This window comes from Lactonifactor sp. BIOML-A5 (genome assembly GCF_009677585.1).
In the GTDB taxonomy this organism is placed as follows: domain Bacteria; phylum Bacillota; class Clostridia; order Lachnospirales; family Lachnospiraceae; genus Lactonifactor.
In genome coordinates this window covers 1-114,782 of sequence record NZ_WKYV01000022.1, presented here as the reverse complement: position 1 = coordinate 114,782, position 114,782 = coordinate 1, and the positions used below count along the sequence as shown (strand labels likewise).

Sequence of the window (114,782 nt, the reverse complement as noted above, 5' to 3'; positions counted from 1 at the left end):
CCGGCCGGTGAAGGCAAGACAACGACTACCGTAGGTCTGGCAGACGGTATGCGCAAGATTGGCAAAAACGTTATGGTTGCGCTCCGTGAGCCTTCTCTGGGACCTGTATTCGGCGTAAAGGGAGGAGCTGCCGGCGGCGGATATGCCCAGGTAGTGCCAATGGAAGACATCAACCTGCATTTTACAGGCGACATGCATGCCATCGGCGCAGCCAACAATCTTCTGGCCGCTATGCTGGATAACCATATTTTCCAGGGAAATGAACTGGGAATTGACCCGAGAAGAGTAACCTGGAGACGTTGTGTAGATATGAATGACCGTCAGCTTCGCTTCGTGACAGACGGCCTGGGCGGAAGAACCAACGGCATGCCCCGTGAAGACGGCTACGACATCACCGTTGCTTCCGAGATTATGGCAGTATTGTGCCTGTCCTCAGGAATCAATGACCTGAAGGCACGTCTGGCGAGAATCGTTGTGGGATATACCTTTGACCAGAAGCCGGTAACGGCGGGAGATTTAAAGGCAGAAGGAGCTATGTGCGCACTGCTGAAGGATGCCTTAAAGCCGAATCTGGTACAGACGCTGGAGCATACACCAGCCATAGTACACGGCGGACCGTTTGCCAACATTGCTCACGGCTGTAACTCTGTAATGGCAACCAAGATGGCCCTGAAATTAGGGGACTACGTAGTAACGGAAGCCGGCTTCGGTGCGGACCTTGGAGCAGAGAAGTTCCTGGATATTAAGTGCCGTATGGCAGGGCTGAAACCGGACGCAGTGGTTGTGGTAGCAACTGTGAGAGCGCTGAAGCATCACGGAGGAGTGGCAAAGGCAGACCTGAACAATGAGAATCTGGATGCACTGGAGAAAGGACTTCCGAATCTTCTGCAGCACGTAGGAAATATCAGAAATGTATATAAACTGCCGTGTGTGGTTGCGATAAACGCATTCCCCACAGATACCAAGGCCGAACTGGATCTGGTAGAGGCAAAATGTAAAGAATTAGGCGTAAACGTAGCGCTGTCCGAAGTATGGGCAAAGGGCGGCGAAGGAGGAATGGCGCTGGCAGAAGAGGTAGTGAAGCTGGTGGAAGAACCCAACGACTTTACCTTCTCCTACACGGACGACATGACCATCGAAGAGAAATTAAATGCAATCGTAACCAAGATATATCACGGAGACGGCGTAGTACTAACTCCGAATGCGAAGAAACAGGCAAAACAGCTGATGGAGCTGGGATTCGGCAAATGCCCGATCTGTGTGGCAAAGACCCAGTACAGCTTCTCAGACAATGAGAAATTGCTGGGAGCGCCCAAGGGATTCGAAGTAACCATCCGTAACCTGAAGATTTCTGCAGGCGCAGGATTCATCGTAGCATTATCCGGGGACATCATGACCATGCCAGGACTTCCGAAAGTACCGGCGGCAGAGAAGATTGATGTAGATGAGACAGGTAAGATTTCCGGATTGTTCTAAATAAAGAATTTGATCTGGGACGGAGGAAAGAATTCTTTCCTCCGTCTCTTATCTCCAGAGGAGGATGAATATGTTTAAAGATGAATTTGCGGCAGTTTGCAATGCCGGTAAGAATAAGTTAGGATTGTTAGAAAAGAATCCGCTGGGATACTTTGTTTCCTCTATGGTAGCGGGTATGTTTATTGCTTTTGGAAGTTTTGTCACATTTACACTGGGAGCTGGCCTGGCCGCTGCTGAGTCACCGTATGTAAAGATGATCCAGTCAATTGCTTTTGCGGCAGCCCTCAGTCTAGTAGTGGCGGCAGGTGCGGAGCTGTTTACAGGCAATAACTTTGTGATGAGTTCCGCTTCCTTTAACAAGATGATTTCCTGGGGAAAGACAGTAAAGCTGTGGGTTGTCTGTTATATCGGAAACCTGGTAGGTTCCTGGCTTTCTGTCCTGGTTTTTCAGCTGACAGGAGTTCCCAATGGGGCTGTGGGTGAATACTTCGCAGGGGTAGCTGCCACAAAGATGGCACTTACGCCAATGCAGATGCTGACTAGAGGGATCCTTTGTAATATTTTGGTGTGTCTGGCAGTATGGTGCAGTATTAAGATGAAGTCTGAGTCTGGAAAGCTTATCATGGTATTCTGGTGTATCTTTGTTTTCATGGTGACGAGCTGTGAGCATAGTGTAGCCAATATGAGTATTATGGGAGTAGGCCTTCTGAATCCTGGAACTGCTTCTGTAAGTGTGGGAGCGTATTGCCTGAATTTACTGCTGGTTACGATAGGAAATATTATAGGCGGCGCCATATTTGTAGCTTTGCCGTACTACATAATCGCAAAAGAAAAATAAGAGACTTTGGAAGAGGAAGAATATGCGGTCTGTTGCACCGGTATTCTTCCTTTTTTGTGCAGGGGCAAAACTGGGCGGCAAAGCATCAAATAATCACCTTTCACTCTTCATACAATGATATAGGACTATGAGGAGGATACTATGAACAATCAAAAACTTGAAAACAGTCTAAATTTAGCCCTGGACGCAACCCCGGAGGAGAGAGAAAAAGCTCCGAATCTGGAAATCGGGTATAACCCATTGGAAAGCACTTGGGAGTTAATTGTAAAGTATACGGGAGACATCAGCAGAATAGCCGGGGAGAATGTACAGGTAGTTCCTCTTCTGGGGGGATATGCCATTCTTACACTGCCTGAGGCATACATCCAGCGTCTGGCCGAGCTGCCGGAGATTACTTTTATCGGAAAACCAAAACGTTTATTCTTTGCAGTTAATCAGGGAAGAGCGGCTTCCTGCATCAATCCCCTGCAGACCTCCAATTCCCCGCTGGGGCCTGCTCTTATGGGAAGAGGCGTTATCGTGGCCTGTGTGGATTCGGGAATTGACTACGCCCATCCTGATTTTTGCAGAGCGGATGGAACCACAAGGATACTGAGCCTCTGGGATCAAAGTGTTCCCGGAAACCCTCCGGAGGGATATTTCATAGGAACAGAGTACACGCAGGAGCAGATCAACGAAGCTCTCCGCCAGGAAACTCCAGCCGCCCGATATGAGATTGTTCCCAGCCGGGATCTCAGCGGCCATGGCACGGGGGTTATGGGAATTGCTGCGGGAAATGGCCGTGCATCCCAGGGGGCTTACCGGGGAGTAGCTCCGGAGAGTGATCTTATTGTAGTAAAATTAGGACCTTCCAGGCCGGAAGGATTTCCCAGAACCACTGAGCTGATGCAGGGGATTGATTATGTTATCAGGCAGGGAGCCGCCCTTGGTCGTCCTGTGGCCCTCAATCTTAGCTTTGGGAATAATTACGGCAGCCACAGCGGGGATTCTCTTCTCAGTACCTATATTGACAGTGCGGCGGGAATGGGAAAAAATGTAATCTGTGTGGGCACTGGAAATGAGGGAAACCGTGCGCTGCATACGTCAGGAGTTCTGGAAGAAGGAGTTGTCCAGAATGTACAGCTGGCCGTAAGCACTTATGAGACTGGCATGAACATTCAGATTTGGAAGTCTTATGTAGACCAGGTGGAGATTGCACTGGTACATCCAAACGGCAGGATTGTAGGTCCTTTTCAGGAGATTCTGGGACCCCAGCGCTTTACCATAGGAAGCACGGAGATATTGCTGTATTATGGGGAACCGGGTCCCTACAGCCTCTCTCAGGAGATATACATTGAACTGATCCCCAGGGAATCTTATCTTGACAGCGGAGTCTGGGAGTTCAGGCTTCAGCCGTCGAGAATCATTGAGGGAGAGTATCATATGTGGCTTCCCGGAGGAAATGTCCTGAATGAAGGGACCAGATTCTACCTGCCTTCGCCCTATACCACTCTGACAATCCCGTCCACGGCAGGAAAGGTCATATCAGTAGGGGCCTATGATTCCAGATATCAGTCTTATGCCGATTTTTCCGGCAGAGGATATACCAGGATGGTGGGGGCAGTAAAGCCGGACTTGGCGGCTCCCGGAGTAGACATACAGACCACTGCGGTAGGGGGCGGTTATGATTCCAGGACAGGGACCTCTTTTGCCACGCCCTTTGTCACAGGCTCTGCGGCTTTAATGATGGAATGGGGAATTGTGAATCAAAATGATCCCTTTCTGTACGGTGAAAAGGTGAAAGCATATCTCAGGAGAGGGGCGAAACATTTACTGGGACAGCAGACCTGGCCAAATCCAAGGCTGGGGTTTGGCGTGTTATGCCTGCAGGACAGCTTTCCTGTGTAGAACTTCTTGTAAGAAACCCGCCTTTTTGCTAGAATAAAGTCAGCGGCCAAAGAATCTGACCGTAAGCTGCGGGAAGAAGAAGGAGATACTATGAGTAAAATATTGAAGAAACTGACGGCTTATTACAAGCCATACAAGGGGCTGTTTTTTTCGGATTTGTTTTTTGCTATTATCGGGGCGGCGATTACCCTTGTAATACCGCTTCTGGTAAGGTATATTACCAATCAAGTGATTTATATGGATGCCCGGGCGGCTTTCCGTATGATTATTCAACTGGGAATCTTTATGATACTTCTGGTTTTGGTGGAAGCCTTCTGTAATTTTTATATCGCTTACTACGGCCACATTATGGGGGCCAAAATAGAGCGGGATATGAGAAATGAGATCTTCGGCCATTACCAGAAGCTGTCATTTGCCTTCTATGACAATCAGAAGGTGGGCCATCTGCTCTCCAGGATTACCAGCGATTTATTTGATATCAGTGAACTTCTGCATCACGGGCCCGAGGATCTGGTAATCTCGGTGATTAAGTTTGTAGGGGCCTTTGTTATTCTGTTGTTTATCAATCCCAAACTGGCAGGGGTAGCATTTTTCTTTGTTCCATTCCTGGTAATTTATGCTGTTTACTTTAATAAAAAAATGAAGAATGCGTTCAGAGAAAACCGGGCCAGAATAGCGGATATCAATACACAGATTGAAGACAGCCTGTCTGGAATCAGGGTCGTGAAGTCTTTTGGGAATGAAAGTGTGGAAATGAAAAAGTTTTCCCGGGGAAATGAGCGGTTCGTTGACTCTAAGAAGAAAAGCTACCAGTATATGGGGGCTTATAATTCCGGCATGGGGGCATTTACAACGCTGATCACCATTGGGGTTTTGATTGCAGGCGCGGTGTTTATCACAAAAGGGCAGCTGGCGGTGGCGGATTTGGTTACCTTTCTGTTGTACATAAATAATTTCACGGATCCGGTAAAAAAACTGATTACATTTACTGAGCAGTTCCAGAACGGATACAGCGGCTATTCCCGGTTTCTGGAGATTATGGCCATTGCGCCGGACATTAAAGATGCCCCTGATGCGGCTGAGCTCGCGAAGGTAAGAGGCGATATTGATTTTGTTAACGTAACCTTCCGTTATGAAGAAAATCAGGAGGATGTCCTCCGGCATGTCAATCTTAAGGTTAAGGCAGGGGAGTATGTGGCGCTGGTGGGAAGCTCTGGTGCGGGAAAAACAACTCTATGCAGCCTGATTCCCAGGTTTTATGATGTATCGGAGGGGTCCGTCACCCTTGATGGTATAGATATCAGGAAGATCCGGCTGAAGGATCTCAGAAATCAGATCGGCATTGTCCAGCAGGATGTCTACCTGTTTGCAGGTACCATTATGGAAAATATCCGCTATGGGAAACCGGACGCAACAGATGAGGAGGTCATTCGGGCGGCAAGAGCTGCCAATGCCCATGAGTTTATCATGAATATGGAGGAAAATTATAATACGGATATAGGCCAGCGGGGAGTCAAGCTTTCCGGGGGACAAAAGCAGAGGATTTCTATTGCAAGAGTGTTTCTAAAGAACCCTCCCATTTTGATCTTTGACGAGGCTACTTCAGCCTTAGACAATGAGAGTGAAAAGATTGTACAGGAATCCCTGGAGTCATTGGCAAAGGACAGAACCACCTTTGTAATTGCACACCGGCTGTCTACCATTCGAAGGGCAGAGAGAATTCTGGTTCTCACGGACGACGGAATTGCCGAGGAAGGAACCCATGAGCAGCTGATAAAACAAGGGGGGCTTTATGCCAGTTTGTATGAGATGTCATTTAGTTAGGTGTTAATCCTTAAATAATGAGTGACAGATGCAACAATAAAGAGAGAACAGAACACTCTTTGACTAGAGGATAGAATTGGATGGTTCTATACGGGAAAGGGAGTGAGGCGTATGGTGAAGAAAGTTAGATGGATTTCTGTCTATTCGGCTGCACATTTTGCAGTGGACTTTGCCTGCGCCTTTTTTATGTTTTCCAGGTTTCACCAGGAGGGCAAATGGGATTAGTTCAGAACTTTCCATGGAAAGAGGAAGGCTACTGGGGGATTCGATAGCAGAACCCGACTATTCATTCTACGGAAAACACAGAAGTCAGATAAAATCAATAAACCGTATGTTTGAAGCAAACGGCAGCGGAGGAACAGCAGATATATATGAAGAACCGGAGGCGGAAGAACCGGTAATAAAGATGGAAAACGGCTCTGTCTTTTGTGTGATTCATATGTATACAGATAAAAAGGGGGACAAGTGGGGCAGCCTGCTGTACGATGTACAGGGCAACGATACTGCCAAGACGCAATTTTATGCAGGAGATCATTTAGGCTGGGTGAAGATGGAAGATCTTTTAGTAAGATATGATGAAATGTCATTTCGGGAGGAGTACGGGAAACAATTCCAGAAATATGAAGGCGAGCTCGACGGATATCAGGCGGCTCATCAGACGTTATACTTCTGGCAGTATCCGGGCTCAGAATATAAGCAGGAGTGGTGGGTGCAGGAGGAGGCAGGGGACTGGAACATTCAGGAGACTTACAGAGATGATGCAGGCAGCCTGTGGGGATATTCGGATTATCTGCCGGGGGTTAAGGGATGGATCTGTATTACGGATCCTGTGAATCCGGATTTGCCTGTGTTAGAGAGAGAATCCATTCCAACTTCAGAGGTTGAAGAATATGCTCCGGGCAAATCCCAAAGGGGATATGAATTTATAATCGGAGGCATGATTTTGCTTGTGTCTCTACTGACCGCAGGAATGATTTTTGTATTTTGGAGGCGGAAAAAGCAGTCCTGAACGAGATTTTAACAGGGGATTCTTGTGTTTTTACCAGATTGTTAGTATAATGAACATTATCGCATTGATACTTTAAAGAAGGGAAGTAGGAAAGATGATAGCAGATAAAATGGTGAATTTTGTAAAAAACAGTTCGGCCATCCGCGCCATGTTTGAAGAAGGAAAAATTATGGCAGAAAAATACGGGGCTGAGAATGTATATGATTTCAGTCTGGGGAATCCAAATGTGCCGGCGCCGGCAGAGGTAAAAGAAGCTATAATTGACATTTTAGATCATGAAGATCCGGTAGTGGTACACGGGTATATGAATAATTCCGGGTATGAGGATGTGAGGGCTGCCATTGCAGGTTCTCTGAACGGTAAGTTCGGGACGGCTTTCCGGGAGGAGAATATTCTCATGACGGTGGGAGCTGCCGGGGGAATGAATGTGATCTTTAAAACACTTTTAAATCCAGGTGATGAGGTAATGGTATTCGCTCCTTATTTTGGGGAGTACAGAAGCTATGCGGCAAACTATGACGGAGTGCTGGTAGAAGTGTCCCCTGACACAGAGACATTCCAGCCGAACCTGGAGGAATTCCGTGAGAAGATTACCCAGCGTACAAAGGCCGTAATTGTAAATTCACCTAATAACCCCACGGGAGTGGTATATTCCGAAGAGACCATTCACAAGCTTGCGGGTATCCTGAGAGAGAAGCAGAAAGAATTCGGTACAGAGATTTATCTTATTTCGGACGAGCCCTATCGTGAACTGGCTTATGATGGGGTACAGGTGCCGTATCTGACCAAATACTATGAGAACACAATTGTAGGGTATTCTTACAGCAAATCCCTGTCACTCCCGGGAGAGCGCATCGGATACCTGGTGATACCTGATGAAGTTGCTGACAGCCAGGATGTGATTGCCGCGGCTAATGTTGCCAACCGAATCCTGGGTTATGTAAATGCCCCATCTCTCATGCAGAAGGTAGTGGCAAGATGCCTGGATGCTGAGGTAGACGTTCCGGCCTATAACAAAAACCGGGAGGCCCTGTACGGAGGACTGAAAAAGCTGGGATTCCAGTGCATCAAACCAGAGGGAGCGTTTTACCTGTTTGTCAAATCTCCTGTTGCGGATGAAAAAGTGTTCTGTGACGCTGCGAAAAAACATCACATCTTAATTGTACCGGGGTCATCTTTCGCATGCCCGGGCTATGTGCGCATTGCATACTGTGTTTCTTATGAAACCATTATGAATTCTATGCCGGGTTTTGAAGCTTTGGCAAAAGAATTTTTGTAATACTTGGAGGATATTATGAAAAAATGGGAAGATAATATACGTAAAGTAGTTCCCTATGTGCCGGGAGAGCAGCCCAATGAACCAGAAATGATCAAACTGAATACCAATGAAAATCCCTATCCCCCTGCACCAGGCGTGCAGAGGGCGCTGGAGGCTATGGATGCCGGCTGTCTCCGTCTCTATCCTGATCCCGGAGCACATGAGCTCAGGGAAGAACTTGCCCGGTATTATGGGCTTTTGGAGGACCAGGTTTTTGTGGGAGTGGGGTCGGACGACGTGCTGGCCATGTGCTTTTTGACGTTTTTTAATTCCTCCGCACCCATTCTGTTTCCGGATATCACGTATTCTTTTTATGACGTGTGGGCAGATCTGTTCCGGATCCCCTATCAGCGTCCCATGCTGGATGAGAGGTTTCATATCCGGAAGGAAGATTATTTCAGGGAGAATGGAGGAATCATCTTTCCGAATCCTAATGCGCCTACCGGCGTGGAAATGCCCCTGGAAGAGGTCGAGGAGATCGTCCGGAGGAATCCGGATGTGATTGTGATTGTAGATGAGGCATATATAGACTTTGGGGCAGCCTCCGCGCTTCCTCTGATTGCAAAATATGAGAATTTGATTGTCGTACAGACATTTTCCAAATCCAGATCTATGGCTGGCATGCGTATCGGTTACGCTATGGGAAACCCCGTACTTATCAAGTATCTGAATGATGTGAAATATTCATTTAATTCCTACACCATGAATCAGACAGCGCTTCGCCTGGGAACGGAGGCAGTAAAGGATGAGAGATATTTCAGAGATACTCTGGGCAGGATTATAGAGACAAGAGAGTGGACGAAAGAGGAATTGAGAAGGCTGGGCTTTCGGTTCGAGGATTCTAAGGCCAATTTTATCTTTGCTGCACATGAAAGCTGTCCGGCTGAAGAGCTGTTTGAGGCATTGCGCGCGGATCATATTTATGTCAGATATTTTGCGGCGCCCAGGATTAACAATCATCTCAGGATATCTATTGGCACACAGCAGGAAATGGAGACACTTATCCGTTTCCTTCTAAAATACTTAAAGAAATACGAGGAGAAATAACGTGGATTCAGCAGTACAATGGTTTGCAAATAATATGCCGTCATTTTTATCCCCTGAGGCGGCGATTTTTCTGGTATCTATGGTTCCCATTCTGGAACTCAGGGGAGGCCTGCTACTGGCTTCGATTCTGAAAATCCCTATGGTGCAGGCGTCGATTATATGTATCATCGGAAATATTTTGCCGATTCCCTTTATCCTGTTGTTTATCAGGCAGATTTTTAAATGGCTGAAAAAGACAAAGCTCTTCCGGCCCCTGATAGAGAAGCTGGAAAAGAGGGCTATGGGAAAGAGTGACAAAATTAAAAGATTTGAATTCTGGGGGCTGGTGTTCTTTGTGGGAGTACCGCTGCCCGGAACCGGAGGATGGACCGGAGCGCTGATTGCTTCCCTGCTGGAAGTGGACTTGAAAAAATCAGTTCCCGCTATCTTGTTGGGAATTTGTATGGCGACAGTAATTATGCTGATCGTTTCTTACGGGATGTTGGGAACAATTATGCAATAGTGATTTCATAAGGAATTTATAAAAAGCAGCAGACATATATTATGAATAACGTAATACCGTGGAGTATAGTATGAAGGTGAGTATCAGCCGCGTTATCATTGGAATAGAGTGTCTGCTGCTTTTTTGTACCTATTTATGGTACTGCCAGCCGAAAGGGTTCACTGTGGCCAGCGATTCCGCCAAACCGGAAGAAAAGTATATTAAATGGGTGGACTTTACCGTGCCATATGAGGCCCTGCAGCAGGCTTATGAGTTGGATGTAAGTACCTATGAACAGGAGGTACACTTGAACTGGATTGAACTGCTGGCCTGCCTGGGTGCCAGATACGGAGGGGATTTCGGCAGTTATTCTTCCAAGGATATGAAAGAACTGGGCGGGAAGCTGACCTCTGGGGAGACAACAATGGGGGAGCTGACAAAGGACATGAAATACTATGCTTATTACCTGGAAGCATATACGGCTGTTTTGGGCGGGATGGTAGGAGAATACGAGATACAGGTGCCAAAAGAAGACGCACAGGAGACTGATACGGGGGCACAGGAGACAGGAGAAAAGGTTTGGGTAAAGCAATACGGCCTGAAAGCCTATTCTCCCATTGCCAGGGGATATGAATATCAGGACTATGATGATTTTGGGGTATCCAGAAGCTATGGATACCGGAGGCAGCACCTCGGACATGATATGATGGGGCAGGTGGGCACACCAATAAGAATAACATATAGAATGAAACTAAAAAATAATATGCATGTTCCCATTGTCATAAGTGCATGTCTTTACAGCCTTTTTAATCAATTCATTCTTTTCCTGGTAACTCAGCGATTCAAAATTATTGAGCAGGCAACAAATATAATCATATATCACCTCTTTGGTTTCGGCGTCACTCTTCGCAATACTATTGTTCATTTCAGCAGTAACAAGGCTAGATTCCAGCTTCCGTTTATCTTTATCAAGATTTTCAATTTGCTTAACGATGTAGGAGGATGCAGTTGAACCTATATTGTCCATAAGCGTATTGGTAAGGTTATCTATAGATTGTTGAATGCTTTTTAGCTCTTTTTTCAGTATATCAACATCTGTATATGATAACTCTTCCTTTCTTAGTCTTATCATTTCAGGATTGGACTTAATCTGAAGTAATATGTCTAGAAAAGCGTTATCGATATCAGCTACCCGAATGTAACCGCTATTGCAATATTGCTTCCCTTTTCTTTGCATAGTAGCACAATAATAATAAGAGAACAGTTTATCATTTTTGCTATATGTTCTTACATCCATTCTTGAGCCGCATTTACATTTAAGGACACCTTTTAGTAGCCCAATTTCATATTTGTTACTACGGAAGAATTTGTTTTCTCCAAAACGTTTCTGCACGGATATCCACTCATTGGCTGGAATGACTGGTGTATGGATGCCAACGCCAATAGTCCATTTATTATTTGCAATTACTTTATCATTTTGCCGTGTTCTGCCGTATCCGATTAGTCCTCTTGTCCCATCAAAAAGATGTGAATCTGGAAGGGTATAACCTTTCTCAAGAAAATAGTAGTAGGCTGACATCTCATTGCTGCAATATACCGGGTTAGAAAGCATACAGTAAATTTGTGAAGTGCTCAGGTATTTACCTCTTTCACTTTTTATACCATGGTCACGGCAATATCTTTCTATTTTAGTAATAGAGTTACCTTCTAAGAACATATTATAAATCATTTTCACAAGCTTTATTTTTTCATCATCTACCAATAGGTACGAATGTTCTTTACCACCCATTTCTTTTCTAATAGACTTCATGCCTGCAGGGAGTTTTCCACCGGTCCACTTGCCAGATGCGCCAAGTGCCTGCATATTGTCTGTTACACGCTCAGATGTATTTTCACGCTCAAACTGAGAAAAGGCAGAAAGTATATACATTACAGTACGTCCTATAGATGTATTAGTGTCGAAAGCTTCCTTAATGGAAAGAAAGCCAACGTTATGTGAATGCATAATCTCATACATTTCTGAAAATTCGTTTACATTTCGACTTATCCTATCTAATCTATAGACCATTACTAAATCAAGCTTATTAGACTTTACATCTTCCATCAATTCTTGAAATGATGGACGTTTAGTGTTTTTCCCTGAAAACCCCTCATCTTTATCATATATCCTAAATTCCAAGGGCTGGTCTGCAAACACAATATTAGCGTAATCCTTGCACATCTTGATCTGAACGGCAATAGATTCACTGTTGTCCCTGTAAACTGATTTTCTCGGATAAATGCCTATTCTCATATAATCACCCCGTTAATCATATGCAATTAGGGTATAAAAAATACACCCTAGCAATTTATGAGAGTGTATGATAAAATACTATTGTCAGATTAGTATATATCATTCCCCCTCGGATTGATAGGTTACTTTTCAAGCCGTCCCGGGTTGCCGCCTGGGGCGGTTTTTTTCTAAAAATTTATAGTATAGGAATTTCATAATCCTAGTAATTGCTTTTTCTTTGCTTCAAATTCCTCTTGAGTTATAATACCTGAGTCTAATAGGTTTTTAAACTTTAATATCTCGTCGGCAGATGATAATGAATTATTAGAAGAAGTTACTTTATTATTATCGTTTTCAACTTCATGAACAATACCATCTAATGCGGAAATGATTTGATCGGCAATATCCTTTGTGAGTCTATATATACCTCCCGACTTTTTTGTCTCTGTATTTATAAGATCAATTGTTTTTTGTGATATCCATTTATGAGAAAAGGATATACGAATATACATTCTATTGACTGTAGAAGCTGATTTTTTCTTTCCTGTAACACTGCCGACGATAGCGCCAGCGCCTCCTAGCAATACACCGCCTACAGCTGCAGATCCTAAACCCCCTTTGGTAATAGTTTCTCCATCCTCAACAAGCTCATAATCGGCTAGGTCAGCAAAATTAAAAATTATGGGGTTTTGCTCTTTGCTGGATTTAAGTATTGCAAACTTTTTATTTACATTGTCTATTTTGATAAAATTATTAATGCTAAATGTAGTTTCAAATGATTCCCATTCTTTTTGATTATTATCTACAAAGTCCATAAATTCTCTTATTTTATCACTCGTTCTGGCTTTGACTTCAAGGATTGAACCACCACATTTTTTTGTACAATTATTACATAAAAAGCCGTCTTCTAGTTTTACACGGGTAAGAGCACTTAACTTACCACCGCATATTGAACAAACTTGCTTATCACCGAATAATCCCATAAAAACACCTCCTATTATTTGAGATCTTAGTTATTGAACAATGAGGGAATCAAAAATTATATCCACTCAATCGTTTAATAACTACTATAGTTGGATCAAAGAATATTATATAATTATCTATAGCTGTACATTTGCCGTATTTGCTCTTATAGCAATCGAGAGCATCCAGAAGATATTCTTCAGTAACATCCAAATAAACAGCTACATCATGGAGACTATGACAACCGGATTGAATGGCCTTTACGATTCCCATTAATCCTATCTTAATGTTATAACCATATAATCTAGCACGGTATTCTTGTTTCTGCCCATCTACATCATTAATATCAACAATATCTCCCGATGTAGTCATATAGTGGCCGATTTCTTCAGCAAGGACACATGATTTTTCAATAGTCGAATCGATATCTTTTCTAATTGCAATACGCTTGTCAAAAATCCTACCATCACTTCCTTTTAATTTTTTTTCCTTTACTGATAACCCCTCATCATCAGCAAATTTTAGAATTTCATCATAAGTCAAATAAATCACTCCCACTCACTGTCATCATTCATTATAGCATCGTCATGCTTTCTCATTTCATCAGTAACTTTGATATCAGTGCGTTCATGTGCAGCTTTCAGCACTGTTTTGCAGTTTGTTTCTATAGAAACGGTACTTCGTTCCCATTCTTTTTCCAATGTAAAATCGACCATTTCCTTACCGTGACTGTCAAGAGCACGGTATTTTTTTATATGATCATATTCAGTCGATTTTAATTGATATGAAGATGTCTTTTCCTTTTCATTGGTAAGACATAATAAATAATCTATGGATACGTTAAATATATTTGATATTTGTTTTAAAAACGTACTTCCAGGATCATTTACAGAAAGCTCATAATTACGCAAGGTGTATTTTGATATACCTAAATAATCAGCAAAAGCTTCACGAGTAAATCCTCTTGATTTTCTAAGCTCAATTAATCTGTCTCCGAAATTCATTCGATTACCTCCTCTTTTAAATACATTATATGAAAAAAATTACAATAAGTCAATAAAAAGATACCTAAAAAAGATACATTATTTCAAAAAAGGTATTGACAAGTATCTAAAAAAGATATAACATACAGTTACAAGGTATCGAAAAAAGATACAGAAAGGAGATGATAAATTTGAGACTCAATATAGAGGCAGAGAGAGCACGAAAAAGATTGACCAAAGAGGAACTTGCAAAAACATTAGATATTTCGGTTAAAACATATTACAACTGGATCAACGGAGATACGGATATACCAGGATCAGCATTACTCAAAATGGCTAAATTGTTTGGTACTTCAATAGAATATCTCTTAGAGGAAACAGAGAAGGAGGTGGTATGAAATGGGGAAAAGAGAAGTCATTGTCTGGGTATCAGGACCGCTGACGAAAGAGCAGAGAAGGAACTTTAAAAAGGAGCACCCAGGAAAAAGGCTAAGCTTTTATCTCAGATACCCCAGTATGTCAATGTATTTACTCCCAGTTATAAGCCTTATTGTTTCGATGATTGCACTTGTACTCAGAATGATATGATATCAACGGTTTAGAATAGTCTCGATATAGGCCGAAAGAAATGGAGATATAAACATTGCAATAAAACGCAATTAGAAGGAGGTGGTATGAAGTGGAGGAAGAAAGAAAAACTGCCCGTCCAAGAGGGACGGACAGTGCACGAGTGATTCAGGTAATCGAGACAAAGTCTCTTTGTGGGATTGGCACGCAACATGATTTGAGTAGGGTAGTAACTCAATATTGGGATTTTGAGGGGAATTTACTTGCGGAAAATGATCCAGTCAATCAGGTCTTGCAACCGGAGGATGCTTAACCATGTATTGGACTTCAATCTGTTTAATAAAAATTTCCATGTATCCTTTTAACAGTGTAAAATCGTGTTCTGGGTATTTTCGCTGGTAATGTGTATAGTCATTGCCAAGAATACGAATGACATCGGCAGTTTGTACTAATTCCGGTTGAGCAAGGTATTCTCCAATAGCAGAGCAAAGAGATTTTTTAACAACCTCATCGTGTGTTTTATTTAACTCAATTACAGCAAAATCTTTAACCAGTATTTCTAAGGCTGAACGATACCCTATGGCTGCAAGTTCAATGTTTTCTACAAATTCGGCTTGTAATGATTGGTTATACATATTAATAAATCGCTCAGAAATATTGGAAAGTATATCATTTTTATATGGAACAAAAGTCATATTTGGGTATATGCAAACATTGGAGGCAAGTGCCTAAGAAAGAGAAGGAGGTGGTATCAAAATGGATAAATTAAAAGTATTTAGTAATAAAGAGTTTGGAGATATCCGAACTGCAGCAATTGATGGAGAACCTTTTTTCTGCTTATCAGATATTTGTAAAGCATTAGAACTAACACAACCATCGAAAGTAAAGGAGAGATTAAAGCCAGAGGGTGTGAATAGTATTCCTACCCTTACGGCTGGAGGAACACAATGCTTATTATATGTAAATGAAAGTAACTTGTATAAAGCTATTTTCCAGAGCCGCAAAGAGTCGGCAGAGAGGTTTACAGAATGGGTAACATCTGAAGTACTGCCTTCTATTAGAAAAGATGGATTTTATCAGAAGCCAATGAGTGCGTTAGAATTACTAGAATTGCAGACCCAGGCTATAAAGGAGGTCGACTTCAAAGTAATGAAAGTAGCCAATGAGTTACAGGAATTTAAACAAGATATACCCATATTAGGGATAGAAACTACCCGTATTACGGCGGCAGTTAGAAAGAAAGGGGTTTATTGTCTGGGAGGTAAGGAATCCCAAGCTTATAAGGATAAATCACTGAGAGGTAAAGTGTACTCGGATATATATGGACAATTAAAGCGTGAGTTTGGGGTTTATACATATAAAGCTATAAAGCGTAGTCAATGCGAAAGTGCAATGCAAGTAATTGAAGAGTATGAATTACCACTTGTATTACAACAGGAGATAAGCAATTACAACATGAAAATATATGAAAACCCGTAAAGTCAGACAACCAGTGTTACATAGCATTAAATGGAGGTGGTTTTATGGCGAAAGAAAGTAAGGAAATCAAGTGCACGGTTGAATTTACGGAAGGGTATCAAGAAAGGCTTACCCAGGCTCTTGTAGATATCTATTATCAGAGAAAAGCCAAAGGGACACTGGGAGAAATCAAGAAATTATTACATAAGGATAAAACCGCTTAGGCGGTTAATGTGGAGGACAAGCATGATCAAAAGAATGATATGTGGTGCATTTGGATTATCAGGTGTAATTTGCATGTTGGCAGCAGGAACCGCAGTGGACAAGCCCTCTGGTACTATCGTAGAAGTTGCCTTTTACAGCATAGCGGCTCTAATTTGTATGGGGACATCAGGAATATTTTGGGAGGACCGAAATGAGGATAGAGGAAAGGGCTGCATTGCTCAAAAAAGTAGAAAAAATAACAGATGAAATGGAGGAGGTAAGAAAAGAATATGGATTAAGAGCCTTGAGAATAGAAGCCTGCCGGAAAATGGGATGGATGCACGCTCAAGAAAAGAGCCAGGGCTTCACTGCCAGAAGGTATGGAAAGAACTACATAGTGGATGTGATAAGAAAATAAAAGAGCTGGTATCTGCAAATACCAGCCCCAGGCTCATGATTAAAATATGAACTATCCTAAAATCATGTTATCATTCATGGGCCTATAAGTCAAGAAAATTTGAAGGGGTGCAAGACCCCTGAACCGCTTGATCAGCATATTAGACTTAGGACCAGGGGTGAAGCATGAGGATAAAAAAACGATGGATATTTCGAGAGAGTATAGAAGTAGAGGAAGGCTACACCGGAAGGTATGGAGCCCCAGGGATGCCAAGGCAAAAAAGAAGAAAGGCAACCCCGGAAGAGATAAAAAAAATAAACCAGTACAATCGGGAGAAAATGATCCGGAGACTTATTAAAGAGAATTTCGGCCTATATGATTATTGGACCACGCTTACATATAAAAAGGGGCAGCGGCCCACTCCAGAGGAGATGAAAAGGGATACACAGAAAGCGGTCAGGAAGATCAGGACAGAGTATCGGAAAAATGGGCATGAGCTTAAGTATGTTATCAGAATGGGAATCGGTGAGCGGGGAGGCCCGCACATCCATATCCTTGTGAACCGAATAAGTGGTGATAATTACGGAACAGATATAATCCTGACAAGGTGCTGGGAAAAAGGCCATGTATATTTTACCACCACCTATGAATACGGTGGGTTTCGGAAACTTGCGAACTATATAGCGAAGCCCCTGGAGGAATGGGAGCCGGAAACATTGAAGCGCTATACCAGGTCCAGAAACCTAACTATACCAAAACCCAAAGTGAAAAAATGGGAGGCAGACAGGTGGAAGGAGGCCAAGGCTCCTGAAGGCTGGTACATTGAAAAAGAAACCTTCCACGAAGGGTTGAACCCGGTGACCGGAAAAATGTATAGGCACTATATTATGTATCGAATAAGAGGAGGGGATTGACCGTGTACGAAGTCCACATCTACATAGAGACAGACAGCACTTCTCCCCGCCGCATGGAACGCTGGTATGGATATGTACTGGAATATGAAACTAAGACTGGGAGGCCTATTACCCGGGAAGGATTCGAAAAAATCACCGGAACATACCACCAGGCTACTCTCCAGGCAATTAATTCCGCACTTTATAGGCTGACAAAGGACTGTGAGCTATATATCCACACGCCGGATGAATTTGTGGTAGACATGGTGGAAAACAACCTTGAAACATGGGCTAAATGTGGCTTCATTAACCGCAGAGGGCAGCCGGTAGCCAATCAGGAAGAGTGGATAGAGTACTGGGAGAAAACCCAGAAGCATTTCGTATTTACGCTATTTGGTAGACATCCGTACTCTAACTGGATGAAATCAGAAATGGAAAGAAGGGATAGGGATGATATTAATTAACGGTATATGGGAGCAGGTGAAAAGCTACGAGGATTGTATGAGGGTAATTGAAGAGAACTTAGGGAAAGAATTTTCGAATAAGTTCAGGGATATTACAGAGGTCACAGATAAGGCAGCTGTAACTACCGCCAAGGATGAACTGAGAGCACTTATAGGAGATTTGGAAAGTGTAGCCTGGACCCTGGAGAATATAGAAACTTGAAAGAACCCCAATTGATGTTCCCGAAGGGTGCTAAAAAGAAAAAGCGAAAAGTCCATAAAAAAAGCATTCTACAAGACAAGGACGATCACCGTTGCTATCTATGTTTATTGCAGGGGAATAATCAATATTATCCCATTGTTCATGAACATCACGTGTTCGGAGGAACAGCAAATCGGCCATTATCAGAAAAATACGGGCTTAAGGTGTATCTTTGCCCGGACCATCACCAATTTAGCGCAGAAGCAGTCCATGTAAATGCAGAAAACAGCCTGGTCTTAAAGCAGGCAGCGCAGGAAGCGTTTGAACAGGAATACACCAGGGAAGAATTTGTACAAATTTTTGGTAGAAATTATCTATAGTCAGAACCAGTCAATCAAAATGGCTGCTTATAATATATCACAAAAGCCATGGGCCAAGGCGCCTCCGGGCGCCGGAAAGGAGAATCATGATTGAAATAGTAAATGAAATTAATGCTACAAAAAGTGTAGCCAGACTATATGGAAAACAACATGGGAAGCTTGTACTTATAAAGGAGATTCTGGGGCTGGGAGAGGCTCTGCTTAAATCGATGCTATATATCAAAACATCTAAAATGAGAAGAGAAGTTATTATCCGTATTGCCAGAATTGAGTTGGCACTTGATAACCTCACATATGTGACAGGACAGCAGAAGGCTGTAGAGAAGGCTAAGCAAGCCATAGAGAAAAATAATATAAAACGGATGAAGGCAGCAGGAATCAAATTGTAAATCACCGAGGGGGATGATTACATGATAGATTTATCAGAACGAATGGTGAATGAATTCGTATGCCTGTTACCAGCGGATTTTACCATACCGCAGATATCGGCTGTAAAAGGTTCACTATTTGCAACCATTGATAATTATGAGATACACGAAAAGTGTCGGGAACTTATGAATATTCAGACGGACAATAGCTTAAATGTCATGAGGATGTTCCTTGTTTCTAAGAAAGTAGAAGGGTGCACACAGAAAACTATAGACTGTTACAAAAATGAACTTTATAGGTTCGTACAATACACAAATAAAGACGTAATAGAAGTTACCACAAATGACATCCGCCTATATATTGCAAAACGGGCGGCAGAAGGCCTTTGCAAGGTAAGCCAGGACAACGCTTTACGGATACTAAGAAGCTTTTTCTCGTGGTGTTTGGCGGAGGAATATACAGAGAAGAATCCGACTCTTCGGATTAAGAAAATAAAGACAGAGCAAAAAATAAAGAAGCCATTTAGTGAGATCGAAATCGAACATCTGCGAAATGGAGCCAAAACTAAAAGGGATAAAGCGATTATTGATGTTTTACTTTCTACCGGGATGAGAATTGCAGAGCTGGTTGCTTTGGATCGTAAAGATGTAGATGGAGATCAGATTATAGTTTACGGAAAGGGGGAAAAGGAGAGATATGTGTATCTGAATGCAAAAGCTATTGTGTCTTTGGAAGAATATCTGAAAATAAGGTCAGATAATAATTCTCCTCTATTTGTAACAAGTAGAAAACCGTTTACTCGTCTGGAAAAGTCAGGAATTGAAACACGCATAAGGGAGCTTGGGAAAAGTCTGGGGATAGAAAAGGCACATCCGCATCGGTTCCGACGAACTGCGGCAACCATGGCACTGAATCGTGGGATGCCCATAGAACAGGTGCAGAAGATGCTGGGCCATAACAACATTGAGACAACTCTAATTTACGCCCAGGCCGCCCAAGAAAATGTAAAGGCCAACCATAAAAAATATGTTAATTAGGAGGTCGCTTATGAGTAATTTAAGAGCACTTAAAACTGGAGATAAAGTAATCTATACATCTGACGTACAGCCTGAGTATAAGGGACAAGCAGCTACAGTCATGGATTTTGACCTAGAGTCTCGTCTGGTTAGTTTAGAAACAGCAGACAAAGAAGTAATAGTTGCTTTTTGGAATGAGATTTTGGGAATAGATACGTAGGAATTTAAAGGAGGAATACATGAGAGCAACGTGTGAAATTATAGCTGATTTGAAAGATGGTAAAGAAGTATCATACGAAGAATTGAAAATGGCCTGTTTGGTGCAATCCTCCATCATTTTCTTTTACCAGCAGGATACAAAAGCACTTTTGCAGGGAGGATTATCGGCTGACTTAACAAAGCGGATGGAATATTCTGATCCGGAAACATCTTCTGAAAAGATGGGAATTCCGTCATGGTATTGGAAAGCGATTAAGAAAGACCCTATGGAATGGTTGGGTCCGTCACATATACCGGGGACAGAGCAGTGGGAAGTGATGCATAACATCCATAAGAACGTTTATAAAAAAGCAACAGAAACTTAGGATTTCCGGTAGAACCGGAGAAAGGATATTATGAAAAAGAGTATAGATTTTTTTTACAGAGTGGCAAAAGAAGCAGGATTCGCAGAAGATGAAGATGGAAACCCATCGGATTGTTATTTAAAAATTGGCTTTAACTTAAAAAAACCAGTCAGTGCCGAAAAGATTGAGGTTGAAAGAGAAAAAACGAAAGACGATGCCTTAAAAGCTGCTGCCGAGTTCCTGAACATAGATGTTTCACTTTTAAGCATAGTCTCCGAGGAAGAATATCTCACAGAAACCGAAGAAGATTGATTTACAAAACTGGAATTAGATGAAGGAAAGAATGCAATGATGAAGGGAAAAAAATCAAAAAAACCATTCTACAGTGAGTATATGATAAAACACTGGCCAAAGCCTCCGCGCTGCATATGTATATGTAGAAACAAAATTAACAGAGACTTAGGGATTGTATCACCCGCGCTAGAAATGTATACCGCATTAGGAGGAAAAGGAAAACAGGCTACAGATGACCTAAAAGAATATAGGGTGCTTAGTTTGAAGTATCTATGCTATAAAAGAAAACTAAGCAAGGCACAGTGGAAAGCATTGTACAGGATACATAGAAATTCATTCAAATAAAAACTGGATAGAAGGAGATATGAAATGAGCAAATGTGCGTATTTTTCGTGTTTTAAAGGTAGGCCAGTATGTAAGCATCCAACTTATGGTAAAGAATATAGCGCATACTTGCATGGAGCAATAAATAATATGTGCGATTGGTGTAAAAAACAGTGTGGAGGTATTTACCCTAGTCAGGTACCAAAAGTTGACCAATCAAACTGGACATATGACATAATCGATAAGGATGGAAGCTTAATAAATTAAAGGAGTAAACATGGAATATAAAGAATAAGTAGTAGATGATATGTAAGGAGTTGAATGAATGGACTTAATATTAAAGGGTGCGACAGAAAAGGATATACGGGACATCGTTGATGATCAGATGGATAACTTCATTTTTAAATTGAGGCGTACCGGGCTTATGAAAGATGATACAAGAACACCTTTCCAAAAAACGGAATGGGTGTTATATAAGTATAATGAATTTCTTAAGGTAATAGCATCACGGGAAAAGGATATTATAGATACCGAAATATATGGTGTAAAACAGAAATCTAAATCTATTACTTCTTTTGGAAGAGCAAATGGATACATCAAAGATGATGATGAAAAGAAAGAAGAAAAAATCAAAGAATTATCACAGGAGAATGAAACAACAAAAAAGTTTATTAATACTGTAGATACTGCAATAGATACCATTCGTGATGATCCGTGGATAGAGATTATTAGTTTAAAGTACTTTATGGGATACAGCAATGTAAAATGCGCCGAACTGTTAGAGTGTGATGAAAAAACCATACGACGGCACAGAAACAGATTAATTAATACTTTAAGTATACAACTGTTTAGTGATGAAGTGATCACCAGCCTTTTTAGATAATGCCGATTATTGTCCGAAATGGTGTACTTTTCGGCACAGTATTTATATAGTAAAATCAATATAAGTTAATTTATGATAAGGCGCATAGAAAAAATCTGTGTGCCTTTTTCGTGCAAAAAAGGAGGGTATATATGCAGAAAATAAGTGCAGGCACAATTGCAAGGACAATAGTTTTAGGTCTTGCGTTAATAAATCAGATTTTAGCTATTTATGGTAAAAGCCCAATCCCTGTAAGTGAAGAACAGGTTAACTTATTAATTAGTACAATTATTACTATTGTGACATCATTAATTGCATGGTGGAAGAACAATAGTTTTACTAAAAGTGCCATTGCTGCAGATGAAGCATTAAGGTTAACAAAAAAATAAGGGGATTCTCAGATGGGTTATGTAATAAGCGTAATTGTTTCCGTTGTCGCAGGAGTGATGGTGTTTATTATACAAAGTCTGCTGAAGGACAACAAAAGATTAAGGGAAGGAAGAAAAGAAGAAAATATAAAGAAAGAGGCCGCTATTCAGAACGGTTTAGTGTGCCTTTTAAGGATTCAACTCATTGAGTATCACTCAAAGTATATGGAACTTGATGGAATACCAAGTTATGCCTATGAAAATTTCGAACTGGCATATAAAGCATACAAAGCATTGGGAGGAAATGGGATGATAGAACATATGTGGGAAGATATTCAGGAGCTACAAATAAGCAGGAGGTAGAATGATGGATGAAATGAGTTATGAAATGATAAAAAGTTTTGCTTACGGGTGTACGGACGAAGAAATCGCAGCCCTGTATGATATAACAACAGGTGAGGCCAAAAAGTACAGAGATGAATATTCCAACGAAATCAAAGAACGACGGGAAGAGCTGCGGAAAGGGGGATACGTGGAATGACATTAAAAGGAGTAGATGTAAGTTACCACCAGGGCAAGATCAACTGGAAAAAAGTCAAAAACGCCGGGATACAGTTCGCCATGCTCCGGGCTGGGTATGGAAAAAATAATGTTGATAAGCAGTTTCACAATAATGCGAATGGATGCCGGGTGAATGGTATCCCCTTTGGAGTGTACTGGTTTTCGTACGCATACACGGTGGAAATGGCCCGCCAGGAGGCCAGATATTGTGTAGCGGCCATAGACCAGTATGAGATACAGTATCCGGTGTGCTACGACTTAGAGTATGACTCCATTAGCTACGCCAGGAAACATGGAGTAACCATCGGCAAGACACTGGCAACCAAGATGGCAGTAGCATTCTGCGAAGAGGTACAACGCTTGGGTTATAAGGGCATGAACTATGCCAACCTGGATTATACCAGAAATATGTTTGAGTCTGTGCCATATGACTTGTGGTTTGCCCGGTATAATGCGACTCCAGGACGCAGTGACATGGCCATGTGGCAATATACCAGCTCTGGTTCTGTCCCTGGTATCAGCGGAAAGGTGGACATGAATTACTGCTACAAGGATTATACAGGAAGCACTGTAAAGCCTGAAAGAACTACCATACAGGCAGGAGATTCCGGGGAACCTGTTAGGCAGATTCAAAACACTTTGAAATCTCAAGGCTGGACTGATGACGAAGGAAAAGAACTAAAGGCTGATTGTGTATTCGGCTCCAGAACTAAGCAGGCCCTGATGAAAGCACAGGAATTCTATGGGATTTCGGTTGATGGAATCTGGGGAGAACAGTGCGACAACACAATCTTGCAGGAATGGATATACCGTGTGCAGATTATTATAGGTGCAGGCAGAGACGGTATAGCAGGCCAAGAGACTTTATCAAAGACAATTACTGTTTCTGTAAATGAAAATAATAGACATAAAATTGTGCGGCTAATCCAGGAAAAATATAATAAAGAAGGCTATGATTGTGGAGATATTGATGGTATTGCTGGCTGTAAATTCCTTAATGCTACAAATCAATTTCAAAGCAAAGAGGTAGGAATAGAGCCGGACGGTATTATTACAAAGGGGAAAAATACCTGGAGGAAACTGCTAGGGATGTGATTACATGCAGGAACCCAAAATCAAACCTCAGCTAAAATTAGTGGCAATTAATTATATTGGAAAGTGTGCAGGAAACGCTGAAAAATCGCTGATTGCAGCAGGATACAGTCCTAAATATGCCAGGGGAAATGCCTATAAAGTAGTGGCACGAAAAGAGGTACAGGAATACATTCAATATTTGAATGAAAATATTGACAATGCACGTGACATTATGGATATACAGGATATCCAGGAATATTGGAGTAATGTAATAAAAGATAAAAGAGAGAAGACAAAAGATAGATTAAGAGCATCTGAACTCCTGGCAAAGAGTAAAGGTGCTTTTATTTCGGAGTGGTAGGAGAAAATATGTTTACGTTGCATACATTCTATAAATCAAATGAGTGGGAAGGACTACTACAGATTATTAAGATGGAGCGTCTTAATGATAAGGGACAATTAATCTGTGAATACTGCGGCAGGCCGATTACCGCAAAGTATGATTGTATTGGACACCACAGGATTCCATTGACAGATGATAATGTTAATGATGTTTATGTAAGCCTGAATCCTGAGCACATACAACTGGTACACCATAGATGCCATAATAAGATACACAATAAGTTAGGGTATCAGATGCGACAGGTGTATATAGTTTGGGGCAGTCCTCTTAGTGGTAAAACATCGTGGGTGCAGCAGAACATTGCTCCAGGCGACTTAATCGTGGATATGGATAGTATATGGCAATGTGTGTCAGGACAACCCAAGTATGTTAAACCTAATAAACTTAAAAGTGTTGTGTTTGGTTTAAGAGATGAACTATTACAAATGGTACAGTACCGTAGAGGAAAATGGAATAATGCATATATAATTGGTGGATATCCGCTTCAGATGGAGAGAGAGAGGCTGGTTAGTTTGCTGTCGGCCCAAGATATATTTATTGATACTGATATGCAGACCTGCTTAGATAGATTGCATTGCAGTACAGATGGAAGAAACATAAAGGAGTGGGAGAACTATATTACTGACTGGTGGAATAAATATACTCCCCCCACATGAAATTAAAAATAAATTTTTGGGGGACTGTCAGGGAGGTTGTTTCTTTCGCGGAAAATGGAAAAATGAGATTTTTAAGTTTAGAATTTTGGGAGGGAACGTAAAACATGGAAAGTTTAAAAATTCAGGATTTATGGGAACCAGGTTATTTTGACCCTATTGGAAATAAAGTGGAAGATACTATAAATGGAAAGGTAATAGGCGCTAGACTTAAACAGCCAATAAGGGTAGCATATGGACCTTATATACAATGTAGCTTTGCACCTGTAAATATTGTTGTAGTAACATTTAAACAAGGGATGCAGATAAGCAGAGTTGTAAGTGAAGAGATTACAGGGAAAAATGGAATTTATGAAATATACGATTCAGAAGCTATTTTTATTTCATTTGCATTTAATGAAAATGGAAAAACATATGATGAGTGGATGGAATTAATTATGAAGGACAGTACGGAACTTTTAATAGAAAGCTATATGAGATATTACGCGTTTGGTTTATTTGAGGATAAAACACGAGTCAAAGTTGTTACCATGGAGCAATATGAAAAAGACATAAAAGAGTTGAAGAGAAAACTAAATATTTAGGATGAAGTATTAAGAGAGAGGTGAATTGGGGTGAAGAACTTTGTAATTATAAATCTTAACAACGGAGGGAGCTGTGAGTATATTGAGAAAATTGCTGATGAAGACAATATAGTTATATTACAAATTCTTTTTGACAACTTTAATTCACCGACATTTTCTTTAGTGGATGGTTCCGATAGTTTAAATTTAGCAGCAGCTGAAGAAAACCAGAAAAGGGATATAGAAATACCGAAGGATTGGATACAGCAGCACAAAAACTTTCATTTAGAGGTTATCGATATTGTTCCAAATATAGAATATGAATTCTCGTTTATTACAGAAGCTATAAATATAAAGAGTAACATATTAGTTAGACCAGGCAGCTCCACAGATTTTATTATTTATAGCGCAGTTAATAATAATTACTCTGATTTACCTATTGCGACGAGAAGCAAGATCGGAGCCGTTATTGTAGGGAAAGGATTAGATGTCACGACATCAGGGATATTGTCCGGGGAAGAAATAGAGATACTTACTAACTTGCAAATAGAAAATTTATTAAAATAAGGGAGAATGATTATGGCATTATTAGATGAAAATGGTTTATTGTACGTTTGGAGTAAAATAAAAACATTGGTAAGCGGAAAAGTTGATAAGGTTTCAGGAAAAGGTTTATCTACAAACGATTATACAACAGCAGAAAAAAATAAGCTTGCAGGCATTGCAGCTAATGCCAATAACTACGTACATCCGACAGGAGACGGTAATCAACATGTTCCGGCAACAGGAACGACTAGTAGTGGTAAGATACTGAAAGCTGGTGCCACAGCTGGAAGCGCAGCCTGGTCCACATTAGCTAAAAGTGATGTAGGACTAAGTAATGTGGATAATACATCCGATGCAAACAAACCAGTGTCAACAGCACAGCAGACAGCATTGGATGGTAAGGTGGATAAGGTGTCGGGTAAGGAGTTAACGGCTAATGATTTCACTGATGCATATAAATCAAAACTGGACGGGATAGCCGCCAATGCAAATAACTATGTGCATCCTACTGGGGACGGAAATAAACATGTACCAGCTACTGGAACAACAAACAATGGAAAGTTTCTTATGGCGGGGGCCACTGCTGGGACATTATCATGGGGAACTCCAAAGGATACTACATATGCTGACATGACAGGCGCTACAGCAAGTGCTGCAGGAAAGCATGGCTTAGTACCGGCACCAGCCGCGGGAAAGCAAACAAGCTATCTAAGGGGGGACGGGACATGGGTAGTGCCGCCAAACACTACTTATAATGTTGCAACTACAACGGCAAATGGACTGATGTCGAAGGAAGATAAAACTAAGTTAGATGGCGTTGAGGCGGGAGCGGAAGAAAATCAGTTTGCGTATACAGCTGTCTCTGTTTACCGAAGTGGCTCCCTGTATTCAGATGGAAAAGAAGGAATTCTAAATCTCTGGTATGAAGACCCTCTTTATGTTTGGATTAACGCAGATAATCAACTTTGTTTTGAAATTAAAGAAGCTACAAGTGGCGGTAATGGGTATATGTCTAGTACTGATAAACAAAAGTTAGACGCCTTTGGAGCAGCAAGTACCTATGCGCTAAAGTCTGACATTACAGGTATGTATAAATATAAGGGATCTGTAACAGACGCTTCAAAGCTGCCAACCACAGGTCAGAAAACAGGTGATGTATATAATATTGAATCAGCAGGTGAATATGGTGGTGCGGGAATGAATGTGGCCTGGAATGGTACAGCATGGGATCCTTTGGGAGAAATATTCTCTTTCACAACTATTACAAATGCGCAGATAGATGCAATATGTGTATAAGGAGGGTGCTAGATGGCTCTTTTAGATGAAAACGGTCTGCAAAGATTATGGACTAGAATATTAGCGAAAGTACTTTCTATAGAGGTGGTATCTGCAAACGGCGGATACTGCCTTAAATTTTCCAATGGATGGGCCATTGCGGTTAAATGGCAAAGTGTAAGCTTTACCACACCTACGGCATGGGGAAACTTATGGTATGGTAACTGCGGTGCAGCACTTGGTGCGCTTCCAATAACATTTAAAAACATCATATACAGAAATTTAACAGTAGATGATGGAGGTGCCTACTGGCTTTTATGGAATCCGGGAAGCGTCTCGAATTGGAGTGGAACTATATATCCTATTGGGGCAACAAAACAAACAGCAACCCAAAAATTAATATTCCGGGGAATCTGCATAGGTACTTGGAAGTAGGTGAAAGCAGATGCAAAAAATGGATAAAAAAGAGGAATTAATAAATTATATCTGCAATGGAAAAAAGGAGCTTATAGAAACCCTGGTTGATGAATTCCTTTTTTTAGATGATAAACTTCAAAAACTAAAGAGGCTGCCTTTTATTAAATTTAATCCTGAGAATCCATACCAACAGAAGATAACCCCAGCTGCCAGGCAGTACAAAGAATTACTGCAGCAGTATACAAATGTATATAAAATATTATCTGCTTCTGTAGAAGGAGATGGTGGACGTCAGGATTCGCCGCTGAGAACATACTACAGAGAGCGGACGGAGCGTTGGAATGCTAATTAAGGAAAAAAAGATATGGACGCCAGATAATTCATACTTATTAGAATACCATGGGAGAACAGAGGCAGGGGAAATTATCGTAGGACAAGAATTATGGATGGAACTGGAGAATTTGAAAGAAGACTTTTGCAATGACGATTTCTTTTATGATACATATGATGCCATGGTAAGAATGGACTTTATGGAAAACTGCATCAGATTAACAAAGTCACCGTTTTATGGTAAGCCTATGATTCTAATGCTATGGCAGAAGGCATTTATTGAAACAATGTATAGCTTTAAAATGTCTGACACAACATTTGATCGCTTTAAAAAGATTATTCTCTTGATATCACGAAAAAACACAAAGTCTGAAACATGTTCTGGAATTGCTCTTTCAGAATTTATGGAAGGAAATGAAGGGGCAGATTTAGTTGCATCCAGTAATGATGATGCCCAGGCGTCCATTGTTTACGATGCCATTGACACCATGCGAATGTTGATAGATCCGGATGACCTGGATACGAAGAGAAATCAGCGGTTTATACTGAATAAGGTTACGAATAGTAAAATTTTTAAACTATCAGATCGTACTAAAAACAAAGAGGGGCGTAATATTGACTTTGCCATTGTAGATGAAACCCACGAAATGACGAATAATGTCATTGGAAAATCTATAGAACAGTCACAGTCCTTAAAGGATAATCCAAAATTTATCAACATTACAACAGAGGGATTTGTAGAAGATGGATATCTTGATGAGGAATTGCGAAAGGCAAGAAAAGTAATTCGTGGGGAAGATGATACTCTGGCCGGGCGCCGGCTATTACCATGGCTATATACCCAGGACAGTGAGCAGGAGGTATGGCTGGGAAACCGTCAAAATAAATTGTGGATGAAGTCTAATCCCACACTTGGTATGGTCAAAAAGTGGGAATATCTTGAGGAACAGGTTGATATTGCCAGAGAAAGTAAAGGAGATAGAATCTTTGTATTATCGAAAGATTTCAATATCAAACAAAACAATGCACAGGCATGGCTTGCTATGCAGGATTACACGTATGTGAGCAGTTATAATTTAGAAGACTTCAAGGGCTGCTTTTGCCTGGGGGCTGTAGACTTGTCGGAAACCACAGATATGACAAACCTTAAAATATTAATGATGAAACCGGACGATCCAAAAAAATATATTCATTCTATGTATTGGATACCAGAAAATAAACTGGATAACTCTGACGATAAAGAAGCTGGTGCAAGATATGAGGAATGGGCAGAGAACGGGCTGCTTAAAATCTGTGAGGGAAATGATATTGACTTATCCATGGTGGCTGACTACCAATATAATCTTTATGAGGAGTACGATATAAAATTGTATAAAGCAGGATATGACCAAAGATATAGCAAGGAATGGCTGACAAGGATGAATGATTATGGATGGATGAAGGAAAATGATGATCTAGTGCTGATACTCCAGAATGCACAGACTCTATCAAACGCAATGAAACTTGTAGAGCAGGATTTAAAACATCAATTAATAAATTATAATGAGAATCCTATTGACCGATGGTGTTTAAAGAATGCAGCAATACAGGTTGATAGATTGGGGCAGTGTTTGTGTGTAAAGCAGTCTACACCAATGAGAATTGATGGTGCAGTGACTCTGATAATTTTATACGAAATGTACCGGAGATATCGAAGTGAATTTAAACAGATAATTGTAAGGGGGTGATTATTGTGGGAATTATAGAGAAACTTAAGTTTTGGGAAAAGCCAAAAAACAGCCTGCAGTACGCTGATATACTAAATGGATATACACCAATCTATTCTCAGTTCGGAACCGATATCTATGCAGCAGATGCCGTACAGCAGGCAATATCATGCATTGTACAGGAAATGAAAAAACTAAATCCAACACATGTAAGGGAAATAGGAAACGATGTTATTCCTGTTGGTGGCGGTATTCAAAAAGCGTTGCATAATCCAAATGAATTTATGACAACCTCAGACTTGATTGAAAAATGTATGTGGAACTATTTTTTAAATTATAATTCCTTTATCTACCCTACTTACTATGTTTATACGGATAAGCAGGGGAAACAGGTGGTTAATTTTACTGGATTCTATCCCCTGCAGCCAGTGCAGGTGGATTTTATGCAGGATGCATCAAATATTCTATACGTAAAATTTACGTTTCCAAATAGTTACAATGTTACCATTCCATACAGCAGAATTATCCATATCAAGAGGAACTATTCAGTTAACGAATACATGGGAGGTAATGAACAGGGGCAGCCAGACCATAGAGCATTGATTGAAACATTAAATATTAATGACAATCTGCTAAAGGGCGTAGCCAAAGCCATGAATGCATCTATGCAGATTAATGGTGTAGTAAAATATAAGACTATGCTGGATGGAGGCAAGACTGATAAAGCGATACAAGAATTTGAAACTAAGCTTAAAAATTCACAGTCGGGGTTTTTGCCTCTGGATATTAGTGCAGAGGTGGCACCATTTGATAGAAAGCTGCAGTTGGTGGATGCCGAGACACTTAAATTTATAGATGAAAAGATACTCCGAAATTTTGGCGTACCTTTGCCGATACTGACAGGAGATTATACAAAGTCACAGTATGAGGCATTTTATCAAAAGACACTTGAGCCTATTATAATTTCAATTTCACAAGCTTTTACTAAAACGCTATTTTCAGATATGGAGAGGTCTTATGGGAATAAGATAACATTTTATCCCAAGGACCTTATTTTTATGTCTGTAGCAGAGACACTTGAGATGGTCCGCCTTTTGGGTGATTCCGGTGCGTTGTATGAAAATGAGAAGCGTGTAGCATTTGGGCTAAGGCCCTTATCTGAGTTAGAAGGAAAACGTACACAGTCACTAAATTATGTGGATGTAGAATTGGCTGCACAATATCAGCTTCAACAGAAAAATACAAATAATAACGTGAATCAAGGAGGGAAAATAGACAATGGGAAATGATAAATATACACAGCGGTCTTACGACTTTGAAATGCGTGCGGCACCGGAGGAAGAAGGAGTTATTGAAGGGCGCCCGATAGTATTTGAATCCAAAACAAACATGGTTTATTTTGATGAAATTATTCACAGAGGAGCACTGGATAAAACAAATTTAAAAGATGTGCGTTTCCTGATTAATCATAACAAAAATATGGTCCCGTTGGCACGCAGCCGTAATAATAATGAAAATTCGACTATGAGGCTGATGCCGGACAAGGATGGACTAAAGATCCGGTTAAAACTGGATATTGTAAATAATACCGATGCAAGGAGCTTATATAGTGCAATTCAGCGTGGAGACATCACGGGCATGAGTTTTTTGTTCTCAATTAATGGTGAGGAATGGGAAAATTTTGAGTCTGACCATCCAACACGCCATATTAGAGATATAGGGAAAGTTCTGGAAGTTAGTGCAGTTACTTTCCCGGCCTACGAAGAAACCGAAATCAGCGCAAGGGCAAAGGATGAACTGGAGAGTTTAAGGGCACTGGAGAGTGCCAGATCCAAAGCCACACCGGACGGTGATAAAGCGTTGCTGGAACTTCAGAAACTTAAAAATCACAATAGAAAATATTAGGAGGAATAGAAAAATGAAATTTAAAGAGTATTTACAGAAACTTATTAAGAACAAAAGAAATCATATGGAAGAATTGCAGCAGAGGTCCGATGCATCCCAGGATATTGATGAGGTACGTGCAATCGGAGAACAGCTGAAAGCATTGCGGGACGAAATAACAGACGCAGAAGAACAGCTTGCGGCATTGGATGACGAAGGAAATGAGGGAGATGATGGCGGTTCGGGAACTCAGAATGGTGAAGGAGAGGGACGCTCCACTCTTCCAGATGGCGTGATGGTGCGTGGGTTTAATCCTATGAATACCTATGGAATGTCACCAGTAGGCTCTTATCCGCAGGGAACACAGAGAAACGATGATCCGTTATCATCGTATGAATACCGTCAGGCATTTATGAGATATGTGCAGACAGGTGAATGGAATTACGAAGGCAGAGCAGCGGCGCAGGTGAATACTGCAGATATTGGTAAAGTGATACCGAATACTATTATGCAGGAACTGATTAAAGAGCTGAAAGTTTACGGACAGCTTTATAATAAGGTGCGCAAGTTAAATGTACAGGGAGGAGTAGAATTCCCAATTGAGGAACTGGTGCCAACCGTAAAATGGATTACAGAAACCACTGTATCAGAAGAACAGAAGGCACCGGAAATTAAAACATCAGTATCTTTTGGCTACTATATTGCAGAAGCAAGGATTGCACAGTCTTTACTTTCCAGCATTGTATCTCTGCCCATCCTGGAATCTGAAATAGCCAAGTTACTTGCAGAAGCATTTGTAAAAGAATTCGACAACATGATTGTTAACGGCACGGGATCCGGTGCACCCACAGGAATCTTAAATGACTCCAGGGTAAAGGCAGCAAATAAGATTGCATTCACCGAGACAGATTTTGCAGATTGGACAAAAATTAGGAAGAACTTCTTTGCAAAAATCCCGTTGGCATATCGGGGACAGGGCATTTTCATCATGACAGTAGCCACATGGGAAAGCAATATTATGACTTTGAAAGATAAAAATGACAGACCGCTCTACACAGAAACCTATGATCCTGTGACAGGAAATCAGATCTGCAGGTTTAATGGCAGAGAAGTAGTACTTGTAGAGCCTGATATCCTGAAGGACTTTGACAGTGCTGTGAACAACGATGTTTTTGCCATTTACCTGAAGCCTACGGATTATGCGATTAACTCTAATCTGCAGATTGGATTTAAACGCTATTTTGACGAGGATAAAAATAAATGGGTAAACAAAGGATTAACTATCTGCGATGGAAAACTGCTGGATGTAAACGGCGTATTCCTATTGACCAAAAAAGTGACATCCGCATAAGGAGGTGAATAATTATGCCGGAAACATTTGATATTTTAAAAAGTGTCAAGGATGCACTGGGAATTACAGGTGAATTCATGGACCCAACGCTGAATGCGTATATTAAGGAGGTACAAAACTACCTAAAAAGTGCAGGGGTAAAGGAAAGCATTGTAACATCAGAGGCAGCTTCCGGCATAATTTCCCGTGGGGTGTCCGATTTATGGGGCTATGGAGCCGGAAACGGAAAGCTGTCACCATATTTTTATGAAAGGGCAATACAGCTAAAACTGGAGGGCGGTGAATAACAATGTCAAACTTTTTCCCTGAAGAATCGTTCCCTATACCAATCCGGTTGTTAAACCCTTCAACAACCAATAAAAAAGCCAGCCCTAAAAAGGTTTATCCCAACGCTGAAAATGGGGATTTGCTGTATTGCTCTTTTAAAACATATGGGGGAACTGAAGTACAAAACAACGGTGTATACAGTGTAGAAGATACGGCAAACATTACAACATGGTATAGGCCAGATATCCGATCTGACTCAAGAATTGCTTTAGCAAACAATACCGATGTGGTATATGAAGTGATCGGAGAGCCGGAAAATATTAATATGCGTAATCAGTTCTGCAAATTTAAGGTCAAACGTGTAAAGGGCGGTGTGTGATGGCAAACAAAATAACGTTTAAAGGTGAACTTTTCAAGACAATGATGGAACAACTGGATAGTCTTAATGGTGATTTAAAAACGGTAACTCAAAAAGCACTGCAAAAGACACATGAATACATCACACCAAAACTCCAGGAGGATATGAAGTGTCATCGGCGGACAGGAAGAACTGAGGGAAGCATTGACCAAACGGCAAAGGTTAATTGGGAAGGAAATACAGCTGGTATGGATGTAGGCTTTCATATTAGGAGTGGGGGACTTGCATCCATATTTTTAATGTATGGAACGCCTAAAATGGCAAAGGACCAAAAATTGTACAACGATGTTTATGGAAGTAAGACCAAAAAAGAGATTGAGAAGATGCAGCAGGAAATATTGACACAGGAAATCCAAAAGAAGATGGGAGGATAACAAAATGGAGGATCTGCTGATAGAAGTCCTGAGAAAATCGGGATATCCGGTGTATTTACAAGGTTCTTTGACAGACGATGATAAATATCCAGACCACTTTTATACGTTTTGGAACAACTCCAGTGAGGGCGCTGCTTATTACGACAATAAAGAACGGGCGTTAATTTATAATTATGATGTAAATTTCTATAGCTGTGATCCAGAAAAGGTATATTCACAGCTCAGAGCATCTATCCAGGAACTTAAAAGCCAGGGATTTATCATATCTGGTGACGGTTACACCGTAGCCAGTGATGAACCTACTCATGATGGACGTGGTGTAAACGTCCTATTCAAGAAATATATAGGAGGAAATTAAAATGGCATTTGAAGACGTAAAGGAAATTTTTGAATTCAGGGGAGTTGACAACCTTATGGTAGCTGAGGTTACAAAGGATGATACTACAGAATATACGGCAGGAACCCCAGAAATGCTGTCATACATTGCTGAAGTAGGTAAAAGTACAGAAACCTCTTCTGAGTCCAAGTATTATGATAATCAGCCTATGCTGGTAATTAATTCTGAAGGAGCTGACGAAATAAAACTGACCATTGCACCGCCTTCTCTAAGGATGCAGGCATGGCTGACTGGGAAAAGCTTCGATGAAAAAACAGGTATGATGGTAGACGGAGAACGTGTGAATCGGTATTTTGCAATCACCTACCGGACAAAAGGCACAGATGGTAAATACAGGTATGTAGCAAGGCTCAAAGGCACATTCGGGATACCGGAAGAGACTACAGCTACGGAAGATGACGGAACCGACTCTAATAACATGGAGCTAACCTTTACAGGGATATCAACATCACATAAATTTGAACATGGAAAGATGATAACGGCGGGGACCTGGGAAAAAGGATCTGTAAAAGGCATTGTGGTAGATGAAAGATATGCACTTACAGACTTAAGCACATTCTTTGAAAGTATACAAACGCCGGATACTGTAACGCCAAAAACACCGACAATCTAAATATTACGAGAAAAATGGAGGAATAGCAGATGGAATTAATTCTGAATATCTATGACAAAAAAGGTAAGAAGGTTGTCAGACAGGTAAAGGGAAATACCATAGATATTATGATGGGGACAATAGAGCGTCTAATGTCATTACTTGATATTGAAAACTCCACCGACAGCATAGAAATTTTAAAAAAAGTTTCTGGTGCATATCAGGAGCTAAAGGGAATTTTGTCCCTTATTTTTGAAGATGTATCGGAAGAAGAATGGAATTATGTAAAAGTAAAGGAATTAATTCCAGTGATTTTAAATGTTGTTAAATATACTTTTGCAGAGATGAATTCCATACCAACGGACCCAAATCAGAAGGGGGCGTAGATGATACGCCCCTATCCGAATTGTTTTTTATGATACGCTATAATTTAAGTAAAGAGTTTCCTGTTTACGATCCCCTGGGATTGGAACGGGAAACTTTTTTTAATGTCATGAGGTTATATCGAGATTTAAGGAAGCTGCAGATAAGGGCTTCAAAAGAGCAGCAAAACCAAGGAAAGAAAAAAGTAATTCGAAGGCGGGCAAGTGACAATGCCGGATGGTGGTAGAAGGAGGTGGGAAGATGCCACAGGGAAATGAGACAACTACAAAATTCAAAGTTGACATATCAGACCTAAAAAAGGGAATGCAGGAGGCAGTTAGAAACATACGCCTTGCAAATTCCGAATTTAAGGCGGCAACTTCCGGGATGCAGGATTGGTCAAAAAATGCAGATGGGCTGACCGCAAAGTTAAATCAACTGGACAGTGTGCTCTTACAAGAAAAAAACAAACTTGCAATATTGGAAGAGCAGTATAGGCAGGTGGCAGCAGAGCAGGGAGAAAATTCGAAAGCTGCCCAGGAGCTTCTCATTAAAATCAATAACCAGAAGGCAGCAGTAGGAAAGACGGAAGCGCAGCTTAGGACATATCAGCAGAAACTGTCTGATGTGAAGTCTGAAAATGAAAAGCTGTCAGATTCCACAGAAGAGGTTGTTTCCGCTTCCGATAAATTAAAATCAACAATTAATGACCAGGAGACAGAACTAGGACAGCTGAAGAAAGCTTATGCGGACGTGGTGCTGGAACAGGGGAAGAATTCTCAAGAGGCAAAATCGTTAGCATCGGATATCGGAAAACTATCATCAGAACTGCAGCAGAATAGAAGTAAGTTATCTGAAACCGAAAAGGCAGCAGATGATCTTGATGAATCACTGGACGAAGCTGGTGACAGTGCTCAGAAAGCCGAGGGAGGATTTACTGTACTTAAAGGTGCACTGGCCGATTTAGCAGCCGATGGGATACGGGCGGTCATTGATGGGCTTAAGGACTTAATAACCTCTGCCGATGATGCATACACAAATTTCCAGGCACAGACCGGAGCATCAGCAGAAGAAATGTCAAAGTTTAAGGATGAAATCAATGATTTGTATAAGCAGAACTTTGGTGAGTCATTGCAAGATATAGCGGACTGTATGGCAGAAGTAAAGCAGCAGACAGGAGAGGTAGATCCATCAAAGTTAAAAGAGCTTACCAAAAATGCAATTGGGCTACGTGATACCTTTGGAATGGATATACAAGAATCAATGCGTGCCACTAACCGCCTGATGGATACTTTTGGGCTGTCGGGAGAAGAAGCCTTTAATCTAATTGTGCAAGGAGCGCAGGAAGGTTTGAACCAGAATGACAATCTCCTGGATACCATAAACGAATACGGGCCTAAGTTTCAAGGGATGGGGATGTCTGCACAGGATATGTTTAATATGCTGAAAAATGGCGCAGATGCCGGAGTATTCGATATTGATAAGCTGGGAGATGCCATTAATGAGTTTACAATACGTGTGATTGATGGAAGCGAAACCACTAAACAGGGGTTTGATACAATTGGACTGAATGCGGATGAAATGGCACAGAAATTTGCAGCAGGAGGCGATACAGCTAAGGAAGCCTTCCAGCAGACCATGGATGGACTGAACTCCATTGAAGATCCGGTAGCAAGGAATACGGCAGCAGTTAACCTGTTTGGAAGCATGTGGGAAGACACTGGAGGGGCATCCATCCTGGCTATGGGTGAAATTACCGGAGGAATAGACCAGACAAAGAGTTCCATGCAGGAGCTTAATGATGTGAAATACTCTGATGTGGGAAGCCAGTTCACAGAAATTGGTAGAATCATAAAGACAGATTTCCTTATGCCGCTTGCACAGGAGGCGATTCCTAAAATAAAGGAGTTTGTAGATGTTATAAAAGCGCGTCTACCGGAAATAAAGCAAGTATTTAATGATGTGTTTGAAAAGGTAAAGGAAGGGTTTAAATGGATTCTAGATAACAAGGATCTTATAATTGCAGGGATATCCGGCATAGCTGCAGCTTTTGCAATTATAAAAATAGGAGCATTAGTAGCAAGTATTGCAAAGTTTGTAACTGTTGTACAAGGAGCGACTAAAATCTGGGCCGGATTAAAAATAGCATTAGCTGCTATTGGTGGACCGGTAACACTTATTGTTGCTGCAATTGCTGGTTTAGTTACTGCTTTTGTAGTCCTATGGAACAAATCCGAAGCATTTCGGAGCTTTTGGATAGGTCTATGGGAAAAAATCAAATCTGCTATGAGCACAGCAGTAAATGCAATTATAAAATTCTTTAAAGTAACAATACCTAATGCATGGAATAATTTTATTTCCTTCTTATCAGGGTTTATTACAAAAATAGTGTCGTTTTTCTCAGCGCTCCCTGGCAGGATTTGGACATTTTTAGTTGAGACTGTTACAAAGGTAGGTACATGGGTATCAAATATGGTAGCAAAGGCAATAGAAGTAGGGACACAGTTCATCACAAATGTTATCAGTTTTTTCCAGGAGCTTCCATATAACATAGGATATTTCTTAGGGACAGTCATAGGGACGGTAGCTTCATGGGTATCAAATATGGTAACAAAAGCTATTGAGGTAGGTACACAATTTCTTTTCAACGTCGTGCAGTTCTTCCAGCAATTGCCTGGGAAGGTGCTGACCTTCATTACAAATACAATCAATAACGTTGTCACCTGGGTTTCAAATATGATTGCGAAGGCCAGAGAAGTAGGAAGTAACTTTATTAACAATGTGGTGAATTTTTTCCAGCAGCTACCCGGAAAAGTTAGCATGTATATTACCAATACACTTTCCAATGTTAAGACATGGGTTACTGATATGATAAATAAAGCGAAAGAGGCTGGCAGTAATTTCCTCAATAATGTTGTAGACTTTATAAAACAGTTGCCTGGTAAGATAAAGGAGTTTTTAAATGAAATTATTGACAAATTAAAAGCATGGGTAAGTGATATGGGTACTAAAGGTACTGAGGGCGCCAAGAAACTTTTTAATGCCGTTGTGGATGGGTTAAAAGAACTTCCAGATAAAATGCTATCTATAGGAAGCGATATCGTAAGCGGAGTTTGGGAAGGTATATCAGGCGCTGCCGGCTGGCTAAGAGATAAGGTAGTAGGCTTTGGAAAAGGGATAATTGACGGATTAAAGGCGTCCATTCAATCAAATTCTCCATCAAAACGTGCCAGGGATGAAGTTGGTAAATGGATACCGTATGGTATTGCAGAGGGTATAAGGCAATATGCTGATGTAGCTATCCGTGCAGCAGGGGATCTGGCTGATAAGTTAATAGTTCCGGTGGACCCTGCACTTCCTAAAATGGGAAATTTAAGAAATAGAGTGGGATACTCTGCAGCTGGTGCATATTATTCCGGAGTTACAGGTAATAAAGGCGGGACAGTTGTGTATCAAACATTTAATCAATATAATACAAGCCCTAAGTCATTATCCCGTTTAGATATTTACAGGCAGACCAGGAATCAATTGAATTTTGCAAAGGGGGTTTAGCATGTATTTCCTTGCTATTGAAAATAAAAAGGGTGAGCAATTACCGCTGACAGGAACACAAAACTATGATGTTATCAGCATAGATGGATTAAACCCGCCGACAGCAACAATTAATGCGTCGGAAAGCGCAGCCTTTGACGGCTCCTTATTTAATGGGAGCCGTTTGGGAGTCCGTAGCCTTGTTATTACTATTCGAATTAATCCAGACATTGAATTAAACCGGATTAACTTATACCGATATATTAGAAGCAAAGAGTATATTAAGGTATATTATAAAAATGGGACAAGGGATGTCTTTATAGAGGGATATGTAGAGACTTTTGAATGTGATCTGTTTTCAGATAAAGAGCAGGCTCAGATAAGTATACTATGTCCTCGCCCGTATTTTAGAGCTATGCAGACTGTAATTACAGACTTTTTTAACGTGATTAAAATGTTTCATTTTCCGTTTGCGATTGAAGCAGCAGGAATACCATTTTCAGAATTAGAAGGAAATCTTTTCAAATCCATTGTTAACGAGGGAGACGTTGCGTGCGGCGTGCGGATTGAGTTAAGGGCAACAGGGGAAGTCGTTACTCCAAAGATATATAATGTAGATACCAGAGGATACTTCATTGTTAATATTACCATGAAAGCGGGAGACGTAATAACTATTAACACGGTGAGAGGCGAAAAGTATATTGAATTTACGGCAGGTGGTGTAACTACAAATATTATAAATAAAGTACAGCGTGGATCGGAATGGTTCCAGCTGGAGCCGGGAGACAATGTATTTACGTATGAAGCAGAACAGTATATAAATAATCTTTCATGCACATTTATACTGACAGATATGTATCAGGGGGTGTGATATGGATATATACGTATTAAATCGCAATTTTGAAATAGAGGGCATAGTTGACGGATATAAAAGTGTAATATGGACCACACGCTATTTCACTCCGGGAGACTTTGAATTATACTTACCTGCAACCGATGAATATATAAATTTGCTGAAAGAGGATTACTATTTATGCCGGGACCGGGACATTACAGATACGGAATTTCATAATGTTATGATAATCTCTAAAATTGAAATACAGACTAGCATAGAAGATGGAGATTATATGATTGTAAGTGGGAAATGTTTGAAATCTCTAATGAAAAGAAGAATCATATGGAAACAGACAAATATGGTTGGGAAACTGGAATACTGTATTAGAAGAGTATTAACAGAAAATATTATTCAACCTAATATTGCAGAGAGAAAAATTTCTAATTTTATTTTGGGGCCTATGAGAGGATTCCCAGAGACGTTAGATATTCAAATAACCGGGGACACCATATTGAAATTCCTGCAGGATGTGTGCGAAACGGCAGGAATTGGATGGGATATTTATATCCAGAAAAATAACTTTGTCTTTGTTCTGTATAAAGGGGAAAACCGTTCATATAATCAAGACAAAAATCCACATGTGGTATTTTCAAAAGAATTTGATAATATGATTTCTTCAGACTATGTACTGGAAAAGGAAGATTACTGTAATGTAGCGTTAGTTGCCGGGGAAGGTGAAGGACTGGACAGAAGGACAACCATTGTGGGAAATGCAGCAGGTATTGACAGGTATGAATTATACGTGGATGCCAGGGATGTAAGCAGTAATAACGGGGAAATAACGGATTCTGAATACATGAATTCGTTAGCAGAGAAGGGAAATGAAAAACTAGCTGAGGTAGGAATAAAAGAGTTTTATGAGGGTTCTATTGAAACTTTGGGAAATTTCTTGTATGGTGAGGACTATTTCCTAGGTGATATTGTATCGGTAATAAATCAATTCGGGATGGAGGCAGCTCCGAGGATTATTGAAATTGTAGATAATGAGGATGAAACTGGAAGGAAGACAATACCTACATTCAGTTCATGGGAGGTATAAAAATGGCTATAACATATGGATTTTTTAACAGTCAGTTAGACAGTGATGGGAATCATGACAGGGTTTATAATGCAGAACAAATGTCCACGTATTTTAAAGGTATAGTATCAACTGGAGTGTATGAATCTGTTGGTGGTGCACTACTAGTAAAAGCAGGTACCGGAATGAAGGTGAAGGTACAAACGGGAAGAGCCATTTTAGGTGAAAACTTACAATGGTTTAATAGTGACAGCATAGAAGAAATATCGCTAAATCCGAGTCATGTTACACTTAATCGCTATACTGCTATAGCAATAAGGCTTGATATCACTAACAGGAGAATGGAACTGGTAACAATAGATTCCGCTTATGCAACAAGCCCAATAAAACCGCAGCCCACAAGAAGCCCTGAAAGATGGGAATTATTTCTTGCGTATGTATATATTGAAAAAGGTGTAAATTCAATAACACAGAGTAAAATAACAGATATACGAGCAGATAATAACGTGTGCGGTTGGGTAACAGGAGTTATTAAGCAGGTAGATACATCACAGCTTTTTCTTCAGTGGCAGAAGGCATACGAGGAGTATTATAGTACGATGCTTCAGTGGCAAAGAAATATGGAAACTAACTTTGCAAGTTGGGAAAATTCAACAAAATCAGAATTTGATGGTTGGCAAGAGCTACAGAAGATGAACTTTAATACATGGTTTACTACTTTAACAGGTGAACTTAAAGTTGATACCTATATCGAAAAGTATCAAAATACTGTTATAAATGATTCAAAAACATCACAAGTATTAATAGGTATTGGCCAATATGATTCAACGCAAGACATATTATTGATAAGCCTCAATGGGATTACTCTTGTCGAAGGTTTAGATTATGAAATAAGTGAGAATGGAGCAGATGCAAAAATAATATTATATATGACAGTGGATGTAGGAAGTAGATTTGAATTTATTGTTATAAAATCGGTAATCGGTGTCAAATAAATATGGCCCCTCAATTTAAGAGGGGCTTTTTTTAGTGTCGTCAGGAACATATTCTAAAATGTCCCCAGGCTGGCATTTAAGCAATTCACAAAGCTTATTAAGAGTTTCTTTACTGGCTATTTCTCCGGTACGAATTTTTTGCATTTGTGATTCGCCTATTAATTTTTCTTTTCTTATTCGGTATGTCGAAAAACCGGAATCTTTTAATTTCTCCAATACATCAAATTTATATTTTAGCATCCGATCACCTCTTTCTGTTTATAAGTATAGCATATCTAATGAAAAACATCAACTTATAACAGGTGTACAGTATATATAAAAATATACACCAATATTTGGTGAATATCACTATTTACAAACACTTAAAACGGGTGTATAATAAGTATATAAGATAAAGGAAGGAGGTGAAGAAAATGGAAGACTTGCTAAAGCAATTAAAAAAGCTCAATAAGCTGTGCGACCAACTTATTGAGCTACTGGTAAAAGTCTTGATAGTCCTCACACTATTACAGATACTTACCAGATAGGGAATGGGGCGAAAGCCCCTCTCCCTTATAAAAATTGTACCACAGGTCTTCTATAAAAACAATGAAAAGAGAGATATTCATTGAATGTGCGGTTATATCTTTAAAAGCTATGTTGATTGTGACCTTATTCATATTATGCATAAAAGAATTGGTTAGTATGATATAGCCGTATACTACCATGGTAGTAAGTACTTGTATTAGTTTGTACCTGCCTACAAATTAACGCAAGCCGGTAACATGTAAACAGAGCAACGCCCCGGTGAAGTTATCCGGCGTTTAACGGTTGAGCGATATCATCCAGCATATCATTGCCATACATCCTATTAGCCATGGGGCAGGACATGGACGGATGTAGGGTACTGGTATGCAAAAACTATTAAGCTATACAGAAATAGAGAGGTGAAATCGTCATAAGAAAAAGGGATACAAATTACATAAATTTTGGTAAACTTATTGACAAGTATGTTATAATCATTTATGTATAGATGAATATAATATATTAAAGATAACTGTGCTTAGAATGAGGGGATGATTGATATGTATAGGGTAATGGATATTGCTCGTTATGTTATTGAAAGATGCAGTGCAACGAATAAGACGATTAGTAATTTAAAATTGCAAAAGATTTTATATTTCATACAGGCTGAATTTTTAGTATCGAAAAACGTACCTTGTTTTGCTGAAGAAATTCAAGCTTGGGATTTTGGACCAGTTGTGCCAGATGTTTATTACACATATAGAATGTTTGGTAGTGCGAATATTCCATGCATTGGAAAATCTAGGGTGACACAGATTATTTCTTCAAGAGATAAAGAAATACTGGATGGTATCATTGATGAGTGTTCACGATATTCAGCATCTGCGCTTGTTGAGCTTACACATAATCAGACACCTTGGATTGAGGCCTATAAGCCTGGATGGAATAATGAAATTACTACAGAAAGTATCAAAAGATATTTCGAGGTGGATTAGAATAAATGTCCTCAATAAATATTAAAATTAATAAAACGACCAGACAAGTAGAACTCAAAATTGATGATAGAGTTATTACTGAAGAAATGTCAGAAAAGATTACAGAGATATGCACACTTTTATTTACCGATAGTAGTGAATTTGATGAGGAAAATGCTTTTAATGCGATTTTTCAATATATCAAAGGTTATGGGAGAATATTGTACTCACAGATAAGTAATATGATTTACGCATATTATAATGAACATACGACAGAAGAGGCTACGCTTGCTTTGGGAACAATGATTTCTAATATCGAAAAAATTGTTGCATTTACGGGAATGCAAGATTTCAAAGACAAAAGGGCAAGTATTAAGTTGTCGGCTGAAAAAAAGATATATGAAGATACAGAAAAAGCGCTTATCAAAATTTGGGATCATGTAAACCTAGCACAAACGCAGTATAGTGGATTAAAACAGACGGATGAAGAGTATAAGAAAAAATTCGATAACAGTATTACTCCATTTAAGGATGAACTCGTGAAAAGTATGAATGCACAGTTACTGACTATGGTAAGCATTTTTACAGCGCTTGCATTTTTAGTATTTGGTGGTATTAGTTCATTGGGAAGCATTTTCGCTAATCATGAGATACCATTATTAAAAGTTATTATTGTGGGGTGCGTATGGGGAATATGTATTTTGAATTTGGTATTTGTTTTTTTATTTTGTATAGGAAAAATGACAGGATTGAATTTTAAATCGAATAAGGAACCAGATGGAAATATTATTCAGAAATATCCTATCGTATGGTGGAGCAATTTAGTTATACTTACTATTTTGGCGGGAAGCCTTTGGACATACTACATAAGGAAAGAAAATATCGATTCAAGCTTTAAAACGTGGTGCAATAATTCGCCACAACTTGCAATGTGGGGTGGATTTGGAATAATTATTTCAGTATTTATAATATTGCTTATGGTATTAGTAAAGCAGACATGGAAAAAGGGAAAATAGCAAAGACTCTTGGGGTAAAATCCTAAGAGTCTTTATTATTGAAATTATATTATTTATTTTCTAAATAAGTATTGATAAAAATACCAAATATGGTATGGTAGTATAACACGATAGGAGGGAAAAATACAATGAGAAATGGATTTATGATCACATTGACATTGATTACTCTAATTTTAGCAATCATAAATGAGTGGAGATTAATAAATACAATTGGTATGATTATTGTAGCTATATGTACACTGATATCAATAATCATAGATATAGTGAAAGGAAGATTAAAAAATGAGCTTTTATGAAAAATTAAAGGCTGCTAGAAAAGCTGCTGGCTTGACGCAAAAACAGTTTGCCGATATGCTGGGAGTATATCAAAAAGATATCAGTAGATGGGAGACGGGAGAGGTCAGCCCATCAATTGAAACACTCAAAGAAATATGCATACAGCTAAAAACATCAGCAGATGAACTGTTAGAACTAAAATAGGGAGGCCAATGTAACCGGGCCTCCCATGAATCAATATATTTTTCTTATCGGTACACCAATAAGAATAACATATAGAATGAAACTAAAAAATAATATGCATGTTCCCATTGTCATAAGTGCATGTCTTTACAGCCTTTTTAATCAATTCATTCTTTTCCTGGTAACTCAGCGATTCAAAATTATTGAGCAGGCAACAAATATAATCATATATCACCTCTTTGGTTTCGGCGTCACTCTTCGCAATACTATTGTTCANAGGTCAGCCCATCAATTGAAACACTCAAAGAAATATGCATACAGCTAAAAACATCAGCAGATGAACTGTTAGAACTAAAATAGGGAGGCCAATGTAACCGGGCCTCCCATGAATCAATATATTTTTCTTATCGGTACGCCAATTGTGGCAGTGGAGTCCGGATATGTGGAGGCCATCGGCTGGAATCAGTACGGAGGATGGCGGCTGGGCATCCGCAGTTTTGATAAAAAGCGATATTATTATTACGCGCATCTGCGCCAGAACTTTCCTTTTAACAAATCTCTGAAGGAGGGCAGCATTGTCCAGGCCGGGGATGTGATCGGATATCTGGGGCATACCGGCTACAGTGCCAAGGAAAATGTAAACAATATCGACACTCCTCATTTGCACTGGGGTCTTCAGCTTATCTTTGATGAGAGTCAGAAAGAAGGCAATCATGAGATATGGGTGGACTGCTACCAATTGACAAGATTTTTATCCCAGAAGAGAAGCAGAACCGTTAAGAATCTGGAGACGAAAGAATATCACCGTGTATTTGAGATGAGAGATCCCACCGCGGAGGAGTATAAAAAGAGAATAGGCGGATAGGTGAAACAGCGGCCCAGGCGTCAACGTAACGCTTTGGCCGCTGTATTTGCGCTGTGAGGGAGAGATTATGTATCTGAAATCTGCTTTCCCGCCCGATCCATATGATAATTATCTTTATAAATCAGTTGGGAGATAGGCACAAACTCATAGCCCTTCCCCTGCAGGGTAGTAATAACCGTTTCCAGGGCATCTTTGGTATATTTAGCGCCGTTGTGACAGAGGATGACAGAACCATTTTCCAGTGATTTATTCTCACAGATTGTCTGGATAATGGAATCAGCACCATAGTCTTTCCAGTCCAGACTGTCCACGGACCACTGGATCGGATAATAGTGGTTGGCGGCGGCAGTTTTGATCACACTGTCATTATAGTCACCATAGGGAGGCCGAAAGAGAATCATATCCACACCTGTGAGTTCTTTTACCTTGTCGTGCACCTTCAAAAGTTCCTGTGTCTGCTCTTCGGTGCTGAGCTCGCTCATATGTTTGTGGTTTTCGCTGTGGTTTCCCAGGTCATGGCCGGCCTCATATATCTTTTTTACATCCTCCGGATAACTCTCAACCCATCCGCCGGTCATAAAAAAGGTGGCTTTGACGTTATGTTTAGCCAGGATATCAAGAATTGTCTGGGTATCTTCATTGCCCCAGGCAGCATCAAAGGAGATGGAAATCTGCGGTTTATCGGTATCTACACAGTAGATTGGCAGCTCACGGCCTCCGACGCTTGTGCTCACGGAGGCAATCTTGGGAAGGTAGGTAACGGCGCAGATCAGAAGGGCAATAGCAGCCAGTCCGACGAAAATTGAGACTGCGTTTCTTTTGAATCGTTGAGTGGAAGAAGAATCAGGATTTTCTTGATTCATAATGGATACCTCTGAAAAAGGATCTTGTTACTATCTTATGGGATACAGCTTATACATTATGCACTGCAAAAAAATAGACCAAAGCAGTAGAAAATGTAATATTATGGAGGTATAATAAAAGAATATATACTCATATACCGTTTGCGGGAGGAGAAAACAAATGAATAATCAGACAGACGTCAGGGAAACAATCTATCGGTTTTGCCGTGCCTGGTTTGAAGAACGTAATCTTACGGAAACCCTCACATTTCTCACAGAGGATGTGGACTTTGTGGGAACTGGAAAAAACGAGTCTGCCTGGGGAAAAGCTGAGATGGAAGCATATCTCAGTCAGGATATCAGAGAGATATCAGAACCATTTAAGGTTGGGATCTCATTCATATACGAACATTTTATTACCGAGCAGGTGTGCAGCTTATCTGCTGAGGTGACATTAAAGAATACCTTATATACCTGGAATCTGAAAGCATTCTTCACTCTGCTTTCAGAGGAGTCCCGCTGGGTGATCAAAAGCTTTCATGTGGCAGAGCCGGGAACCAGCCAGAGAGAGGCCGAGCACTATCCGCAGGCACTTGTGATGGAGCATTCTATCCGTCAGCGGCAGGAGCTGTTAAATGACTCACTGCCCGGAGGCATGATGGGCGGGTATATTGAGGAGGGATTTCCCTTTTATTTTGTGAACCGCAGGATGCTGGATCATCTGGGGTATGCGGACGAGGCGGAATTTGTATCAGATATTGACGGAAAGATTGGGAATTGTATGCACCCTCAGGATCGGCAGATGGTTGACGATGCGGTAGAGGCCCAGCTGAGGGAGGGAGATGAATATGTTGTGGAATACCGGATGAAGAAGAGAGACGGCTCCTACATCTGGGTGCATGATCTGGGACGGCAGGTGACTGCGGAGGATGGCAGGCCTGCTATAATCTCTGTGTGTATGGACATAACCGCCCGGAGACAGGCACAGGAGGAGGTATTCCATCTTTATAACAATATTCCGGGGGCAGTATTCCGCTGCAGATTTGACAAGGATTTTTCAGTGATTGCGGCTAATGACGGCCTGTTTGAATTTCTGGGGTATACCAGGGAGGAATTTGCCGCCCTGGGGAATAAGATGTCTGCCGTGATTTATCCGGAGGATCTCCTCATTATGAAGGATATACTGGACAGCCAGCTGCGGTATGGCAATACCATACAAAATCAAAACCGGCTGATATGCAGGGATGGGACCGTAAAATGGATCTCCATAAAGGCTCAGCTTATAAGAGGCGAGGATCAGGAACAGTATTTCTACTGTGTCTTTGTGGATATTACAGATGAAAAGAAGCTCCAGGAGCAGGCCAGGGAATTATATGAGAAGGAACTGGCGTATTTTGCAGAGCTGTGCTCTAGGGACGGGAATATCCAGGGAAGCTTAAATGTTACCAGAGGGATCGTGGAAACCTACCTCTCAAATTCTGAGATGGCTGTGGCTTATGTGGGGGAACCCTATGAGAAGGTAATAGAGACCCTGGCAATGTCTGCCATAGATCCTGCGTATGGAGAAGAGATTAGAGTTACCCTGGACAGGGAGAAGGTCCTAAAGGATTTTGACTCTGGAAAGATAGACTATCATCTGGATTTCCTGCGCAAAAGCAACAGAGGGGGCTGCTTCTGGGAAAACACATATATGCGTTCCTTCCGGAATCCTGAAACAAGAGACATTATCCTGTTCTTCTACACATCAGATGTCACGGAACAGCGGCTGCAGGAACAGCTGCTTCGGAGAATTACGGAGCTGGACTATGACATCATCGTAGAGGCTGATACTGTAAGAGATACATACCGGATGATCAGCAGTGCAAAGGAAGAGTTTATAATGGCTCCAGCCGGTAAGCTCCGGGAAGAACTTTGTTCTGTCGCAGAGCGGCTGATGGACGAGGCGTCTGGAAGAGAGCTTCTTAGCAAACTGGATTACGGTTTCATGAAAAAGGAGCTCTCCAAACAAGATTCATACTCCTTCATCATAGAAACAAGGGAGAGGAATGAAGAAATTCGTGTGATGCGCCTCAAAGTTTTTTATATAATTAAAGAGCTTGGGCGCGTATGTATTGCCTGTACGGACGTCACGGATATTGTGTCCCAGGAGCAGAGACAGAAGGAAGAACTTGCGGCTGCCCTGGTGGCTGCGGAGCAGGCGAATGCCGCCAAATCAGATTTTCTTTCCCGTATGAGCCATGAAATCCGCACGCCTATGAATGCGATTATCGGTATGAGTACCATAGCGGCCAAATCCATTGGGGACGATGAACAGGTGGAAGACTGCATCTCCAAAATTGGTATTTCCTCGCGTTTTTTGCTGTCACTGATCAATGATATTCTGGATATGAGCAGGATAGAGAGCGGAAAGATGCTTCTGAAGAACGAAAAGATACCTATGGAGGAATTCATTCACGGGATTACGTCAATCTGCTGTGCCCAGGCAGATGCTAAAGGTGTGGAATATGAGTGCATTGTAGATCCGGTATTGGACGACTATTACATCGGGGATGCCATGAAGCTTCAGCAGGTATTGATTAATATATTAAGCAATGCTATCCGGTTTACCGGTGAGGGCGGCAAGGTGACATTTTCAGCCGCACAGCGCAGAAAGACAAAAAATGATGCGGTCCTCCGGTTCATTGTAAATGATACCGGCATAGGAATGGGCAGCGAGTTCCTGCCCCATATATTTGAACCTTTCTCACAGGAATCGACAGGAACAACCTCCCTGTACGGCGGAACAGGACTTGGACTTGCTATCTCTAAAAACATTGTGGATTTGATGGACGGAAAAATTACAGTGCGATCCATTAAGGGGCTTGGTTCAGAATTTACTGTGGATGTAAAGCTGGGAATTACAGAGGAAGAGAAGCTGCGGCATAACCAAAAGAAGCAGAGCTATAATTTTTCCCATTTAAAGACTCTGGTGGTGGATGACGATGTGGCTGTCTGTGAAAGCGCGGTAGTAACTCTCCGGGAAATAGGTGTACGGGCGGAGTGGGTGGACAGCGGCAGGAAGGCGGTTGACCGTGTCAGAAATTTTTGGGAAGAGGGCCGTTTCTATGATATGATTCTCATTGACTGGAAAATGCCTGAGATGGACGGAATAGAAACTGCCAGACAGATCCGGAGAATTGTAGGGCCTGAAGTTACAATAATCATTATGACAGCCTATGACTGGATATCCATTGAGCATGAGGCAAAGCTTGCGGGAGTGAATCTGCTTATGAGCAAGCCCATGTTCAAATCCTCTCTGGTTTCAGCTTTTAGTACGGCCCTGGGGGAGAAAGAAGAGCAGGAACAGCAGGAGGATGCGGATGACTTCGATTTTACAGGCAAGCGGATACTGCTGGCAGAGGACAACCAGATAAATACAGAGGTAGCTGTCATGCTGCTGGAGAGCAAGGGATTCCAGGTGGATACGGCGGAAAACGGCCTTCGGGCTTTGGAGATGTTCAGCAAATCTGAGACAGGATACTATGATGCTATTTTGATGGACATTCGTATGCCGCTTATGGACGGGCTCACCTCATCTGCAAATATCCGGCATCTCAGCAATGCGGACGCTGAAACCATACCTATTCTTGCTATGACTGCCAATGCTTTCGATGAAGATATAGAAAAGAGCAAGGCGGCCGGAATGAATGCACATTTGGCTAAGCCCATCGAACCGAACCGCTTGTATCAGACGCTATATGACTTTATTTACGGGAAAGAGAATTCATGACCTGAGAGAAGGGAACTGTTGGCTAATATGAAAGGTATATACAAAAGGGGACTGGCGGTCCTGTTTCTGGCCTGTCTTCTGCTGGGGACAATGATGGTGCAGGCTGTCATTCAGGCGCAGTCTTACGGGCGGTTGATTAATTATGTGGGAATTGTCCGGGGGGCTACGCAGCGCCTGGTTAAGCTTGAACTGCAGAGGAAGGAAAGTAATGAGATTATACAGTATATAGATGGTATTATAGAAGAACTGGCAGGAGCGGAAGGACCCTATAATCTTCCGGCTCCACAAGATGAACAGTATCAGGAGGATCTTCAGGAGATGGAGCGCATGTGGAGCCAGGTGCAGGATCACATATACGCATACCGCTTGGGAGAAGAATCGGACGCAGAGGTGCTTGCGCTGAGTGAGGCATTTTTTGAGCAGGCTAACGACACAGTATTTTCTGCAGAAGAATATTCTGTCAGAAAAAATCGGACGCTGCTGGGTGTATGTGTCGCTCTGCTGGGGGTGGTAGCTGTTATCTGGCTGCTCATATTCTGGTCGGCTTCCAGGAAAATTCTTTTTTTGGAGAACACGAATAAAGAACTGAATGAACTGGCGCGGAAGGATCCAATGACAGGCGCTTACCAGATAGAGGCGTTCAAGGAAGAGGCACAGAAACTTCTGGATGCCGCTACGGGTAAAAAATATGCTTTGTTGTATACAGATTTTACAGATTTCAAATATATGAATGATGTGTTTGGCTATACGTATGGAGACAGTATCCTAAAGCAATACGGTGAAATTTTAGGTGAGAGCCTCAGGGAGGGGGAAATTTACGGGAGGGTTTCTGCAGACCATTTTGTGATATTAATGCATTATGAGGAAAAGGGAGAGGCAGCGGCCCGTCAGAGAAAAGCGGATCAGAGGATTATCAAGTTTATGCATAATTCCTATGATAAGCAGAGTGTTCCCACCTGCTGCGGCATCTGTTGTGCGGAGGACGCAATGGAAACCATGCTAATTGATAATCTGATTGACAAGGCAAATTTTGCGAGAAAGACCGTAAAAAATGGGACAAACCCCAATTATGTGTATTACAACGAGAGTATACGGATCCGGCTCCGGGAAGAAAAAAATGTAGAAACACGTATGCAGTCAGCTTTGGAGAATCATGAGTTTACAGTGTATTACCAGCCTAAGGTTGAACTCAAAACCGGGAGGATTGCCTGCGCGGAGGCCCTGGTCAGATGGAAAGCAAGTGACGGTGCTGTTATATCTCCTGATTATTTTATCCCTGTATTTGAGCGGAAGTTTTTAATTGGGCAGTTGGATCAGTATGTCTTTGAAGAAGTGTGCCGGTGGCTGAGATCTCTCCTGGATCAGGGGCGGGAAGCACTGCCTGTATCAGTAAACGTCTCCAGGCTGCAGTTTTATGATCAGGATTTTGTGGGCAGGTATGTGGAAATCCGAGACAAGTATCAGATTCCTCCCCGTCTGCTGGAGATAGAGTTCACAGAGTCTATGGTATTTGACAAGGAGGAACTGCTGATTCAGATTGTAAAACAGCTGAAGAAGGAAGGATTCTCCTGTTCCATAGACGATTTCGGAAAGGGGTATTCTTCTCTCAGCCTGCTTAAGAGTATTCCCATTGATGTATTGAAGATCGATCGATTGTTTTTTGTAGAGAGTGAGGATAAGGAAAAGGATGCTGCTGTCATCGAGGGGATTATAGACCTGGTGAAGCGGTTTCATATCCAAACAGTAGCTGAGGGGATTGAGACTTGGGAACAGGTGGAGTATCTGAAGCATATCGGATGTGACTTTGTGCAGGGCTATGTATATCACCGTCCTATGCCGGAAGCAGAATATGAAAGACTTTTGGAGCAACAGCAGTAATCGCATAGGTAACGGTCTGACTGAGAGGAGGATGTAAATGCTGAAAAAAATTACGGTAAAAAATATACTGCTGCTTGCTCTAAGCTGTATTATCTGCAGTATAGCAGTAAACTGGGTAGCGCTCCCCAATGGGTTTGTAGTGACAGGCATCACTGGACTTGCTATGACAGTTTCTGAGTTTACGGGGATTCATTATGCGCTGATTAACTATGTGATGGTAGGCGTGGTACTGATCGTTACATGGGTGAAAATGGATAAGGAAGAAGTATCCAGTATTCTTTTTCTGTCGGTCCTCTACCCGGCGGTCCTGTGGGTGATGAGCTATTTTTCCGTACCTGTAATATTTGAGGATAAACTGATTGCGGTTGCTTTTTTTGGCGTCCTGCTGGGTATTGGGACAGGAATTGCCTTTCGCCTGGGATTTTCCTTCGGAGGAACAGATACCATTGGGAAGATTCTAAAGCACACTGCTCTAAAACAGATCCCCCTGAAAACCATATTGCTGTTGGTAGACGGGACGATTCTGCTGATTATGCTTACTGCCTTCAGCCTTGACGCAGTGGCATACGCATTTGTGGGCCAGCTGATCTATGTGAACAGTATGAATTTTGTGCTTTTTAATATGGGTCCCAAGCTGTATGAGATTCAGCTGATCTGCAACGCTCCTCACAGTATTGAGCAGTTCATCATAGAGGATATTCGGAAAAGTGTTACCATTCACCAGGTGGTAGGAGGATATACAAAAGAGACGAAGACGCAGATTGACTGTGTCTGTACCTCAAAGGAATACGTGAAGCTGAGGGAATTTGTAAAGAAGGAAGAGATTGACTGCTTTATGAAAGTCTTCCCTTTGATGCATGTGTTCGGACAGGACAAAGACTTTTTGAAAATCAAGCAGGAGATCATAGAGTAAAAAACTGCTCTGTACATAAATTGGAGGAACTCAGGCGAGGAGAAGAAACTTGGACCATCTGCCGCCTGAATTCCCCGGGTTTTAGTGAAAATGTACAGAAATTTCGGGGAGAAAATTGTTAAATATGCAGAATATACAAAAAAGAGTTTACAAAGTAAGGATTTGATGCTAGACTTATATCAACGGATAAATTTAACCGATTTATTTTTTTATCTAACTATATGTAGGATGTTGGATGTAGAATAAAGAATGAAGTATATAAGAGAATGTCATTAAAGTATTAGTTTAATTATAGAGTTTCCATGTCGTAAAGGTAACTCTGCCTCACAATCCGGTCTATATCATACGCGGTTTCTTCTGCAATCAGATAGTTGAGGAGTTCCCAGTGAGCTGCCTTGAAATTTTCCTGTTTTCCTTCTTTTATAATCCTGGTTACCGTATCCAGGCGCAGCTTTTCTGTAAGTTTTCGCACGGTTGTATTCATACTGTCTATGAGTGGGCTCTGACAGACAGAAGAGATGGATTCGTGAAAGAGATTGTCTGCCTGGAATACCGCCTGTACACTGTGAGGCTTTTCTTCAAAGGATTCTGCCAGACAGTGATACTGACGGATCAATTCCTCTCTGCTGTTCGGGGTAAGCTTTTGCTTTGCCAGTTTCATCAGGCCAATTTCTATCAATTCTCTCAGTTCCATCAGCGCAAGCTGAGAAGAGCTGCTGCTGCTCAAGATCACCCCGTAGAGCAAGGGATTCAGCATAATTCCTGAAAAGCCTTGTTTAACAAAGGTTCCCTCTGCTCTTCGTATCTCAAGCACGCCGTAGGAAATAAGCATTTTTATGGCCTCACGTATGGAATTACGCCCTACGCCGAGAAGTTCCATCAGCTCGGTTTCTGTGGGAATCTTATCCCCGGGTTTCAACTGGCCATGGATAATTGCGTTTGTCAGCGCATCTATAATCTGCTCTACTATAGAACTGCTTTTAATCTTGCTGAAGGTGAGAGCCTGCATAAGCAGTTAGTCCATGTGAGAGCCGCCGTTAATGTCAATTTCTTCACCAGTGATATAAGATGCTTCCCTGGACGCAAGGAATACAATGGCATTAGCGACTTCCTGGGTTTCCCCCGGACGTCCCATAGGGATTCCGTCGATGACTTTATCGGCATCCTCCTTGGGTAGGGATTTCCAGATTTCAGTATTAATCAGGCCGGGGCATACACAATTGGTGGTTATGCCATACTGAGAAATTTCTCTTGCCAGGTTTTTAGAGAATCCCAGCACAGCAGCTTTAGAGGCCGAATAGTGAGCTCCCCCGAAGATACCGCCGCCTCTTTTTCCGGATACGGAAGAAAGTGATACAATCCTTCCGTATCCGGCTTTTTTCATGGGCTCCAGTACAGCCTGTGTACAGAGGAAGAGGCCAAACATGTTTACATTAAAGATTCTTTTAATATCATCCAGCATCATATCTTCTACTGTAACTTTTTGGGAGACGCCTGCATTATTGATGAGAACATCTATTCTGCCGTATTTATCCACAATAGTTGAAACCATATTGTCAACAGACTCTTTTTCTGTGATATTTACGGGGATGCCGAAAGCTTTGCCGCCCAGAGATGTAATATAATCTACTGTTTCCTGAATCCCTGCTTCATTAATATCAGCGATAACAACAGTGGCCCCCTGTCCGGCAAAGGTGGCAGCGATGGTTCTGCCGATACCTTTTGGTGATCCGCTTCCAGTTACAATAACAACTTGCCCTTCAAATTCTAACATGATTTTTCCTCCTTTTTATTTGAGCATTGATTTTGCGGTGTCTACAATACGCTCCGTGGTGATGCCGTTTAATTCCAGGAGACGCTCATAAGGCGCTGACTGACCGAACTGATCCTGAATTCCGATTCGCTTCACATGTCCTATTCCTTCTTCCGCAGCGACCTCACAGACGGCGCTTCCCAGACCATTTAAGATATTATGGTCCTCCACGGTAATGATTCTGCCGATTTTGCGGAGACAATCAAGCACAGCTTCGTTGTCTAAAGGTTTAATGGTATGCATATCCAAAACCTTTGTACGGATCCCACAAGAAATCAGCTTTTCCTCTGCCTCCAGAGCCAGGCGGACGGTGTCACCGTTGGCAATTATGGCGATATCTTCTCCTTCTCTGAGAGTTACTGCCCTGCCAATTTCAAACTCCTGATTCTCATCGTAGATAACAGGGATGGCATCTCTGGTAAAACGCAGGTAAACCGGGCCGGAAATTTCGGCAGCCTTTGCCACCAGCTTTTTAGCGGCATAATAGTCCGCAGGCATTACTACGGTCATATTGGGAATTGTCCTCAGGACGCCCATATCTTCAATGCTTTGATGGCTGGCTCCGTCATTGGCCGGTGTCACTCCTCCGTGGGAGCAGGCAATTTTTACATTTAGTTTAGGATAGCAGATTTCCTGGCGTATCTGTTCGCACATGCGAAGAGATCCAAAAACGGCATAAGTCACTACGAAGGGGATTTTTCCTGCAGTCGCAAGACCTGCGCTGACACCCGGGCCATTCTGTTCTGCGATGCCTACATTCAGATACTGCTCCGGCAGCTCTTTGGCAAAGGCCCCGGTCTTGCAGGACTTTCCAATATCTATGTCCACCACGCAGATATCCTTATTATTTCTTCCAAGTTCTACAATGGCTTCCCCAAAGCCATCTCTTGTAGCAATCTTCGTTCCTTCCATCAGATATCCCCCCTTTCAAGCTCTTCCATTGCCTGTGCGTACTGCTGTTCATTCGGCGCCGCACCATGCCACCCCAGCTGATTCTCCATAAAAGATACGCCCTTGCCCTTTACCGTATGTGCATTAATGAATTTGGGCTTATTCGTTTTGCCTGCCCGTATTTCGTCCAGTGTGCAGAGGATCTCATCCATGTCATGACCGTTAATTTCATAAACTTCATAGCCGAAATCTTTTAATTTTTGGCTCATATCCAGAAGAGGCATGATTTCGTCCGTGGTGCCGTCCAGCTGAAGTCCGTTATTATCAAGAATAACAATAAGGTTATTCAACTGATATCTGTTCGCACACATGACGGCTTCCCAGATCTGCCCTTCATCGGACTCTCCGTCACCTATCATTGCAAATACCCGGTAGTCTTTGTGATTCATTTTTCCGGCAATGGCCATGCCCACTGCACAGGACAGCCCCTGTCCTAGAGACCCGGTGGAAATATCGATGCCGGGGCATCTCTTCATATCGGGATGTCCCTGAAGGATGGATCCTTCTTTGCGCAGCGTATGCAGTTCTTTCTCAGGGAAGAACCCAAGAGTCCCAAGAGCCGCATATTGTATGGGGCATACATGGCCTTTGGAGAGGACAAAACGGTCTCTGTCTTCCCACTTAGGATTGTTAGGATCCAGATTCATCTCCCGGAAGTAGAGCGCGGTCACAAGATCCGCGGCTGAAAAGGCACCTCCCGGATGGCCGGATTGGGCTTCATATATCATAGTAAGGGCTGTTTTCCGCAGCTCTTTTGCCTGTTGTTTTAGTTCCTCAGTACCAATATTTTTCATAGTAGCCTCCTAATCATCATCTGTAGAACGTAGGATATATTTGGGCAGAGTATTGCTACTCTGTGATGAGTGCAATAGCTCTGGCGGGAGCGCCTCCGCAGCCCTCCATTTTCAGCGGCAGCAGTACAAAATCCCAGCGGGGATATTCCAGCAGTTCCTCTGGAAGGAAAAGTTCCTCGCCCAGCCATATTTCATTTCCTAAGAGCAGTTCATGCTGCATCAGGCCCTCCCCTGCTTTTGGGCCGCCGATACTCATAGAGTCAATTGCAATACCTTTTACTTTTTTATCAAAGAGCCACTGCGCTCCATCCTCGCCCAGATATGGCCAGAAGTCGCAGTACTCTGAGCTCCAGTCTCTTTTATAGCCCCATCCTGTGCACAAAAGAACAATATCCCCCTCTTTGATAATATCTTCGTAAGGTTTTAGGTGTTCAGCACCGATAGCAGTATGAGCATCAATTCCAAACAAATCGACGACTACAGCTTCCCCTATGTATTGTTCAACAGGCGTCTGTGCCACTGTTTTTCCCTGGGGAAAGTGGTGGAAGGGCGCGTCTACATGCGTTGAGGTATGTGTATTCATGTAAATGCGCTCGGATGTGTAGCCATCTTTGGGCTTCAGTGTCTCATAATTAATAGAAGTCAGCTCATAGGGCATATAGCCGGGATTGTTGTGATAAAAAGTCTGGGACAAGTCTAATAGTTTTTTGATTTTCATAAAAAACCTCCATTTCTGAAATTATTTTCTGGTTTTTCTGGTGGTAATGCTGCCGATTAAAACTGCAACGATAATGACTACACCAGTAACTGTTCCGCTCCAAAATGTATTAATCCCCATAAGGTTAATACCATTGTTAATACCAGTGCTGATCAAGGCACCAATTAATACACCAAAGGCAGAGCCCAATCCCCCGGACAGGCTGGCACCTCCGATTACTGTAGCGGCGATGGCGTTCAGTTCCATGCCTGTTCCTGCAGTACATTCCACTGTGAGAAGATAGGACGCATTTAAAAGTGCTGCGAGTCCGCAGAGGATGCCACATACGGAGTAGCAGATAACTTTTACCGCCACTACAGGGATACCTACCAGGCGTGCGGCCTCCTCATTGCTGCCAGTTGCATAAATCCAGCGCCCCAGCATAGTCTTCCGCAGGACAAACTGCAGAAGAATAACAGCAATCAGCATATAGGTAATATAATTGGGCAGTCCGAACAGAAAGCTTCCTCTGTCAAAAGCCGCAAAGGATGTGTGGTTGCTGATCGTCTGGGAATTGCCCCCTGCTACTATAAAGGTAAGGCTGGAAGCAGCCCCCTGCATAGCCAGTGTAACAATAAATGGGGCCATCTTTACCTTTGCCACAAAGAATCCGTTAAATAAGCCGCAGAGCAGGCCTACTCCCAACCCTGCAATTATTCCTGCTGCAATTCCAAATTTAATCATGCAGAGGGTGGCAACCATTCCGGCAAAGGAAAAGATAGACCCAACGGATAAGTCGATTCCTCCTGTAATGACAACCAGCAATTGGCCAAGAGATATAATAAATAAGGGTGCGCAAGCCTGAAGCACATTTTTCAGGTTACGGGCGGTCAGGGCTGTACCAGTAGCAAAATGCAGAATAATAAATAGTATAATTAACACCAAAAACATACCAATTTCAAGCTTATATGCTTTTGCCGTCTGGGCCAGACCTCCTGAAGATGAGGGGGCATTTGCCTGATTTTGAGCCTTATCTGTTTTATTCATAAATTAATCAGCCTCCTTTATATTTGGAACTTCGGATGAAGAGGTAATGCACTGCATCATATAATCCTCATTGATGTCATCGCCGTACAGAATCCGTTCCGGCCTGCCGTCCTTTAAGATAAGTACCTTGTGGCACAAGGTGACAAGCTCTGCAAGTTCTGAGGAAACGACAATGACACCGGCATGACTTTCTCTGGCAGCAGATTTAATTAGCTGGTAAATATCCTGTTTGGTGTGGACATCTACCCCCCTTGTGGGTTCATCCAGCAAGAATATGGTGGGTTTGTGGATAAACCAACGGCCGAACAGAAGTTTTTGCTGATTCCCCCCACTAAGTGAATTAGGCGCTTCCATAATAGATGGAACTTTAATTTTTAGTGCCTGTACAATGTTCTTTAGGTAGGAATTTTCTTTTTTTGTGCGTATCAGCCTTTGCTTGCTGTATACACGGTGGGGCATGAGGAGTGTTTCGGGGATTGGCAGTGTCGGAAACAATCCACTTTCAGCTCTGTCTTCTCCGATGTAGGCAATGTTTTTATCTAATGCTGCCTGAGGAGATTTGGGCATATACCCTTCACCTCGAAGTTTCAAGCGAATATGGGGATTTTTCTGGGCTCCCCAGACAGCGCGCAGAAGGGAACTCCGGCCGGAACCTGCTAAACCTGCCAGACCCACAATCTCGCCCTCCTTAATGGAACAGGAGATGTCGCTGTTTTCCCATTCTATATTCAGTAATTCATCGTTTTTATTTATTTCTTTGTAATCATCTATGGAAACCGCTTCTTCCATAACCAGCGTACGCCCGATCATGTCCCTGATAATATCAGCATCACTTTTTTCTGACATGAGAGCTCCCTCAGTGACGGTTTGTCCGTCTCTGGATATGGTTATACGGTCACAGATTTCACGGATCTCATTCATACGGTGAGAGACGAAGATGATACCAAGTCCCTGAGCGGACAATTTTCGTATAATCTGGAACAGACTTTGGGTCTCTCCAAAATTCAGAGATGAGGTTGGCTCGTCAAACAGAATAATTTTAGCCCCCATGCTTACTGCCCGGGCAATCTCTATCATCTGCATCTGATCTGCCCGGAGTGTAGATACTTCATCTCTCAGTCTGATGTTGGCTGCTGCCTCGCCAAGAGTGAGGAGTGCTTCCCGGGCAATTTTATCGGATTCCTTCCAGTCATAAAAGCCATTTTTATTAATATCCGGATTGCAGAGGGATATATTTTCAGAAACTGTCAGGTGGGGAACTAAGGAAAGTTCCTGATACACCACTGCTATACCTTTTTCCATGGCATCTTTCGGAGATTTAAAGCGAATCTCCCTGCTGTTTAGAATGATCTGGCCGTCATTGGGCATCTTTGAACCGCCAATGATCCCTATAATGGTTGATTTCCCGGCTCCGTTACCGCCCATCAGAGCATGGATTTCCCCGGGGTAGATGGAGAGAGAGGCACCGTTGAGCGCTTTTGTCCCCCCGTATATCTTAACAATGTTATGCATTTCCAGAAGGGGAGTTTTTCCATGTCCCATGTTGAGACCTCCTTTCTTTGTCCGCGCAAAGCCTCATGAGAGAACTTTGCACGGAGGTTTGCTATAATTTTAATAAGAGCCGGCTGATTCCGGATAAACCAGACGAAGGATTTCCTGAATTTCAGGATCATCAACATTTTCTGTGGTAACTAACGGTTCCGGAAGAGGAATATCCTTTTCTTCAATCGCTTCACCCTTGATCGCTTTGAATAACTGCTGTGCTGCTACTAGCCCCTGGCCGACGGCTTCCTGTACCACAATGCCGTCAATTTTACCCTCTCTTAAAAGTGCAATAGATTCCGGACTTCCGTCAGAGGATACCACGGATATCTTACCTGTTAATCCTGCTGTCTCTAAGGCCAGAACAGCACCGGTGCCAGCCTGCTCATACATGCCATAAATCCCTTTGATATCCGGATGAGCGGTCAGAAGGTCGGTTGCTTCTGAGGTTGCCTCGCTTACTGTTAGGTCAGGCGTCTGGATAACCTGTACGATTTCTACGCTGGCCTCTTCACAGGCCTTTTCAAGTCCTGCCATCTTGTTCTGCGCATTGGTACGGTCCATGGGAAGCGCCAGAACGCCGATGCTGTTTCCGCCAAGCTCTTTTACACGCTCACACAGATATTTGCCGTTATCGTACCCTGATGTGTAGTCATCAGCCGTAACACAGCAGGCGTAGTTGGTTACTCCTTCCTCTGCGCCGATAGCCGCAATGGTTACCGGAATGTTTGCTTCCTCTGCGGGATCAAGCACGGTAGGACAGCTGGTGGAGCTTACCGGACTTAGAATAATGCCGTCAACGTTCTGGGTGATTGCAGTGTTAACATTAGAAGCCTGAGTTGTGGTGGAATTCTGTGCATCGTAGGTTACGAATTCAACCCCTTCTTCCTCACAAGCCTGTTTTACTCCCTCTTCTACCCACTGCCAATAAAGAATATCTTTTGACGGTGCAAGATATACAATTTTCTTGCCCTCCAGGCTGCCGCCTGCTGTTTCTTTGTCTCCGGAATCCTTTGTTTCTGCGGTGTCTGTCTTCGCGGATGTGTCTGCAGCTTCTTCTTTCTTATCACCGCACGCTGCCATAGAAACTACCAAACCTAATGTTAATAAAATACTTAATACCTTTTTCATGTAAAATCCTCCTTAATTGTTTTAATAGTCTTTTTCCCCCTGTGCGTTGCCGTCGTAACCTCCCTTCTTTTGTGGTTTCCTATGCATTTTGATGCATTATTTATCATTAAACTAATACTTTAATGATAATTTTAAATTTTAATTGAAATTATCGGTAAAAAGCGGCATGACTTTTTGAGTCATGCCGCTTTTTATGCCAGTTACAGGTAGCCAAACCGCAGTTTTTTCATCTCAGCCTTCTTTTGATCCGGGAGAACATGGGAATACAAATCCATGGTGGTGGAAAAGTTCTGATGTCCGAGGATGGACTGGAGAACCTTCGGTGCCATGCCAGATTCCATACACCTTGTAGAAAAAGTATGCCGTAAGGAGTGAGGGGTCATAGGGGGAAAGGGGATCCCTGCCTTTTCATTTATGTATGCTACAATCTTATTAATATCTGCATTTAGCACGCCGTGGCAGAGAGGCTTTCCGGACTTTGAGGGAAAGACCAGCTCATCCATATCTTCCAGCTGGGGACGTTCGTTTGCCTGGCTTTCAGGGTGGGGCTGTTTATTCTGCAAGTCTTCTAACAGCTCTATGGCCTTCGGCAAAAGGGGGATTTTTCTATAACTGCTTGCAGTTTTGGGAGAGTCCCTAAAGCAGCCCTGCTGTTTGGTATATTTTATGGTGCCGGTAACCATCAGGGAAGCATTGGGAAGGTCTACGTCGCACCATCTGAGTGCCCTCAGCTCACCTACCCGCATGCCGGTTAAAAGGGCCAGAGAGTAGACGGGAAAATAAGGGCTTTTCCGGGCATAACTTAGAAAAATTTCCTGTTCTGTTCTGGAAAGTGCCTGTTGACGGGGCGCGGAGTGCTGCCGGGGCAGTTCGATCTTCTGCACTGGATTATGTTGCAGGAGATTCAGTCTGCAGGCCTGCTTAAACAGGCTGTTCAAAAGCGTATAACACAAATGAACAGTATTATTGGAATAACCGGACTGCCTTAAATCATAGAAGAGCTGCTGCAGATTGTAAGGGGAAATATTGGCCAGCTTCATCTGACCAAGGGAGGGAGATAGATAATTGACATAATAGTTATGATAGGTATCCACAGTCCCCTGTTTTACGGAAAGAGACTTATATTTATTCAGCCACAGGTCAAACCAGAAGTCAAGAGAAGGGGTACTTCCCATACCCGGGGCGCCGTGCTCTATTTCATATCTGGTATTGCGCAGCTTTTCGGTTACTCCTGTAAGGGTCCTGTGATACACGGCATAGCGTTTGCCCTGATAAGTAAATCTGCCCTGATAGGACTTATTAGGCAGCTGTATAATTCCCCGCCCCAATTCTCTTCCTTTTTGATCTTTTCCCATTTCTTAAAACCTCCTATATAATTTGTGCCATCTATATGCCAATTTGTTATTGATGGGACGTATGGCATATGCTTTTATCAGTATATAATTTTTGGTCTCCAAGGGAAATATATGGATAAAAAAATTCGGAGAATTCTGTTGACTTAACGGAAAAACATGTAATAATTAAGGGAGAATTGCGGACTGCCTGGCAGAGGGTATTTGCTGCATAAGAGTTTGGAGGAATGAGTATGGATAAAAATGACTGTAAATATAAAAAATATATAGAATTGCTGAAAAAGGAGCTTGTGCCTGCTATGGGATGTACGGAGCCCATTGCCATAGCCTATGGAGCGGCCAAGGCCAGAGAGGTTCTGGGGGGGCTGCCTACTTATACTAAGATTGCTGTGAGTAGAAATATTGTTAAGAATGTAAAAAGTGTGGTCATTCCCAACACCAACGGATTAAAGGGAATAGACGCAGCAGCGGCAGCGGGGATAGTCGCCGGCGAGGCGGATAAGGAACTGGAAGTGATATCCGCAGTTCCCGAGGATAAGAAGGGGGAGATAAAGGAGTATCTGGAGGCAAACTCAATTGAGGTAGAGACCGAGGAGGGGGATCTCCTGTTCGATATACAGATTGAGATGTGTAAAGGGGAGGAGCAGGTAAAGCTAAGAATTACCAGATCTCATACGAATATTGTCTATATTGAAAAAAATGGGAAAGTTCTGCTGGAGAGCAGCTGCGGGGAGGCAAAGGAAAAGGAAGATGGTGTAGATCTGCTGACAGTGAAGGATATCGTAGACTTTGCGGAGTGTGCTGATTTAGAAGATCTTGCAGCTTATATAGAACCACAGATACAGTGCAATTATGCCATAGCCCGGGAGGGTATCCGGGGAACCTACGGAGCAAATATCGGAAAGGTACTGCTGAATTCCCAGGAGAATACGGTGCAGAATCGGGCGAAAGCTATGGCGGCGGCAGGTTCTGATGCCCGGATGAGCGGGTGTGAGCTCCCGGTGGTGATTCTTACAGGCAGTGGAAATCAGGGGATAGCAGCAGCAGTTCCTGTTATTGTCTACGGAGAAGAGATGGGGAGCAGCAGGGAGGAGCTTATCAGGGCGGTGGCCGTCTCGGACCTGATTACGATCCACCAGCGATCCAGGATTGGTAAGCTTTCTGCATACTGCGGCGCTGTAAATGCGGGGTGTGCCAGCGGTGCAGGCATAGCCTATCTTCAGGGAGGCAGGTTTCCGGAAATTGCTCACACGATTGTAAACTCTCTGGCTGTTGTTTCAGGAATGATCTGCGATGGGGCGAAACCATCCTGTGCAGCTAAGATTGCTATTTCTGTTGAAGCTGGTATCTTGGGATACCTTATGTACCAGCAGGGACAGGAGTTCAGAGGGGGAGACGGAATTGTGACAAAAGGGGTTGACGAGACTATTTACAATGTAGGGCAGCTGGGGAAAGATGGAATGAGGGAGACAGATAAAAAGATTGTAGATATTATGATGGGATGTGTCTCAAAGGAGTAAATTTCGCAACGATGCTGTTTGACATTTCCTCTTTCCTGTGATAAAGTAATAATAACTTAATAGAGATCTTCAGGGCAGGGTTCGTTTCCCTACCGGTGGTATAGCCCACGAGCCGCAAGGCATGATTCGGTGCAACTCCGAAGCCGACAGTAAAGTCTGGATGAAAGAAGATAACACATAACGATCGGACGGTGCAGCTAATGCTGTGCAGGTCTGAATTTCTTGTGATGGTTCAGCTCTGAAATGTTTATCATTTCAGAGCTTTTTACATGTGGGAAAACAAAACAGTGTACTGTTGTGTGCCGTTTATCTGATGGAGCGTTATGGAGTGTGCTGTGCCCTGAATATTTTTATTCAGGGCATTTTTGTGATTGGTCTAGAAGAAAGGAGGCGCAGTACAATTGACAGAGGATGAGAAGTATATGCAGGCAGCACTGGAGCTGGCAAAGAAGGGTGCCGGATTTGTGAATCCAAACCCTATGGTTGGGGCAGTGATTGTTAAGGGTGGCAGAATCATAGGCCAGGGCTTTCACGAGAGGTACGGGGGCCCTCATGCAGAGCGCACAGCACTGGCATCCTGCAGAGAGTCGCCGGAGGGCGCAGTCATGTATGTGACATTGGAACCATGCTGCCACTACGGAAAGACTCCGCCCTGCACAGAGGCTATACTGGAGAGCAGGATACGAAGAGTGGTGGCGGGGTGTGAGGATCCCAATCCTAAGGTGGCAGGAAAAGGGCTTCGCTGTCTCAGAAACGGGGGCGTGGAGGTAGATCTTGGAATACTGGAAAAGGAATGCATTTCTCTCAATGAAGTATTTTTTCATTATATCCGAAAGCAGATGCCTTTTGTGGTTATGAAATATGCAATGACAATGGATGGCAAAATTGCCACACGGACCGGTGCGTCTAAGTGGATCACCAGGGATGCTGCCAGAAGGAGAGTACATGAGGACCGGCACCGCTGTGCTGCGGTTATGGCTGGAAGCGGGACTGTGGCAGCAGATGATCCTATGCTTACCTGCCGCCTGCCGGGAAGGAGAAACCCAGTGAGAATTATATGCGATTCACGGCTGAGGATTCCATTGGGCTCCCAGGTGGTCACTACAGCCAGTGAGGTACCTACGTGGATTGCCACCGCAAGCACGGACCAGGAGCGGTGGAAAAGATATCAGGAAGGGGGATGCAGAATCATTTATGCAGAGAGCGGTATACAGGGGCACCTGGAACTAAAAGAGCTGATGAGGAAACTGTACCAGGAGAAAATCGACAGCATTCTTCTGGAAGGAGGAGGTACCCTTAATTTTTCGGCGCTCCAGTCAGGGATTGTAAATAAACTGCAGGTATATCTTGCACCGAAGATTTTTGGGGGGATCAGTGCAAAAACTCCTGTAGAGGGACTGGGGGTTGCTGTGCCAGGGGATGCGTATATCCTTACCAACTCCAGGATTGAGACCCTGGGAGAGGATTTTCTGATAGAGAGTGAGGTGGAATACGGTGTTCACAGGGATAATTGAGGAGATAGGAGTGATTGCCGGTATAACCAGAGGGAAAAAGTCTTCTGTGCTGCAGATAAAAGGAGAAAAAATATTCGGGGATCTGCGGCAGGGGGACAGTGTAGCGGTAAATGGAGTGTGTCTGACTGCCGCCAAAATCCAGGGAAATACGTTTTATGCGGATGTCATGTGTGAAACTTTAAATCGTTCTTCTCTGGGAAGCCTTCAGACAGGCGGCAGAGTGAATCTGGAACGGGCGATGGCCGCAGACGGAAGATTCGGGGGGCATATAGTATCCGGTCACATTGACGGGACTGGCAGGATTCTGGAGGTAAACAGGGACGACAATGCTGTCTGGTACCGGGTGGGGGCACCGGAGCAGATTATGAAGTATATTGTAGAAAAAGGCTCAGTTGCCATTGACGGAATCAGTCTTACGATAGCCAGAGCAGGAAAACAGGATTTCAGTGTTTCTGTCATTCCCCATACTGCGTCTCATACGGTACTGTGGGAGAGATCCCCAGGAAGTACCGTGAATCTGGAGAACGATGTGATAGGGAAATACGTAGAAAAGCTGATGGGAACGGAGCGGGTGAAGAAAGATACCAATGGGGTAACGATGGAGCTCCTTTGGAAGGCAGGATATTAATTGATAGATGAGGAGGACATAAAATGGGTCAGTACAGCACGATAGAGGAAGCTCTTTTTGAGCTTCAAAAAGGAAGAATAATTATTGTTACAGATGATGAGGACAGAGAAAATGAGGGAGATTTTATCTGCGCCGCTGAGTTTGCCACCACAGAGAATGTTAACTTTATGGCTAAGTATGGGAAAGGGCTGATCTGCATGCCCATGGGGGAGGAGATTTGCAGAAGACTGGAGCTGCCTCAGATGGTAGTGAAGAATACAGATAACCACGAGACTGCATTTACGGTTTCCATTGACCATATATCTACAGGAACCGGGATTTCTGCTGAGGAACGTTCTGTTACGGCTATGAAGTGTGTGGAAAAGGAGGCAGGGCCGGAAGACTTTCGGCGTCCCGGGCATATGTTTCCCCTTCTGGCCAGAAAAAATGGAGTTCTGGAACGGGGCGGCCATACAGAGGCTACAGTAGATCTCATGCGGATTGCAGGGCTTGAGGCATGTGGACTTTGCTGCGAGATTATGAGAGATGACGGAACTATGATGCGGGGAAAGGAACTGGAGGAGCTTGCAGAGCAATGGGATCTCAAGCTGATTACCATCAAAGCCCTTCAGGAGTACAGAAAGAAATATGAGAAGCTGGTTGACCGGGTAACATGTGCCCATATGCCTACGAAATACGGAGATTTCCAGATTTATGGGTATGTGAACAAGCTAAACGGGGAACATCATGTGGCCCTGGTGAAGGGAGAGATAGGAGATGGAAGGAATCTGCTGTGCAGAGTTCACTCAGAATGTCTGACAGGGGATGCCTTTGGTTCTTCCCGGTGTGACTGCGGCCAGCAGCTGGCAGCCGCCTTTGCCAGAATAGAGCGGGAGAGCCGTGGCGTTCTTCTGTACATGCGGCAGGAAGGGAGGGGAATCGGCCTCATTAATAAATTAAAGGCCTATGAGCTGCAGGAACAGGGGATGGATACGGTACAGGCGAATCTGGCGCTGGGATTCAAAGAGGATCTCAGGGAATATTATATCGGAGCGCAGATTCTAAGGGATCTGGGTGCCAGAACCTTAAGGCTGCTGACAAACAATCCTCAGAAAGTTTATGAGCTGGGAGACTATGGCATGGAAATTGTGGAAAGGGTACCGCTTCAGATGAAGGCTACGGCCCATGATATCGTTTATCTGCGCACTAAACAGGAGAAAATGGGGCATATACTCAATTATTAAGGATAGGGGATATGGGATTAATGGGAAATGTAAATAAGATGAAAATGGAGGAGACAGATAAGTTATGAGAGTGTATGAAGGAAAACTGGTTTCTGAAAAAATAAGGGTGGGGATGGTTGCTGCCCGTTTTAATGAATTTATTGTATCAAAACTAATTGAAGGTGCTGTGGATGGACTGCGGCGTCATGGGGTTGAAGATGACTGCATTGACCTGGCCTGGGTGCCTGGAGCATTTGAGATACCTCTGATTGCCTCTCAGATGGCAAAAAGCGGAAAATATGACGCAGTGATCTGCCTGGGTGCGGTGATCAGAGGAAGCACTTCCCATTATGACTACGTGTGCAGTGAAGTATCAAAAGGAATTGCCCAGGTATCTCTGAAAAGCGATATTCCTGTGATGTTTGGGGTGCTAACCACAGATACTATAGAGCAAGCGATCGAAAGGGCAGGAACAAAAGCGGGAAATAAGGGATTTGACTGTGCGGCCGGGGCAATTGAGATGGTAAATCTGATGCAGGAAATACAGGGATAACCGTATGAATCTTTTGTTTGATTACGACGGGACCCTTCATGACTGTGCCAGAATCTATATACCTGCTTTTCGGGAGGTGTACCGCCGGATGACAGAGGCCGGACTTACCCCTTACCGGGAATGGAAAGACACAGAGATTATAAAATGGCTGGGATACAGCCCCCGGGATATGTGGAATGCCTTTCTGCCTTCGCTATCTGACAGGGCAAAAGAGACATACAGCGAAGCCATTGGAACCTTCATGGAAGAACAGACAGCTTCAGGAAAGGCACATTTGTATCCGGGTGCGGAAGTAATGCTGGAAGAACTTAAAAAAGAAGGGCATGCTCTGCTGCTCCTCAGTAACTGCAAAACTGCGTATTTGGAACAACACAGAAAAATATTTCAGCTGGACAGATATTTTACAGGATATTATCCTGCAGAAGCGTATGGATATCAGAAAAAATGGAAGATATTTCCCTTAATAAAAAAGAAACATCCGGGAGCCTATGTTGTAATAGGAGATCGGTTTCAAGATATGGAGATAGGGGCGAGATGGGGGATTCCGGCAATTGGCTGTACGTATGGGTATGGAAAACAGGAAGAACTGAGGAAAGCGAATGGGATAGCGGGAAGTATAGAGGAGGTAAAACAGCAGATAGATAGAATTGGGGACAGGGCTGGGTGAAAAAGGGACACCCTGAATCCATTTTGGGACGTGTTCTTTCTGGAAAGAACACGTCCCCTTTTTACTTTAAAGTAATGGTATCCCATGTGCCTCGGCATAATCTAAGGTTTTTCGGGGCCAGATGGAGGCCTGCACTTCTCCGATGTGGACCTTACGCAGGAAGAACATACAGATACGGGACTGCCCGATTCCCCCTCCTACGGTGTAGGGCAGCTTTCCCTCCAGGACGGCTTTCTGGAATGGAAGGCTGGCCCGTTCTGGACATCCTGCTTTTTCCAGCTGTCTGAGGAGTGCAGCCTCATCTACCCGTATTCCCATGGAGGAGAGTTCCAGGGCAATATCAAGAACCGGATAGTAGACAATGATATCTCCGTTAAGGCTCCAGTCGTCATAGTCTGGTGCCCGGCCGTCGTGCTTTTCACCGGATGCCAGGATGTCACCGATCTGCATGATAAACACAGCCCCATATTCTTTTGCGATTTTATATTCTCGTTCCTTGGGGGTGCAGCCCGGATATTTATCCTCTAATTCCTGGGAGGTGATAAAGAAGATGTCTTTTGGCAGTATTTCTTCTATGTAGTCGTATTGAATGGCCATATATTTCTCTGTTTTTTTAAATACTTTGTAAACCGTTGCCACGATCTCTTTCAGCTTTTGTTCTGTGCGCTCTTCTTTAGAGAGAATCTTTTCCCAGTCCCACTGGTCCACGTAGAGGGAATGAATATTGTCTGTATCCTCATCCCGGCGTATAGCGTTCATATCTGTATACAGGCCTTCACCGTAGGAAAAACCGTATTTGTAAAGAGCATAACGCTTCCACTTTGCCAGGGAATGAACGATCTCTGCCGGGGAATCCTCCTGTTCTCTGATGCCGAAGGATACCGGGCGCTCAAACCCGTTCAGATTATCGTTCAGGCCGGATTCGGGGGTTACGATCAGGGGTGCGGAAACTCTCAGCAGATTCAGGCGCTGGATCAGTGTCTGCTGAAAAAAGTCTTTGACAGTTTTAATTCCTATCTGGGTATCGTACAGACTAAGCTGGGGGGTATATCCCTCTGGTATAATAAATGATTCCATATTTATTCTCCCTTTTTGGTGTTGGTTAAAATATATATTCTCTAATTCTTTATAATATAACAAAACCCCCTTAATGTACAACATAAAATTAAAAAAGCAGCTGGTAGAACGCCTGAGAAAAGAGAATGCTGACAGTTACATTGGCTTTAAATTTTTATTGAGCCTCTCTACCATCCATGCCAGACGTTTGGCACGTCCCCTATCTGTCTTTGCGTCAAGGTAGGCACGGGTATATGTTTTCTTTACGGATAAGGGCATGGACAAAAAGTTAGAATATGCAGGTTCGTAATCTTTTAATATAGCGGATAAAGATGAAATCTGATCTTCTGTAACAGCTGGGGCTTTGGGAGCATCCCATTGTCCGTTTTTCTTTGCCTCGTCTATTTTTGCCCTGCCGTAGTCGGTCATTTTTCCCTGATATTCAAGCTTTTGGGCCAGTTCTTTGTTTTTTTCAGACCATTTACTGTTTTCCCTGCGCAGGGAGAAATATTTTTTATAGGTTTTATCATCAATACTTTTCATCTGCCCATCTATCCAGCCAAAACAAAGGGCTTCTTCCAGCGCTTCACTTGCCTTAAGTGTTTTCGGCCCCCCTGCTTTGCCAAATAGAAGCCAGATACCTGTGTCTGACAGACTGTGCTGCTGCAGCCAATTTCTAAATTCTTCCCGATTGCAAAACTCCATTGTTTCGTTAATAGGACAGACCTCCTTTTGCCTATGGTTGAAAGGCTGATATCTCGATTACAGTTACTTGTCTTCGGACTTTAGTTTATGTCCGTATTCTACCATGTACTGGCTCCTTCGTCTATCAAAGGAAAAAAATTAGATAAAAATCTAAAAAACACCTTGCAATGTACTTTTAAGTGTGCTACTATCAATATCATAAATTTTGAAAATGCAAAGAAAGAGACTCTGTTCTCTGAAACTTGACAGGAATTCGGCGTCACCGACTGAGAGCGCTGATGGAGGGAAGGAGACAATAGGGAACACTCTGGAGCAGACCGGTTGAAACAGTAGTAGGTCGGTACGTGGCACGCGTTAAGTGCAGAGTGACAGGAGCACAGCAATAGCAGCTCTCCTGTAACGCGGGTGGTACCGCGGGAGCAAAGAGATCCCGTCCCGGAATATCTAAGGATATTCCGGGATTTTTTTGTTATATAGGAAACTTCATTCCCTATGTAACAAAAAACCCTCCGGGGGATCACACTGCGACAGCCCACCGCAGGCGGAGATTGCGCTTTCGCGCAATCTTCCATATATACCCATACTTTGTTCTTTTTCAAAATTATTAGGTGGCAGCCATGGAAACAAGAGTCATACGGTGAAGAACGTGCACATCTTCCCGGATTCAGGATGAAATGTAAAGGAGAGAAAACTATGGAATTTTTAAAAGGTGTCAAAGAGCCGGAAACATTAGAAATTTGCCAGTTACTTCAGGAGGGAATGGAAGGTAATCAGGTAAAAGTGAATGGCAATGTACACACCATCCGGAATATGGGAAATGTTGCATTTATTATTTTGAGAAAACGGGAAGGTCTGGTACAATGTATTTATGAGCAGGAGACCTCGGAATTTGATATCAAAGAAGTTAAAGAGGGGGCGGCTGTAGAGATATGCGGAGTTCTGAAAAAGTCAGGGAAAGCTCCAAACGGCATTGAGATAGAGGCCAGGGGCCTGAAAATCTTAAGCGAGCCTGCTGAGACAATGCCGCTGGCTATATCTAAATGGAAGATGAACACATCCCTGGAAGCAAAATTAAATTACCGTCCCATTGCCCTGCGCAATATCAGAGAACGGGCAAAGTTTAAGATACAGGAAGGTGTGGTCAGAGGGTTCCGCGATTTCCTGTATCAGCAGGGCTTTACTGAGATTCATACACCCAAGATAGGTGCAAAGGGAGCAGAGGGAGGAGCCAATATCTTTAAGCTGGATTATTTCCATCGTCCTGCAGTGCTGGAACAGAGCCCTCAGCTGTATAAACAGATGATGGTAGGTGTTTTTGACAGGGTTTTTGAAACCGGGCCGGTATTTCGGGCAGAGAAGCATAATACAAAACGTCATCTGAATGAGTATACGAGCCTGGATCTGGAATTTGGGTTTATCCAGGGATTTGAGGACGTCATGGCTATGGAGATAGGATTTCTCCAGTATACCATGGAGCTTTTGAAAAAAGAGTACTCCAGAGAGCTTCAGATATTGGATATCATGCTCCCGAAGGTGGATGAGATTCCGGCAGTCCGCTTTGACAAAGCAAAAGAGCTGGCAGCAGAAAAATACGGTCGTAAGATCCGCAATCCATTTGATTTGGAGCCTGAGGAAGAGGTACTGATCAGCCAGTATTTTAAAGAGGAATATGACGCAGATTTTGTGTTTGTGACCCATTATCCTTCAAAGAAAAGACCTTTTTATGCCATGGATGATCCGGAGGACAGGAGATTTACTCTGAGCTTTGACCTTTTGTTCAGAGGGCTTGAGATTACCACCGGAGGGCAGAGAATCCATGACTACCGGATGCTCACTGAAAAGTTAGCTGCCAGGGGAATGACGGAGGAAGGGCTGGAGCAGTATCTGGATACCTTTAAACACGGTATGCCGCCCCACGGTGGGCTGGGAATCGGACTGGAGCGCCTTACGATGAAGATCATCGGAGAAGACAATGTGCGTGAAACTACACTTTTTCCGAGAGATTTGTCAAGATTGGAACCGTAACAGGGGCGGAGCTGCCGCCCCAAAAAGAGCCGGGGAGGCAGATAGGAAGCGCTTATGAGTAAAAACATTGGAACTTGTTTTCTGTGCGGTGGCAGAGTGAGAAACGGCATCTGCACAGAGTGTGGAATGGACAACAGGAAATCGGACGACAGTTACCGGTTAAACAGCGGGGAATGTGACAGGGAACCACTTACCCATGTACATGTTCATGAAAAAGAGGAGTCAGAAAAGAAAGAGAAAGTAAAGAAAGCCGCGGACAGTGAGAGAAAAAAAACTGGAAACTCAACTGCCTGGAGTGCAGGGGAGAGGCCGAAAAATTATGGGAAATACTATCACAGCAGCGGGAAAAAGCCAGCAGCCAAAAAGACTGGACTATGGGCAGTTATAATTATTGCAGTCATAGGAATTCTGCCTAATATCGGAAAATCTGTATATGATGCCTACCAGGAGAAGAGGGTGGAGGAGACCCTGTCTTCTATAGAAAACTTACAGGATTTTCAGGACAGCTATGATCCCTATCAGTATGTGGATGAGAGTATACCGGAGGAAGGGGAGTATTTTCAGGCAGAGCTGTCGGCCGGATATTATCAGATTGGCATAGATCTCCCGGAGGGAATCTATAAATGCACCCGAAAAGACGGCACTGGTTATATTAATATTGTGGACAGTGCGCACAATGTTTATCAATATGAAAGCTTTCAGGAAAATGACCCTGAGGAAATCACAGATTTGAAAATGTTTCAGGGTGCAGTACTTCAAATTAGCGGCGGGGCTGTGTTTACTCTGGAGACAGAAAACGGCCAGACATCCTCAATGGAGGAGGCTGAGCCGAATCCTCTCACCGATGAGCTGACGCTGGAGGGATATAATACGGCTGGAACAGACTTTCCCCCGGGAACCTACGATGTAAGTGCCCCAGATGATTTTGGGCTGTTAGAGATAGAACTGCCGGGCGGGGGTGAATCCCCATACACAATTAGCTTTCTGCTGGATTCCCAGCGCACCGAAGAGTATCCCGGATACAGCCAAGAGGTCAGGCATTTATATCTTCCGGAGGGAACAAAGGTATCCGCAGAAGGATTTGAGATTAAAATGGTACCCAGTGAGAGACGTACCTCATTGGATTATAAGGTATACTATGGTTTATGGTAACTGACTGACAGAAGAGTAAGGAGAAATTGTATGTCTGAGAGAATCAGTGATGAGACAATTGAGTATGTTGGAATACTGGCGAAGCTGGAATTAAGCCAGGAGGAAAAGGAGCAGGCCAAAAGTGACATGGGAAGAATGCTGGATTATATTGATAAGCTGAATGAACTGAATACTGAGGGTGTAGAGCCAATGTCCCACATCTTTCCCATCCATAACGTTTTCCGCGAGGATATTGTAACCAATGGGGATGACAGACAGAATATACTGGCCAATGCACCTGAAAAGAAGGACGGAGCCTTTCAGGTGCCTAAGACGGTAGAGTAGGAGGAAAACATCATGAGTATCTTATCATTAACGGCAGTCCAGCTTGGCCAAAAGATAAAAGAGAAGGAAATCAGTGTGAGAGAGGCAGTGGAGGCGTCTCTGGAACAGATAGGAAAATTGGACAGCGCTCTGCACTGCTATGTTACAACGGATGGAAAAAAGGCACTGGAGCAGGCCGAGCATATACAAAAGAGAATAGACGAAGGGACGTTGACCGGTCCCCTGGCCGGAGTGCCTGCAGCGCTGAAAGATAACCTATGCACAGAGGGGATGCTTACAACCTGCAGCTCCAACATCCTGGGAAACTTTGTACCCACCTACACAGCGGAAGCTGTCCGGAACCTGGAGCGGCAGGGAGCTGTGATATTGGGGAAGACAAATATGGATGAGTTTGCCATGGGAAGTACAACAGAGACTTCAGCATACGGCATAACCAGGAATCCCTGGAACACTGACCATGTGCCCGGGGGCTCCTCAGGCGGATCCTGTGCGGCAGTGGCGGCGGGGGAATGTTTTTATGCCCTTGGATCCGACACCGGCGGTTCTATCCGCCAGCCCAGTTCCTTCTGCGGCGTGACTGGTATCAAACCCACCTACGGAACTGTATCCCGATATGGACTGATTGCATATGGTTCGTCTCTGGACCAGATAGGGCCGGTAGCCAGAGATGTGGCAGACTGCGCGGCTATATTAGAAACAATTGCTTCTTATGATAAAAAAGACAGCACATCTGTTCAGCGGGAGTCCTATGATTTTACAGCCGCTCTGGTGGACGACGTAAAAGGCATGAAAATAGGAATTCCCAGGGATTATCTGGGAGAAGGGCTGGAGCCCGAGGTCAAATCTGCTGTCCTTCGTGCGGCAAAAGTCCTGGAGGAGAAAGGGGCCAGCGTGGAGGAATTTGAGTTGAGTCTGGTTGAATATGCAATTCCTGCATATTATGTTATCGCATCTGCAGAAGCCAGCTCCAATCTTTCCCGATTCGACGGGGTCAAATACGGATACCGGACAAAGGAGTATGACGGCCTCCACAGTATGTACAAAAAGAGCCGGTCCGAAGGTTTTGGACCGGAAGTAAAACGTAGAATTATGCTGGGTTCCTTTGTACTGAGCTCCGGTTACTATGATGCCTATTATCTGAAGGCTCTGCGGACAAAGGCTCTCATCAAACAGGCATTTGACAAAGCATTTCAGAAATATGATTTGATTTTAGGACCGGTAGCTCCCACAACCGCCCCAAAACTGGGGGAATCTCTGGAAGATCCGCTGAAAATGTATCTGGGGGATATTTATACGATCTCTGTCAATCTGGCGGGTTTACCCGGAATGAGCGTTCCCTGCGGAACAGATTCCAAAGGACTGCCCATTGGACTGCAGCTGATAGGCGACTGTTTTCAGGAGAAGAAAATCATTAGAGCAGCCTATGCCTTTGAGCAGACCAGGTCATACGAGGAGCCTAATCTGGAGAGAGTGAAAGGAGGAGAGAAAGCATGAGCAGGCAGTATGAAACTGTTATAGGATTGGAAGTCCATGTAGAGCTGGCGACGAAGACTAAGATATTCTGCGCTTGTTCCACAGAATTCGGGGGTGCCCCCAACACTCATACCTGCCCCGTCTGCACGGGCATGCCGGGCTCCCTCCCGGTATTGAATAAGCAGGTTGTGGAGTACGCCCTGGCAGTGGGGCTTGCCACAAACTGCAAGATTAACCAGTACTGTAAATTTGACCGAAAGAATTATTTCTATCCAGACAACCCGCAAAATTATCAGATCTCTCAGCTGTATCTCCCTATCTGCCATGACGGAGGAATCGAGATAGAGACATCTGCAGGGAAAAAGGTTATAGGGATTCACGAAATTCATATGGAAGAGGATGCGGGAAAACTGATCCACGATGAGTGGGAGGACTGCTCTCTGGTAGATTATAACAGAAGCGGGGTACCTCTTATTGAGATTGTCTCAGAGCCTGATATGAGAAGTGCCGAGGAGGTAACGGCATATCTGGATAAGCTGAGACTGATTATCCAGTATCTGGGAGCATCCGACTGTAAACTTCAGGAGGGGTCCATGAGGGCGGACGTTAACCTCTCTGTGAGGGAAGCAGGCAGCGGACAATTGGGAACCAGAACAGAGATGAAGAATCTGAACTCCTTTAAAGCCATTGGAAGGGCGATTGAAGGTGAACGTGCACGCCAGATTGAATTGCTGGAGGAAGGGAAAGCGGTAGTCCAGGAGACCAGACGCTGGGATGACAATAAGGAATACTCCTATGCCATGCGCTCTAAAGAAGATGCCCAGGATTACAGGTATTTTCCGGATCCGGATCTGGTCCCTGTAGTGATAAGCGATGAATGGATACAAAAGGTGAAAGAGAGACAGCCTGAACTTCGCACGGAGAAGCTGCTGCGTTACAGAAAAGAATTTGATATTCCCCAGTATGATGCTGAGATTATTACGGCGTCCAAAAAACTGGCCGATATCTTTGAGGCTGCCACCGCAGTGTGCGGCAAACCGAAAAAGGTTTCTAACTGGCTGATGGTGGAAACCCTGAGGCTTTTAAAGGAAAAGGATATGGAGCCGGAAGACATCCGGTTTTCCCCTGAGAATCTGGCAAAGCTGGTGCTTCTAGCAGAGGCTGGGACGATTAACAGTACTGTGGCAAAAGAAGTCTTTGAAGCAGTGTTTGCCCAGGATATTGACCCTGAAGCCTATGTGGAAGAAAGGGGACTGAAGACCGTTAACGATGAGGATGCTTTAAGAGAAACTATTGCCGGAGTTATCGCGGACAATCCTCAGTCCGTGTCAGACTATAGGAGCGGAAAAGAGAAGGCCATTGGTTTTCTGGTGGGCCAGACTATGAAGGCTATGAGGGGAAAGGCAAATCCTTCGTCAGTAAATAAAATATTAAAGGAATTATTGCAGTAGCTGTTAAGTATGCTATAATAGGCAAAGAGGCTGTAATTCCTGTTAAGAGAACCTGTGAATCTCTTTTCGGTTTGCAGGTTCTATTTTTCTGCCCCGGCAGTAGAAAGAGAAAAAATAGGAAGCCTATTTATATAGGAAGAAATACATACAGGGAGATGAATATGCAGATTAATAACAAACAATTTTACCGTACAGTGGCGGGGCTGGTGCTGCCTATGGCACTCCAGAATCTGATTAATGTGGGGGTCAGCTCAGCTGACGTTATTATGCTGGGAAAGGTGGGGGAGATTGCTCTGTCTGCCGCGTCCCTGGCAAATCAGGTGTTCTTTATCCTGAATCTGGCTCTTTTTGGGCTTACTTCCGGTGCCAGTGTGCTGACTGCCCAATACTGGGGAAAGCAGGACACCCGAACCATTGAGAAGGTAATGGGAATGTCATTTCGTATTGGGCTTCTTGCTGCTTTTGTAGTGACGGCCGCTGTTTGGATTGCCCCGGTTCCTATTATGAGACTTTTTACCAATGAGGCTGTGATTATTGAGGAAGGCGTACGCTACCTGAAAATTGTATCTCTGTCTTACCTAATGTCGGCATTTACAATGGTATATCTGAACATTGTGAGAAGTGTGGAGAGAGTAGTCATTGCAACTGTTGTGTACAGCATCTCACTGGTGGTAAATATTATCCTTAATGCTGTGTTTATCTTTGGACTTTTGGGCCTGCCTGCTATGGGTGCCGCCGGAGCGGCATTGGGGACTGTATGCGCAAGAGCCACGGAGGTTATAATTGTCGTTTTTTACGCGGTGAAGATAAACGACACCGTAAGGATCCGGGTGAAGGATCTTTTTGTGCGGGACAAACTGCTGGGAAGGGACTTTAGAGTCTATGCATTTCCGGTTTTGCTCAATGAGGTGGCATGGGGCAGCGGTATGGCAGTGATAACGGCTATAGTCGGACACCTGGGAAGTGCCGCAGTGGCCGCCCATTCAGTAGCTCAGGTAAGCCGGCAGCTGTCTATGGTTGTCAGCTTTGGGATTGCCAGCGCTGCCTCCATTATGGTAGGAAAATCCATAGGAGAGAAGAAAGAGGAGCTGGCCAAGGAGTATGCCAGAAGATTCCTGAAAATATCTATTATTCTGGGGATCTGCGGCGGCGTGGTGATTCTTATGATCTCTCCGGTTGCATGTGCTCTGCTGAATCTTACAGACCAGGCAAAGGGGTATCTGAAGATTATGATGATTTTTATGTCTTATTATGTCGTGGGACAGGCGTATAATTCCACTATGGTTGTAGGAATCTGCAGGGCAGGGGGAGATACTAAGTTCGGCCTGGTGCTGGATGTGGGAATAATGTGGATATGCTCCATCGGCCTGGGCATGATCGCAGCCTTTGTGCTTAAGATGCCCATGCCCTGGGTTTATATCTTCCTGGTGAGCGATGAGATCATCAAGATACCATTTTCGGTAAAAAGGCACCATACTTATAAATGGCTGAAAAATGTTACCAGGTAAAAGGCAGCATATTCACAAGAATATAGGACGTAATACGTGTTAAAAAGTGCAGGTATTCATGCAAAAATCTTAAAAAAATAGCAATAATAGAGAAAAACTGCAAGAATATAAAAAACATCTTTCATTTTTTTCGACAAATGATATAATTATCCTTGGCTAAAGAAAAAGGGGGACATGAAAGATGAAGTCATATGATTTTTTGCTGGATCTGGCGATAATTTTGCTGAGCACGAAGCTGTTTGGACTCTTAACACGTAAGATTCGCATGCCTCAGGTAGTAGGAGCGCTGCTGGCAGGCTTGCTTCTGGGACCGGCAGTTCTGGGTATTTTAAAGCAGACTGAATTTATCCATCAGGTATCTGAAATCGGGGTTATTGTGCTGATGTTCTGCGCAGGACTGGAAACCGATATCGATGAATTGAAGAAAAGCGGAAAGGCTTCCTTTATCATCGCGCTTATGGGAGTAATCGTCCCGCTGGCCGGAGGTTTTGGGGTCGCCTGGTACTTTAACCGTCCGGGTATGCTGGAATCAACAGCAGACACAAGTCTTCTGCTCCAGAATATTTTTATCGGCGTAATTCTGACCGCGACATCTGTAAGTATTACAGTGGAGACCCTCAAAGAGATGGGAAAGCTGAATACGAAAGCGGGAAATGCTATTTTGGGTGCAGCCATTATTGATGATATTCTTGGTATCATTGCACTGACACTGATCACCAGCATGGCTGATCCGTCAGTGAAAATAGGTGTTGTCCTGTTTAAGATTGCCGGTTTTTTTGTTGCTGTTGGACTGGGCGGATATCTGATACATATTCTGTTTAAAAAATGGGTTACCGGATATAAAAGGGATCTGCAGAGATTTGTTATTATTGCATTTGTTATCTGCCTTATTTTTGCCTATGTGGCAGAAGAATTCTTCGGCGTTGCTGATATTACAGGCGCTTTCTTTGCGGGACTCATCATCACGAAGACGACAAAGACGAATTATATAGCCCGCAGATTCAGTACACTGTCTTATCTCCTGCTTTCACCGGTATTTTTTGCAAGTATCGGTATCCAGGTAGAACTGCCGGAGATGTCATCTATGCTGATCGCATTCTCTGTGATACTGGTTCTTGTTGCAGTACTTACTAAAGTAGTGGGCTGCGGCCTGGGAGCTAAGATGTGCCACTATTCCAATAAAAATGCCATAAGGATTGGAACCGGTATGATTTCAAGAGGAGAGGTTGCGCTTATTGTGGCTGCTAAGGGAGACAGTGTTGGCCTGATGTCTGCTTCCCTTTTGGGACCTGTGGTAGTGGTAGTAGTAATTACAACTATTATATCTCCTATTCTTCTGAAGCTGGCATTCTCCCACAGTAAGAAAAAGATCCAGGAGCCGGAAGAGTATGTGAGCAACGATTTGGCGAAAGTGTATGAAGATGAAGATATAGGAAACCAATATATGGGGACTCGTGAATAGACAGAAACCGGTAGGGTAGGCCTTTGGCATACACTACCGGATTTTTTTGCCTTTTTTTGTATATTAGTGATTGACAAACACATAAGGTCTTTATATAATAAAAACGTAAATGATAATTATTTTCAATATCAATAAATGCACAGGGAGACAAAAATGAGTTTAGTGGAAGCTAAGGTTGGCAGCGTATACCGGGTGACACAGATGCTGGTGGAACAAAAGATCCTGAGGCGTCTTGAGGCCCTGGGGATTCTGGAGGGTACCAGAATAGAAATTCTCAACAGAAAGAGGAATGGCGCCACCATTATAAAAGTAAGAGGCGCCAGATGGGCACTGGGCAGTGACATAGCGTCCGGGATTAATCTGGAGGATTATACAGCATGAAAAACTATATCAGCGTTGCGTTTGTAGGCAACCCAAACTGCGGAAAAACTACTTTATTTAATGCGTTTACTGGGGCAAACCTTAAAGTGGCAAACTGGCCGGGTGTGACGGTGGAACGCAAAGAGGGAGAGACCAGCTATAAAGGACAGAAGATAAAGCTGATTGACCTTCCGGGTATCTACAGCCTTACTTCTTATTCTATGGAGGAAAAGGTTTCCAGAAAGGCGATCCTGGATGAGGAGATCGATGTCATTGTTAATATTGTAGACGCATCCGCTATGGAACGAAATCTTTACCTTACACTTCAGCTTCTGGAGATGGGTAAGCCGGTGATTCTGGCATTGAATATGATGGACATTGTGGAAGAGAGGGGCATGGAAATAGACTTGCATCGTCTTCCGGAGATGCTGGGACACATTCCTGTGGTTCCTGTATCTGCCAGGAAAAGAACCGGCCTGGATGTGCTGCTGCATGCGGTAAAGCACCATTATGAAGAGCAGAATACTGACCCAGTGGTTTCCTACACGGCGGATATTGAAGATAAAATAGAGGTCCTGGAGCATATGCTTCATGAAAAGTGGCCCAAGGATACGAATCTTCGCTGGCATGCACTGAAGATTCTGGAAAACGATGAGGAGATTTTAAAAGAGCATCCACTGGATACAAGTGAGGTGGTGGATAAGAATTATGAAAAGATCATCATCAATCAAAAGTATGATTACATAGAGGAAATAGTAGAGGAGACGCTGTTTTATAAAAATCAAAAAGAGGAAAAAACAGAGAAAATTGACCGTATCCTGACTCACCGGATCTGGGGAGTACCGGTGTTTCTGGGGATTATGTCTCTGGTGTTTTTCTGTACCTTTACGGTAGGAGATGCGGTGAAGGGGATTTTTGAGGCAGGACTTGATTATGCCTTTGCGGGAATGACACATCTTCTCACCAGTCTGCATGCCTCTGACTGGCTGGTGTCTCTGATCGTAGATGGAATTATGGCAGGTGTGGGAGGAATACTGACCTTTCTGCCCAACATTTTTATCCTGTTTCTGGCACTGGCTGTCTTAGAGGACAGTGGTTATATGGCCAGGGTAGCCTATGTCATGGACGGAATCATGGGGAGAGTCGGACTTTCCGGAAAGGCATTTCTCCCAATGGTTCTCGGCTTCGGATGTACAGTCCCGGCTATAATGGCGTCCAGGACATTAGAAAAGGAGTCAGACAGAAAGAGGACCATGCTTTTGACCCCCTTTATGTCCTGTTCGGCAAGACTTCCTATCTATGTACTTTTTGCAGATATGTTTTTTGGAAAGTATGCTATGATTGTAGCATTTTCTCTCTACGCCCTGGGACTGGTGATGGCCATTCTTTTGGCCCTTATCCTCAGAAAATTCAGCAAAAGCAAGGGGGAGGCGAACCTTCTCATAGAGCTTCCGGAATACAAGACCCCCAATGCCAGGACTATCTGGATTTATGTGTGGGAGAAGGTAAAGGACTATCTGACAAAAGCTGGAACAACTATTTTCGTTGCATCTATTGTAATCTGGTTCATTTTGAATTACAATACCAGCGGGATGGTTACAGATGTGACAACCAGCTTCGGAGCTTCAATCGGAAAGTGGCTGGAGCCTCTGCTCGCTCCGGCGGGCCTGGGAATGTGGCAGATTTCAGTTGCCCTAATCTCCGGTCTTTCTGCCAAAGAAGTGGTAATCTCCAGTTTTTCTGTTCTCTACGGTATCAGCAATATTAATTCTCCGGAGGGCATGGGACAGTTATCCCAGATACTGGCGGGTCAGAATTTCGGAGCTTTGAATGCCTATGCGCTGATGGTGTTCTGCCTGCTCTACACTCCCTGTGTAGCTACACTGGCTACGATTCGCAAGGAGACACACTCTTCGAAGTGGACGATTATGACCGTATTCTTTCAGCTGGCAGTTGCTTATATTGCCGCTGTTCTGGTATTTCAGATTGGAAGCCTGTTTTAAGGAGGTAGAAGTATGGCAACAGTATTGATAGGAGTTCTGATATTTGGTTACGCCGCATTTGTCATCCGCAGAAAAATAAAAGATGCGAAAAACGGAAAATTCTGCAGCTGCAGCTGTGAAGGCTGCTGCAAAGGCTGCGGAAAGGCCGTGAAAAAGTAGACAGGAGAGTTGGATGAAGATTCTGCTAACGGCAGTGAACGCCAAATATATACATTCGAATCTGGCGGTCTATTCTCTTAAGGCTTTTGCCGGAGAATACAGAGAACAGATAGAGATTGGTGAATATACAATAAATCAGAAAAAGGATGAGATATTAAAAGGCCTCTATCAAAAGAGGCCTGATATCTTATGCTTTTCTTGCTATATATGGAATATTTCTTACGTCACGGATCTGATAACAGAGGCGGCCAAGATTATGCCCTATACCAGAATATGGGTGGGGGGACCGGAAGTATCCTATGACGGGGAAGCGTTCCTGAACAAGTACCCCCAGGTGGAGGGGGTGATGGTCGGGGAGGGAGAAGAAACCTTTCTGGAGCTGGTGCGGCACTATACGGAGGGACGGACATCGCTTGAACAAATTCCTGGAATTGTGTTTCGGGATCGGGGGAAAGGGCAGCTGTGCAGAACTTCTCCAAGAGAGATTTTGGATATGAGTGTGATTCCTTTTCCTTATGAGAAGATAGAAGCTTTCAACCATAAAATCATCTATTATGAAAGCAGCAGAGGATGCCCCTTTTCCTGCAGCTACTGTCTCTCTTCCGTTGATAAAAGACTGAGGTTTCGGAAACTGGACCTTGTATACCGGGAACTTCAGTATTTTTTGGATCACAGAGTACCTCAGGTCAAGTTTGTGGACAGGACTTTTAACTGCAGGAGGGACCATGCCATGGGAATCTGGACGTATATCCGGGATCATGACAATGGGGTTACTAATTTTCACTTTGAGATAGCTGCAGATCTGCTGACCCGGGAAGAGCTGGAGCTTATGAGGACTTTGCGTCCGGGCCTGATCCAGCTGGAGATCGGGGTGCAGTCCACCAATGGGAGGACCATAGAAGCTATAAGAAGAAAGATGGACTTTGCCAGGGTCTCAGAGGTGGTGAGCGAGGTACACAGGGGAAAAAATATTCATCAGCATCTGGATCTGATTGCAGGTCTCCCCTTTGAGGATTATAAGAGCTTCGGCCGTTCCTTCGATCAGGTATACAGACTGAAGCCCAACCAGCTGCAGCTGGGATTTCTCAAAGTTTTGAAGGGATCTTATATGCATGAGAACGCCGGGGAATACGGATGTGTCTATCAGAGCAGAGAGCCTTATGAGGTCTTGAGAACCAAGTGGCTGTCTTACGATGATGTACTGAGGCTTAAGGGAATTGAGGAGATGGTGGAAATATACTATAACAGCGGACAATTTTCTACGGTTCTGACGGAAATAGAAGCAACAGCATCCTCCCCCTTTATGTTTTATGAGACACTGGCCGCCTTTTATGAAGAAAGGGGATATTTTTCAGTCTCGCACGCACGGCTTCGGCGGTATGATATTCTTTTGGAATTTCTAATGGAATGGGACCGCGGACATCTGGAGGAGTATAAAGAGCGCATGCTCTATGATTTATATCTGAGAGAGAATCTGAAAAGCAGGCCTGGCTGGGCAAAAGACATGGGGAGCTATAGAAATAAGATACACGCATTCTACCAGAGGGAGGAAGAGACCCCCCGTTATCTTACCGAATATAAAGGATATCAGGCAAGACAGCTTTGTAAGATGACTCACATAGAAGTATTCAGCTTCCCTGCAGACGCAGGAGGGGAGAAGGAAGAGAGATGGATTCTATTTGACTATAAAACCCGTGACCCTTTGACTAACGACGCTCTTGCCATAGAGATTCCGCCCCGGGAACTGGAGGAATAGAGTATTTCAGGAGAGGATAAATATGACAAAAAGGACAAAAGGGATTCTGGATCTGCTGGATGCAGTGTATACAACAGAGTATAAGTGCTATTTGAATCACGATAGTGCAGAACAGCTGCTCATCGCCACAATGCTCAGTGCACAATGTACAGATGCCAGAGTAAATATAGTTACAGAATCATTATTTAAGAAATATCCGGATATGGAGGCTTTTGCCAATGCGGATTTGAGGGAACTGGAGCAGGATATTAAGTCTACAGGCTTTTACAGGAATAAGGCTAAAAATATTTTAGGATGTTCCAGAAAGTTAGTGGAAGAGTACGGGGGAAAGGTACCTAATGATTTGGAGATTCTCACCAGTCTTCCCGGTGTAGGAAGAAAAACTGCAAATGTGATACGGGGAAATATATTTCATGAACCAAGTGTGGTGGTGGATACTCATGTAAAGAGAATTTCACGGAGGCTGGGATTTACAAAAGAAGAGGATCCGGTTAAAATTGAATATGATCTTATGAGGGTACTTCCCAGGGAGCACTGGATTCTGTATAATATTCAGATTATTACCTTTGGCAGGCAAATCTGTTTTGCCAGAAATCCTAAGTGTGAGGAGTGCTTTCTCACGAAATACTGTAAAGAGTATAAGGAACGGAAGAAAAAGGGGGATAAAGCATGAGAGCATATGTAACCCTTGACCTGGAAACCACAGGTCTGCAGCCGGATAAGGATACGATTCTGGAGATTGGGGCCATTAAGGTTGTGGAGGGAAGTGTGGCAGATACCTATGCAACCTTTGTGGATCCCCGGAGGGAGATACCCTCAAGGATTACAGAGATCACCGGTATTACCGGAGATATGGTGGCGGGTCAGCCCGGGATTGAGTCTGCACTTCCGAGACTTCTGGAGTTCTGCGGGGATTATCCCCTGCTTGGGCATAACCTGCTTTTTGACTATAGCTTTGTAAAATATGGGGCAGCCGAGCAGGGCCTTTCATTTGAAAAGGAGGGGATGGATACTCTGGCAATCTCCAGGAAGGTTTTGCCGGATCTGAAGAGCCGCAGCCTGCAGTACCTGAGAAAGTATTATGGAATTCCTCAGGACAAGGCACATCGGGCGCTGGACGATGCCAGAACTACTTACCTTTTGTATGAAAAACTGAGAGAGGAATTCGGCCAGAGCCATCCGGAGGCATTTTGCTGCAGTCCTCTGGTATGCAGAATAAAAAAACAGTCACCCATCACAAATGCCCAAAAAGGGTACTTGCGGGATTTGATAAAATATCATAAAATAGAACTTGATACAGAGATGGATTGTCTGTCGAAGAGCGATGCCTCAAAAATTATTGACGGCATTCTTTCGACGTATGGAAGAATAAAGAGGTGAAAAAATGAATATGAATAACCCTAAGACGAAACGGATTATCGCCGGGATTATTGCAGGATTTCTTATACTGGCAATGGTAGTTCCCATGTTTATTCCCGGATAAGGGGGCTAAGATATTTGTTTCATGGGATCATGGGAAAAGAAGGCAGGATAAATATATGAGAATAGGAAAACTACCGGAGCCGGTGCTTATCCGTTCTGTACTGAAAGAAATCAGCCACAGAAGGGAAGAGGTTCTGGCTGGTCCCGGGATTGGCCGGGACAGTGCGGCAGTTGAGATTGGTCCGGGGGAAGTATTCGTACTTTCCTCGGATTCTGTTACGGGTGAGGAAACTTATACAGTAAACCGCGGTGTGTACGCTGTGGTGAATGATCTGGCGGCCTCAGGAGCAGAGCCTGTGGGAATTATGGTAACAGTATTGCTGCCGGTCAAGGCAGATGAATCTCATCTGAAGCATAGGATGCGGGAATTAGAAGGGATCTGCAAGGAATTGCATCTGGAAGTGCTGGGCGGACATACAGAGGTAACACAAGCCGTTAACCAGCCTGTTTTTTCTGTGACAGGTATCGGTAAGATAAAAAAGGAGAACCTGAAGTCCGTGTCAGATATAAAGCCAGGGCAGGACTTGGTATTAACCAAATGGATTGGCCTGGAAGCAACCGCTGTTATAGCCCGAGAGAAGGAAGCGGAATTGCTGGAACGGTTCTCTCTGGCATTTGTTGAGGATGCGAAGAATCTTGAGCAGTATCTGTCGGTGCTTCCAGAGGCTCAAATTGCCGTGGAGGCGGGAGCAGCCGCCATGCATGACCTCAGAACTGGGGGCGTCTTCGGAGCTCTATGGGAGATGGCAAGCGGGGGTGGCATTGGACTTGAGGTAGATCTCAGAAGCATACCTGTCCGTCAGGAGACGGTGGAAATCTGTGAAGCGTTCGGACTAAACCCTTATCAGATTACGTCCAGCGGGTCCCTGCTCATTGCAGTGGAAAACGGAAACCATCTGGTGAGAGCGCTGTCTCAAACAGGCATTCATGGAGCGGTCATCGGGAAAACCACAGAGGGCAGGGAGCGGATACTGAAAAACCAGGGAGAAGTAAGATATCTGGATAAGCCCCAGCCGGATGAACTTTACAAAATATTATAAGAAAGAAGTTAAGAATATGGCAAGACTGAACATCGTACTATATGAGCCGGAGATTCCGGCTAACACAGGAAATATAGGAAGAACCTGTGTAGCGACCGGGACCAGGCTGCATCTCATTGAACCTCTTGGATTCCGTCTGGGCGAAAAAGAACTGAAGCGGGCAGGAATGGACTACTGGAAGGATTTGGATGTGACTACCTACGTGAACTACGAGGAGTTTCTGGAAAAAAATCCGGGGGCAAAAATTTACATGGCCACGACAAAAGGTCCCCGTACGTATACGGAAGCTGTTTATGAAGAAGACTGCTACATTATGTTCGGAAAGGAAAGCGCCGGAATCCCCGAAGAAATTCTGCTGGAAAACCAGGAGACAGCCATCCGTATCCCTATGATTGGAAATATCCGATCCCTCAATCTGGGGAACTCAGTGGCAATTGTACTGTACGAAGCACTGCGGCAGCATAACTTTGATCACATGCAGCTGGAGGGGCATCTGACGAAATATGACTGGAGATAAAAGCCCCGTACCTTAAAAAGGGACAGGGCAGATCGATTTTGGGACGTGTTCCTTTTAAAAAGAACACGTCCCCTTTTTTATTTTTTGGATTTGTCAAGGGTAAAGATGAACTCAGTTCCCACCCCTTCTGTACTGATTACATTAATGTGCTGGTTGTGGGCATTGATGATTTCTTTTACAATAGCCAGGCCAAGCCCGGTACCTTTTCTGTCCTTTCCTCGGGAGGTGTCCAGCTTATAAAAACGATCCCAGATTTTAGAAAGACTGCTTCTGGGTATTCCCGCCCCCATATCTTTCACAGAGACAAAGACGGTATCATGTTTTTCTGTGGTTTCTATGGTTATGGTAGAATCTTTAGGGCTGAACTTGATTGCGTTATCCAATAGGTTGTATAGTACCTGCTGGATTCGGCCCATATCAGCGGATACATAGAGTGTCTGACCGGCCAGGATAAGCTCTATGGAGATTTTTTTCTCCCGGCAGGTTCCCTCAAAGGTGGCCACTGTATTTTTTATGACTCCATTTATATCAAAGGTGGTAATATCCAGCATACGTCCTTTGTCATCCATATCATTTAAAGTGAGAAGGCTTCTGGTGAGCTTATTCAGGCGCTCTGTCTCAAATACTACGATATTCAGATATTTTTCCTGCATTTCAGGAGGAATGGTGCCGTCCAGGATAGCTTCTGCATACCCTTTGATGGAGGTCAGGGGAGAGCGGAAGTCATGAGACACATTGGCAACAAATTTCCGTTGATAGTCTCCCATCTTGTCCAGTTCGTCGGACATATAATTCAGGGACGCCGCCAGGTAACCCATCTCATCTTCTGTGCTCACCGGAATGTTATACTTCAGATTCCCGGATGCAAATTCATCCACCCCAGTGATGATTTTTCTCAGGGGCCGGTGGATGATATAATTCAAAAGCACCAGAATGGAGGAGGTAATGAGAAACAAAATCAGGAAAAGTATGTATACTACCTGAAGTACCGATTCTCTTTCCTCGTAAATATGCTCCATGGGCTGATGAATGGCAATATATCCCCTGGTGGTAAAATTCAGGGTAATGGGAACCAGAACACTCATAGTATCATCCGAAAAGCGGTGAAAAAAATGGCCGATCTGATAGTACCCGGAATTGAATGACGCCGGATCAAAATTAATGATTTTTTCCGGAGACTGTGTATTCAAGTCCTCGCTGGTGTTCAGGAGGATCTCCCCCTGTGGATTGATCAGCCAGATCTCTGAGTTCTCATAAGAGCTCAGGGTAGTCAGGTTATCATAGATATCATTGAGAGAGGACTGGCTGTTGTAATATTTTGCCGCATGGGTATTCGCCACGGCATTGGCTTCTTTATAGAGGGCAGAGCTAGAAAAGTCCACAAGCTTATGTTCAATTAATGTGGACCCTAAAGTGGAGATGGTGAAAAAGCCAATGAATCCCAGAATCAAGTATGCAATAACAAACTTAAGATACAGGGCATTTTTCATTAGGATTTCACCTCGAATTTGTATCCAATCCCCCATACGGTGGCAATTCCCCAGGAGTCATGGTCCTTGATTTTTTCCCTGAGACGTTTGATGTGTACGTCCACGGTTCTGGTATCTCCGATATATTCGTATCCCCAGATGTGATCCAGAAGCTGCTCTCTGGTAAATACCTGATTGGGTGAGGAGGCCAGAAAGTAAAGAAGCTCCAGTTCTTTCGGGGGCATATCCACCGCCTCTTGGCAGTAAATGACAGAGTAGTTGGTAAGGTTAATTACAAGGTCCGGGTATTCCACGAACTTTCCTGTATTCTGGGCTGCGGGTTCCGGCTCCACATGAAACCGGCGGAGTACCGCTTTTACCCTGGCTACTAATTCTTTGGAGTCAAAAGGCTTGATAATGTAGTCATCCGCTCCCAGCTCCAGACCGAGGACCTTGTCAAAAATCTCCCCTTTGGCGGAGAGCATAATAATAGGTACATTCGACTTGTGGCGGATTTCCCGGCAAACTTGATAACCGTCCATACCCGGCAGCATCAGATCCAGAAGAATCAGATTGGGCTGAAAGGATGCGAATGCATTCAGGGCCTCTTCCCCATCATTTACAATCATCGTATCAAAGCATTCCTTGGTAAGATACAGGGAAATCAGCTCTGCGATATTGTTGTCGTCGTCTACAATTAATATTTTCTGCTTTGCAACCATTACAAAACCTCCTGATTCTATTTTTTAAATGTTACGATGGTTACGCCCGCGTCACCCTCACCGAATTCGGCGAGATGGAATTCCTCTACATATTTCAGGCGGCGGAGATAGCTGTGTATGCCTTTTCTCAGTGCGCCGGTACCTTTTCCGTGGACCACACGCACCGTATTCAGATGGGCCAGATAGGCATCGTCCAGATATTTGTCCAGCTCGGAAATGGCCTCATCCACAGTTTTTCCCAAAAGGTTGATCTCTGTTTTTACAAAGGAAGACTTGCTCATCCGGATCTTACCTGTACTGGTTTTCTGCAGGGTGGAGGATGTAATCACGGGTTCGTCTATGAGCTGAAGGTCTGAGATGTGCACCTGGGAACGGAGGATGCCCATCTGAACAAAGAGCATGCCCTTGGGGTTGGGCAGTGTGCTTACTGTTCCTTTCAGGTTGAGACTCAGCACTTTTACAGAATCGCCTATGGACAAATCTTTTGCTTTGGGCGCCGGTTTTTTCTTCTGCTCTTTTTTCTGAGACATATTTTTTTCTACTGTGTTCATCTTCTGGCGGAGCTTTTGGCGCTCTTGTTCCAGTTCTCTGGCGGACATTGTACTTTTTCCGGCCTTATTGAATACCTTGATGGTCTGGTCCGCGTATTCCTTTGCCTCGCGCAGTACCCTATGTGCCTCTTCGTTAGCCTCTCTCAGGAGGCGTTCTCTCTGCTGTTCCAGCTTATCCTGCTTTTCTTCCAACCGGTTCTTTAACTGTTCTACCTCTGTTTTATAGCGTTCAATCTCTTTTCGCTCATTTTCAATGGTGACTCTGTTCTCCTCCAGGTGGCTGATGACATCCTCAAAGGATTCTGCCTCCTGGCTCAGCTGTTCTCTGGCTTTGTCAATAATATATTCAGGAAGTCCCAGTTTTCCGGAGATAGCAAATGCATTGCTTTTTCCCGGAATACCAATCAACAGCCGGTAGGTTGGGCGCAGAGTCTCCACATTAAACTCACAGGAGGCATTTTCCACCCCGGGAGTTGAAAGTGCGTAGACCTTTAACTCGCTGTAATGGGTGGTTGCCATAGTACGAATACCCTGAGCATGGAGATGGGACAGGATAGAGATAGCCAGCGCCGCGCCCTCTGTGGGGTCTGTGCCGGCTCCCAGTTCATCAAAGAGAACCAGAGAGTCTCTGTCGGCTTTTTCCAGGAAAGATACAATATTTGTCATATGGGAGGAGAAGGTGCTGAGGCTCTGCTCAATACTCTGCTCATCCCCAATATCCGCATATACTTCTTTGAACACAGCCAGAGAGGAGTGGTCAAAGGCTGGAATATGAAGTCCGGCCTGCCCCATAAGCGTTAATAGCCCCACAGTTTTAAGGGAAACGGTCTTCCCCCCGGTGTTGGGCCCGGTAACAATCAACAGGTCAAAATCCCGGCCCAGATGGATATCGATGGGCACTACAGAATGCCTGTCAATGAGAGGGTGCCGGGCCTTTTTGATATCCAGAATGCCTTTGGTATTGAATTCCGGTTTGGATGCATTTTGCTGCTTGGCCAGAGAGGCTCTGGCAAAGATAAAATCCAGTTCCACCAGCAGCTTCATATTATCCAGCAGAACTTCCAGATACTCTCCGGCAGAGGCACTTAAGGTGGACAGGATAATCTCAATCTCCGCCTGCTCCTTTAGTTCCAGTTCCCGGATATCATTATTCAGCTTAACAATTGCCATTGGCTCCACGAAGAGGGTGGAACCGGTAGAGGACTGATCGTGGATCATTCCCGGCACCTGGCCCTTATACTCAGCTTTTACCGGAATACAGTAACGCCCATTTCGCATGGTGACAACGGCATCCTGAAGATAACTTCTGGAATTTCCGCTGACAAAGCTGTTTAATTCTGTATGAATCCTGTCATTGGTATTTTTCATAGAACGGCGGATTTGCTTCAGGCCCGGACTGGCATCATCCGCGATCTCTTCTTCCGATAGAATACACCGGCGGATCTCATTGGCAAGAGGGGTGAGGGGCTGGAGCTGTTCAAACATTCCATCCAGAGAGTCCGGTGCCTTTTCCTCATCTTCTTTTCGGGCGTAGGATTTGGCCCGGTTGGTATTCTCCAGGAGAGAACAGATGGCAAGGAGCTCTCCGGTGCCAAGGGTGCCTCCGATTTCCAGTCTTTTGAGAGAGCCTCTGATATCCTTCACACCGGCTAAAGAAAGGCTGCCTTTCTGATATATCCGGCTAAGGGCGTCCTGGGTCTCCTCCTGCATACGTTCTATTGTGACAATATCATCCTGGGGCAAAAGGGCCTGGCACAAACGTTTCCCCTGGGAAGAGGTGGCGCAGGCAGTCAGCTGTTCGATGATCTTGTTGTATTCTAATGTTTTTAATGCTTTTTTGTTCATGTATTTGCCTCCAAGGCGGACTGAATCAAGTGTACATCCGTCTTTTTGTTTTTGTCATTCTTCTAGTAGTTATTCTAACCTATTATGGAGGGAATGAAAAGTGAAAAGTCGATTTCACGGGAGAAAACTGAGGAATTTATGGTATACTTGGGATAATAAAAGAAAAGAGGGATGAGGATGAATGCTGACAGAATGCTGGAATTGACCATGGAACTGCTGGAGGGCGGAATGATGTCCGGGGAGATAAAACCTCTCTATAAGCTTTATGAAGAACTAAGTCCAAAAGAGACCGCAGAGTTGATTGATTACACAATAGACAATCAGAAGATGGATTCCTGGGACAAGCAGGTTGTTTACCTGTATCTTGCCCTGTATTCTTATCAGATAGGGGAATATCTTCCGGATAAGCTCTATGCGCATCTGATGAAAGAAACGTGGGATTCCTACCCCGAGATTTTTCTCAGAGCAGCCCCTCAGGTAGCGGAAATGTTAATAGATGCAGCCCAGACAGATGAGATGAGAGATCAGATAATCCCATTGCTGAGCGCAGTTAGGTCCGAAAAATCAGCTGAGTTTTTAGCAGGCACAGACCATAGATGGGAGGATACGGCAGGAGGATGGTGTCTGGAAAAGGGAAAAATAAAGGAGCTGTACCGGGAGGAAGTGGTACCCTTTGAAGAGTCTCCGGGAACCGAAGAAGACGGCTGGGTTCCTCTGCGGCGGATAGACCGGCTGTGCGGATTCTGCCGCCATCCCCTAACGCTCATATTCAATCAGAAGGAGCCCTTGGGAAGCTGTCTGGTATGTTCCTGTTACCAGACAATCTATACCAGGATGGAGCAAGGCGAATTTGCCTGGCATGAGCAAAACAGGAAAACAGAAATTCTGGAACAGTGTATGGATCGTGTGTTAGATGGATACCCGAATCCGGAAAGAAAGCTGAAAAGGAGCAAAGAGTTCAGAAGGATAACCTATTCTGCCAGTATTATGACGGATATATCCCATACACAGCTGGGCGGACTGCCCTGCAGATTTGATCATCTGGATTATCCGGACTGCCCCGACTGCGGAGAAAAAATGATTTTTGCAGGACAGATAGAGGGACAGGACATATGGGAATGGGGAGATGGAATGTATTATTTTTATGTATGTGAGAATTGTAACAATGGTGCCTGTAATTATGACCAGACGTAAGCCGTCGGGAGTGAACCCCCTAAAAACCAGGTGTTTATAGATGGTACCGCTTCTAAAAGTAAATATTTTCCCGGATTCTTCATAAAATGTTCATATCTCTTTGCTAAGATAATTTATATTGTATACTCGCCGGGATTCCTCTTTTTGGCATCCCGGGAACGGGATTTGCGTGTATCTTACTTAAGCAATAAAGGAGAACGTGCAGTATGGATGAGAATGAAAAGAAAGAACTCATGGAGAATCCTGACAAGGAGCATCTGGAAGAGGCAGAAAAGGAGAGGGAGGGAGAGACTCCTGAGGAGCATGAGGAAGCTTACAGCTTTGTAAAAGAGACGATAAAAGAGAAGCCTCTGGACAGGAGAACCGTCCTGAGACGGGCAGGGTGGATTGCCGGTGCCGCAGTGTTATTCGGTGTAATTGCAGCTCTTGTATTTTCGATTACTATCTCCGGGATAGATAAGTACCGGGAAGACAAGGAAAGCGCACCCAAAGTGAATATTCCTCAGGATGAAGAACCCTCCGGAGAGGAGGACGAAGAGACTCCCCCCGAAGAAGAGTCTCAGGCGCCAGTGCAGGAACCAGCAGAATTTACTCTGGCAGACTATTCCAATCTTTACAAGGATATGGTTCAGCAGGCCCAGGAACCTAAAAAAGCTATTGTAACAGTAATCGGCAATACCAGCGGGACGGACTGGTTTAACAACCCTTCAGAAAGTCAGAAGCAGATCTCAGGGCTGATTGTTGCGAATAACGGACAGGATTTATTTGTTCTGACAGAATACCGTGTAGTGGATAATGTAGACCGCATTCAGATTACCTTTTGCGACGGGTCAACTGTGGATGCCCGTTTCCAGAAAACAGACTCTAATACGGGGCTTACGGTTCTGAAGGTGCCTCTGTCAGAGATTTCCCAGGAATCCCAGAACTGTCTCTCAGTCGCGTCGCTGGGAAGCTCCTACAGTGTCAGCCAGGGAGAACCTGTTATTGCAATTGGAAGCCCGATGGGGTATAGTGATTCTATTGCGTATGGTTTAATTACCTCGGTTTCCAACACGGTAAATGTAGTGGACGGCGAGTATAATCTGCTGACAACGGATATTATGGGAAGCAGTGACGGAAGCGGGATTCTGGTGAATCTAAACGGGGAAGTTGTGGGAGTTATCGCCCAATCTTTTGGCCTGGAGGACAGCAGAAATATAGTAACCGCTTTGGCCATCTCTCAGATTAAGGAACTGATTGAACAGTTGTCCAATAATACGGATAATCCTTATGCCGGAATCCGGGGAATGGATGTCACGGATGAGATTGCGGCGAATACAGGAATGCCAAAAGGGGTCTTTGTAGATATGATAGCAGAGGACTCTCCCGCTATGCAGGCTGGTATACAGAAGGCCGATGTGATTACTGCGGTCAAGGAGAATGAGGTTGTGACCGTCAAGCAGTATCAGAATGAACTTAAAAAATGCAGTGTAGGCGAGATGATTAAGATAAAAGTCATGCGCAAAGGAGCAGAAGGTTATGTGGAACTGGAATTCGATGTTACCCTGACTGCTTCGTAAAAAGACAGAAAGAATTAGGAAGGCAAAAAAGAGAATGAAATTTTTAAATGAATTGCGTGAAGGTGAAAAGGCAAATGGGATTTATCTGTGCAAGCACAAGCAGTCAGCAGTGACAAAGAATGGAAAACCTTATGAAAATGTAATCCTGCAGGACAAGACAGGTACCATAGATGCCAAGATCTGGGAGCCTAACTCTCAGGGGATTGAAGATTTTGACGTACTGGATTATGTGGACGTAATCGGGGATGTAACCTGTTTTCAGGGAATGCTGCAGATGAGTATCAAACGTGCGAGAAAGGCAGCGGAGGGGGAGTATGACCCCGGAAATTATCTGCCGGTGAGCGGTAAAAGCATTGATGACATGTACCAGGAGCTTCTCCGGTATATTCAGAGCATAAAAAACCCTTATTTGCAGACTCTCCTGAAGAAATATTATGTAGAGGATACTGCTTTTGTCAAAGGATTTAAGGGCAATTCAGCTGCTAAGACAGTACATCACGGATTTGTAGGCGGCCTTTTGGAGCATACGTTAAGCGTTGTCAGGCTGTGCGAATACTATATAACTGCATATCCCATTTTAAACAGAGATTTGCTTCTCACCGCGGCTATTTGCCATGACATGGGAAAGACAAGAGAGCTGTCACCATTTCCTGCCAATGACTATACGGATGACGGGCAGCTTCTGGGCCATATCATGATAGGAGCAGAGATGGTTCACGATGGGGCCAGGGCGATTCCCGGATTCCCGGAAAAACTGGAAAGCGAGCTGAAGCACTGTATTCTGGCACATCATGGAGAACTGGAATACGGTTCACCGAAAAAACCTGCACTGGCAGAGGCTGTTGCCCTGAATATGGCAGATAACACAGATGCCAAGATGGAGACATTGGCTGAGATCTTCAGTTCTGCAAAGGATCAGAAGGATTGGCTGGGATATAACCGGCTGTTTGAATCTAACATACGCAAGACCACTTGCGAGGAATAAGGCAGTACATCAGGGAAGGACGGGGACGTATATGGACCCGTCCTTTATAGACGATACAGGAGACGAATATGAACTATAAAAAGAATGACAGTATTACAATTACAATAGAGGATATGGGACACGGGGGAGAGGGAATCGGTAAAATTGACGGCTTCCCCTTTTTTGTCAAGGATGCTGTGATAGGAGATACTATAGAAGCAAAGGTAATAAAAGCAAAGAAGAATTACGCCTATGCCCGGATGATTAGACTCCTTCAGCCGTCGCCCCACAGGGTAGAACCCAGATGCCCCTATGCCCGCCAGTGCGGGGGATGCCAGATTCAGGCCCTCTCCTATGAGCAGCAGCTGAAGTTTAAAGAGAATAAGGTAAGGAATAACCTTATGCGGATCGGAGGTTTTTCTGAGGTACCCATTGAAGAGGTGATAGGGATGGAGGAACCGTATTTCTACAGAAATAAGGCTCAGTTTCCCATCGGCAGGGACAAGGACGGCAATATAGTAGCCGGCTTTTATGCCAGTCGGACGCACACTATTATCAACAACAGAAAATGCTTCCTTGGAGTAGAGTTCAATGAGGTGATCTTAGACAAGCTCATTGCTTATATGACGGAATGGAGTGTAGAGCCCTATGATGAAGTGACAGGTAAGGGACTGGTGCGCCATGTGCTGATCCGTTATGGTTTCCAGTCCGGCGAGATTATGGTCTGTGTGATCGTAAACGGAGAGACTTTGCCCAAATCAGAAAAGCTGGTGGAGAGTTTGAGAGAGCTCAAAGGAATGACCAGCATTTCTTTGAATGTAAACAAAAAGCGGACGAATGTTATCCTTGGAGAAGAGATTAAACTTCTGTGGGGACAGCCCTATATCACGGATTCCATCGGAGATGTTAAGTTCCAGATTTCCCCTCTGTCCTTTTACCAGGTAAATCCCGTGCAGACAAAGAAGCTGTATGAGAGAGCACTTGCGTACGCACAGCTGACAGGCAGGGAGACTGTGTGGGACCTGTACTGCGGAATAGGAACCATCTCCCTCTTTCTGGCCCGGAAGGCAAAGCAGGTATACGGGGTGGAGATTGTCCCTCAGGCCATAGAAGACGCCAAGAGAAATGCGCGGTTAAATGGGATAGAAAATGCGGCTTTTTATGTGGGAAAGGCAGAGGAGGTTCTGCCTGAGAAATATGAAAAAGACGGAATCTATGCGGATGTTATCGTGGTGGATCCTCCGAGAAAAGGCTGTGAGGAATCCCTGCTGCGCACTATGGTGGATATGAAGCCTAAGAGGATTGTATATGTAAGCTGCGACTCGGCAACCCTGGCAAGGGATGTGAAGTGGCTGGGGGAGAATGGGTATGAGATGGAGAGGGTGACGGTGGTGGATCAGTTTGGGATGACTGTCCACGTTGAAGCGATAATTCTGATGACGTATTGTGGTGGCAAGACTAAAAATGAGGGCTAAACCACAACATGTAGTGGTTTTTGGGTGGTTTTGGGGCTAAAAAACAGGCTAAAAAGTGCCGTTTTTGACCCCGAAAAAACAGTGAAAATATAGATGACATAGGGTATTTTATAAGATGTACTGATAAAATTGAATAGCAAGCACGCAAATAGGCAGTGGATAATTATAAAATCCACTGCCTATTTTTTATGCCATAAGTTTTAAAGAAAGGAGATTTTCAAATGTCAAGATATTTTTTATACGGCACAAGATTTTCTGAATTTGAACAGATGATGATGCTTGTGCCAAATTTCACCCAGAGAAAGAAAGGACTGATTATTATGGAAAATTTAACGGCTGAGAGCAGCCAGAGTAATGCCACCTATAAAAGATTGGTAAAAAACTGTTTTGCAAATTTTCGTCATCGCTATTTGAACAAGCGATTGCAAAAGCTTACTCAGAACTTTACCGGGGATTGGTTTTTAACCCCTGCCCACAAGCAAAGATTTATGACCATCTGCAAGCCATATATCTCTAAAAAGGTTTGTGCGATAATTTATCTGCTTTCTGCCGATGAGGATTTATGGAATCGTGCCTTGGTGCATATCCACCCCGGCGAGGTAAGTCTAATGGATATTCCCCTGCGAGGGATCAGTACAGATGGCTATGCGTTGTATCAGACAGCGAGAACAATTGCTATAGGAAAAGAATATATCCATATAAATGAAATTGCCGATGAACAGCTCATCGGCAATTTTGCATTTCGGGCAATTATTAACGGTATCTTAATTGCAAAGAATGGGGGTCACATAGTACAAAATAATATTGGACTTTAGTAGTCCCTACTTTTCATAGCTCATTAAATCGGAAATACTGCAATCCAAAACATAGCAAATACGAGTGAGTACATCAATATCCATTCGCTCAATATTTCCGTTGTACCATTTATCAGCTACTTCAAAACGAACGTTGGAAAGCTTAGAAAGCTTGCTCCGTGTTATATTTTTTGCATCCATGATTTCTTTCACATGGAAGTTAATTTTGCCATAGTCTTTCATTTCAAAAATTGAGTTAGTATTATCCATATTATTCACCTCTCTATACATAGTCTATATGTAACATTACATCTTGACTATTTACATATATATAGATACTATATATATAGTGTAATACGAAAGGAGCGATACTATGCAGAAAAAAGAACACTCACTCTGCTTCACAGGACATAGAAGCGAAAAGCTACCAAAAAAGGCAAAACAACTGGAAACATTGAAATTAAGACTATGGGAGGAAATCAACAAGGCAATTGAAAATGGCATTGACACCTTCTACTTCGGGGCTTGCTATGGCTTACCGTATATGGCAAGCTCTATTTGCTGACAGAACTGAAAAAAGAAAACCGCATTTAAGGCCGATTGTTCCGCTGTTTTTACAGCCGAGCAGTCGGTCTTTTTTTGTGCCGTTTTTTAACCAAGGGGGTGATAAAAATTGATGAAAAGCATTATCAGCTGGGTGGGCGGCAAAGGCAAGCTCATGTGGCTGATTAACCTACTTGCTCCGCCCAGGTATGAACGGAGCATTGATGTGTTTGGTGGTAGCGGAACGGTGACTTTAAACCTTGACTGTCCCCCAAGTACCCTGAAGGTATATAACGATTTCAATGCCAATCTTGTAAACCTTATGCGGTGTGCCAGAGATAAGCCGCTTGCACTCATTCGTGAGATTGGTTTTTTAACTCTCAATGCTCGTGATGACTTTGAGGTGTTTAAGCGTTTCATTGCAAAAGAAGAATTTACCGAGGAAGATTTAAAGCAGGAGCTAAAGCTCACAGAAATTATGCTCTCGCCGCCAAGTGCAACAGAAGCCAAAAAACTGCTCCTTGCAAATGCAGATGAAAAGGATATCAAGAGAGCCGCCATTTACTACAAACTGCTCCGTTACAGCTTTAATGCCAATGGCGATACCTACGGTGGCAAACGATGTGATGTCCGCAGGTTCTTTGTGGATATTTGGCGATTTAACCGTGCCTTTTCGGAGGTCACCATTGAAAACAAGGACTTTGAAGCCCTTATTAAGCAGTACGATAGACCGAATGCCTTTATCTATTGCGATCCCCCGTACTATGACGCCGAGGGATTTTATGCCGTGGCATTCCCAAAAGCCGACCATATCAGACTTCGAGATGCACTGAAAAAAGCACAGGGTTATGTTATGGTCAGCTACAACAATTCCGCAGAAATTATAGAGCTTTACCAAGACTTCTATATTTTCCATACTACAAGACCAAACAGTATGTCCCACAAGGAAGGAGATGTTTATGAAGAACTGATTATCACCAACTATGACCCAATACCATATCTCCAAATGAAGAATCACCAATTAAATTTATTCTCCTTTATCAGCCTTTTGAACGAAGGAGAATACAAACTCATTCACGAGCCTTCATCACCGTTGAAGGCTTAATTTTATTTTACAGAAAGAAGGAATTTCAATGAAAAACAATCAAAGCAAGGGGTTTACCGTAAGCAATGAATCCATTACAAAAGCAGGCTTGAGAGATGAAATTGCAGTTATCCACACAGAGGGTGCCATCGTTATCGCAGGTGCCAAGATGACAGCAATGGAGATGATTAAGACCATTGCCTCCCTTGCGGAAATTACACAGGGGTATCTCTCCATCTTGGCAAAAAACTGTGGTGAGTGCGATGACTGCGGTCATTGTGAGGATTTGGACTTTGAGGGTATCCACTTGCCCGATGAGGTTTTGGAGATTGCCGGAATCCCCGAAGGAACAAAGCTAAATGCCTTTGTGGAGGAAGATGCCGGTATCATTCACATTGAGCCTGCCGAGTACGACCATGACATCTCCGATGTGCCGCCTCACTTGCTTGAGCTTTTCTCCAATTATGGCATCTGCCTCGGAGAGCTTGACGCGCTTTTGGTAAAGGGGGAGCTTCTGCATGGATAAAAGATATGTGTATCCCTACAGTCTAAATGAAGCCAAGCGAAACGGCGAACTGGAGCAGTACCAAGAATCTTTGCGAGAAAATAACCGCTGTGCTGACTTTATTGAGGACACGATCAATGCAAATTTTGACGGTTACCACTTAGGTCATGATGTTGCAAAGATGGCGATTGCGGAGTTTGGCTATGACCGGGTAAACTTCGTCCTTGCCAATACCTTGCAGCAGCTTGACCATGACGGCAGATTTTCGAGGGATAACAAGGAGTGGGCAAAGAGCATCTATATCCCCGAAAATAAAATCAACGGAATGAATGCAAATGCTGAGTTCCGTGTGGACAGCCACACCGCTGTTCTCGATGGTTTCATTAACCTTGCTCGCAAGGAATATGACAGTCTAAACCTTTGGAATCACGCCCACTGCAACGATAAAACACATCTTGACTACACCGGCAGAGTGATGGTACTCAAACCCACCTGTTTAAAAGATGATTACAAAACACCTCGTGACCAGCTTGTTTTATGTGAGGGTGGTTTTGGGTGTAGTCCCTCGGCAAGTGGCAGAAAGGTGTTCGGCAGATTTCTTTCTGACGGAGAAAAATGCCAGTATGATCGCAGTGACTTTATCGGTGAGCTGAAAGCAGAGCTGCTCCCCGATTGGGCGAGAGAAAAGGTGCAGGAGATAACACAATCCAATACATCCGTACCAAGTATGGGAGGGATGGAGATTCAGTAGATTGGAGGAAATCATGGAGAGCATAAAACTCAAAAACAGCTTGATTTACTACTATGGAAGTCCCTCGGGATACCTTAAAGATAGCACGGCAAACATTGATACACTGTTTCAGTGTGAAGAACTCACCAACTGGTGTAAGGAAAAGAAATTTGAGCCTTGCTTTTCTGACGGCATCTTTGAGGCTCTTGCGAGGAAGGAGGATGTGTCCCAGTTTATGAAAAATGAAGAAACCCTAAAGAATGTCCGAATTTGGCAGCTAAAAGCCGATTCGGATTTTTCTATGCGCTTTATCTCTTTTGATGAATTTAAGGAGAAATTTGGGGAGCCGAGCAAAGACAATTTCGAGGTGGTCTTTGATGGCAGCTTGCCCACCAATAACCTTGATGCAATCTATGAGATTTGCAACATCAACCACCCCGATGGCTACAAAGGTCACTCGCCACGGTTGTTTTTTAATGCCTTCAGCACATCGTCACCCCCATTTCCCAATTAGGTTCACAAGGGCTTTCGGTTAAAATATGAAACAGATTATCTTTTGCATTTATGCTCACAATCTCCTGTGACAATAATTTCTCCGCACGTATTTTTATACTGCTGTCCGAAGTTCCCGCATTTCCTGATACATCTTGTCCTGACAGAAGTTCCTGTGCATTTTGAGGTGTCAAAAACACATATCCACTCGGTGTCATTAGATCCAAGGAGACATTGGGATTTTCTATAATCAATTCTTTTACGGTCATTTTCTTCACCTCCTACAGCATTCCGCCAAGAGAGCGGATGATTTCAAAAATAATAACCACCATGTACATCATGAGGAAACACATCAGCATTAAAAAGCTGAATACTCGGATTTTCGGTGGAATTTTCATCGCTTCAGCTTTTAAGCGTTGCAGCTCCAACTGCTTCATATCGTGTGAGAGCATTTGAAAATACATACTTCCGTCATCACCACGAAGCACACCGATGAGTCCTCTGGTAATATCGGAAAGCATGGGGGAATTGAGCCTTGACTCAAATCTGGTGAGTGCTGCCTCATAGCTTGATGACCGCATATCAGCAGTTACAATATCCAGTTCCTTTGCGAATTCCTCACTGGCATTCTTTTTGTAGTGGTCAAGCATAGAGAGTACATCTCGGCTTGCCTTTAATTCCTGTGTGATGGTTGCAACAAACCTCGGCAGTTCCACCTCAATTTTTTCTCGCTTGGCCGATAGCTTTTCAGCTGCTTTGCGAATTTCTTTGAAATAGACAATCACCGATAAGAACACCACAATTGGAGCAAGGAGTGGGAAAACCAAAAGGCAAGGAATCACCGCAAGTGCAATCATTCCTGATTTAAGAATGGCATAGGCGGTAAATTCCTCCGGTGTTTCTTTCATGCCTGCGGCCGATAGGGTGTGCTGCATACGGATTTTTTTATACTCGTCCATAGGCAGACATTTCGCAAGTTTCACAGACCACGCAGTGATCATTGCATCTACAGATTTTGCTTTTTCGCCTGTTTGTTTGGTTGCGGTGAGCATTGCCTTGCCTGTAGCAAGACTTGGGAGCTTCAGCACATCAGCAAGGATGAAGAACAGTCCCAAACCGAAGAATGTGCCAAAGAGTAAAATTAAAAATTGCATTTTCCCACCTCCGTTATCGTTTGTATTCGATTGGTTGTGTCAGCTTCACCACAAACGCCATAGATACAAACATAATCACAAAGCAAATTGCAAGAACAATCTGCCCCGGTGCTGAGTGCATAAGGGTGTTGTACCAATCCTTGTTGAGAAAATACAACAATGGAATGTTGCAGAGCATCAGCACCTGCATTGATATAAATTCCTTTCGTGGACCGAACACCAAGTTTTCAAGTTCTCCGTTTACTACTCGCATATCACTGAGCTTTGTTACAATGGGTGTTAGGGTGCTTTTTAGGCTTCTGTCGTACTGACAAGAAATCATGGCATCGCACCACTCATGAAACACAGCGTTGTCAATCTGACCTCGCATTGCCCCCAGTGCAGACACAATGTCAGGGTCAATCATCTTAATTCGATAGGTAAATGCCTTGAATACCGATAGCACCGGAGGGTTAAGATACCCGATGTTTTCCTCCACTGCTGTTACGATATCCTCATTTCTGAGATAGGCTGTGGTGACGATGGAAAGCGCCGTTTCAAGCTCTGCGGAAATGTCCTTTTTAAAGTGGCTTTGGGTTAAGCGAACATACCAAAATGGCAACATCATCATTCCAACCGCAAGGACAGGTACGGCGAAGAAGTTGCCAAAGCTGATGGTAATCGCTGCACCAACAGAAAATAGTGCCAAAGACAACAGGCACAGAACAGGAAAACGCTTGCTTCTGCCTGTCACCCTTAAAATCTCTTGTACCTCGGTAATTTCTCTCTTGAAAAATCCTATCTTTTTACGGTTGGTACTCTCATTGATTTGTGCCTTTAAACTCTTGGAATTGGACAACAGCTTTGAGAACACGCCATCTGTAAATTCGGTTGGTGTAATGGAAAGCAAAATAAAAAAGCCTGTGATCATTCCCACACAGGCAAGGAGTAAAACTATATTCAAGCTGTTTTCACCTCACTTTTTAGGTTTTCGATTTGTGCCAAAGGCATACCGTTTTCAAGCAGTCTTTTCGATAGGCTCTCGGAAATAGAGGCTCTTTGCTCATGATGACCGTCAATGATGAATTTGCCGTCCTCCATGCGGTTTTCGGTGATGACATATTGGAAGATGGTGCGGTAAACTCTTTCGCCGTTTGGCAGTATTTCGCACTCCATAACCTCCATCATGCGGCGCTGCTTGTTTTCAAGCTGTTTGCAGAACACAATGATGGGATAGGCTTCGGTCACATACTGCATGAGGGTTTCATCGCTCATATCCACAGCACGTTTGCACAGAGATACCATTCGGCGGTAAGTGGCTTCACAAGAGTTTGCGTGAATGGTGGTCAGCACCGCAATGCCTGTTCGGGCGGCTTCCTGTGCTGCATTGGCTTCCGCTCCACGCATCTCTCCAACAACGGCAATATCGGGATTGAAACGAAGAGCCATGTCCAGCAGCTTGATTTGGTCTATCTTTTGGCTTTCGATTTCACTATCCCTTGTTAGGGTATGGATTACCGAGTTGGTCACCTTACCATTTTGAAAGCGTGTGAGGTCAAGCTCACGAGAGCCATTTTCAATGGTGTAAATTCTCTTGTTATCAGGAATTGTGGTGAGAAGCCAACCGAGGACGGTGGTTTTACCGCTACTGGTAGCACCGGCAACGCAGACAGAAATGCCATAGCGAATGAGAGCCGATAAAAAGTCAAGCATGGTGCCTGTGGCAGTTCCTGTTTTAACAAAGTCCTCTTTCTTCATGCTCTGTGGGTTTACGATACGAATGGAGGCAGAGATGCCCACATCTTCGTCCACAATGGGTGTTTTCATAGCAGCAATACGAATGTTTTTGGAAAGATGTCCAAGGACAACGGGGCTGGCATTATCCAAGACCATTCCCGACACATGGAGCATTCTTCGCACCACATTGATGGCGTGTTCGGGGGAGTCGAAATGCTCATCTAACTTTACATTTCGCCCATCGGAATACTGCACCTCAATATCTTGCCAAGAGTTGATGTCGATTTCCTCAATACCCTTGCCGAAGATATATTTGGTCAAAAAACCGTACTCCGCCATCTCGGTATAGAGGGCGTCAATTAGTTCATTGCCGGACATACCCTTGACAGCCATTCGCTTTTCCATAACAAATTTGGAGATGTAGCGTTTCATCTGCTCCTTGGCATCTTCAAGGGAGCTGTCGGTGATAAGCTGGGCATAGTTTTCGGAGATGTACTCTTGTACCTCTTTCAGCACAGATGAAAAGTCTTTGCCCTCGTTTTCGGGTGCAAAAAAAATAGAGTGGGTATTTTTCTTAACGCCCAGCTCTATCGGTACAATATTTTCTTTTTCGGTTGTGAGGATTTCTTCAGCTCGTTCCTCCACAACATTTACTTTTGCAGGAGGCTCTTGAGTTTGGGCTACTTCCGTGATTTCCTTATCCCTATAAAAAATAGAGTTTCCTCGCTTTTTACCTAACTTCATTAGCCGAACACCTCCTTTACAATTTTTTCAAGCTCACGGCGAAAATCTCTGCTATCCTTTAGGGTTAAATCTGAAAAGAGATTGCCCTCAAGGCACTGCTGTTCCAGTTCCTCGGAATGCGGGAGCTTGAAGCTAAGGCTTCCCATAGCACCTCCCATATGCTCGATACCGTGATTGCTCTGGATGTTGGAAGCACATTTATACTGCTTTTCAAAATCAAGTCCCGCACTTTGCAATGTGGAAAGCTGACTGGACAGATAGCTGACCGATTTTAGGTCACAGTTTGCAAGACGAAGTACCGCATCACTTTCAAGAAGTGCCACTGCGGACAGCACATCATTGGCAATATAGCTGCCACAGTCAATGATGATAAATGGTGCAATCTTGCGAAGAGACTCAATCAGCTCTCTTGCCTGCGTTTCTCCGAATGGGGTGTAGCTATATTCGTTCTCGCCCTTCAGCATTCCCAAGATGGTCAGATGATCCATCTTTTTGTGGGTAATCATATGGTATTTCACCAAGGATTCGTTGACATGAGGGGCGGCAAGAATACTGCCTAATGATTTTTCGCACTCCAAATCCGAAGGTGGACAGATGCAAGGAAGCATAGGTGCTGTCATATCGCACAAAAGCAAGACCACATTTTTTCGCTTGTCGGCAAGATGCTTGGCAAGCTTGGCTGCCACTGCGGTTTTGCCACTGCTGGGGCTGCCCCAAACCGCAAGGACACCGCCATGCAAAACCTGTTCCTTGGGTTGTTCGGTCTTGTCCGGCTTTTTAAATACGCTGTTTTTCATAAAGTTCATCGAGCTTATTCCTCCTTGTTTGCAGTGCTTTCTCCCGTCTGAGGATTTTTATTATCAACAGACTGCTCTGACGGTTCAGATACAACCTCAGTAATTGTTTCCTCGGCTGCAGGTTCTTCCGACAACTCAGGATGATGGATTTTATTGATTACGTCCTCCTGAATAGTAATAAACTGCTGTGCCTTTTCATTATCACCACGGAATACAAGGGACAAATGGCTCTTGCCCTCCGCTTCCAATTCCGCAAGGATATTGCCCTGTTCGGGAGTGACAAGAAGAGTCACAGTAGAGGGCAATTCTCGCTCATCTTCGTCAGTAGTCTGCTCGCCTGTATTGGCATCATAGCCACTGGGAGCAGTTACAGAGATTACCTCTACATATTTAAGTTCGGGCGGAATAATGGTTAAGCCTTGCTCTCTGAAATCGGGAGCAATTACCGAAACAATATCACCCGACTGTAGTTTGCCCGAAAGACCGCCTGCAAAGGTTTTAAGGGTGAGCGAAATTGCTTGCTTTGTGCCATCAAGATTGTAGAGATGGCATTTTCATAGGCAGGAGTCTGCGACACCTTGGTGTTCAGGATATAGTCACCCACAGCAAAATCTGCGGTTGCGAATGTGCCAATCACAGTTTCTTTTGTCTTGAGGATATTTTCGGGCAGGTTATATGCTCCAACCTCTACGGTTTGCACCATATCCTTGGTGATTTCATCGCCTGTCTTAATTTCCTTTGCCACACGGACAATCTCAGTCTTTAGGCTGATGCTCTGATTGAAAAGCGGTGTAATGCCAAAACAAATAAGCAGGGACAAGGCGATGCAAAGGATACCCACTACGGTTCTGTTCTTCATGAATTTCATCATTATGATCCTCCCTTAAAACGATGTCGATGTGAATTTTTTTCTTTTATACTCTTTTACCATTTTCGGCACAAAGGCAAGTGCTGTGGCAATGAGAACAATGACACAAAGTGCCACGATGCTCTTTTTGTTCTTGATTTTTCTCATATGGTTAGTCCTCCTAATTTCATGAAATATGTGATTAAAAATCCTACGGCTAAAAAAGGAGCAAGAGGCATGGCGTAGTTCCTTGCCCCTTGCTTTGTCAGTTTTCTTTTGATTTGTTGAAATATCAGCAGCTCTAAGGTAAATGCGATGATGATTCCGTAAGCGGCAGCGGTAAAGCCGATGAGAACACTTACGGCAGTAGTCAGCTTAATATCGCCTCCGCCAAGCTGCTCGGGACAAATCCATGTAGCACAAGCCCATAGAATAACGGGGATACCCAGTCCTAAGAGATTTTCGGGACGAAAATCAAGCAGACTTAAACAGCCAATCCCGATGCAAAGGTATGGTGATATCTCTCTTGTCTGCGCATCTTTCACGGCAATATAAATGAGTAATGCTGTGAACAAAACTGCTTGAATGATGATATTCATGGGCATTTACTCGAAGAAATACTCTACGCTGTAGGTAATGTTTGACTTCTGATACATACAGCTGTGATTGGTATAGTAGTAAAACTCCAACTTGGAATACAAACCACTGTTGAGGCTCTTTTCAAAGGTAATACCGTTTGAGGTGGTGCCGTAATCAAGCTGATCCCACTGCTTGGTCAGCACATTGTATCCACGCACTCTGCCGTAGTCATTGCCGTTATGTCCGCTGACCGGCGGAACAGTAAAGGTGTATTTGGTGATGGTTGCACCCTCAATGCCGTTTTCCAAAATCGTAGAGTCGGGTCCTGTCAGTGTCATTCCACCACTTCCATTTCCGTCAGCCACAAAGAATACGATAGCTGACCACGGAGACTCAGCACCTGTACTGTCCACAGCTTTTACTCGCACAACATTTTTCCCAAGAGGATAGACGTGGCTTTGTGCGGGACGGTTTTCCCATACATAGGTGATGGCATCGCCGTCTGCATCGGTGCTGCTGGCGGTAATGGTTACCGCTGTTCCCGGTGCCACACAATTGCCGTTTGGTGTTCTTGTAATCACAGGACGAGTGGGTGCAGAGTTTGCCACGGCAAAGGTTTTGCTTGCCCATTCGGAATATGCTCCTGTGCTGTCCTTGGCACGGACACGAATGGTATGCGTTCCCACAGCGTAATAGTTGTCGGCTGCTTTGTTTTCCCATTCCAAGGTAATGGCATCTCCATCAGCATCGTTGCTTGTAGTGGAAATGTTCACAAGAAACTTGCCGTTTTTCACGGTACGGGTAGGCGTTGCTGTCAGTGTTACAGTCGGCTTATTGCTCACAACAGTAAATGTCTTGCTTACCCATTCGGAATATGCTCCGGCAATATCCTTGGCTCGTACCTTGATGGTGTGTGTACCAACAGCATAGTAATCACCCTCGGTTCTGCCTTGCCATTCCAATGTGGTGTCATCGCCGTCTGCATCGGCAGCATTGGCAGTAATGTTCACAAGGAATTTGCCGTCTTTTACTGTTCTTGTCGGGGATGCGGTAAACGCGCTGATGGTAGGTGCGGCATTGATCACCTCAAAGGTTTTGTTTATCCATTCACCATAGGCTCCTGTGCTGTCCTTTGCTCGTACCTTGATTGTGTGCGTACCAACAGCATAGTAATCGCCCTCGGTTCTGCCTTGCCATTCCAATGTGGTGGTATCGCCGTCTGAATCGGTAGCATTGGCAGAAATCTTTACAAGGAATTTGCCGTCTTTTACTGTTCTTGTTGGTACTGCGTTAACTTCACTGATTACCGGCAGGGTGTTGGTCAGCGTGATGCTCTGGGAATAACGGCACTCTCTGCCCAAGATATCGGTGACAACCGCAGTCAGCGTAAATTCACCAATGTCATTGATTGCGATTGTTCCTCCATTCTTGGAAAGCTCGCCAACATAGGAGCAGGATTCACCATTCTTGCTTAAAGTCCATACCGCATTTGCTTTTTCTGTATGTTGAGATTTGCTGATTGCAACCTCGAAAGACTTGCCGTAATGCACTGTTGTGGGCATTGTAAAAGCAAAATCTACGATAGGCATAATGGTGATGCTTTCGCTGTGGGAATAGCTTCTGCCAAGAAGATCCACCATCTTGGCGGTCAGGACATATTCACCGTGAGAGGTAAAACGCACCTTTCCACCTAACTTATTAAGCTCCCCATCAGTAGCGGAGGATATTGCGATGCTCTTTCCGTTCTTAGTAAGTGACCACTCCATTGGCAGAGTATTGTTGTGACCACTGGTTCGAATGTCGATTTGGGTATCGGTGTAAGCAACCTCGGGTAGTTCGAAGCCAAGGGTCAGCACCGGCAGCACCTCGGTTTTGTTCTTAGGCTCAAAGAGGAATACTCTGCCTGTTTCATCGGTGGTTCTTGCCACAAGCTCATAAATTCCTGCTCGCTTAAAGTAAATATTTCCACCCTCGTTATTAAGATTTCCTGTAACAAAGGTGTCCCAGTCTTGATAACCGAAGCTGTTGTCTACAAGCCACTCCAAGCTAAGTCCGTCCAAGTCTGTGCCTGTGGTATTGATGGCTACCTTGGTATCGGTATGAATGAGCTTTGGCTGTGTATAGGTAACAGTGGGAATGGGATAGACCTTTGCTGCTTGCTCATAGGAATAGGTTCTGCCACCGTCATCGGTAAATGAGCATTTGAGGATATATTCGCCCTTATCCTTGAAACGGATATTGCCACCCTCATTGGTAAGTGTTCCTGTGATGGCATCAGATAGAGGAATTTCCTTGCCTTTTTTAGTGGCAGTCCAAGTGGCAATTTTCTCTCCGATTTCTGCAAGGGTGGTTTCCACCTTTACAGTATCATCAGTGTGGAGAATGCTCGGAATATAGAAGCCTACAGCACCCACAGGGTAGATGGTGATTTTTGCAGTATAAGCCTTTACCTTGTCACCGCTTTGGGTGGGATTGACTCTTACATCAAGAGCCAAAGCATCGTTCTGCTTCATCTGTTTTCCTCCTGTTTTTGAAATAATTTTGTGGACACTGCATTCTTTTCTTAACCTCCGCAACACCATAGAAAATGTACACGATAGAAACTACCACTACATTTTCATATCAAATGCTTGCGTTTGCTCCTGTGCTTCAAAGTCAACCTCTCTAAATCCAAACTGATCCACATAATGAAACTCACTGCCGCTTTCGTCATACAGTTCCACTACATCGGACATGGAAAGAGAGGGCTATATTGATGTGGTGGTGCTTGTTCTTTGTGCCATGCTCGTGATTGCTCTTGCGGTTAAGGTTTTCCCAGCCTACATTGCCAAACAAAAGGTGGATACCTTTGCAACCGAACTGATGCGTGAAGCAGAGATTGCAGGCAGAGTCGGTTCAGAAACAGCAAGACGAGAAGAAATCCTTATTGAAAAGACAGGCATTGACCCCGATGTTAATTGGTCACGCACAGGCAAGATTCAGCTTAACGAGGAAATCACTGTGATGGTAACCTACCAAATGGATATTGGACTGTTTGGTGACATAGGCTCATTCCCCGTAACCCTACGTGGTGAGGCAATGGGAAAAAGCGAGGTGTATTGGAAATGATGATACGAAAACTATTGAAATCCCTAAAAAATAATCGTGGCAACGGTTATCCTTTAGCCGTTGCCATTACTCTTGTTTTGGTTATGATTTTTACAGGTATTTCAGAATGCTTTCGCCTTATAATTGTTGCGGAGGGTGTTCGTGATGCTCTGCAAGATGCCGTCATTGCAACAGTCACCGAAAATTATGATGATGTCTACCACGGAGTGCGTGAGGGATATTCAGGTGGGTATCAGCCACTGTCAGATGACTTTGAAGAATCGTTGGATTACGGCGATATTTATGCTAAAATGGATACAATACTTGGCTTATCCGTTGAAAACGGATATCACATCAAATCTGCAAGCGATACCACCGAAATGCAGTTTAGGATATGGAATCTACAAGTAGATATTGAGAATGCACCCCTTGCCACATCAGATCGTGAGGGTGACAGATTTCAAGTAGACAGTTCTATTATGCTTGAAGTTCCTGTATCCTTTGGCGGAAAACTCTTGCCACCTATGCGAATTAAGGTGAAAAACAGCGCCGGTTATACCCCTAAATTTTAAGTTTCTGATAACTTGCATTCTTTCAGTAGCTATTACTTACTTTCTATGGTAATGTGTGGCTTAACAAAAAAAGAACGGAGGAAATCCCATATGAAGAATATGAATGAAAAAACAAAGAAATGGCTTTTTATTGCCGGAGGTCTTGCCCTAAGTGCTGTCCTCGTGGTGGCAATTACAGGACAGTTCAGAACACCGCCTATTCAGGATGTAGATATCCCGCCTCAGAGCAGCAGCTCCCAAGATGTGGTGGTGGATACCCCTGATATCACAGAAAAAGAGGATGGTATTACGGTACCGCCTATCCAAATCCCACAGGAATCTGAATCTGCAAACGGTGTGGACAAAGGTACTGAGCAGACCATTCAGCCAAATACATCAGAAAAGCCCAACTACATTGAAGAAGAACTGAAAAATCCAGAGCAAAAGCCCAATGGCGATAAGGTAACCGAAAATGACAAACTGCAGGATCACGATAAGGTAGAAAAACCTGTTACACCACCTAAGACCGATAATCAGCCTCAAGGCGGGGATGTTAATAGCAAAGGTGAAACCTATCTCCCCGGATTTGGTTGGATTGAAAACAGTGGTGAAAATCAAGGTACTATTGGTGAAAGCGATGGCGACATCAACAAGCAAGTCGGCATCATGGGAGAATAGAATATATCAAGTAAAGGAAATGCACTGTAAAAGCGGTGCATTTTTTCTTTGCGGAAAGGAGTTCCAATGAAGAAAAGATTAATTTCAATGTGTCTTTCCCTTGCTTTAGTCTGTTGTCTTTCTGTTCCTGCCTTTGCAGTTGGGGACGGAAACATTGATGGAGGTGGCGGTGGAATGGGTGATGGAACATCTACCAATTCATGGTCACCGGGCAATGACGGTGTGCGAGTAACGGTAGTTAAAGCGGAAAACCATTCACCCGTGACAACCCCTATTGATTTAACAAATAAAAAACCGCCGTCAACAATGTTTCATTTTGGAAAGGTTAGTAAAATTCAATATAACAATGGAAGTGGATTATCACCACAACAAGGTACATTCCAGTATATTAACCTACCCCAATCTATGCCTCGGATTGTGAGTAGCAGCGGGAGCAATAATATTGAAGGAATTAAGAAGTATTTTTGCTCAGAATATACAGTGCAACTGATAGCAAATCATACCGGCATGGACTACGATGTGTTAATCGGTGGCAAGTATAAGCTACTTCTCGAACCATTAGCCTTTTACAAATTTGAAGGAGTCATGATTGCTACCACTGCGACCGAGGCCGCCATGTATGACGAACAGGTTGGGGGTCTTCTGCGAAAACGCATGGTGTCGCTGTCTCATAAGAATCTGCCCCTCGCTATGTTCTTGGAGGTGTCGGATTTAGGCTACCCGGCTTGGGTAGGAAGTACCACCAAGGCAGCTTCCAATGCAGACATTAAATCCTCCCTCGGTCTTGGTGTTGTGCGTTTTACAGAGCAGCCGGAGCCTCCTGTTGTTTCTGCTTATGATTACGAATACAGGGTAAATACAGAGGTGATTACAGCAGTAACGGTAAGTGGTGGTCAGTCTGATCCCGATACTCCTACAACGATCAGCTTCAATATTGGCGGGAGAACCTATAATGTGGGTAATGTCTATTACCCAGAGGGTGACAGTCAGCTTGCATGGGTAAAATGGACTACCCCTGCTACCGAGCAGGATATGGCTATTCATGTGTCTATTCGTGGCTCCGGCGGTACAGATAAAACCACTATCAACTGTAAGATTGTTGACCTTAATAAAAACCCGCCACCGAATCCTGTTGCCGATGACCGCAACGATAGCTTCAAGCAAGAAGCTGTTCCAAAAAGAGCAGAAAAAGACCGAGCCGATTGGACAGTATGGGACCCGTGGTGGCAGGAATATTGGGTATGGCACGGTGATGATGAGGACGGATATTGGTGCGATCATGGATGGTACGAATTCGACCTTGACCGTTACTATGCAAGTCTGTCATCGTCTATGAGTATCAAGTGTGATGACAAAAACCCAACAGCAAATGGTCGTATAATGAAATCGGGCTATGGAATTAATCAGACTGCAAGCGGCAGTATTCGTACTACCCAAAGATCGGCTGTTACACAGCCACAGAACGCTGTCAGCTATTTCCCTGAGTTTAACTACCAAACCTACTGGCGCTTGTTAGAGCGTATGGGTGGCGGTAGATTTGAATTTCAGAAGAATAACTATTCCACCTATAAGAATAGGACACATTTTTCACCGATTTGGATGCCGGATGGAAAATATGAGGTGAACACTTGGCTCATAGACGGATGGACTCCTGTGGGAATGCTTTCTGCCAATCTCACAGACAGTTTAACAATCCGTGGCTCACTTTGGCAGGATTGGCATATTGGCCCCTTGCAGCCTTAAAACAGGAGGGAAAAATGGCATACGAACGCATTGCATCACCACCCGAGGTGCTGTATCATTACACAAATAAGGAGAATCTTCCGGCGATATTGGCAGATGGAAGAATCCGAAAGTTTCAAGACAAAGAGTGTTGGTTTTGCAGTTCTGTAGAGAATACGCTCAGGCTCATGGAGCTGACAGTTATGAATGAGGGTGGCTTATATATCGGAATAAACGGAATCCCAAAGCGATCCCCAAAATTTCAGCCCGATGAGTATGTTATCTTAGAGCTTACCCCAAGGTATCAAAATGGTGAATGGGTAAAGTGGAATCAGGAAATAGATAGCCGATGCTCTGCCGAGCAAAAGGCTCTTGCCGAAGAATTCAGCAGCTTAAAAATCGGTTATCGTGGAGATCTGAAGTTTAAATCAGAACCAAAAACTATAGAAATAAGCGAAGCCTTGCAGCTGAGAGCATCAGAAGCTCCTACCATGCAAGGCTTTTGCTATTAAAGGAAAGGTGGATACAATGTATGAAAAATCATAAAAAGTTAGTAACTGTTCTTGTGGTGGCACTTCTCTTTTGCCTGTTTTGCAGTACTACCGCATTTGCCGCAGGCACAGGCGATGTGGCCGGTGCCATTGAAAGCACTTGGAACGATGCCTCAGGACAGATTAAAACGGTAGTCAACAAGGTAGTATTCCCAGCAATTGACCTCATCTTGGCAGTGTTTTTCTTTGCCAAGCTCGGATTAAGTTACTTTGATTATCGCAAATCAGGTCAGTTTGAGTGGGCGGCCCCGGCTATTTTGTTTGCCTGCTTGGTGTTTACGCTGACGGCTCCGCTATATATTTGGACTATACTTGGATTATGATGGTGAAATAAAAAGTGGGCGACCCGGCCAATGGAGGCGAGGTTGCCCACACTTTCGATATAATCAAGGTTAACTTTGGTAAGGCTTCATACTAAGGTATGTCATTTTTTTATTGCAATTGTACGGTTATTAATTTCAATAATACCTTCCTCTTTTAATTTTTTAAGCTCTCTGAACAAAGAAGGTCTTTGTACACCTAAATAATCTGCCAGTTGTCTTTTACTAATTGGAAGCAGAATTACTGAAGACTTCTGTATGATGGTTTGCTGTTTCAGATAATTCATAATATTTTCTCGAAGTGTTCTTTGTGTAAACATTGCTATCTTCTGATTTATTCCTTGCGAATTTTGTGAGATTGACTTTATATAATGCAATGTAAAATTGTAGTCGTGCAAGAGTCCTAATACAGCATTTATGTTAATGTGGACAATTTGACAATCAGTAAGACAATAGATATTAAGAGGATAACTGTGGTTTTCACCAAATAATAAATTTGCTCCTATCACACTTCCTTTGCTAAATTCAAACATTGTAGTTGATGAACCATTAGTTGATAAAGAATACGCAACCAAACTTCCTGACAATACAATATCCAATGTTCTACAAGTTTCATTTGCATTATGAACGGTTACACCCTTCGAATAGTGTTTTTTATAAATATGATTACCTGCCAATAGTTTTTCTAAGTCAGATTCCTTTACAGCTGAAAATAATGAAATATTTCGTAAAAAGTCAATATTCATGTGAATTACTCCTCCATCTAAAAACATTATATCAAAAAGAAACATTGGTGTCTATTTGAGAATGATAAACTACTTTATAATTTGTATTATTACAAAAAGAAATGGAGGATTTGTATGGATATTTTTACAGTAGCAATGTGGATAGGAACGATCGTATTCCTTTTGATTTCCTTAAAAAAGGATAAAGTTAAGACATTGAAAGCACTTA

At 43.5% G+C, this 114,782-nt stretch carries 123 protein-coding genes, 4 pseudogenes and 1 riboswitch; of the genes and pseudogenes, 94 read left to right on the top strand and 33 right to left on the bottom strand.

All coding sequences use genetic code 11. The features are described 5' to 3' along the window. From GKG41_RS16735 to GKG41_RS23935, 9 genes are all read left to right on the top strand, one after another. The coding region (locus GKG41_RS16735) for a formate--tetrahydrofolate ligase (RefSeq protein WP_154260733.1) at positions 1-1,476 on the top strand (1,476 nt) is incomplete at its 5' end. Between the two features lie 70 nt (positions 1,477-1,546). Then, a complete protein-coding gene (locus GKG41_RS16730) occupies positions 1,547-2,314 on the top strand; it encodes a formate/nitrite transporter family protein (protein WP_072852492.1) in 768 nt (255 codons plus the stop codon). 141 nt (positions 2,315-2,455) lie between these two features. Beyond that, positions 2,456-4,201 (top strand): S8 family peptidase, encoded by a 1,746-nt coding sequence (locus tag GKG41_RS16725; protein WP_154260731.1) that lies wholly within the window; start codon positions 2,456-2,458, stop codon positions 4,199-4,201. Between the two features lie 90 nt (positions 4,202-4,291). After that, positions 4,292-6,025: an ABC transporter ATP-binding protein gene (locus GKG41_RS16720; protein ID WP_154260729.1), complete on the top strand. Its 1,734-nt coding sequence runs from the start codon at positions 4,292-4,294 to the stop codon at positions 6,023-6,025. A 238-nt stretch (positions 6,026-6,263) separates the two neighbouring features. Next, entirely contained in the window at positions 6,264-7,034 is a 771-nt protein-coding gene (locus GKG41_RS16715) for a hypothetical protein (RefSeq protein WP_154260727.1), read from the top strand. A gap of 94 nt (positions 7,035-7,128) precedes the next feature. Then, positions 7,129-8,313 carry a pyridoxal phosphate-dependent aminotransferase gene (locus tag GKG41_RS16710; protein ID WP_154260725.1) on the top strand — a complete coding sequence of 395 codons (1,185 nt, stop codon included), beginning with the start codon at positions 7,129-7,131 and terminating at the stop codon, positions 8,311-8,313. Positions 8,314-8,328: 15 nt separating this feature from the next. Beyond that, positions 8,329-9,399: a histidinol-phosphate transaminase gene (hisC, locus tag GKG41_RS16705; protein WP_154260722.1), complete on the top strand. Its 1,071-nt coding sequence runs from the start codon at positions 8,329-8,331 to the stop codon at positions 9,397-9,399. Position 9,400: 1 nt separating this feature from the next. Continuing rightward, positions 9,401-9,901, top strand: a complete 501-nt coding sequence (locus tag GKG41_RS16700; protein ID WP_226903871.1) for a small multi-drug export protein — start codon at positions 9,401-9,403, stop codon at positions 9,899-9,901. 70 nt (positions 9,902-9,971) lie between these two features. Then, entirely contained in the window at positions 9,972-10,892 is a 921-nt protein-coding gene (locus GKG41_RS23935) for a hypothetical protein (RefSeq protein ID WP_347565031.1), read from the top strand. A gap of 159 nt (positions 10,893-11,051) precedes the next feature. Here the strand turns inward: GKG41_RS23935 and GKG41_RS16695 are convergent. The 4 genes and pseudogenes from GKG41_RS16695 to GKG41_RS16680 form a co-directional block, all read right to left on the bottom strand. After that, positions 11,052-12,173: pseudogene (locus GKG41_RS16695) on the bottom strand (recombinase family protein); the annotation flags it as partial. Positions 12,174-12,364: 191 nt separating this feature from the next. Further along, positions 12,365-13,135 carry a DUF4428 domain-containing protein gene (locus tag GKG41_RS16690; RefSeq protein ID WP_154260718.1) on the bottom strand — a complete coding sequence of 257 codons (771 nt, stop codon included), beginning with the start codon at positions 13,133-13,135 and terminating at the stop codon, positions 12,365-12,367. Between the two features lie 49 nt (positions 13,136-13,184). Beyond that, the gene (locus tag GKG41_RS16685; RefSeq protein WP_154260716.1) at positions 13,185-13,658 is read right to left on the bottom strand and encodes an ImmA/IrrE family metallo-endopeptidase; all 474 of its coding nucleotides are present in this window, start codon (positions 13,656-13,658) and stop codon (positions 13,185-13,187) included. Between the two features lie 5 nt (positions 13,659-13,663). Continuing rightward, positions 13,664-14,119 carry a helix-turn-helix transcriptional regulator gene (locus GKG41_RS16680; protein ID WP_154260713.1) on the bottom strand — a complete coding sequence of 152 codons (456 nt, stop codon included), beginning with the start codon at positions 14,117-14,119 and terminating at the stop codon, positions 13,664-13,666. 170 nt (positions 14,120-14,289) lie between these two features. On the opposite strand from GKG41_RS16680, the gene GKG41_RS16675 reads away from it, so the two are divergent. Together GKG41_RS16675 and GKG41_RS16670 are read left to right on the top strand one after the other, a co-directional pair. Further along, entirely contained in the window at positions 14,290-14,496 is a 207-nt protein-coding gene (locus GKG41_RS16675) for a helix-turn-helix transcriptional regulator (RefSeq protein ID WP_173015678.1), read from the top strand. Between the two features lies 1 nt (position 14,497). After that, positions 14,498-14,686, top strand: coding sequence for a hypothetical protein (locus GKG41_RS16670; protein WP_154260709.1), 189 nt, complete (start codon positions 14,498-14,500; stop codon positions 14,684-14,686). Positions 14,687-14,946: 260 nt separating this feature from the next. On the opposite strand, the gene GKG41_RS16665 is transcribed toward GKG41_RS16670, so the two are convergent. After that, positions 14,947-15,360, bottom strand: a complete 414-nt coding sequence (locus tag GKG41_RS16665) for a DUF4145 domain-containing protein (protein ID WP_154260707.1) — start codon at positions 15,358-15,360, stop codon at positions 14,947-14,949. Between the two features lie 61 nt (positions 15,361-15,421). Between GKG41_RS16665 and GKG41_RS16660 the strand changes: the two genes are divergently transcribed. The 39 genes from GKG41_RS16660 (at position 15,422) to GKG41_RS16465 (ending at position 42,051) form a co-directional block, all read left to right on the top strand. After that, on the top strand, positions 15,422-16,144 hold the full coding sequence (locus GKG41_RS16660; protein WP_154260705.1) for an ORF6C domain-containing protein: 723 nt from the start codon (positions 15,422-15,424) through the stop codon (positions 16,142-16,144). Between the two features lie 44 nt (positions 16,145-16,188). Then, positions 16,189-16,347 (top strand): hypothetical protein, encoded by a 159-nt coding sequence (locus tag GKG41_RS16655; protein ID WP_154260703.1) that lies wholly within the window; start codon positions 16,189-16,191, stop codon positions 16,345-16,347. Between the two features lie 191 nt (positions 16,348-16,538). Then, positions 16,539-16,745 (top strand): hypothetical protein, encoded by a 207-nt coding sequence (locus tag GKG41_RS16645; RefSeq protein WP_154260699.1) that lies wholly within the window; start codon positions 16,539-16,541, stop codon positions 16,743-16,745. A 164-nt stretch (positions 16,746-16,909) separates the two neighbouring features. Then, complete coding sequence (locus GKG41_RS16640) at positions 16,910-17,638, top strand: hypothetical protein (protein WP_154260697.1); 729 nt, start codon at positions 16,910-16,912, stop codon at positions 17,636-17,638. A 2-nt stretch (positions 17,639-17,640) separates the two neighbouring features. Then, the gene (locus GKG41_RS16635; protein WP_154260695.1) at positions 17,641-18,081 is read left to right on the top strand and encodes an RNase H family protein; all 441 of its coding nucleotides are present in this window, start codon (positions 17,641-17,643) and stop codon (positions 18,079-18,081) included. Further along, positions 18,068-18,283 (top strand): hypothetical protein, encoded by a 216-nt coding sequence (locus GKG41_RS16630; RefSeq protein WP_154260693.1) that lies wholly within the window; start codon positions 18,068-18,070, stop codon positions 18,281-18,283. The genes GKG41_RS16635 and GKG41_RS16630 overlap by 14 nt, the downstream gene beginning before the upstream one ends. Further along, entirely contained in the window at positions 18,280-18,642 is a 363-nt protein-coding gene (locus GKG41_RS16625; RefSeq protein WP_199884599.1) for a hypothetical protein, read from the top strand. Before GKG41_RS16630 ends, GKG41_RS16625 begins: the two co-directional genes overlap by 4 nt. Before the next feature lie 86 nt (positions 18,643-18,728). Further along, on the top strand, positions 18,729-19,031 hold the full coding sequence (locus GKG41_RS16620) for a hypothetical protein (RefSeq protein ID WP_154260691.1): 303 nt from the start codon (positions 18,729-18,731) through the stop codon (positions 19,029-19,031). A gap of 21 nt (positions 19,032-19,052) precedes the next feature. After that, a complete protein-coding gene (gene xerA, locus GKG41_RS16615) occupies positions 19,053-20,048 on the top strand; it encodes a site-specific tyrosine recombinase/integron integrase (protein WP_154260689.1) in 996 nt (331 codons plus the stop codon). Between the two features lie 10 nt (positions 20,049-20,058). After that, on the top strand, positions 20,059-20,247 hold the full coding sequence (locus GKG41_RS16610) for a hypothetical protein (RefSeq protein WP_154260687.1): 189 nt from the start codon (positions 20,059-20,061) through the stop codon (positions 20,245-20,247). 19 nt (positions 20,248-20,266) lie between these two features. Further along, positions 20,267-20,611, top strand: coding sequence for a hypothetical protein (locus GKG41_RS16605; protein ID WP_154260685.1), 345 nt, complete (start codon positions 20,267-20,269; stop codon positions 20,609-20,611). 30 nt (positions 20,612-20,641) lie between these two features. Further along, positions 20,642-20,902, top strand: coding sequence for a hypothetical protein (locus GKG41_RS16600; RefSeq protein WP_154257810.1), 261 nt, complete (start codon positions 20,642-20,644; stop codon positions 20,900-20,902). 36 nt (positions 20,903-20,938) lie between these two features. Next, positions 20,939-21,229 carry a hypothetical protein gene (locus GKG41_RS16595; protein ID WP_154260683.1) on the top strand — a complete coding sequence of 97 codons (291 nt, stop codon included), beginning with the start codon at positions 20,939-20,941 and terminating at the stop codon, positions 21,227-21,229. 304 nt (positions 21,230-21,533) lie between these two features. Continuing rightward, positions 21,534-22,091: a sigma-70 family RNA polymerase sigma factor gene (locus GKG41_RS16590; protein ID WP_154260681.1), complete on the top strand. Its 558-nt coding sequence runs from the start codon at positions 21,534-21,536 to the stop codon at positions 22,089-22,091. 131 nt (positions 22,092-22,222) lie between these two features. Continuing rightward, a complete protein-coding gene (locus tag GKG41_RS16585) occupies positions 22,223-22,459 on the top strand; it encodes a phage holin (protein ID WP_154260679.1) in 237 nt (78 codons plus the stop codon). A 12-nt stretch (positions 22,460-22,471) separates the two neighbouring features. After that, a complete protein-coding gene (locus GKG41_RS16580) occupies positions 22,472-22,801 on the top strand; it encodes a hypothetical protein (protein WP_154260677.1) in 330 nt (109 codons plus the stop codon). A 1-nt stretch (position 22,802) separates the two neighbouring features. Further along, on the top strand, positions 22,803-22,979 hold the full coding sequence (locus GKG41_RS16575) for a hypothetical protein (protein WP_154260675.1): 177 nt from the start codon (positions 22,803-22,805) through the stop codon (positions 22,977-22,979). Beyond that, complete coding sequence (locus tag GKG41_RS16570) at positions 22,976-24,094, top strand: GH25 family lysozyme (RefSeq protein WP_154260673.1); 1,119 nt, start codon at positions 22,976-22,978, stop codon at positions 24,092-24,094. Before GKG41_RS16575 ends, GKG41_RS16570 begins: the two co-directional genes overlap by 4 nt. Positions 24,095-24,098: 4 nt before the next feature. Then, complete coding sequence (locus tag GKG41_RS16565) at positions 24,099-24,434, top strand: terminase small subunit (RefSeq protein WP_154260672.1); 336 nt, start codon at positions 24,099-24,101, stop codon at positions 24,432-24,434. 8 nt (positions 24,435-24,442) lie between these two features. Then, positions 24,443-25,132 (top strand): HNH endonuclease signature motif containing protein, encoded by a 690-nt coding sequence (locus GKG41_RS16560; protein ID WP_154260670.1) that lies wholly within the window; start codon positions 24,443-24,445, stop codon positions 25,130-25,132. Between the two features lie 104 nt (positions 25,133-25,236). After that, positions 25,237-25,713, top strand: coding sequence for a hypothetical protein (locus GKG41_RS16555; protein WP_154260668.1), 477 nt, complete (start codon positions 25,237-25,239; stop codon positions 25,711-25,713). Between the two features lie 30 nt (positions 25,714-25,743). Beyond that, positions 25,744-26,259 carry a hypothetical protein gene (locus GKG41_RS16550; protein ID WP_154260666.1) on the top strand — a complete coding sequence of 172 codons (516 nt, stop codon included), beginning with the start codon at positions 25,744-25,746 and terminating at the stop codon, positions 26,257-26,259. Between the two features lie 12 nt (positions 26,260-26,271). Further along, complete coding sequence (locus GKG41_RS16545; RefSeq protein ID WP_154260664.1) at positions 26,272-27,534, top strand: hypothetical protein; 1,263 nt, start codon at positions 26,272-26,274, stop codon at positions 27,532-27,534. A gap of 12 nt (positions 27,535-27,546) precedes the next feature. Beyond that, complete coding sequence (locus tag GKG41_RS16540; protein WP_154260662.1) at positions 27,547-27,948, top strand: hypothetical protein; 402 nt, start codon at positions 27,547-27,549, stop codon at positions 27,946-27,948. A gap of 19 nt (positions 27,949-27,967) precedes the next feature. Further along, the gene (locus tag GKG41_RS16535) at positions 27,968-28,282 is read left to right on the top strand and encodes a hypothetical protein (protein WP_154260660.1); all 315 of its coding nucleotides are present in this window, start codon (positions 27,968-27,970) and stop codon (positions 28,280-28,282) included. Continuing rightward, the gene (locus GKG41_RS16530; protein ID WP_154260658.1) at positions 28,272-29,987 is read left to right on the top strand and encodes a terminase TerL endonuclease subunit; all 1,716 of its coding nucleotides are present in this window, start codon (positions 28,272-28,274) and stop codon (positions 29,985-29,987) included. The genes GKG41_RS16535 and GKG41_RS16530 overlap by 11 nt, the downstream gene beginning before the upstream one ends. Positions 29,988-29,992: 5 nt before the next feature. Next, positions 29,993-31,255: a phage portal protein gene (locus tag GKG41_RS16525; protein WP_154260657.1), complete on the top strand. Its 1,263-nt coding sequence runs from the start codon at positions 29,993-29,995 to the stop codon at positions 31,253-31,255. Continuing rightward, positions 31,245-31,871: an HK97 family phage prohead protease gene (locus tag GKG41_RS16520; protein WP_154260655.1), complete on the top strand. Its 627-nt coding sequence runs from the start codon at positions 31,245-31,247 to the stop codon at positions 31,869-31,871. Before GKG41_RS16525 ends, GKG41_RS16520 begins: the two co-directional genes overlap by 11 nt. Positions 31,872-31,884: 13 nt before the next feature. Next, on the top strand, positions 31,885-33,201 hold the full coding sequence (locus tag GKG41_RS16515) for a phage major capsid protein (protein WP_154260653.1): 1,317 nt from the start codon (positions 31,885-31,887) through the stop codon (positions 33,199-33,201). Positions 33,202-33,215: 14 nt separating this feature from the next. After that, the gene (locus GKG41_RS16510; protein ID WP_154260651.1) at positions 33,216-33,488 is read left to right on the top strand and encodes a hypothetical protein; all 273 of its coding nucleotides are present in this window, start codon (positions 33,216-33,218) and stop codon (positions 33,486-33,488) included. Positions 33,489-33,490: 2 nt separating this feature from the next. Next, positions 33,491-33,847, top strand: coding sequence for a head-tail adaptor protein (locus GKG41_RS16505; protein WP_154260649.1), 357 nt, complete (start codon positions 33,491-33,493; stop codon positions 33,845-33,847). Further along, on the top strand, positions 33,847-34,260 hold the full coding sequence (locus tag GKG41_RS16500) for a hypothetical protein (protein ID WP_154260647.1): 414 nt from the start codon (positions 33,847-33,849) through the stop codon (positions 34,258-34,260). Before GKG41_RS16505 ends, GKG41_RS16500 begins: the two co-directional genes overlap by 1 nt. A gap of 4 nt (positions 34,261-34,264) precedes the next feature. Further along, entirely contained in the window at positions 34,265-34,618 is a 354-nt protein-coding gene (locus GKG41_RS16495) for a hypothetical protein (protein ID WP_154260645.1), read from the top strand. Position 34,619: 1 nt separating this feature from the next. Next, positions 34,620-35,270 carry a major tail protein gene (locus tag GKG41_RS16490; protein ID WP_154260643.1) on the top strand — a complete coding sequence of 217 codons (651 nt, stop codon included), beginning with the start codon at positions 34,620-34,622 and terminating at the stop codon, positions 35,268-35,270. A gap of 29 nt (positions 35,271-35,299) precedes the next feature. Beyond that, positions 35,300-35,635: a hypothetical protein gene (locus GKG41_RS16485; RefSeq protein ID WP_154260641.1), complete on the top strand. Its 336-nt coding sequence runs from the start codon at positions 35,300-35,302 to the stop codon at positions 35,633-35,635. A 238-nt stretch (positions 35,636-35,873) separates the two neighbouring features. After that, entirely contained in the window at positions 35,874-39,164 is a 3,291-nt protein-coding gene (locus tag GKG41_RS16480; RefSeq protein ID WP_173015679.1) for a phage tail tape measure protein, read from the top strand. A gap of 1 nt (position 39,165) precedes the next feature. Continuing rightward, the gene (locus GKG41_RS16475) at positions 39,166-40,014 is read left to right on the top strand and encodes a phage tail family protein (protein WP_154260637.1); all 849 of its coding nucleotides are present in this window, start codon (positions 39,166-39,168) and stop codon (positions 40,012-40,014) included. Position 40,015: 1 nt separating this feature from the next. Next, the gene (locus tag GKG41_RS16470) at positions 40,016-41,077 is read left to right on the top strand and encodes a siphovirus ReqiPepy6 Gp37-like family protein (RefSeq protein ID WP_154260634.1); all 1,062 of its coding nucleotides are present in this window, start codon (positions 40,016-40,018) and stop codon (positions 41,075-41,077) included. Positions 41,078-41,079: 2 nt separating this feature from the next. Next, positions 41,080-42,051: a hypothetical protein gene (locus GKG41_RS16465; protein WP_154260632.1), complete on the top strand. Its 972-nt coding sequence runs from the start codon at positions 41,080-41,082 to the stop codon at positions 42,049-42,051. 15 nt (positions 42,052-42,066) lie between these two features. Here GKG41_RS16465 and GKG41_RS16460 read toward each other — a convergent pair whose 3' ends face one another. Further along, complete coding sequence (locus GKG41_RS16460; protein ID WP_154260630.1) at positions 42,067-42,291, bottom strand: helix-turn-helix transcriptional regulator; 225 nt, start codon at positions 42,289-42,291, stop codon at positions 42,067-42,069. An 824-nt stretch (positions 42,292-43,115) separates the two neighbouring features. Here GKG41_RS16460 and GKG41_RS16455 point away from each other — a divergent pair. From GKG41_RS16455 to GKG41_RS16440, 4 genes and pseudogenes are all read left to right on the top strand, one after another. After that, positions 43,116-43,550 carry a type II toxin-antitoxin system antitoxin SocA domain-containing protein gene (locus tag GKG41_RS16455; RefSeq protein ID WP_199884598.1) on the top strand — a complete coding sequence of 145 codons (435 nt, stop codon included), beginning with the start codon at positions 43,116-43,118 and terminating at the stop codon, positions 43,548-43,550. A 5-nt stretch (positions 43,551-43,555) separates the two neighbouring features. After that, on the top strand, positions 43,556-44,545 hold the full coding sequence (locus tag GKG41_RS16450; protein ID WP_154260628.1) for a hypothetical protein: 990 nt from the start codon (positions 43,556-43,558) through the stop codon (positions 44,543-44,545). Positions 44,546-44,827: 282 nt separating this feature from the next. Next, a complete protein-coding gene (locus tag GKG41_RS16445) occupies positions 44,828-45,025 on the top strand; it encodes a helix-turn-helix transcriptional regulator (RefSeq protein WP_154260626.1) in 198 nt (65 codons plus the stop codon). A 385-nt stretch (positions 45,026-45,410) separates the two neighbouring features. After that, positions 45,411-45,869: pseudogene (locus tag GKG41_RS16440) on the top strand (M23 family metallopeptidase); the annotation flags it as partial. Positions 45,870-45,934: 65 nt separating this feature from the next. On the opposite strand, the gene GKG41_RS16435 reads toward GKG41_RS16440, so the two are convergent. Beyond that, positions 45,935-46,732, bottom strand: coding sequence for a polysaccharide deacetylase family protein (locus GKG41_RS16435; protein WP_154260622.1), 798 nt, complete (start codon positions 46,730-46,732; stop codon positions 45,935-45,937). 160 nt (positions 46,733-46,892) lie between these two features. Between GKG41_RS16435 and GKG41_RS16430 the strand changes: the two genes are divergently transcribed. From GKG41_RS16430 to GKG41_RS16420, 3 genes are read left to right on the top strand one after another with little or no spacing between them, the layout of a single operon-like run. Beyond that, the gene (locus tag GKG41_RS16430; protein WP_154260620.1) at positions 46,893-50,480 is read left to right on the top strand and encodes a response regulator; all 3,588 of its coding nucleotides are present in this window, start codon (positions 46,893-46,895) and stop codon (positions 50,478-50,480) included. Between the two features lie 27 nt (positions 50,481-50,507). Next, entirely contained in the window at positions 50,508-52,358 is a 1,851-nt protein-coding gene (locus tag GKG41_RS16425) for a GGDEF domain-containing phosphodiesterase (RefSeq protein WP_154260745.1), read from the top strand. 37 nt (positions 52,359-52,395) lie between these two features. After that, positions 52,396-53,271, top strand: coding sequence for a YitT family protein (locus GKG41_RS16420; protein ID WP_226903868.1), 876 nt, complete (start codon positions 52,396-52,398; stop codon positions 53,269-53,271). Positions 53,272-53,560: 289 nt separating this feature from the next. On the opposite strand, the gene GKG41_RS16415 is transcribed toward GKG41_RS16420, so the two are convergent. The 9 genes from GKG41_RS16415 to GKG41_RS16375 all read right to left on the bottom strand — a co-directional run bounded on the left by GKG41_RS16415 (position 53,561) and on the right by GKG41_RS16375 (position 62,601). Continuing rightward, positions 53,561-54,280 (bottom strand): GntR family transcriptional regulator, encoded by a 720-nt coding sequence (locus GKG41_RS16415; protein ID WP_154260618.1) that lies wholly within the window; start codon positions 54,278-54,280, stop codon positions 53,561-53,563. A 6-nt stretch (positions 54,281-54,286) separates the two neighbouring features. Next, a complete protein-coding gene (locus tag GKG41_RS16410; protein ID WP_154260616.1) occupies positions 54,287-55,045 on the bottom strand; it encodes an SDR family NAD(P)-dependent oxidoreductase in 759 nt (252 codons plus the stop codon). A 15-nt stretch (positions 55,046-55,060) separates the two neighbouring features. Next, positions 55,061-55,996 carry a transketolase C-terminal domain-containing protein gene (locus tag GKG41_RS16405; protein ID WP_154260614.1) on the bottom strand — a complete coding sequence of 312 codons (936 nt, stop codon included), beginning with the start codon at positions 55,994-55,996 and terminating at the stop codon, positions 55,061-55,063. After that, positions 55,996-56,829, bottom strand: a complete 834-nt coding sequence (locus GKG41_RS16400) for a transketolase (protein ID WP_154260612.1) — start codon at positions 56,827-56,829, stop codon at positions 55,996-55,998. The genes GKG41_RS16405 and GKG41_RS16400 overlap by 1 nt, the downstream gene beginning before the upstream one ends. 55 nt (positions 56,830-56,884) lie before the next feature. Then, positions 56,885-57,547 (bottom strand): cyclase family protein, encoded by a 663-nt coding sequence (locus tag GKG41_RS16395; RefSeq protein ID WP_154260610.1) that lies wholly within the window; start codon positions 57,545-57,547, stop codon positions 56,885-56,887. A gap of 21 nt (positions 57,548-57,568) precedes the next feature. Then, positions 57,569-58,573 carry an ABC transporter permease gene (locus GKG41_RS16390; protein WP_154260608.1) on the bottom strand — a complete coding sequence of 335 codons (1,005 nt, stop codon included), beginning with the start codon at positions 58,571-58,573 and terminating at the stop codon, positions 57,569-57,571. A gap of 3 nt (positions 58,574-58,576) precedes the next feature. After that, positions 58,577-60,115 carry a sugar ABC transporter ATP-binding protein gene (locus GKG41_RS16385; RefSeq protein ID WP_154260606.1) on the bottom strand — a complete coding sequence of 513 codons (1,539 nt, stop codon included), beginning with the start codon at positions 60,113-60,115 and terminating at the stop codon, positions 58,577-58,579. 69 nt (positions 60,116-60,184) lie between these two features. Then, the gene (locus GKG41_RS16380) at positions 60,185-61,246 is read right to left on the bottom strand and encodes a substrate-binding domain-containing protein (RefSeq protein WP_154260604.1); all 1,062 of its coding nucleotides are present in this window, start codon (positions 61,244-61,246) and stop codon (positions 60,185-60,187) included. A 200-nt stretch (positions 61,247-61,446) separates the two neighbouring features. After that, a complete protein-coding gene (locus GKG41_RS16375) occupies positions 61,447-62,601 on the bottom strand; it encodes a site-specific integrase (protein ID WP_154260602.1) in 1,155 nt (384 codons plus the stop codon). Between the two features lie 224 nt (positions 62,602-62,825). On the opposite strand from GKG41_RS16375, the gene GKG41_RS16370 reads away from it, so the two are divergent. From GKG41_RS16370 to GKG41_RS16345, 6 genes are all read left to right on the top strand, one after another. Continuing rightward, positions 62,826-64,118, top strand: a complete 1,293-nt coding sequence (locus GKG41_RS16370; RefSeq protein WP_173015630.1) for an L-serine ammonia-lyase, iron-sulfur-dependent, subunit alpha — start codon at positions 62,826-62,828, stop codon at positions 64,116-64,118. Between the two features lie 61 nt (positions 64,119-64,179). Beyond that, positions 64,180-64,294, top strand: a riboswitch (FMN riboswitch). A gap of 246 nt (positions 64,295-64,540) precedes the next feature. Then, on the top strand, positions 64,541-65,632 hold the full coding sequence (ribD, locus tag GKG41_RS16365; protein ID WP_154260741.1) for a bifunctional diaminohydroxyphosphoribosylaminopyrimidine deaminase/5-amino-6-(5-phosphoribosylamino)uracil reductase RibD: 1,092 nt from the start codon (positions 64,541-64,543) through the stop codon (positions 65,630-65,632). Continuing rightward, the gene (locus GKG41_RS16360; protein WP_226903860.1) at positions 65,613-66,260 is read left to right on the top strand and encodes a riboflavin synthase; all 648 of its coding nucleotides are present in this window, start codon (positions 65,613-65,615) and stop codon (positions 66,258-66,260) included. Before ribD ends, GKG41_RS16360 begins: the two co-directional genes overlap by 20 nt. Before the next feature lie 23 nt (positions 66,261-66,283). Next, on the top strand, positions 66,284-67,483 hold the full coding sequence (locus GKG41_RS16355; RefSeq protein ID WP_154260598.1) for a bifunctional 3,4-dihydroxy-2-butanone-4-phosphate synthase/GTP cyclohydrolase II: 1,200 nt from the start codon (positions 66,284-66,286) through the stop codon (positions 67,481-67,483). 64 nt (positions 67,484-67,547) lie between these two features. Beyond that, the gene (gene ribE, locus GKG41_RS16350) at positions 67,548-68,015 is read left to right on the top strand and encodes a 6,7-dimethyl-8-ribityllumazine synthase (protein ID WP_154260596.1); all 468 of its coding nucleotides are present in this window, start codon (positions 67,548-67,550) and stop codon (positions 68,013-68,015) included. A 4-nt stretch (positions 68,016-68,019) separates the two neighbouring features. Then, complete coding sequence (locus GKG41_RS16345) at positions 68,020-68,682, top strand: HAD hydrolase-like protein (RefSeq protein ID WP_154260594.1); 663 nt, start codon at positions 68,020-68,022, stop codon at positions 68,680-68,682. Between the two features lie 66 nt (positions 68,683-68,748). Here the strand turns inward: GKG41_RS16345 and asnA are convergent, their stop codons facing one another. Both asnA and GKG41_RS16335 read right to left on the bottom strand, forming a co-directional pair. Then, positions 68,749-69,759, bottom strand: coding sequence for an aspartate--ammonia ligase (asnA, locus tag GKG41_RS16340; RefSeq protein WP_154260592.1), 1,011 nt, complete (start codon positions 69,757-69,759; stop codon positions 68,749-68,751). 135 nt (positions 69,760-69,894) lie between these two features. Then, the gene (locus GKG41_RS16335) at positions 69,895-70,455 is read right to left on the bottom strand and encodes a YdeI/OmpD-associated family protein (protein ID WP_256282105.1); all 561 of its coding nucleotides are present in this window, start codon (positions 70,453-70,455) and stop codon (positions 69,895-69,897) included. Between the two features lie 681 nt (positions 70,456-71,136). On the opposite strand from GKG41_RS16335, the gene aspS reads away from it, so the two are divergent. The 15 genes from aspS (at position 71,137) to GKG41_RS16260 (ending at position 87,155) form a co-directional block, all read left to right on the top strand. Next, positions 71,137-72,468, top strand: a complete 1,332-nt coding sequence (gene aspS, locus GKG41_RS16330) for an aspartate--tRNA(Asn) ligase (RefSeq protein WP_154260589.1) — start codon at positions 71,137-71,139, stop codon at positions 72,466-72,468. Positions 72,469-72,522: 54 nt separating this feature from the next. Continuing rightward, on the top strand, positions 72,523-73,620 hold the full coding sequence (locus tag GKG41_RS16325; RefSeq protein ID WP_154260587.1) for a hypothetical protein: 1,098 nt from the start codon (positions 72,523-72,525) through the stop codon (positions 73,618-73,620). A gap of 30 nt (positions 73,621-73,650) precedes the next feature. Further along, complete coding sequence (gene gatC, locus GKG41_RS16320) at positions 73,651-73,944, top strand: Asp-tRNA(Asn)/Glu-tRNA(Gln) amidotransferase subunit GatC (protein ID WP_154260585.1); 294 nt, start codon at positions 73,651-73,653, stop codon at positions 73,942-73,944. 12 nt (positions 73,945-73,956) lie between these two features. Further along, positions 73,957-75,438, top strand: a complete 1,482-nt coding sequence (gene gatA, locus GKG41_RS16315) for an Asp-tRNA(Asn)/Glu-tRNA(Gln) amidotransferase subunit GatA (protein ID WP_154260583.1) — start codon at positions 73,957-73,959, stop codon at positions 75,436-75,438. Then, on the top strand, positions 75,435-76,868 hold the full coding sequence (gene gatB / locus GKG41_RS16310; protein WP_154260581.1) for an Asp-tRNA(Asn)/Glu-tRNA(Gln) amidotransferase subunit GatB: 1,434 nt from the start codon (positions 75,435-75,437) through the stop codon (positions 76,866-76,868). The genes gatA and gatB overlap by 4 nt, the downstream gene beginning before the upstream one ends. Before the next feature lie 161 nt (positions 76,869-77,029). Continuing rightward, a complete protein-coding gene (locus GKG41_RS16305; protein WP_347563336.1) occupies positions 77,030-78,376 on the top strand; it encodes an MATE family efflux transporter in 1,347 nt (448 codons plus the stop codon). Between the two features lie 181 nt (positions 78,377-78,557). Then, positions 78,558-79,838 carry a cation:proton antiporter gene (locus GKG41_RS16300; RefSeq protein WP_154260577.1) on the top strand — a complete coding sequence of 427 codons (1,281 nt, stop codon included), beginning with the start codon at positions 78,558-78,560 and terminating at the stop codon, positions 79,836-79,838. 153 nt (positions 79,839-79,991) lie between these two features. Next, positions 79,992-80,219, top strand: a complete 228-nt coding sequence (locus GKG41_RS16295; protein WP_072852552.1) for a FeoA family protein — start codon at positions 79,992-79,994, stop codon at positions 80,217-80,219. After that, a complete protein-coding gene (feoB, locus tag GKG41_RS16290; protein ID WP_154260575.1) occupies positions 80,216-82,201 on the top strand; it encodes a ferrous iron transport protein B in 1,986 nt (661 codons plus the stop codon). Before GKG41_RS16295 ends, feoB begins: the two co-directional genes overlap by 4 nt. 12 nt (positions 82,202-82,213) lie before the next feature. Next, positions 82,214-82,360, top strand: a complete 147-nt coding sequence (locus tag GKG41_RS16285) for a FeoB-associated Cys-rich membrane protein (protein WP_154260573.1) — start codon at positions 82,214-82,216, stop codon at positions 82,358-82,360. Between the two features lie 13 nt (positions 82,361-82,373). Then, complete coding sequence (locus GKG41_RS16280; protein ID WP_154260571.1) at positions 82,374-84,116, top strand: B12-binding domain-containing radical SAM protein; 1,743 nt, start codon at positions 82,374-82,376, stop codon at positions 84,114-84,116. A 22-nt stretch (positions 84,117-84,138) separates the two neighbouring features. Beyond that, the gene (gene nth, locus GKG41_RS16275) at positions 84,139-84,789 is read left to right on the top strand and encodes an endonuclease III (RefSeq protein WP_154260568.1); all 651 of its coding nucleotides are present in this window, start codon (positions 84,139-84,141) and stop codon (positions 84,787-84,789) included. Further along, entirely contained in the window at positions 84,786-85,496 is a 711-nt protein-coding gene (locus GKG41_RS16270; protein WP_154260567.1) for a 3'-5' exonuclease, read from the top strand. The genes nth and GKG41_RS16270 overlap by 4 nt, the downstream gene beginning before the upstream one ends. 158 nt (positions 85,497-85,654) lie before the next feature. After that, positions 85,655-86,638 carry an AIR synthase family protein gene (locus GKG41_RS16265; RefSeq protein ID WP_154260565.1) on the top strand — a complete coding sequence of 328 codons (984 nt, stop codon included), beginning with the start codon at positions 85,655-85,657 and terminating at the stop codon, positions 86,636-86,638. A gap of 16 nt (positions 86,639-86,654) precedes the next feature. Beyond that, positions 86,655-87,155 (top strand): tRNA (cytidine(34)-2'-O)-methyltransferase, encoded by a 501-nt coding sequence (locus GKG41_RS16260; protein ID WP_154260563.1) that lies wholly within the window; start codon positions 86,655-86,657, stop codon positions 87,153-87,155. Between the two features lie 77 nt (positions 87,156-87,232). Here GKG41_RS16260 and GKG41_RS16255 read toward each other — a convergent pair whose 3' ends face one another. From GKG41_RS16255 to GKG41_RS16245, 3 genes are read right to left on the bottom strand one after another with little or no spacing between them, the layout of a single operon-like run. Next, positions 87,233-88,645: a HAMP domain-containing sensor histidine kinase gene (locus tag GKG41_RS16255; RefSeq protein ID WP_154260561.1), complete on the bottom strand. Its 1,413-nt coding sequence runs from the start codon at positions 88,643-88,645 to the stop codon at positions 87,233-87,235. Further along, on the bottom strand, positions 88,645-89,346 hold the full coding sequence (locus GKG41_RS16250; protein WP_154260559.1) for a response regulator transcription factor: 702 nt from the start codon (positions 89,344-89,346) through the stop codon (positions 88,645-88,647). The genes GKG41_RS16255 and GKG41_RS16250 overlap by 1 nt, the downstream gene beginning before the upstream one ends. A gap of 17 nt (positions 89,347-89,363) precedes the next feature. Further along, positions 89,364-91,742 (bottom strand): endonuclease MutS2, encoded by a 2,379-nt coding sequence (locus tag GKG41_RS16245; RefSeq protein WP_154260556.1) that lies wholly within the window; start codon positions 91,740-91,742, stop codon positions 89,364-89,366. A gap of 177 nt (positions 91,743-91,919) precedes the next feature. Here GKG41_RS16245 and GKG41_RS23595 point away from each other — a divergent pair, with 177 nt between their 5' ends. The 5 genes from GKG41_RS23595 (at position 91,920) to GKG41_RS16220 (ending at position 97,749) form a co-directional block, all read left to right on the top strand. Then, positions 91,920-92,936 (top strand): hypothetical protein, encoded by a 1,017-nt coding sequence (locus GKG41_RS23595; RefSeq protein WP_154260554.1) that lies wholly within the window; start codon positions 91,920-91,922, stop codon positions 92,934-92,936. A gap of 206 nt (positions 92,937-93,142) precedes the next feature. Continuing rightward, a complete protein-coding gene (locus GKG41_RS16235; protein ID WP_226903851.1) occupies positions 93,143-94,495 on the top strand; it encodes a S1C family serine protease in 1,353 nt (450 codons plus the stop codon). Between the two features lie 34 nt (positions 94,496-94,529). Continuing rightward, on the top strand, positions 94,530-95,480 hold the full coding sequence (locus tag GKG41_RS16230) for an HD domain-containing protein (RefSeq protein ID WP_154260552.1): 951 nt from the start codon (positions 94,530-94,532) through the stop codon (positions 95,478-95,480). A gap of 68 nt (positions 95,481-95,548) precedes the next feature. Continuing rightward, positions 95,549-96,934 carry a 23S rRNA (uracil(1939)-C(5))-methyltransferase RlmD gene (rlmD, locus tag GKG41_RS16225; RefSeq protein ID WP_154260550.1) on the top strand — a complete coding sequence of 462 codons (1,386 nt, stop codon included), beginning with the start codon at positions 95,549-95,551 and terminating at the stop codon, positions 96,932-96,934. A 221-nt stretch (positions 96,935-97,155) separates the two neighbouring features. Then, positions 97,156-97,749 carry a hypothetical protein gene (locus GKG41_RS16220; protein WP_154260548.1) on the top strand — a complete coding sequence of 198 codons (594 nt, stop codon included), beginning with the start codon at positions 97,156-97,158 and terminating at the stop codon, positions 97,747-97,749. A 6-nt stretch (positions 97,750-97,755) separates the two neighbouring features. Here GKG41_RS16220 and GKG41_RS16215 read toward each other — a convergent pair whose 3' ends face one another. Further along, positions 97,756-97,998 (bottom strand): helix-turn-helix transcriptional regulator, encoded by a 243-nt coding sequence (locus GKG41_RS16215; protein WP_173015629.1) that lies wholly within the window; start codon positions 97,996-97,998, stop codon positions 97,756-97,758. A 103-nt stretch (positions 97,999-98,101) separates the two neighbouring features. Between GKG41_RS16215 and GKG41_RS16210 the strand changes: the two genes are divergently transcribed. The 5 genes from GKG41_RS16210 (at position 98,102) to GKG41_RS16190 (ending at position 101,104) form a co-directional block, all read left to right on the top strand. After that, the gene (locus GKG41_RS16210) at positions 98,102-98,293 is read left to right on the top strand and encodes a hypothetical protein (RefSeq protein ID WP_154260543.1); all 192 of its coding nucleotides are present in this window, start codon (positions 98,102-98,104) and stop codon (positions 98,291-98,293) included. Between the two features lie 111 nt (positions 98,294-98,404). Beyond that, on the top strand, positions 98,405-99,376 hold the full coding sequence (locus GKG41_RS16205) for a DNA adenine methylase (protein ID WP_154260737.1): 972 nt from the start codon (positions 98,405-98,407) through the stop codon (positions 99,374-99,376). Positions 99,377-99,404: 28 nt separating this feature from the next. Then, complete coding sequence (locus GKG41_RS16200; RefSeq protein WP_154260541.1) at positions 99,405-99,881, top strand: hypothetical protein; 477 nt, start codon at positions 99,405-99,407, stop codon at positions 99,879-99,881. Then, on the top strand, positions 99,874-100,611 hold the full coding sequence (locus tag GKG41_RS16195; protein WP_154260539.1) for a DUF3849 domain-containing protein: 738 nt from the start codon (positions 99,874-99,876) through the stop codon (positions 100,609-100,611). The genes GKG41_RS16200 and GKG41_RS16195 overlap by 8 nt, the downstream gene beginning before the upstream one ends. Before the next feature lie 13 nt (positions 100,612-100,624). Further along, the gene (locus GKG41_RS16190) at positions 100,625-101,104 is read left to right on the top strand and encodes a YodL domain-containing protein (RefSeq protein WP_154260537.1); all 480 of its coding nucleotides are present in this window, start codon (positions 100,625-100,627) and stop codon (positions 101,102-101,104) included. Here the strand turns inward: GKG41_RS16190 and GKG41_RS16185 are convergent. The 10 genes and pseudogenes from GKG41_RS16185 to GKG41_RS16145 all read right to left on the bottom strand — a co-directional run. After that, on the bottom strand, positions 101,073-101,351 hold the full coding sequence (locus GKG41_RS16185) for a hypothetical protein (RefSeq protein WP_154260535.1): 279 nt from the start codon (positions 101,349-101,351) through the stop codon (positions 101,073-101,075). The genes GKG41_RS16190 and GKG41_RS16185 overlap by 32 nt on opposite strands. 12 nt (positions 101,352-101,363) lie before the next feature. Next, entirely contained in the window at positions 101,364-102,236 is an 873-nt protein-coding gene (locus tag GKG41_RS16180) for a secretion protein F (RefSeq protein WP_154260533.1), read from the bottom strand. Between the two features lie 13 nt (positions 102,237-102,249). Further along, positions 102,250-103,179: a hypothetical protein gene (locus GKG41_RS16175; RefSeq protein ID WP_154260531.1), complete on the bottom strand. Its 930-nt coding sequence runs from the start codon at positions 103,177-103,179 to the stop codon at positions 102,250-102,252. Then, on the bottom strand, positions 103,176-104,696 hold the full coding sequence (locus tag GKG41_RS16170) for a CpaF/VirB11 family protein (protein ID WP_154260529.1): 1,521 nt from the start codon (positions 104,694-104,696) through the stop codon (positions 103,176-103,178). Before GKG41_RS16170 ends, GKG41_RS16175 begins: the two co-directional genes overlap by 4 nt. Beyond that, on the bottom strand, positions 104,696-105,502 hold the full coding sequence (locus tag GKG41_RS16165; protein WP_154260527.1) for a ParA family protein: 807 nt from the start codon (positions 105,500-105,502) through the stop codon (positions 104,696-104,698). Before GKG41_RS16165 ends, GKG41_RS16170 begins: the two co-directional genes overlap by 1 nt. Positions 105,503-105,507: 5 nt before the next feature. Beyond that, positions 105,508-106,361: pseudogene (locus GKG41_RS16160) on the bottom strand (RcpC/CpaB family pilus assembly protein). Positions 106,362-106,376: 15 nt separating this feature from the next. Further along, complete coding sequence (locus GKG41_RS23785) at positions 106,377-106,508, bottom strand: hypothetical protein (RefSeq protein WP_279233634.1); 132 nt, start codon at positions 106,506-106,508, stop codon at positions 106,377-106,379. Continuing rightward, positions 106,505-106,939 carry an A24 family peptidase gene (locus tag GKG41_RS16155; RefSeq protein ID WP_173015628.1) on the bottom strand — a complete coding sequence of 145 codons (435 nt, stop codon included), beginning with the start codon at positions 106,937-106,939 and terminating at the stop codon, positions 106,505-106,507. Before GKG41_RS16155 ends, GKG41_RS23785 begins: the two co-directional genes overlap by 4 nt. Before the next feature lie 6 nt (positions 106,940-106,945). After that, entirely contained in the window at positions 106,946-109,432 is a 2,487-nt protein-coding gene (locus GKG41_RS16150; protein WP_154260523.1) for a hypothetical protein, read from the bottom strand. Between the two features lie 96 nt (positions 109,433-109,528). Beyond that, a pseudogene (locus GKG41_RS16145) lies at positions 109,529-109,663 on the bottom strand (YodL domain-containing protein); the annotation flags it as partial. Here GKG41_RS16145 and GKG41_RS16140 point away from each other — a divergent pair. The 6 genes from GKG41_RS16140 (at position 109,653) to GKG41_RS16115 (ending at position 113,831) form a co-directional block, all read left to right on the top strand. After that, positions 109,653-110,027, top strand: a complete 375-nt coding sequence (locus GKG41_RS16140; RefSeq protein ID WP_154260521.1) for a DUF4320 family protein — start codon at positions 109,653-109,655, stop codon at positions 110,025-110,027. The pseudogene GKG41_RS16145 and the gene GKG41_RS16140 sit on opposite strands and share 11 nt — an antisense overlap. Continuing rightward, positions 110,027-110,578 (top strand): hypothetical protein, encoded by a 552-nt coding sequence (locus tag GKG41_RS16135; RefSeq protein ID WP_154260735.1) that lies wholly within the window; start codon positions 110,027-110,029, stop codon positions 110,576-110,578. The genes GKG41_RS16140 and GKG41_RS16135 overlap by 1 nt, the downstream gene beginning before the upstream one ends. A gap of 90 nt (positions 110,579-110,668) precedes the next feature. Beyond that, positions 110,669-111,235 (top strand): DUF6550 family protein, encoded by a 567-nt coding sequence (locus GKG41_RS16130; RefSeq protein ID WP_154260519.1) that lies wholly within the window; start codon positions 110,669-110,671, stop codon positions 111,233-111,235. Between the two features lie 66 nt (positions 111,236-111,301). After that, positions 111,302-112,978: a hypothetical protein gene (locus tag GKG41_RS16125; protein ID WP_154260517.1), complete on the top strand. Its 1,677-nt coding sequence runs from the start codon at positions 111,302-111,304 to the stop codon at positions 112,976-112,978. A 14-nt stretch (positions 112,979-112,992) separates the two neighbouring features. Next, on the top strand, positions 112,993-113,469 hold the full coding sequence (locus GKG41_RS16120; protein ID WP_154260515.1) for a hypothetical protein: 477 nt from the start codon (positions 112,993-112,995) through the stop codon (positions 113,467-113,469). 20 nt (positions 113,470-113,489) lie between these two features. Continuing rightward, positions 113,490-113,831 carry a DUF3852 domain-containing protein gene (locus GKG41_RS16115; protein ID WP_154260513.1) on the top strand — a complete coding sequence of 114 codons (342 nt, stop codon included), beginning with the start codon at positions 113,490-113,492 and terminating at the stop codon, positions 113,829-113,831. A 101-nt stretch (positions 113,832-113,932) separates the two neighbouring features. On the opposite strand, the gene GKG41_RS16110 is transcribed toward GKG41_RS16115, so the two are convergent. Beyond that, positions 113,933-114,574: a Crp/Fnr family transcriptional regulator gene (locus GKG41_RS16110; protein ID WP_154260511.1), complete on the bottom strand. Its 642-nt coding sequence runs from the start codon at positions 114,572-114,574 to the stop codon at positions 113,933-113,935. Between the last annotated feature and the right edge of the window lie 208 nt (positions 114,575-114,782).

Coding starts and splice junctions, on each gene's coding strand:
- GKG41_RS16730 (WP_072852492.1), top strand. CDS start 1,547: ATGTTTAAAGATGAATTTGCGGCAGTTTGCAATGCCGGTAAGAATAAG.
- GKG41_RS16725 (WP_154260731.1), top strand. CDS start 2,456: ATGAACAATCAAAAACTTGAAAACAGTCTAAATTTAGCCCTGGACGCA.
- GKG41_RS16720 (WP_154260729.1), top strand. CDS start 4,292: ATGAGTAAAATATTGAAGAAACTGACGGCTTATTACAAGCCATACAAG.
- GKG41_RS16715 (WP_154260727.1), top strand. CDS start 6,264: ATGGAAAGAGGAAGGCTACTGGGGGATTCGATAGCAGAACCCGACTAT.
- GKG41_RS16710 (WP_154260725.1), top strand. CDS start 7,129: ATGATAGCAGATAAAATGGTGAATTTTGTAAAAAACAGTTCGGCCATC.
- hisC (WP_154260722.1), top strand. CDS start 8,329: ATGAAAAAATGGGAAGATAATATACGTAAAGTAGTTCCCTATGTGCCG.
- GKG41_RS23935 (WP_347565031.1), top strand. CDS start 9,972: ATGAAGGTGAGTATCAGCCGCGTTATCATTGGAATAGAGTGTCTGCTG.
- GKG41_RS16690 (WP_154260718.1), bottom strand. CDS start 13,135: ATGGGATTATTCGGTGATAAGCAAGTTTGTTCAATATGCGGTGGTAAG.
- GKG41_RS16680 (WP_154260713.1), bottom strand. CDS start 14,119: ATGAATTTCGGAGACAGATTAATTGAGCTTAGAAAATCAAGAGGATTT.
- GKG41_RS16670 (WP_154260709.1), top strand. CDS start 14,498: ATGGGGAAAAGAGAAGTCATTGTCTGGGTATCAGGACCGCTGACGAAA.
- GKG41_RS16665 (WP_154260707.1), bottom strand. CDS start 15,360: ATGACTTTTGTTCCATATAAAAATGATATACTTTCCAATATTTCTGAG.
- GKG41_RS16660 (WP_154260705.1), top strand. CDS start 15,422: ATGGATAAATTAAAAGTATTTAGTAATAAAGAGTTTGGAGATATCCGA.
- GKG41_RS16655 (WP_154260703.1), top strand. CDS start 16,189: ATGGCGAAAGAAAGTAAGGAAATCAAGTGCACGGTTGAATTTACGGAA.
- GKG41_RS16645 (WP_154260699.1), top strand. CDS start 16,539: ATGAGGATAGAGGAAAGGGCTGCATTGCTCAAAAAAGTAGAAAAAATA.
- GKG41_RS16640 (WP_154260697.1), top strand. CDS start 16,910: ATGAGGATAAAAAAACGATGGATATTTCGAGAGAGTATAGAAGTAGAG.
- GKG41_RS16630 (WP_154260693.1), top strand. CDS start 18,068: ATGATATTAATTAACGGTATATGGGAGCAGGTGAAAAGCTACGAGGAT.
- GKG41_RS16620 (WP_154260691.1), top strand. CDS start 18,729: ATGATTGAAATAGTAAATGAAATTAATGCTACAAAAAGTGTAGCCAGA.
- xerA (WP_154260689.1), top strand. CDS start 19,053: ATGATAGATTTATCAGAACGAATGGTGAATGAATTCGTATGCCTGTTA.
- GKG41_RS16610 (WP_154260687.1), top strand. CDS start 20,059: ATGAGTAATTTAAGAGCACTTAAAACTGGAGATAAAGTAATCTATACA.
- GKG41_RS16605 (WP_154260685.1), top strand. CDS start 20,267: ATGAGAGCAACGTGTGAAATTATAGCTGATTTGAAAGATGGTAAAGAA.
- GKG41_RS16600 (WP_154257810.1), top strand. CDS start 20,642: ATGAAAAAGAGTATAGATTTTTTTTACAGAGTGGCAAAAGAAGCAGGA.
- GKG41_RS16595 (WP_154260683.1), top strand. CDS start 20,939: ATGATGAAGGGAAAAAAATCAAAAAAACCATTCTACAGTGAGTATATG.
- GKG41_RS16590 (WP_154260681.1), top strand. CDS start 21,534: ATGGACTTAATATTAAAGGGTGCGACAGAAAAGGATATACGGGACATC.
- GKG41_RS16585 (WP_154260679.1), top strand. CDS start 22,223: ATGCAGAAAATAAGTGCAGGCACAATTGCAAGGACAATAGTTTTAGGT.
- GKG41_RS16580 (WP_154260677.1), top strand. CDS start 22,472: ATGGGTTATGTAATAAGCGTAATTGTTTCCGTTGTCGCAGGAGTGATG.
- GKG41_RS16575 (WP_154260675.1), top strand. CDS start 22,803: ATGATGGATGAAATGAGTTATGAAATGATAAAAAGTTTTGCTTACGGG.
- GKG41_RS16570 (WP_154260673.1), top strand. CDS start 22,976: ATGACATTAAAAGGAGTAGATGTAAGTTACCACCAGGGCAAGATCAAC.
- GKG41_RS16565 (WP_154260672.1), top strand. CDS start 24,099: ATGCAGGAACCCAAAATCAAACCTCAGCTAAAATTAGTGGCAATTAAT.
- GKG41_RS16560 (WP_154260670.1), top strand. CDS start 24,443: ATGTTTACGTTGCATACATTCTATAAATCAAATGAGTGGGAAGGACTA.
- GKG41_RS16555 (WP_154260668.1), top strand. CDS start 25,237: ATGGAAAGTTTAAAAATTCAGGATTTATGGGAACCAGGTTATTTTGAC.
- GKG41_RS16545 (WP_154260664.1), top strand. CDS start 26,272: ATGGCATTATTAGATGAAAATGGTTTATTGTACGTTTGGAGTAAAATA.
- GKG41_RS16540 (WP_154260662.1), top strand. CDS start 27,547: ATGGCTCTTTTAGATGAAAACGGTCTGCAAAGATTATGGACTAGAATA.
- GKG41_RS16535 (WP_154260660.1), top strand. CDS start 27,968: ATGGATAAAAAAGAGGAATTAATAAATTATATCTGCAATGGAAAAAAG.
- GKG41_RS16530 (WP_154260658.1), top strand. CDS start 28,272: ATGCTAATTAAGGAAAAAAAGATATGGACGCCAGATAATTCATACTTA.
- GKG41_RS16520 (WP_154260655.1), top strand. CDS start 31,245: ATGGGAAATGATAAATATACACAGCGGTCTTACGACTTTGAAATGCGT.
- GKG41_RS16515 (WP_154260653.1), top strand. CDS start 31,885: ATGAAATTTAAAGAGTATTTACAGAAACTTATTAAGAACAAAAGAAAT.
- GKG41_RS16510 (WP_154260651.1), top strand. CDS start 33,216: ATGCCGGAAACATTTGATATTTTAAAAAGTGTCAAGGATGCACTGGGA.
- GKG41_RS16505 (WP_154260649.1), top strand. CDS start 33,491: ATGTCAAACTTTTTCCCTGAAGAATCGTTCCCTATACCAATCCGGTTG.
- GKG41_RS16500 (WP_154260647.1), top strand. CDS start 33,847: ATGGCAAACAAAATAACGTTTAAAGGTGAACTTTTCAAGACAATGATG.
- GKG41_RS16495 (WP_154260645.1), top strand. CDS start 34,265: ATGGAGGATCTGCTGATAGAAGTCCTGAGAAAATCGGGATATCCGGTG.
- GKG41_RS16490 (WP_154260643.1), top strand. CDS start 34,620: ATGGCATTTGAAGACGTAAAGGAAATTTTTGAATTCAGGGGAGTTGAC.
- GKG41_RS16485 (WP_154260641.1), top strand. CDS start 35,300: ATGGAATTAATTCTGAATATCTATGACAAAAAAGGTAAGAAGGTTGTC.
- GKG41_RS16480 (WP_173015679.1), top strand. CDS start 35,874: ATGCCACAGGGAAATGAGACAACTACAAAATTCAAAGTTGACATATCA.
- GKG41_RS16475 (WP_154260637.1), top strand. CDS start 39,166: ATGTATTTCCTTGCTATTGAAAATAAAAAGGGTGAGCAATTACCGCTG.
- GKG41_RS16470 (WP_154260634.1), top strand. CDS start 40,016: ATGGATATATACGTATTAAATCGCAATTTTGAAATAGAGGGCATAGTT.
- GKG41_RS16465 (WP_154260632.1), top strand. CDS start 41,080: ATGGCTATAACATATGGATTTTTTAACAGTCAGTTAGACAGTGATGGG.
- GKG41_RS16460 (WP_154260630.1), bottom strand. CDS start 42,291: ATGCTAAAATATAAATTTGATGTATTGGAGAAATTAAAAGATTCCGGT.
- GKG41_RS16455 (WP_199884598.1), top strand. CDS start 43,116: ATGTATAGGGTAATGGATATTGCTCGTTATGTTATTGAAAGATGCAGT.
- GKG41_RS16450 (WP_154260628.1), top strand. CDS start 43,556: ATGTCCTCAATAAATATTAAAATTAATAAAACGACCAGACAAGTAGAA.
- GKG41_RS16445 (WP_154260626.1), top strand. CDS start 44,828: ATGAGCTTTTATGAAAAATTAAAGGCTGCTAGAAAAGCTGCTGGCTTG.
- GKG41_RS16435 (WP_154260622.1), bottom strand. CDS start 46,732: ATGAATCAAGAAAATCCTGATTCTTCTTCCACTCAACGATTCAAAAGA.
- GKG41_RS16430 (WP_154260620.1), top strand. CDS start 46,893: ATGAATAATCAGACAGACGTCAGGGAAACAATCTATCGGTTTTGCCGT.
- GKG41_RS16425 (WP_154260745.1), top strand. CDS start 50,508: ATGAAAGGTATATACAAAAGGGGACTGGCGGTCCTGTTTCTGGCCTGT.
- GKG41_RS16420 (WP_226903868.1), top strand. CDS start 52,396: ATGCTGAAAAAAATTACGGTAAAAAATATACTGCTGCTTGCTCTAAGC.
- GKG41_RS16415 (WP_154260618.1), bottom strand. CDS start 54,280: ATGCAGGCTCTCACCTTCAGCAAGATTAAAAGCAGTTCTATAGTAGAG.
- GKG41_RS16410 (WP_154260616.1), bottom strand. CDS start 55,045: ATGTTAGAATTTGAAGGGCAAGTTGTTATTGTAACTGGAAGCGGATCA.
- GKG41_RS16405 (WP_154260614.1), bottom strand. CDS start 55,996: ATGGAAGGAACGAAGATTGCTACAAGAGATGGCTTTGGGGAAGCCATT.
- GKG41_RS16400 (WP_154260612.1), bottom strand. CDS start 56,829: ATGAAAAATATTGGTACTGAGGAACTAAAACAACAGGCAAAAGAGCTG.
- GKG41_RS16395 (WP_154260610.1), bottom strand. CDS start 57,547: ATGAAAATCAAAAAACTATTAGACTTGTCCCAGACTTTTTATCACAAC.
- GKG41_RS16390 (WP_154260608.1), bottom strand. CDS start 58,573: ATGAATAAAACAGATAAGGCTCAAAATCAGGCAAATGCCCCCTCATCT.
- GKG41_RS16385 (WP_154260606.1), bottom strand. CDS start 60,115: ATGGGACATGGAAAAACTCCCCTTCTGGAAATGCATAACATTGTTAAG.
- GKG41_RS16380 (WP_154260604.1), bottom strand. CDS start 61,246: ATGAAAAAGGTATTAAGTATTTTATTAACATTAGGTTTGGTAGTTTCT.
- GKG41_RS16375 (WP_154260602.1), bottom strand. CDS start 62,601: ATGGGAAAAGATCAAAAAGGAAGAGAATTGGGGCGGGGAATTATACAG.
- GKG41_RS16370 (WP_173015630.1), top strand. CDS start 62,826: ATGAGTATGGATAAAAATGACTGTAAATATAAAAAATATATAGAATTG.
- ribD (WP_154260741.1), top strand. CDS start 64,541: ATGCAGGCAGCACTGGAGCTGGCAAAGAAGGGTGCCGGATTTGTGAAT.
- GKG41_RS16355 (WP_154260598.1), top strand. CDS start 66,284: ATGGGTCAGTACAGCACGATAGAGGAAGCTCTTTTTGAGCTTCAAAAA.
- ribE (WP_154260596.1), top strand. CDS start 67,548: ATGAGAGTGTATGAAGGAAAACTGGTTTCTGAAAAAATAAGGGTGGGG.
- GKG41_RS16345 (WP_154260594.1), top strand. CDS start 68,020: ATGAATCTTTTGTTTGATTACGACGGGACCCTTCATGACTGTGCCAGA.
- asnA (WP_154260592.1), bottom strand. CDS start 69,759: ATGGAATCATTTATTATACCAGAGGGATATACCCCCCAGCTTAGTCTG.
- aspS (WP_154260589.1), top strand. CDS start 71,137: ATGGAATTTTTAAAAGGTGTCAAAGAGCCGGAAACATTAGAAATTTGC.
- GKG41_RS16325 (WP_154260587.1), top strand. CDS start 72,523: ATGAGTAAAAACATTGGAACTTGTTTTCTGTGCGGTGGCAGAGTGAGA.
- gatC (WP_154260585.1), top strand. CDS start 73,651: ATGTCTGAGAGAATCAGTGATGAGACAATTGAGTATGTTGGAATACTG.
- gatA (WP_154260583.1), top strand. CDS start 73,957: ATGAGTATCTTATCATTAACGGCAGTCCAGCTTGGCCAAAAGATAAAA.
- gatB (WP_154260581.1), top strand. CDS start 75,435: ATGAGCAGGCAGTATGAAACTGTTATAGGATTGGAAGTCCATGTAGAG.
- GKG41_RS16305 (WP_347563336.1), top strand. CDS start 77,030: ATGCAGATTAATAACAAACAATTTTACCGTACAGTGGCGGGGCTGGTG.
- GKG41_RS16300 (WP_154260577.1), top strand. CDS start 78,558: ATGAAGTCATATGATTTTTTGCTGGATCTGGCGATAATTTTGCTGAGC.
- GKG41_RS16295 (WP_072852552.1), top strand. CDS start 79,992: ATGAGTTTAGTGGAAGCTAAGGTTGGCAGCGTATACCGGGTGACACAG.
- feoB (WP_154260575.1), top strand. CDS start 80,216: ATGAAAAACTATATCAGCGTTGCGTTTGTAGGCAACCCAAACTGCGGA.
- GKG41_RS16285 (WP_154260573.1), top strand. CDS start 82,214: ATGGCAACAGTATTGATAGGAGTTCTGATATTTGGTTACGCCGCATTT.
- GKG41_RS16280 (WP_154260571.1), top strand. CDS start 82,374: ATGAAGATTCTGCTAACGGCAGTGAACGCCAAATATATACATTCGAAT.
- nth (WP_154260568.1), top strand. CDS start 84,139: ATGACAAAAAGGACAAAAGGGATTCTGGATCTGCTGGATGCAGTGTAT.
- GKG41_RS16270 (WP_154260567.1), top strand. CDS start 84,786: ATGAGAGCATATGTAACCCTTGACCTGGAAACCACAGGTCTGCAGCCG.
- GKG41_RS16265 (WP_154260565.1), top strand. CDS start 85,655: ATGAGAATAGGAAAACTACCGGAGCCGGTGCTTATCCGTTCTGTACTG.
- GKG41_RS16260 (WP_154260563.1), top strand. CDS start 86,655: ATGGCAAGACTGAACATCGTACTATATGAGCCGGAGATTCCGGCTAAC.
- GKG41_RS16255 (WP_154260561.1), bottom strand. CDS start 88,645: ATGAAAAATGCCCTGTATCTTAAGTTTGTTATTGCATACTTGATTCTG.
- GKG41_RS16250 (WP_154260559.1), bottom strand. CDS start 89,346: ATGGTTGCAAAGCAGAAAATATTAATTGTAGACGACGACAACAATATC.
- GKG41_RS16245 (WP_154260556.1), bottom strand. CDS start 91,742: ATGAACAAAAAAGCATTAAAAACATTAGAATACAACAAGATCATCGAA.
- GKG41_RS23595 (WP_154260554.1), top strand. CDS start 91,920: ATGAATGCTGACAGAATGCTGGAATTGACCATGGAACTGCTGGAGGGC.
- GKG41_RS16235 (WP_226903851.1), top strand. CDS start 93,143: ATGGATGAGAATGAAAAGAAAGAACTCATGGAGAATCCTGACAAGGAG.
- GKG41_RS16230 (WP_154260552.1), top strand. CDS start 94,530: ATGAAATTTTTAAATGAATTGCGTGAAGGTGAAAAGGCAAATGGGATT.
- rlmD (WP_154260550.1), top strand. CDS start 95,549: ATGAACTATAAAAAGAATGACAGTATTACAATTACAATAGAGGATATG.
- GKG41_RS16220 (WP_154260548.1), top strand. CDS start 97,156: ATGTCAAGATATTTTTTATACGGCACAAGATTTTCTGAATTTGAACAG.
- GKG41_RS16215 (WP_173015629.1), bottom strand. CDS start 97,998: ATGGATAATACTAACTCAATTTTTGAAATGAAAGACTATGGCAAAATT.
- GKG41_RS16210 (WP_154260543.1), top strand. CDS start 98,102: ATGCAGAAAAAAGAACACTCACTCTGCTTCACAGGACATAGAAGCGAA.
- GKG41_RS16205 (WP_154260737.1), top strand. CDS start 98,405: ATGAAAAGCATTATCAGCTGGGTGGGCGGCAAAGGCAAGCTCATGTGG.
- GKG41_RS16200 (WP_154260541.1), top strand. CDS start 99,405: ATGAAAAACAATCAAAGCAAGGGGTTTACCGTAAGCAATGAATCCATT.
- GKG41_RS16195 (WP_154260539.1), top strand. CDS start 99,874: ATGGATAAAAGATATGTGTATCCCTACAGTCTAAATGAAGCCAAGCGA.
- GKG41_RS16190 (WP_154260537.1), top strand. CDS start 100,625: ATGGAGAGCATAAAACTCAAAAACAGCTTGATTTACTACTATGGAAGT.
- GKG41_RS16185 (WP_154260535.1), bottom strand. CDS start 101,351: ATGACCGTAAAAGAATTGATTATAGAAAATCCCAATGTCTCCTTGGAT.
- GKG41_RS16180 (WP_154260533.1), bottom strand. CDS start 102,236: ATGCAATTTTTAATTTTACTCTTTGGCACATTCTTCGGTTTGGGACTG.
- GKG41_RS16170 (WP_154260529.1), bottom strand. CDS start 104,696: ATGAAGTTAGGTAAAAAGCGAGGAAACTCTATTTTTTATAGGGATAAG.
- GKG41_RS16165 (WP_154260527.1), bottom strand. CDS start 105,502: ATGAACTTTATGAAAAACAGCGTATTTAAAAAGCCGGACAAGACCGAA.
- GKG41_RS23785 (WP_279233634.1), bottom strand. CDS start 106,508: ATGAGAAAAATCAAGAACAAAAAGAGCATCGTGGCACTTTGTGTCATT.
- GKG41_RS16155 (WP_173015628.1), bottom strand. CDS start 106,939: ATGAATATCATCATTCAAGCAGTTTTGTTCACAGCATTACTCATTTAT.
- GKG41_RS16150 (WP_154260523.1), bottom strand. CDS start 109,432: ATGAAGCAGAACGATGCTTTGGCTCTTGATGTAAGAGTCAATCCCACC.
- GKG41_RS16140 (WP_154260521.1), top strand. CDS start 109,653: ATGGAAAGAGAGGGCTATATTGATGTGGTGGTGCTTGTTCTTTGTGCC.
- GKG41_RS16135 (WP_154260735.1), top strand. CDS start 110,027: ATGATACGAAAACTATTGAAATCCCTAAAAAATAATCGTGGCAACGGT.
- GKG41_RS16130 (WP_154260519.1), top strand. CDS start 110,669: ATGAAGAATATGAATGAAAAAACAAAGAAATGGCTTTTTATTGCCGGA.
- GKG41_RS16125 (WP_154260517.1), top strand. CDS start 111,302: ATGAAGAAAAGATTAATTTCAATGTGTCTTTCCCTTGCTTTAGTCTGT.
- GKG41_RS16120 (WP_154260515.1), top strand. CDS start 112,993: ATGGCATACGAACGCATTGCATCACCACCCGAGGTGCTGTATCATTAC.
- GKG41_RS16115 (WP_154260513.1), top strand. CDS start 113,490: ATGAAAAATCATAAAAAGTTAGTAACTGTTCTTGTGGTGGCACTTCTC.
- GKG41_RS16110 (WP_154260511.1), bottom strand. CDS start 114,574: ATGAATATTGACTTTTTACGAAATATTTCATTATTTTCAGCTGTAAAG.